The organism is Nocardiopsis alba (assembly GCF_000710955.1).
Classification (GTDB): Bacteria; Actinomycetota; Actinomycetes; order Streptosporangiales; family Streptosporangiaceae; genus Nocardiopsis; species Nocardiopsis alba.
The window spans coordinates 672622-787964 of record NZ_BAZE01000001.1; the positions used below are offsets into that span (position 1 = coordinate 672622).

Below are 115343 nucleotides of genomic sequence, written 5' to 3' on the forward strand. Positions count from 1 at the left end.
GGGGGCTATACGGGCGGTGGCGGCCTGGACCCGTTCGGCGAGCTTGGCGCCACCGGCCATGGCCACGTCCCCGCCGAGGACGACCAGGCCCGGGTCGATGATCACGCTGACGGCGGCCACACCTCGGGCGAGCCGTTCGGCGAAGGCGTCGAGGAAGGCGTCGCCCTCGGGGCTGTCGGAGGCCGCGGCCCGCGCCACCACCTCGGTGACGTCGTTCCCGGTGAACCCGTGCTCCGCGGCGAGCCGGACCACCTGCTTGGCCTTGACCAGGGCCTGGAAGCCGTGGGGGAGGTCGCGGTCGCCCGCCTCCTGAAGCGACTCGTATCCGCCGGTCAGGCCCACGTCGCTCGGCATGGGGGCGCCGGGAACGGGCAGGTAGCCGATCTCTCCGGCACCGCCGGAACGGCCGCGGTGGATACGGCCGTCGATCATCATGGACATGCCGACGCCGCCGGCGGCGCTGAGCCAGATGAGCACGAACTCGTCGTAGCCGACGGCGGCGCCCTCGGAGTGCTCGGCCAAGGCGGCCAGGTTGACGTCGTTCTCCAGCATGACCGAGCGGGCGAGGTCGGTCCTGAGGGTCTCCAGTACCCCCTCGTGCCAGGACATGAGGTCGAAGGAGAAGCGGATGTCGCCGGTGCGGGGGTCGACGACGCCGGGGGTGCCGATGACGCAGGCGCGGACCTTGTCGAGGGGGACCTTGGCGGAATCGACCAGACGCATCACCGCGGTGTGGACGAGGGAGACGGGGTCGTCGGAGGTCGTGGGGTCGACCGAGACGTCACTGATGATGCGGCCGGTGATGTCGGCGATGGTGGCGGTGACCCGACTCGCGCTCACGTCGAGGACGGCCACATAGGCGCTTTCGGGGACGACCGCGTAGAGGGCCGCGTTGGGTCCGCGTCCGCCCGCCCGGCTGCCCACGACCCGGACGAGGTCGCGTTCCTCCAGACGGGCGAGGAGTTGGGAGGCGGTCACCTTGGACAGCCCCGTCCTCGTACCGAGTTGAGTCCTGGTCAAAGGTCCGCCGGACAGCAGTAGTTCCAGCGCCGCTCGATCATTGAGCTGGCGCAGCAGCCGGGGAGTCCCCGGACGTTGAGACATAACCGTGACACCTCACCCTGTTTTTATTAGGAAAGTTTCCTGTTAATTTAACTCACAACCTCACAGGAGGTCACGTCCCGGCAGGTCCGTGATGGTTTCGGACCCCGGTTCCCGCGCCGGCGGGGCGATCAGGAAGTGCTGTCCCAGCACACCCCCAACCAGTTGTCGAGGCACTCGGATCCGTCCATGATCCCAGGCCGCCTCGAGCACAGGCGCCGGACTCCGGCGCGACGTGCGAAGGGAGATAGGTTCACATGAGGTTTCCCAAGATCGCCCTGGCCTCGGCCGTGGTGATGCTGGCGGCCGCCTGCGGCGGAGGTTCCGAGGACGGAGGGTCCGGAGGGGCACCCGACAGCCTGACCGTGTGGGTCATGGGCACCGCCCAGGACGAGCTGGTCAACTACTTCGACGACGCGGAGAGCCGATTCCAGGATCTCTACCCCGGCACCTCGGTCAACGTCGAGTTCATCCCCTGGGGCGACGCCCAGGAGTCCATCACCAACGCCATCGCCGGCGGTGACGCCCCCGACGTCCTGGAGGTCGGCAACGACCAGGTCTCCAGCTGGGCCTCGCAGGGCGCCCTGCTCGACATCGGCGAGTACGTCGACGAGTGGGCCCCCTCCAAGGACATGGACCAGGAGGCCTTGGAGTACGGGACCTACAACGGCGTCCAGTACGGCGTCCCGTGGTTCTCCGGCGTGCGCACCCTGTACTACCGCTCCGACTGGCTCGAGGAGCTCGGTCACGACGCCCCCGAGACCTGGGACGAGCTGCTCGAGGTCTCCCAGGCCATCGAGGAGGAGTACGGCGTTCCCGGATTCGCCGCCCCGACCGACTTCACCAACGGCATCGCCAGCTTCATCTGGGGCAACGGCGGCGAGATCGCGGTGCAGGACGGCGAGGAGTGGACCGGCCGACTGACCGACCCCGCCACCGTCGAGGCCGTGGAGTTCTACGCCGACCTCACCGCCGAGCACGAGATCTCCCCGCAGAGCTACGTCGGCGAGAACGAGCTCGTCCCGCTGGCCGACATGGCCAACAGCCAGGTCGGCATGTACATCGACGGCGGCTGGGCCCTGGGCTCCATGGAGGAGCAGGCCGAGGACCCCGAGGTCCTGGAGAACATCGCCTCCGCCCCGATCCCCGGCGCCGACGGCATCGCCCCGGTCTTCGCCGGCGGTTCCGCCCTGACCGTCTTCGGTCTCACCGAGCACCCGGAGCAGGCCTTCGACCTGCTGGGCGTCCTGGGCGACCAGGAGGGTGGCAAGGCCTACGCCGACGTCGCGGGCTTCTTCCCGGCCTACCCCGAGCTCCTCGAGGCCGACGAGTACCAGAACGACCCCGAGCGCGCCGCGGCCGCCACCAGCATGCAGAACACCCGTTTCTTCCCCAGCACCCCTCGCTGGAACGCCGCCGACCTGGACAACAAGATCCTGCCCGGCGCCGTGCTGGACATCGTCCGGGGCGGAGACCCCGAAGAGGTGTTGGAGGCCGCCAACGAGCAGCTCACCGACATCCTCAACGAGCCGGTCGAGTAACGGCCGCTTCCGTCCTCGCAGAGCCGTGACGGGCGGGCCCGGATCCGAGCCCGCCCGTCACGGGCGACCCCGCCCCGATTGAGAAGACCATGCCGCGAACCGTCGACAAAGCGTCAGCCGCACCGGAAGGTGCCGCGGAGCAGGCCCCACGCTCCAGGTCCCGCCTGATACCCACCCCCTATCTGCTCATCATCCCCTCGGTGATCCTGCTCGCGGTCGTGCTGCTCTGGCCGATCGTGCAGATGGTCTGGTACTCGTTCACCAGCTTCACCACCCGGAACCTGATGCCGAACCAGCCGGGCCCGGAGTGGAACGGCTTCGGCCACTACCAGACGTTGCTCACCGACGGCGACTTCTGGACGATCCTGCGCAACACGGTCGTCGTCTGTGTGCTCATGGTCGGCATCACGATGATCCTGGGCACCCTCATCGGGATCCTGCTGCACAAGCTGCCCAAGTGGTTCTCGGCCATCGTGGCCATCGGCATGATGCTGGCCTGGTCCACCCCGGCGCTGAGCGCCTCCCTGGTCTTCCGCTGGCTCTTCCTGCCCGAACGCGGTCTGGTCAACGTCACCCTCGACCGCCTCCCGAACTGGCTGGTCGGCGACGGATGGCTCCAGTACAACTGGTTCCTCGAGCCCCTGCCCCTGTTCACGATCCTCATCTCGGTGATCGTCTGGCAGTCGTTCCCGTTCGTCGCGGTGTCGGTACTGGCCGGTCTCAAGAGCATCCCGTCGGAGCTGTACGAGGCCGCGCGGATGGACGGCGCGAACGCCTGGAAGGCGTTCTGGAACGTCACCTTCCCCATGCTGCGTCCGCTGTTCGCCCTGCTGCTGGTCCTCCAGATCATCTGGGACCTGCGCGTGTTCACCCAGCTCTACATCCTGGCGAACAGCTTCCAGAACAAGGACGTCTACCTGCTCTCGTACTACATCTACCAGCAGGGATTCACGGCCAGCCCCGCCAACTACGGCATGGGGTCGGCGATCGCCGTGGTCATGACCGTCATGATCCTCGCCGTCACCGCGTACTACCTGCGCATCATGATCCGCCAGGGGGAGACCCGATGAGCGCCGTCGACAAGACCACCCGGACCGCCTCGGCCGCCTCCAAGGGTTCCCAGGGCACCGGGAGGACCTACCGTCGCAGCCCGCTGCGACGTCTGCGCGACCTTCCCCTGTACGTGGCGGGCATCGCCGTCTTCGTCTTCTCGGTCTTCCCCGTCTACTGGATGGTCGCCACGGCCTTCAAGCCGACGGGCGAGATCTTCACCCGCGACCAGAGCCTGATCCCCCAGGCGCCCACCCTCGCCCACTTCGACCGGGTGATCAACGGCCAGTTGATCCCCGGGGTGAACTTCGGAACCTTCCTCACCAACAGCCTGCTGGTGACCCTGGGCGCGGTCGCGATGGGAGCGTTCTTCTCCCTCCTGGCGGCGGTGGCCGTCGCCAGGTTCCGCTTCAAGCTGCGCTCCGCCTTCATCATGCTGCTCATCGTCATCCAGATGGTGCCGATGGAGGCGATGATCATCTCGATCTTCATCAACTTCCGCTCCCTGTCGGAGGCCACCGGAATCCAGCTCCTCGGCAACCTCACCGGCCTGCTGGTGGTGTACACGGCGGTGTCCCTGCCGATCACCATCCTGATGCTGCGGGGGTTCGTCGCCGCCGTTCCCAAGGAGTTGGAGGAGGCGGCCGCCATCGACGGGGCCGGCAGCTGGACGATCTTCTGGCGGATCCTGATGCCGCTGGTCGCGCCGGGCCTGGTGGCCGCGAGCATCTTCGCCTTCATCACGGCCTGGAACGAGTTCATCGTCGCCCTGACCTTCCTGGGGCGGAGCACCGACAACTACACGCTGCCGCTGACCCTGTCCTACTACTTCGGACGCTTCGGCACCGAGTGGGGTCCGATCATGGCCGCGTCGACCCTGTTGACCATCCCCGTGATGATCTTCTTCCTCTTCGTCCAGCGCCGCATGGTCTCCGGTCTGACCATGGGCGCGGTCAAGGGCTGACCCTCGCCTCCCCGGGGCGGCGTGACCGTACCGCCCCGGGCCACCGCCTTCACGCCTACCCCCTTTCCCCGCCACGCGTCTGCTCTGGACCGGGCATCTCCCGCTCACGAACGGAGTCCGTCATGCCGCACGATCCGACATTGGAACGTCTGGCCAACGCCACGCTGCTGGTGCCCTTCGAGTCGCTCCACGCCCCTCGGTGGATCCTGGAGGGGCTGGCGGACGGGATCTCCGGGGTCTGTCTGTTCCACAACAACCTGGAGAGCCCGGAACAGATCACCGCGCTCAACGCCGGCCTGGGCGAGGTCACCGACCACCCGCTGATCTCCCTGGACGAGGAGGGCGGCGACGTCACCCGGATCGGCCAGGCCCGAGGCAGCGGCTATCCGGGCAACGCCGCCCTGGGCCGGGTGGACGACACCGACCTGACCCGGGAGACCTTCCGGGCCCTGGGTCTGGAACTCGCCGACCTGGGATTCAACCTGGACCTGGCGCCGTCGGTGGACGTCAACGTCGCCGACGACAACCCGGTCATCGGTACCCGCTCCTTCGGCTCGGACGCCGAACTGGTGGCCCGCCATTCGGCCGCCTCGGTCCTGGGTCTCCAGGAGGCCGGGGTCGCCGCCTGCGCCAAGCACTTCCCCGGCCACGGCGCCACCTCCCAGGACTCCCACCACACCCTGCCCCGTGTGGAGGCCGACGCCGACCTGCTGCGCCGCCGTGAGCTGCTGCCCTTCCAGGCCGTCATCGACGCCGGGGTCCGGTCGATCCTGACCGCCCACATCGAGATGCCCGGACTGGGCGGCGAGGGCCCCGCCACCCTCACCCGTGCCCTGGTCAACGACCTGCTGCGCAACGAGATGGGCTTCGAGGGCGTCGTGGTCAGCGACGCCATGGACATGCGCGGTGTCAGCGAACGCATCGGCATCCCCGAGGCGAGCGTGCTGGCGGTCGCGGCCGGCTGCGATCTGCTCTGCCTGGGCCGTTTCGTCTACGCCGACCAGGTCGCCGAGGTCCGTTCCGCGCTGGTCCGCGCGGTCCACGAGGGCCGTCTGACCGGAGAGCGTCTGGAGGAGGCCGCCGAGCGCAACGCCCGTCTGCGCTCCTGGGTGGGCCGCTCCTCCGCCGAGCGGACCCGTTCCGAGGCCACCGGGGCGGTCGGCCTGAACGGCGCCCGTCGGGCCGTGCGCGTGGACGGCGAACTGCCCCCGCTGGAGCGCCCGTACGTGGTCGAGGTGGACGCCCCGGCCGGGGTCGCGGTGGGCGACGTCCCCTGGGGTCTGGGGCCCTGGTTCCGCGACACCGTGCGGGTCTCCCCCGAGACCGACGACCCCTCCGCGATCCTGACCGCCGCGGCCGACCACGACCTGATCGTGGTGGTACGGGACGCGCACCGCTACCCGGACGCCCAGGCGTTCGTGAACGGCCTCCTGGCGGCCCGCCCCAAGGCGGTCGTGGTGGAGATGGGCCTGCCCATCTGGCGTCCCGACTGCGGCGCCTACGTGAGCACCTACGGCGCCGCCCACGTGAACGGACTGAGCGCGGCCGAGGTCCTGGGGTCCGCCGCCGCCCTCGAGACCGCCGACTGACCACTCCTCCCCCGCCCCGGCCCGGTCCCTCCCACCACTCCTCGGGACCGGGCCGGCGGCCTTTCTCCAGGGAACACGCCCACGATCGGCGGTGGCGGGAACGAAGGGGAGACATCGCCCATGTCCCCGAAACCCGGTCGGAGAAGTACTCTTGACCTGTAGCACCCCGGCCGTCGACGACACCCGTCGGCGTCCGGTGCCCCATTCGCCCTTCTAACCACGGCATAATCACAGCATGCGCCTTTCAGCCCGGGTCGACTACGCGCTTCGCGCGGCCGCAGAGCTCGCTGTCGCCGGCGACGGTCCGGTGACGGCCGAGCAGCTCGCACGCGCGCAGGCCATCCCCGGAAAATTCCTAGAGAACATCCTCACCCAGCTACGCCGAGCAGGCCTGGTACGCAGCCAACGGGGTCCCGTCGGCGGTTACTGGCTCGCCCGGCCCGCGGGGGAGATCTCCCTCGCCGACATCATCCGAGCGGTCGACGGACCACTCGCCAACGTGCGCGGGGAACGCCCCGAGCACGTCGACTACGACGGGGCCGCCCGCAGCCTGCAACAGGTGTGGATCGCCCTGCGCGCCAGCGAACGGGCCATCCTGGAGGGGGTCAACCTCCAGCACCTGGTCACCAACGAACTCCCCGAACAGGTGCGTTCCCTGGCCGAGGACCCCGAGTCCTGGGTCAACCACACGCATCGCTGAGAGCCCTACCCCGCACCCCCGCATACGACGAAGGAGCAGGCCCACCCCTCGGGGTGGGCCTGCTCCTCGTGGACTTCGTGGGGCCGACGTCCGAACGCGGACGGGGTGTCCTCAGACACCCGCCATGTCGGCGACCTGGGGAACACGGTCGGGAACGGACTCGATGCCGAGGTCCTGCGCCGGGACCGGGTCGCTCGTGACCGGATCGCCCAGCAGCGCGGCCTCTTGGAGCTCGGCCAGCGCGAGCTGGTCGGAGACCTCTCTCAGCACCTGTGAGAGCGGAACCCCGAGGGCCCCGCAGATCGAGGAGAGCAGCTCGGAAGAGGCCTCCTTCTGTCCGCGCTCGACCTCCGACAGGTAGCCGAGGGACACACGGGCGTCGGCCGACACCTCGCGGAGGGTGCGGCCCTGGCGCTGCCGCAGCCGCCTGAGCACGTCACCAAGTAGGTGACGAAGCAGGACCATCATTCGCGCTCCCTCCCACCGGTAGCGACCTTCATATACAACACCGTACCTGCCCCACGCCCGATTCGGGCACCTCTTGTCGTCCTGTTCGCTGGAGGGGGAACCCCACCCGGGGGTGGTTTTGTTCCCATTCCATGGGAGAAGGGGTATCAACCGAAAGGGTCGTTATCGGGCTCTGCTCCTCGCTCCTCACGAACGGTGGTCGTCAGAAGCCTGAGCGCACCTTCGACCGTGTGGTAGCGGATACCCGAACGATCCCCGGTGAAACTGAACCGGGCGACCCGGGTACGGGATCCGGGCCCCGCGACGGCCGCGAAGACCGTCCCCACGGGCCGTCCGTCCTGAGGATCGGGGCCGGCGACCCCGGTGACGGAGATCGCATAGTCCGACTCGACCGCCCGGCGCGCCCCGACCGCCATGTGACGGGCCACGTCGGGGTGGACCGCACCGTGCTCGGCCAACAGCTCCTCGGGGACCCCCAGGAGGGTGGACTTGGCGTCGGTGGCGTAGGTGACGAGTCCGCCCCGGTAGGTGGCCGAGGAGCCGGGCACGGAGGTCATGTGGGCACCGATGAGGCCCCCTGTGAGCGACTCCGCCGTGGCGCATGTGGAGCCGGAGGCGAGGAGGGCCCGATGCGCTTCCAGGGCGGCCTCGGCGGCCGCCCGCTCGATCTCCGTGATCGGGACGGCGCGGTCCCCCTCCTCGTTCATCTCCGGCTCCTTCTAGTCGCTCCGGTTCCCCTTGGCCCGGGCCAGGCGTACGGCGTCCACGACGTAGGTCAGTCCGGTCCACAGGGTGACGGCCAGGGCGGCCGCCATCACGCCGTGGGCCACCCAGACGAACAGGTCCATGAACGGCAGCAGGTGCAGGGGGAACAGATAGATGCTGATCGCGACGATCTGAAGGACGGTCTTGAGCTTGCCGCCCTTGCTCGCCGGGATGACCCCGTAACGCAGGACCGCCAGACGCAGCAGCGTGATCCCCCACTCGCGGACCAGGATGGCGATGGTCACCCACCACCACAGGTCGCCCTGAACGGAGAGCACGATCAGGGCCGCGCCGGTGAGGGCCTTGTCCGCGATCGGGTCGGCGATCTTGCCGAAGTCGGTGACCAGGTTCCGCCGGCGGGCCAGCTCACCGTCGACGCGGTCCGTGATGGCCGCGAGCACGAAGACGCCGAAGGCCGCCAGACGCCACCACGTGCCGTCCAGGAACATGAACCACACGAAGACCGGCACCATGACCAGACGGCTCATCGTGAGGATGTTCGCGATGTTCCACAAGGGAGCCTGGGGGGCGGGCGACGCCGCGGGATCGTGGCTGCTCATCTGTCCCCGGCTTCCCCGTCCTGCTCGGCGACGAGGTCGGCGCCGGCCGCCTGGATCACGGTCGCGCGCACCAGGTCGCCGACGGAGAGCCCCTCGCCGTACAGGATGGTGCTGCCGTCGACCTCGGGGGCCTGGTGCTCGGACCGTCCCTCGTAGACGCCGTCCTCGATGACGGACTCCACCAGGACGGTCACCTCGTCACCGATGCGCTCCTCGGCCCGCTGGGCCATGAGCTCCTCGGCCAGTCGGTTGAGGCGGTCCACGCGTTCCTGGACGACCTCCTCCGGGACCTTGTCGGCATGGCCGGCGGCCTCGGTGCCGTCCTCGTCGGAGTAGCCGAAGACGCCGATGGCGTCCAGGCGGGCCTCGCTCAGGAAGGCCACCAGCTCCTCGAACTCCTCCTCCGTCTCGCCGGGGAAGCCGACGATGAAGTTGGAGCGGGCCCCGGCCTCCGGGGCCTTGGCACGGGCGGTGGCCAGCAGCTCCAGGAAGCGCTCACGGTCACCGAAACGGCGCATACGGCGCAGCAGCGGACCGCTGGCGTGCTGGAAGGAGAGGTCGAAGTAGGGGACCACGCCGGGGGTGCCGGTGAGCACCTCGACCAGCCCCGGACGGACCTCGGCGGGCTGGAGGTAGCTGACGCGCACGCGCTCCAGCCCCTCGACAGCGGCCAGCCTCGGCAGCAGCTTCTCCAGAGCGCGCAGGTCGCCCAGGTCCTTGCCGTAGGAGGTGGAGTTCTCGCTGACCAGGAAGACCTCGCGGACGCCCTCGCTCGCCAGCCACTCGGCCTCACGGACGATCTCGTCCATCTGGCGGGAGATGTAGGCGCCGCGGAAGGCCGGGATGGCGCAGAAGGTGCACCTTCTGTCACAGCCGGAGGCGATCTTGAGGTTGGCGACCGGGCCGCCGGTGAGCCGGCGGCGCGGGATCGAGGTGCGGTAGGGCAGCTCGGTGCCCTCCGCCCCCTCGGAGTCGGCGAAGGAGGCGTGGCCGGGAACGTGGACCTGGGAGGCGTCGCGCTCGGCCGGACTGATCGGCAGGAGGGTGCGACGGTCGCGAGGGTCGTGCGGGACCAGGGAACGTCCGGCGACGACGTCGTCGAGACGATCGGTGATCGCCGCGTAGTCGTCGAAGCCGATCACCTGGGCCTCGGGGAGGGCGTCGGCCAGTTCGGAGCCGTAACGTTCGGCCATGCACCCGGCGGCGACCACCTTGCCACCCGACGAGGCCGCCTCCAGCAGGGTCTCGATCGAGTCCTGCTTGGCGGCCTCGATGAATCCGCAGGTGTTGACGACGGTCACGTCGGCCTCGGTGTCGTCGTCGACGAGGTCCCAGCCGCCGGCGGCAAGGCGTCCGGCGAGCTCTTCGGAGTCGACCTCGTTACGCGCACACCCCAGGGTGACGAGTGAGACAGTACGGCGCGATGACATGGCTTCCAAGCGTGTGGGAGAGCTGTGAGCGGCGCGGATGCGCGGCGCGAACGAAGGCCGGAGTACGGTCGGGTTCGCGCGCGACACGGCGTCGATCGGCGCCGCCCGCGGCCACCAACACTACCGTGATCGACTCACCCGCCCGTACCCCGGCCTCGGAACATCGTCGCTCCGCCCGCGGTCGAGGGCCCCGGTCAGTCACCGATGCCCTCGGCGCCGACGGTGAACTCCTTCACCTCGCCCACGCCTCCGCTGGGACCGAGGTCCTCTCCGTCGACCGCCACCGCGACCTCTCCGGCGTTGCCGACCCACAGCTCCAACGGCACCTCGGTGACGTAGTCCCGGGTCTCGCCTTCGAGCAGGAAGCCCGTGAAGAGGTTCTCCCCCTCGGCGTCGGTGACCTTGACCCAGCTGCGACCGGAGCCGTTGAGTTCGACGGTGAACTCCTCGGGTTCCTCCGCCTCCTTGACGCCCTCCTCGCCCTGGGCCTTGCCCACGACGGCGCCCTCCTCGGGAAGGACCACGGAGCCGGCGGCCTCGTCGCCGTCCCGCTCCTTGTCCCGCATCGCGTCGAAGGCCGTGCGGACGGGGCCGCTCTCCTCGTCCTGCCAGGCCCGGACACCGACCACGACGGCGGCGACCAGGATGAGGCCGACCACCGCCCAGGGCCAGTGACGGCGCACTCCCCCGGCGGGGCCGGCACGACCCGCGAGGGCCCCCGCCGGACGCCCGCGAGGCGGACGTCGATCGTCCCCGCGGCCCGGTCCTCGACCGTCCCGCTTTCGGGCGCCCTCGCCCTCACGTGGCCCCGGGACCGCGGCCGCCGCGGCCGGCCGGCGTCTACCGGGTCGGTCCGCGGGCTCGGTCCGTTTCGCCAGCCTCTTGTTGCGTTCGAAGTGGCCCCAGTTCTCGGCCCGCTGCTCGGGGTCGATGTCCTCGTCCCCGATCCGGGCCGGGATCTCGTGGCCGCCCTCCTCGGAACGGCCCCGCCCTCCTCCGCCGCCCGCCGTGGCTCGGGCGGCCTTGGGCGAGGCGGCCGGGTGCCTGGGAGGCGGGACGAAGGTGGGCTTCTCCTTGGAGGCGTGCTCTCGTTCGTACTCCTCCAAGAGCGGCTCGGGGTCGACACCCAGGAACTTGCAGATCCTCCGGATGTGGCCGCGTGCGTAGAAGTCCCCTCCGCAAGGGACGAAGTCCTCGTTCTCTATGGCTCTGAGGACCTGCATCCGAATGCGTGTACGTGTGCTCAGGTGCTCCAAAGAGCACCCCGCCGCGATCCGTGCGGCGGACAGGGTCTGGCCGATCGTCGCCATGCGCACTCCCCCCGCGACTTTCAGTGCCTATGCGACTCCACTCTGCTACCACTACCCGCCCGGTGGGGCGCACCACGCCCTAAGGCACCGCCAAGATCGCACCAAATCGGGCGACACGGACGGGGCGGATCGGGCGGGCGCGCCAGAGGATCAACCCCCTCGGATGTCCGTCAGGACCGCGGCCAGATCGTCGGGCTGCACGAGGACGTCCCGCGCCTTGGAGCCCTCGCTCGGGCCGACGACGTCCCGGCTCTCCATCAGGTCCATGAGTCGACCGGCCTTGGCGAAGCCGACACGGAGCTTGCGCTGGAGCATCGACGTGGATCCGAACTGGGTGGTGACCACCAGCTCGACCGCCTGCAACAGCAGGTCCATGTCGTCGCCGATGTCCTCGTCGATCTCCTTCTTCTTCGCCCCTTCGACCGCGACGTCCTCGCGGTAGCTGGGTTCGGCCTGCTTCTTGCAGTGGTCGACGATCGCGCGGATCTCCTTCTCCCCCACCCACGCGTTCTGGAGCCGGATGGGCTTTCCGGCTCCCATGGGGAGGAAGAGGGCGTCGCCCTTGCCGACCAGTTTCTCCGCCCCGGGCTGGTCGAGGATGACCCGGCTGTCGGCGAGGCTGGAGGTGGCGAAGGCCAGGCGGGAGGGGACGTTGGCCTTGATCAGACCGGTGACCACGTCGACGCTGGGCCGCTGGGTGGCCAGGACCAGGTGGATCCCGGCGGCGCGGGCCAGCTGGGTGATGCGCACGACCGCGTCCTCCACGTCGCGCGGGGCGACCATCATCAGATCGGCGAGCTCGTCGACGATGACCAGGAGGTAGGGGTAGGGCTCGTACTCGCGTTCACTGCCGGGCGGGGCCTTCAGCTCACCGGTGCGCACGGCGGCGTTGAAGTCGTCGACGTGGCGGTACCCGGAGGCGGCCAGGTCGTCGTAACGGCGATCCATCTCCCCCACCACCCATTGGAGGGCCTCCGCGGCCTTCTTGGGGCTGGTGATGATGGGGGTGATCAGATGAGGGATGCCCTCGTACATGGTCAGTTCGACCCGCTTGGGGTCGACCAGGATCATGCGCACCTCGTCGGGGGTGGCGCGCATCATCAGCGAGGTGATGAGCCCGTTGATGCAGGTGGACTTACCGGCGCCGGTGGCGCCCGCGACCAGCACGTGGGGCATCTTGGCCAGGTTGGCCACGACGTTGGTGCCCTCCACGTCCTTGCCCAGCCCGACCAGCATGGGATGGTCGTCGGAGGTGGCGGCCGTGGACCCGAGCACGTCGCCCAGGCTCACTATGTCCTTGTCGGTGTTGGGGATCTCCACACCGATCGCGGACTTGCCGGGGATCGGCGATTGGATGCGCACGTCGGCGCTCTTGACGGCCAGGGAGATGTTCTTCGACAACGCCGTGACCTTCTCGACCTTCACCGCCGGGCCGAGCTCGATCTCGTAGCGGGTGACCGTCGGCCCCCGGGTGAACCCGGTGACCTCGGCGTCGATCTTGAACTGGCCCATCACCCCCGACAGCGCGGAGACGACCTCGTCATTGGCCTTGGTGCGCGGCTTGACCGGCGTGCCCGGCTTGAGCATGGTCGGAAGCGGAAGCTCGTAGTCGCCCTCGACCACCCGTGAGGGCAGGGAGAGCTGCTCGGTGGCGACCGGCGGAGGCGTCGGATCGGGGACCGGCGCCTTGGCCTTGGACTTCTTCTTGGCGGGCTTGGCGGCCGCCTCCTCCTCGTCGGTGAGGGCGGGGGCGATCGGCTCCGGGCCTTCGGGTGCGTCGGAGAGCACCGGGCTGTCGTAGGGGCGCTCGTGGTCGCCGGCGACCGTCTCGGTGTCCTCGGCCCGCTTCTTGGGCCTGCGCTTGCGGGTCGGCTTCTTCTCCGCGTCGGCGCCGAGGATGCCGATCCCCGCGTCCGGCCCGGGGTCGCGCTCCATCAGGGCGGTGAACAGCGTCTGGAGCCGGTCCGGGATGCGTCGGATGGGGGTCGCGGTCACCACCAGGACACCGAAGATCAGCACGAGGGCGAGCAGGAGGCCGGTGAGCCAGGGGGTGACGATGGAGCTGAGCGGACCGGAGGCGACGAAGCCGATGAGTCCGCCCGCGTTCTGGAGCCCCTCGATCCCGTCGGCGGGCTGGGGGATGCCGTGGGCGATGTGGATCAGCCCCAGGAGGCCGAGCATGATCGCGGTGATCCCGATGAAGAGCCGTCCGGCGTCGCCCTCCTTGGCGCTGCCGGGGGTGCGCATCAGCTTCACCGCGATGGGCAGGAACAGCAGCGGCAGGATCGGTGAGAAGGTGCCGAAACCACCGACGACCACCATGCGGGTGGCCTCCAGCAACGGTCCCTCGCTCTGCCACCACACGGCGGCCGCCACGAGGATGCCCAGGGCCAGCAGCACCAGCCCGATCCCGTCGCGCCGCAGGTCGGGGTCGAGGTCGCGGGCGCTGCGCCCGACCGCTCGAGCGGCCCCTCCCACCGTATGGGCGATGAGCTTCCACAGGACCAGCAGGAACTGCCCGAAGAGCGTGACCACGTAGGCGATGGGGCCGTCCGGCATGCGCTTGGCGGCCGCGGGTCTGCGCGCGGTGGTCTTCTTGCGCTTGGAGCCGCCAGAGGAGGCGCGCGTGGCCATTGAGGGGGTCACCTCCACGGGGACCGGGTCGTTCTCGAAGCCCGGACACAGCGTCCCGGCACGGCGGGAAGCCTACTAAGGCGTCCACCCCGAGGCACGAAGGGGGACCGGCGTGTCGTGCGCGGCCACCGGGCACGACGTCGAAGGGGGTCGGACACGTCGAACGGCCCGGGAGCGCCAGGGGCGTTCCGGGCCGTTCGACGTGACGTGTCCCGTCGGGTCAGACCTCGACGAGGACGGGGATGATCATCGGGCGACGACGGTACGTCTCGTTCACCCAACGCCCCGTGCTGCGACGGATCAGCTGCCGGAGCTGGTGCGGGTCGTTGACCCCGTCGGCGGCGGCCCGGTCCAGGGCGTCCTGGAGCTTGTCGATGACGTCGTCGTAGGCGTCGGCGCCGATGCCCGCGCCCCGCGTGTGGATCTCGGGCTCGCCCAGGATCTTGCCGCTGTTGGAGTCCACGGCCACGACCACGGAGATGAAGCCCTCGTCACCGAGGATGCGACGGTCCTTGAGCGCGGCCTCGGTGACGTCGCCGACCGAGGAGCCGTCGACGTACACGTAACCGGCCTGGACCGCGCCGACGATCCTGGCCCGGTTCTTGTACAGGTCGACGACCACGCCGTCCTCGGCGATGACGACCCTGTCGGCCGGGACACCGGTGAGCTTGGCCAGGTCGGCGTGGGCCCGCATGTGGCGCCACTCGCCGTGCACCGGCATGAAGTTGCGCGGACGCACCATGTTGAGCACGTACAGCAGCTCGCCGGCGGAGGCGTGTCCGGACACGTGCACCAGGGCGTTGCCCTTGTGCACGACCTTGGCGCCCCAGCGGGTCAGACCGTTGATCACCCGGTTGACCGAGTTCTCGTTGCCGGGGATGAGCGAGGAGGCCAGCAGGATGGTGTCCCCCTCCTCGATCCGGATCTGGTGGTCTCGGTTGGCCATCCGGCTGAGGGCGGCCATGGGCTCGCCCTGCGAACCGGTGCAGACCAGGACGACCTCGTCGCCGGGCATCTTGTCGAGCTGCTTGACGTCGACGATCGTGTCGCCCGGAATGCTGAGGTAGCCCAGGTCGCGCGCGATGTTCATGTTGCGGACCATGGAGCGGCCCACGAAGGCGATCTTGCGCCCGTGCGCGGTGGCCGCGTCGATGACCTGCTGGACACGGTGCACGTGCGAGGCGAAACAGGCCACGACGATGCGCTTCTCGGCCTGACGGAACACCTTGTCGATGGCCTCGTTCAGGTTCCGCTCGCCGACGACGAAACCGGGCTGCTCGGCGTTGGTGGAGTCCGACAGCAGCAGGTCGACGCCCTCGTCGCCGAACCGGGCGAAGCCGGCCAGGTCGGTGAGGCGGCCGTCCAGCGGAAGCTGGTCCATCTTGAAGTCGCCGGTGTGCAGCACCGTACCGCCGGGGGTGCGGATACCGACCGCCAGCGCGTCCGGGATGGAGTGGTTGACCGCGAAGAACTCCAGGCCGAAGGGGCCGAAGTCCTGCTTCTCCCCCTCCTCGACCTGGACGGTCACCGGCTTGATGCGGTGCTCGCCCAGCTTGGCGCTGATCAGCGCCAGGGTGAGCTTGGAACCGACGATCGGGATGTCGGCGCGCTCACGCAGCAGGAACGGCACACCGCCGATGTGATCCTCGTGCCCGTGGGTGAGCACGATCGCCTCGACGTCGTCCAGGCGGTCCCGGATGTAGTCGAAGTCCGGCAGGATCAGGTCGACGCCGGGCTGCTCCTCCTCGGGGAAGAGCACGCCGCAGTCGACGATGAGCAGCTTGCCGGCGTACTCGAAGACCGTCATGTTCCGGCCGATCTCACCGAGACCGCCCAGCGGGACGACCCTCAGGACGCCCTCGCCCTGGGGCGGGGGCGGGCCGAGCTCGGGGTGCGGGTGACTCATACGGAACCCTCCGTGAGGCGCTCGACGCGGACGGCGCTGGCCGGAACCGCCTGGTGCGGGGCGAGCCCGATCGGGCCCTTGACCCCCGCGGCGGCCAGGTCCTCGCGCAGCAGGGCCTGGAGCTCGGAGGAGGCGTCGGCGAGCGGGGTCCGGACGGGGCCGGAGGGCAGGCCGAAGAGGTTCAGGATCGCCTTGGTGGTGATGACGCCCTGGGTGCGGAACATACCGGTGTAGACCGGGGTGAGGCGGCGGTGGATGGCCAGGGCCTGGCCGACCTCGCCCGCCTCGAACGCGTCGATCATGTCCTTGAGGTCGCTGCCCACGATGTGGCCGACGACGCTGACGAAACCGGCGGCGCCCACCGACAGCAGCGGCAGGTTCAGGATGTCGGTCCCGCAGTAGTAGGCCAGGTCGGTGCGCTCCATCACCCAGGAACTGGCGCCGACGTTGTCCTTCGCGTCCTTGTTGGCGACGATCCGCGGGTGCTCGGCCAGCCGGACCAGCGTCTCGGAGGCGATCGGGGTGCCCGTGCGGTGCGGGATGTCGTAGAGCATCACCGGCAGTTCGGTGGTGTCGGCGATCTCCGTGAAGTGCCTGATCAGGCCTTCCTGGGGAGGCTTGTTGTAGTAGGGCGTGACCGCCAGGAGGCCGTGCGCGCCGGCCTTCTCCGCGGCCTTGGCCAGCTTGACGCTGTGGCGGGTGTCGTTGGTGCCCACGCCCGCGACGATCTGGGCTCGGTCGCCGACGGCCTCGACGACCGTGCGGAGCAGGCGATCCTTCTCCTCGTCGCTGGTCGTGGGCGACTCACCGGTGGTGCCGCTGATGACGAGGCCGTCATTGTGCTGCTCATCCACCAGGTAGGTGGCGAGTCTGGCGGCGCCTTCGTAGTCGAGTTCGCCGTCCTCGAGCATCGGGGTGACCATCGCGGTCAGCATCTTGCCGAACGGGCGGTTCTTGGTGTCAACCATCACGTGTGAAAGGCTCTCGGGCCCGATACCGCGAGGCGCGGGCCCTCGTATGCCCCTCCTCCTCTCCGTGTCCTATCGGAAACAGTCGTTACATGTCCCGTGGCGGGTGCTTTCTCCGTACACGGGTGGGGCGGCGTTGTACGTCCGCCACCGCGATCGGCCCTGTGGGCCGGACGCGGGAAAGTCTGTGTCGCTCCGCTCCTACGAGTGTCGGAGGCGGCGTCCGGTTCGTTCCCCGTCCTCGTCGGTCGAGGTGGGAGAGCGTCACCGGGAGTGTGAACCTACCCGCCCCGGGCCCTCGCCACTCGGACGGGACCCGGGGTCACCACGTTCGGAAGGGGTGGTGTTCGGGGTTGTCGACAGGGTCAGTCGTCCTTCTGGTCCGGCAGGAACATGCTCAGCAGCCAGCTCACGACGGCGACGACGATGGCCCCCCAGAAGGCGGGCCAGAAGCCGTCGATGTGGAAGGGGAGGTCGAACAGCCCGGCGATCCACTCCGTGAGCAGGAACAGCAACGCGTTCACGACCAGGCCGATCAGGCCCAGGGTCAGAGCGTAGAACAGGCAGCCGACCGTTTTGACGATCGGTTTGATGATCGCGTTGACCACACCGAAGATCGCACCGACGACGAGGAAGACGACGATCTGTCCGACGGTGTCGTCGGTCCCGACATCGATGCCGTCGATCAGAAAGACAGCCGCCCAAAGGGCGAGTGCGTTCACGATAACTCTGATAATGAGGCTCACACCGTAGATGTTCCCATGCCGTGGCAAGCTCCGGAAACTCCGGCACCGCCCCGCCCGGACGGGAACCTTCAGAGGAGGCCCTCAGTGTCCAGTGCCCAGTTCGTCCGCCCCGCCCGTGTCGCCGACGTGGACCGGGTGGTGGAGCTCCAGGTGGCGTCGTGGCGGGCGGTGTACTCGGGTCTGTTGCCCGACGAGGTGGCCGAGGAGATGTCCGGCCCCCAGGCCGCGCGGAGTTTCCGTGAGCAGTGGACGGAGGCCCTGGAGTCCCCGCCCACCTCCAGGCATCGACTGGTGGTGGCCACCGACGAGGTGGGCGGCGAGCGGCACGTCGTGGGGTTCGCGGCCTTCGGGCCGGCGGGCGACCCCGACCTGTGGCCGGCCAAGGACGCCGAACTGTTCGCGTTGCACGTGGACCCCGAGCGGGCGCGTGAGGGACACGGTAGCCGGCTGGTGAACGCCTGCGTGGATCACCTGGTGGAGGGCGGTTTCGGCACGGTGCACGTGTGGGTCCCCGAGGAGGAGAACGCCCTGCGGGGGTTCCTGGAGGCGGCGGGCTGGCGGGCGGACGGCGCCCGACGGGAGATCGACATGGGCCGGACCCTGCCCATGGCGCGACTGCACGCGGCGATCTCGGAGTAGCCGGTCTCGGGCGAGGGCGGTCAGGCACTACCGTGGGGTGGTTGTTGTGGCGCGCCCTCGCGCGCCCCGTATCGAACTGGAGGACCGGCGCGTGGCCACGGTCAGTGAATGGGTCTCGGGGTTGCGCCCCCGTACGCTTCCGAACTCGATCGTCCCGGTGGCGGTGGGAACCGCCCTGGCCTTCGCGCTGGACGGGTTCGTGTGGTGGAAGGCCCTGCTCGCGCTCGTGGTGTCGATGGCCCTCCAGGTGGGGGTCAACTTCGCCAACGACTACAGCGACGGCGTCAAGGGCACCGACACCGAGGAGCGGACCGGCCCGACCCGGTTGACCGCCTCCGGCGCGGCGCGGCCCGGCCAGGTGTTGGGCGCGGCGCTGGGGAGTTTCGCCTTCGCCGGTGTCGTGGGGCTGGTCCTGGTGGCGACCACCTCATGGTGGCTGCTCCTGGTGGGCGTGGCGGCGATCGCGGCCGGGTGGTACTACACCGGCGGTCGTACCCCCTACGGCTACCGCGGTCTGGGCGAGATCTCGGTCTTCGTGTTCTTCGGTGTCGTGGCCGTGGTGGGCACCGTGTTCGTCCAGTTGGAGTCGGCGCCGTGGCAGGCCTGGGTGGCCTCGGTCCCGGTCGGGCTGCTCTCCTGCTCGGTGCTGGTCATCAACAACCTGCGCGACATCCCCACCGACCGGGAGACCGGGAAGATCACCCTGGCCGTGCGGTTGGGCGAGACGGGGACCCGCCGTATGTTCGCGACGATGATCGTCGCCTCGTACGTGTTCGCGCTCGCGCTGCTCCCCGTCTCCTGGTGGGTGCCCGCGGTCCTGCTGTCGGCGCCCCTGGCCGTACCGCCGCTGCGCCGTGTCCTCGGTGGTCAGGTGGGGCGCGACCTGGTGCTGGGGTTGGGCGAGACGGGCCGGCTCCAGATGGCGTTCGGGCTCCTGTTCTCCATCGCCCTGGCCCTGGGCTGACGAAGGGCACGTCGCGGCGGGGCCGGAGGTACGTCCATGACACCCTGGCCCCGTTCGCCACGTTCGCCGACCTTCGAAGGAGCGATGGCCATGGAGCGTTCCGCCCGAGAGCGCGACGACGAGAGGTTCTTCGCCTCCCTGCCCGCCACCCGGGGCGCGGCGGGCGCGCTCATCCGCTCCCCCGAGGGGGACGTGCTGTTGGTCCGCCGTGCCTATGAGAGCGACGCCCTTTGGGGGATCCCCGGCGGGATCGTCGAGGCGGAGGAGTCGCCCCTGTCCGCCTGTAGACGGGAGATCGCCGAGGAGTTGGGCGTGACGGCGACCGTCCGCGGTCCGTTGGTCGTGGACTGGGTGCCCGCCCGGTATCCGCGCACCGCCGCCCTCCAGTGGCTGTTCCGCGTCGAGGTGCCCTCGGAGGACCGGTTCTCCCTCCAGCCGGAGGAGCTGTCCGGATGGGAGTGGGTCCGCCCCGGGAGGATCCCGGAGTACCTGCCCGAGGGCACGGCCCGTCGCATGCTCGCCGCCGTCGCGGTGGACGACCATGGGGGCGGCCCGGTCTACTTGGAGGACGGGAGGACCGTCCTGCCCGACCACCGTCCCGCCGGCGGGGAGGGTTCCCCGCGCGGGTGAGGCCACCGGGGCGCCGCCGTGCCCCGGAAGGGAGCGAAGACCGTGCCGAGCGACCACAGCGACCCCCGATCCCCCGCCCACGACCCCCGTTCATGGGACGAACGCGCCTCCGCGCAGGCGCACGCCTTCGACCTCATCGGGGAGCGCTACGACGAGGTGTTCCCCGACAAGAAGGGGCAGGAGGAGCACGTCCGACGCCTGTTGGAGACGTTGCCCGCAGGCTCGCGCGTGCTCGACCTGGGTTCGGGCACCGGTCTGCCCACGGCCCGCCGGCTGGTCGACGCCGGTATGAGGGTGACCGGCTTCGAGATCTCCGAACGGATGCTCGAACTGGCCCGCCGCAACGTGCCCGAAGCGGAGTTCCACCGCACGGACATCGTCGATCTGGATCCGGACGGGACGTCCTATGACGCGGTGGTGGCCTTCTTCTCCCTGCTGTGCCTGCCCAGGGCTCGGATCCCCGAGGCCCTGGCCCGTGTGCGGGAGGCCCTGGTGCCCGGCGGGACCCTGTGTCTGTCGATGGTCGAGACGGACCTGGACGACGCGCCGATCCCGTTCCTGGGGGCGAGTCTCCGGGTGTCGGGCTATCCCCGCGAGGAGCTGCGGCGCGTGGTGGAGGCCGCGGGCCTGGCCGTCGAGGGCGAGCGCGCGGTCGTCTACGAGCCCGAGGGCGGGGACGCGCCCCCGGAGACCCAGGTCTTCCTCACCTGCCGCCGGAAGGGGTGAGACGGCTCGGCCCCCGGTACGCGTGTACCGGGGGCCGACGTACCGTCACGGGAGCGGACGGATCTCGATCTAGTCGAGACCGAGCAACGGCTCCAGGCCCAGGGTGAGGTCCTCGGACAGATCGGCGACCTTGCGCACGCCCAACAGCACCCCCGGCATGAAGGAGGTGCGGTTCATCGAGTCGTGGCGGAGCTTGAGGGTCTCGCCGTCGGTACCGAACACGACCTCCTGGTGGGCGATCAGCCCCTGGATCCGAAGGGCGTGCACACGGACCCCCTCGACGTCGGCGCCACGGGCGCCGGGGATCTCGGAGGTGGTGGCGTCGGGCATCGGCGCGGTGCCGGCCTCGCGGCGCGCCTCGGCGACCAGCTCGGCGGTGCGGTAGGCCGTACCGCTGGGAGCGTCGGCCTTGTTCGGGTGGTGCAGCTCGATGATCTCGGTGGAGTCGAAGTAGGGCGCGGCCTTCTTCGCGAAGTGCATCATCAGCACCGCCGCGATACCGAAGTTCGGCGCGACGAGCACCTTCGCCCCGGGGCGGGCCTCCTGCATGCGGCGCACCCGGGCCAGTTTCTCCTCGTCGAAGCCGCTGGTCCCGACCACGGCGTGGATCCCGTTGGCGATCAGCCACTCCAGGTTGTCCATCACCACGTCGGGATGCGTGAAGTCGACGACGTAGTCGGCCCCCAGTACCGCGTCACGGTCGTCGGCGCTGTCCACGCCCGCGACCAGTTCCATGTCGTCGGCGGCCCGAACCGCCTTGACGACCTCTGACCCCATGCGCCCATCGGCGCCGAAAACTCCTACCTTGAACACGGCACGAGCGTACCGGAGTCGACGACGACGTTCGGCGTGGTGCGACCTGGTCCGGCCCTCGCTCCGTGCGACTCTGACGCCATGTCACAGGAGCACTCCGATCGGTCCCGGCAACGTCTGGGCTCCCTCTTGAACGGTCTGAGGGCCGCCGTGCTGGGGGCCAACGACGGCATCATCTCCACCGCCGGCCTGGTGGTGGGTGTGGCGGGTGCCACCCCGCACCGGGAGGCGCTCCTGGTGGCCGGGGTCGCCGGCACCCTGGCCGGGGCGCTGTCCATGGCGGCGGGCGAATACGTCTCGGTCAGCACCCAGCGCGACACCGAGCGCGCCGCCATCGCCCGGGAGCGTCGTGAACTCTCCGACGACCCCGAGGGCGAACTGGAGGAGCTGGCCGAGATGTACCGGAGCCGGGGGCTGAGCGATCGGCTCTCCCGCGAGGTCGCCCGAGAGCTCACCGAGCACGACGCCCTGAGGGCGCACGTGGAGGTCGAACTCGGGCTCGACGGCTATCGGGCGAACCCGTGGCAGGCCGCCTTCGCCAGCATGTTCTCCTTCCTCCTCGGAGCCCTGATCCCGTTGGCGGCGATCCTGCTCGGCCCGGAGGCCTGGCGACTGCCCGTGACGGTGGTGGCGGTGCTCGTGGCCACCGGCCTGCTGGGCGCTGTCAGCGCCTGGACCGGCGGGGCTCCGGCCCCGCGGGCGGCGATCCGGTGCGTGGTCGGCGGCTCCTTCGCCATGGCGGTGACCTACCTGACGGGGACCCTCCTGGGGGCCGCCGCCGGTATGTGACCGGTCAGCGCACGGTGGCCAGGCCGAGCGCGAAGTCGCCGTTCGGGTCGGTCCACCAGTGGGCGAGGTCGAACCCGGCCGTGTCGAGTTCGGCGGACAGGCCCTCGCGGCGGAACTTCGCGGAGATCTCCGTGCGCATCTCCTCGCCCTCCGCGAAGTCCACCTCCAGGTCGAGGTCCCGTATGTGGGCGCGCAGGCGCCGTCGGGCCCGCAGCCGCATCTCGATCCACTCGTTCTCGGGGTCCCACAGGGCCACGTGGTCGAAGTCGTCCGGATCGAGGTCGCCGCCCAGCCGGTGGTCGATCACCGACAGCACGTTCCGGTTGAAGGCGGCGGTCACGCCCTGGGAGTCGTCGTAGGCGGCGACCAGACGTTCGGGGTCCTTGACCAGGTCGGCTCCGAGGAGGAGTGAGTCGCCGGGGGCGAGGGTGGCGTGGATGTCGCGGAGGAAGAGGGCCCGGGCGGCCGGTTCCTGGTTCCCGATCGTGGATCCGAGGACGGCCAGGAGCCGGCGTTCCCCCTCCCCTCCGACCGGGAGCAGCCCGAGGTGGTGTTCGAAGTCCCCGACGACGGCGTGGACGTCCAGCCCCGGATAGTCGTCGGCGACCGGTCGGGCCGAGGAGGCGAGAAAATCGCCGCTGACGTCCACCGGCACGAAACTCTCCAGGGTTCCATGGCGACTCATGGCGTCGAGGAGGAGGCGGGTCTTGACCCCGGAACCGGAGCCGAGCTCGATGAGGGCGGCGGCGTCGGCGGCCTCGGCGATCTCGTCGGAGCGATGTTCGAGGATGGCCCGCTCGGCCCGGGTCGGATAGTACTCGGGAAGCCCGGTGATCTCCTCGAACAGGACGCTGCCGCGTTCGTCGTAGAACCACTTGGGGGGCAGGCTCTTGGGGCTGGAGGTGAGCCCCTCCGCGACGTCGGCGCGCAGCGTCTTGTCCAGTTCGTCGGCGGTCAGATTACGGTCGATCCGGAACATGGTGCCTCCTGTGTCCCTGGGAGTTGTACCCGGTACGGGGCGTGGCCATGGGAAGGGTGTGGTGCTCTGAGGTCAGCCGAGTGGCCGGATCTCGGTGCGCTCGTGGTCGGCGACGACCACCGAGTCCTCGGGGATCCGGTGCCAATCCGGCCCGTCGTCGAAGGGCTCCGAGGTGAGGAGGACCCCCTCCCCCGGTCGTCGTGACGTGAACAGGGTGTCCCCCGCCGTCGTCCCGACGATCGCCTCCCCGTCCGAGGCCAGCAGGTTGTAGCGCCCCTCGGAGTGCTCCCGGGCGCGTCGGACCGTCTCGGCCAGAGCGCCCACCAGGTCTCCGGAGGAACGCCACGAACGGACGGTGTGCGCGAACAGAGGCGCGGAGTCCACGGGCGCGCGTGCGTCCAGGGCGCCCGGGGGCGCGGGATGTCCGAGCCCGGCGTGGAGCGCCTCGTCGTCCTTCGCGGCCCCGTTGTGACTGAACAGCAGACGGTCGGCGCGGAAGGGTTGGGCCCCGGACTCCTCCGACCCGAACCCGACAGTGGCGTCGCGTACGGCCGCGACCACGCACCCGGAGACGATGGCCCGGGCCGCGTCCGCGAAGGAGGCGTCCCCCCAGATCGGCATGGCCCGGCGATAGCGCAGCGGTTCCGGAGCCCGCGGGCCGACCGCCTCGGGGTACCAGCCCACGCCGAACCCGTCGGCGTTCACGGTCCCGTACCGCTGGTGGCGCGGGGCCCAGGACTGGACGTGCAGCGAGTGGGGCGCCGCGTACAGCAGAGCGCGCAGGGAACGCGGCGGCCCCAGATAGGCGAGATGGCGGCACATCAGTCGCGGTCCACATCACGTGCGCAGCGGAACCCGCTGAAGATCTGCCGTCGGATCGGATGATCCCAGTTGCGGAAGGTGGAGCGCACCGCGGTGGGGTGGGTCGCCCAGGAGCCGCCCCGCAGCACCTTGTAGCCCTCGTCGAAGAAGACCTCCGAGTACTCGCGGTAGGGGAAGGCCCGGAAACCCGGATACCCGTGGAAGGTGGTGGAGGTCCACTCCCACACGTCGCCGATCATCTGACGCACCCCCAGCGGCGAGGCGCCGTCGGGATGGGCCCCCACCGGCGCGGGGCCCAGACGGCGTTGGCCGAGGTTGGCGTGGCGCGGTTCCGGTTCCTCGTCACCCCAGGGGAAACGGTGGGACCGTCCGGTGACCGGGTCGTGGCGCGCGGCCTTCTCCCACTCGGCCTCCGTGGGCAGTCTCTTGCCGGCCCAACGCGCGTAGGCCGACGCCTCGTGGAAACTCACGTGTTGGACGGGCTCGTTCGGCGGCACGTCCTCATGACGCCCGAACCGGCGTCGGGTCCAACGGCCGGCCTCCAGGGTCCAGAAGGCCGGAGCGACGGCGCCGCGCGCGGTACGCCACTCCCACCCGGCAGGACTCCACCACCGGGGGTCCCGATAGCCGCCGTCGTCGATGAACGCCTGGTAGGCGGCGTTGCTCACCGGGGCGGCGTCGATCAGGTAGGCGGGCAGGTCGACCGTACGGGCCGGACGCTCGTTGTCGAAGGACCAGGGGTCGTCGTCGGTGCCGAGGGTGAAGGGGCCGGCGGGGACGAGCACCTCCTCGGCCTCGGGCGGGATCACCGGCCCGATCTCGGTGGAGCCCTCCAACAGGGCGGGTGCGCCTCGACGCAGCTGGTGTGTGGCGAGCATCGTCTCGTCGTGCATGTGCTCGTGCTGGATCACCATGTGGAAGACGAAACCCGCGTCCAGCAACGAGCGATCCCCGCCGGCCGGGTCCGGCGGCCGGGCGGACAGGTCGGCGCCCTCCAACGTGTCCAGGACCTCCCGACGCACCCGCTCGTTGTACTCGCGTGCCTCGTCGGGCCGCAGCAGAGGAAGGGCGACCCGGTCCGCGCGCGGGTTCTCGAAGGCGTCGTAGAGGCCGTCGATGTCGGGGCGCAGCGCCTCACGACCACCGGCGGCCCGCAACAGCCACTGCTCCTCGTAGTTGCCGATGTGCGCCAGGTCCCAGACCAGCGGCGACATCAGCGGAGAGTGCTGGGCGAGCAGGTCCTCCTCGTCCAGGCTCTCCAGGGTCAGTCCGTTACTGCGCCGCCTGCTCCGATCGAGTTCGGCGGCGATCCGTTCCTTGACACGTTCCCTCTCCACGCTCATGGCGTGCCTCCACGATCCTCGACCCGCTCCCGACCGCCGAGGTCGGTCGCGACGAACACGGTGTCCTCGGTGGGACGCGGGGCCGGAACGACACTGTCGGCGGGGCAGAGCCCGCGACGGACGTACCGTTCGGCGTAGGCGTCCACGAGACCGGCGAGCCCGGCCGCCCCCATCCGAGGCAGGGCGTCGACCGCCGCGTCGAAACAGGCCCGCGCGCACGCGGCGATCTCGGGGTCGGCGGGGCCCAGCCGGGCCGAGCGCAGCCACAGGCCCGGGGAGGGGGCCGTGTCCCCGCACAGACGCGCGGTGGCCTCCTCCGCGACGGCGCGGGCCCGCGGATCGTCGGCCAGGGCGGCGGCGAGCGCCATCGGCACCGGCCACCAGCGCGGGGGGACCGCGTCGATCATCCGCAGCTCCCACCAGCCGCGAGGGCGCAGGGGCGGGAACAGCGTGCTCAGGTGGAATTCGAGGTCGGCGGTGGTGACGGGGCGCGGCCCTCGACCCTCGACCCACTCGGCCAGGGTGATCCCCGGGTCGGCGATCCAGGATCCCCCTCCTCCGGGGAACTCGGGAACGGCCATCACCTGGGCGGCCAGGGCGTACTCGGCCCAGGCCGTGGCGGGGTCGGGCCCGGTCCCGGGTTCGAGGACCGGTCGGGTACGGCCGGAGTCGGTGGCGGCCCAGATCGCCCACCGTGTGGACTTCCAGCCGGTGGGACGGCCGCGCCAGACGGTCGAGTTGGCGAAGGAGGCCACCAGGACGGGGCCCAGGCGGTGCAGGAGACTCCAGCGTTCACGGGCGTCGTCGAGGTCGGCGCCGGTGTCCAGGCAGACCTGGAGCGAGGCGGTGCTGCACATCATGGTGCGACCACTGGGCTGACGGTGCTCGGTGAAGAAGCGCTCCATCGCCGTGTAGCGGGGCAGTCGGAGCTGACGTACCGGAGGTCGAACGGGGTCCAGGGCGGTCTCCGCCAAGGCCAGTCCGTCCTCGGCGAGGGCCTTGCCGACGTGGCGCAGGTCGGTCTCCAGGGCCTCGTGGGTCCGGGCCGGTCCCGGAAGCGCCACCGAGCTGAGCTCGATCTGGCCGCCGGGTTCGAAGGTGATCCGGCTTCCGGCGGGTGGAGGCCCGCAGGCCTCCAGCAGCGCCGAGAGGCGTTCGATGGTGACGGGTGCGGTGGGGCTCGCGAGGTCGGTGACGAGCCATTCGGTCTCGGCCCCGACCTTCCCCGGAGGTCCGGTCTTGAAGCAGACCCCGTTGATGTACTCGTGAACGTCTTCCGTGGTCATGTACGCCATGGGCTGACTCCCTCGGGATGACACCTCCAAGGTCCTGCCCCTCCGTTCGTGAAGACGAACGTGTGCGATCACCCCAAAATCCCCACGCTCCGTGAAGAAGCGGACCGGCGGAGTATCTCCGTGGGAACGGGATACCCGCCGGCCTTTCGGTTCTCCCCGAATCCGGCGGAACGGACCGCTCGACCGGCCACTCATGTGATTCCGGTCACATATTCAGAAAACCGCGCACCCGATCCTCCACGGTGGAGCGTTCTTCCTGGTCAAGGCGGATGTCGAAGATCTCGTGCAGCACCTTCCCCACCTCGCTCACGGGCAACTCCCGCACCTCACGTTCCAAGGTGGCCCCGGACGGGTCCGCCCGGTCCGCGCCGACCCAATCGATCGTCAGGGTCGTGTTCGTCAGCGCGTACCGGGTCCCACCGACCGTCCGGGCGACCATCAGCCGGTTACCGAAGGGAGAGCGGGGGTCGGTGATGAGGTAGTGATTGAAGATGACGTAGTCCTGTGGCAGATTCGCCGCCATGGAGAAGGAGTACAGGTTCTGCCACTCCTCACCGTCGAACGAACGCAGCAACCACTCCTCCGCGCCCACCTCGGTGATCAGATCCAGCCGCAGGTCCCAACCGTCCTGGGAGACCTGGTACCCGTCCACCAGAGGAAGCGGCTCCAACAGCCCTCCGCCGAAACCGACGTCCAGCAGCCACGACCCACCGTCCAGGTCGACCCGTAGCAGGGCGTGCGTGGAAGGACGGGGCCGCCCCTCCGCGCCCACCAGCACCCGCGCGGTGAGCGCGGTCACCGTGAACCCGAGCCGGTCCAGCACCGCGGCCAACAAGAGACCGTGCTCATAGCAGTATCCGCCACGGTGATGCCGGACCATCTTGTCCGTCAGCGACGGGACGTCCAGCGGGACGGGACGGTCCAGCAGGAGATGGATGTTCTCGAAGGGGATCGTCGCCAGGTGGGCACGGTGCACGGCGACGAGGGTGTCCAGGGTCGGGGGCGGCGGGCCCTCGCCCGACAGGCCGACCCGTTCCAGGTAAGCGCCCAGATCCAGCTCTCCGCCACGCCAGAAGTCGCGGTCGGTGAACACCGGCAGGGGTCTTGGAGCGATGCCCGGTGTGGTCGGCGACTTCGTGTTCTCGGCACTCTCGTAGATCGTCATGACCGCACCAACGGTGCCCGAGATGTCGCTGTTCCACCTTCGTGGGGGTCTCCTCCGGCCGGAATAAACCGGAGGGAACGGGTGTGGAAGCGCGCGTTCCGGAGACGTCCACGGTCAAGGCACCGGCGCCCGACTCAAGAGGACATGGGGCCCTCCACCGTCCGCGGGCTCTCGGGCCCGCCGACGCGGGCCGCCCAGTGGCAGGCCGTCCGATGGCCCGGCCCGCCCGCCAACACCTCGGGGTCCACGCTCGTGCACATGTCCGCCACACCGGCCCTCGCGGCCTCGCCCGAGGCCAGGACCGGGCAGCGGGGATGGAAGCGACACCCCGTGGGCACCCGCTTGGGGTCCGGCGGCTCGCCGCCGAGCACCACGGGCCCCTCCTCCACCCCGGAGTCCGGGAGCACCGACAGCAGGGCACGCGTATAGGGGTGCTCGGGGGCGGACAGCACCTCCTCCACCGTGCCGACCTCAACCACCCGCCCCAGGTACATCACCGCGACACGGTCGGCGATGTTCCACGCCAGGCCGAGGTCGTGCGTGGCGACCAGGGCGGACAGGCCGAGGTTCTCCCGCAACTCCAACATCAGCCGCAGGATCTCTCCCCGCACCGAGGCGTCCAGCGAGGCCACCGGTTCGTCCGCCACCAGCACCTCGGGGTCCAGGATCAGGGCTCCGGCGATCACCACGCGTTGGCGCTGGCCGCCGGAGAGCTCGTGCGGGTAGCGGGACAGGAACCTCTCCGGAGGCCGCAGACCCGCCCGGGACAGGGCCCGGGCCACGCGTTCGTACTCGTCGACGGTGGTGCCCTCGTGGATGCGCAGCCCCTCGACGACCGACTCGTAGACGGTGCGACGCGGGTTGAGCGAACCCATCGGGTCCTGTTGGACGAGCTGGACCCGACGCCGATAGTCGCGCAGGTCCCGGGAGCGGTGGCTCAGCGGGGCGCCTTCGAACAGCACCCGCCCGCCGGTGGGCCGCTCCAGCCCGAGCAGGGTGCGGGCCAGGGTGGTCTTGCCGCAGCCGGACTCTCCGACCAGGGCGACGATCTCGCCGGCCGCCACGTCCAGGTCGACCCCGTCCACGGCCCGTGCGGTCCCCCGTCCTCCACCCGGGCCCACTCCGGAGGAGAAGGCCACCTCGACGGCCTCGGCCCTCAGGATCGGCGTCTCGCCCGTGTCGGTGCCGACGGCGGCGGTCAGGGGGTCGGTCTCGGCGCTCAACGGCTCGTCTCCTCTGTACTCGTCTCCCCCGGGGTCGACGCTCCCTCGATCCCGTCACGACCGGAGCCGACGTGCACACAGGCGGCGTGCCGCTCCGAGCGCCCGCTCTCGTCTGGGCGGACCGGCCACAGCGGGGGGTCGACGGTGGCGCACACGGTCTCGGCCACGGCGCAGCGCGGACGGAAGGCGCACCCCGAGGGCGGGTCGGCGGGATCGGGCGGGTCTCCGGGAAGTCCGCGCGGGGCCAGCCGCGAGGCGGGGTCGCCGATCTTGGGGAAGGCGGCGCTGAGCGCGCTCGCGTAGGGGTGGGCGGGGTCGTGCACGACCTGGTGGGCGGGCCCCTCCTCCACGATCCGTCCGGCGTACATGACCGCGACCCTCTTGCAGGTGGCCGAGAGCACGGACAGGTCGTGGCTGATCATCAGCATGCCGATGCCGTTCTCCTCCACCAGGCGTTCCAGCAGGGCGAGGATCTGCGCCTGGATCATCACGTCCAGGGCGGTGGTGGCCTCGTCCGCGATGATCAGACGCGGCTCGCAGGCCAGGGCCATGGCGATCATCACGCGTTGGCGCTGACCGCCGGAGAGACGGTGGGGGTGGTCCTGGGCGCGGGAGGCGGGCAGTCCGACCTGTTCGAGGAGCTCGGCCACGCGTTCCTCGACCCGCTTGGCGGGCACGGTCCCGTGGACGAGGAGGGGCTCGGCGATCTGATCGCCGATCCGTCTGACCGGGTTCAGGGAATGCATGGCCCCTTGGAAGACCACGGAGGCGCCGACCCAGCGGACGGCGCGCAGACGCCCCCACTTCATGGTGAGGACGTCCTCGCCCTCCAAGAGGATCCGTCCGGTGACCCGGGTCCCGGCGGGGAGCAGTCGCAGCAGGGCCAGGGCCACGGTGGACTTGCCGCTGCCGGACTCCCCGGCCACTCCGAGGGTGTCGCCCGGCTCCAGGGACAGGTCGACGCCGCGAACGGCGGGGACGTCGCCGGCGCCGCTCGTATAGGTGACGTTCAGGTCTCGGACATCGAGGAGTCCGCTCAACTCCGCCCCCTCAGTCGTGGGTTGATGACGGCCTCGACCGCGCGCCCGCACAGGGTGAAGGAGAGCGCGACCACGGCGATGGCGAGGCCGGGCGGGACGATGTACCACCAGATGCCGGCGCTGATCGCGCCCGAGGTCCGGGCCGCCTGGAGAAGGGCGCCCCAGGAGATGGTGGTGGGATCGCCCATGCCCAGGAACGCGAGGGTGGACTCGGCGATGATGGAGGTGGCCACCAACAGGGTGGTCTGGGCGAGGACGACGGGCATCACGTTGGGCAGGACGTGCCAGCCCATGACGTGGGCGTGGCCGCCGCCGAGGGCGCGGGCCCTCTCCACGTAAGGGCGGGCCTCCACGGCCAGGGTCTGGGCCCGGACCAGACGCGCGGTGGCCGGCCAGACCGTGAGGCCGATCGCGAGGATGATGGTGCCGGTGCCGCGCGGCAGGACGGCGGCCAGGGCCACCGCCAGCACCAGGGTCGGCAGGACCAGGAACCAGTCGGTGACGCGCATGATGATCGAGGCGACGACGCGCCCGCCGGTGCCTCCGGAGGAACCGAAGTGTCCGGCGGTGATCCCCGCCAGGGTGCCCAGGGACACCGAGACGAACGTGGCCAGCAGGCCGACGGTCAACGAGACCCGTGCTCCCCAGATGATGAGGTCCAGGACGGAACGACCGAAGTTGTCGGTACCGAGCGGGTGGTCGCCGCCGGGGGGCTGGAAGGGATCGCCCGGGGCTCCGGTGACCGTCAGGTGGGTCTGGTCGATGAACAGGGGCGCGGTCAGCGCCAGGGCTCCGATGACGAGCAGCGAGACCAGACCGAACATCCCGGCCCGGTTGCGCGCGTACTCACGGGCGAAGCGGAGCAGGGCCTCTCGGCGTCGACGCCGGGCCAGGGACCGGGGCGACCGACCCGCGGTCGGTTCCGGTCCGGTGGGCGGTTCGGGGCGTGGTCCGGGGACGGATCCTGTGGGCGCGCTCATGGGCGCACCCGGGGGTCGAGCAGCGGGTACACCAGGTCGGCCAAGAGGTTCATGAGGATCACCGAGGCCGCGAAGACCACGAACAGGCCCTGGACGAGGCCGATGTCGGGGACCTGTAGGCCGGAGTAGAAGAGCTGTCCGAGACCGGGCCAGGAGAAGACCGTCTCCACGAGGATGACCCCGGACACGACCTGTCCGAGGTTGAGGAAGATCAGGGTGACCGTCGGCAACAGGGCGTTGGGGACGGCGTGCCTGCGGCGGACCAGGGCGTCGCGCAGGCCTTTGGCCCGGGCGGTGGTCAGGTAGTCGGCCCCCTTCTCGTCCATCAGGGAGGAGCGCATGATCATCAGGTACTGGGCGTAGATGACGGCCACCATGGTGACGATCGGCAGCACCATGTGCTGCGCGGTGCTCAGCGCCCTCTCCACCGGGCCGGTGAGGGTGGGGTCGACCATGCCGCCGGTCGGGAACAGGCCGGGCATGAACCCTCGTCCCGAGGCCAGCAGGACGATGAGCAGCAGGCCGAGCCAGAAGGTGGGCACCGACCAGAAGAACAGGGCGACGGCGGTGTTGATCCGGTCGCCTCGTCCCCCCGGTCGCCATCCGGCTCGGGTGCCCAGGAACAGGCCGAGGAGCGCGGCGATGATCGTGCCCGTGCCGGCGAGCAGCAGGGTCGGTCCCAGACGCTCCAGGATGAGGTCGGCGACCGGTTCGCGGTACTGGAACGAGACGCCCAGGTCGAAGTGGAGCAGACCCTTGGCGTAGTCGAGGAACTGGAGCCACAGGGGTTGGTCGAGGCCGAACTGGCGGCGCAGCTCCTCGCGCTGTTCCGCGGTGACCTCGCGTCCTTCGGTCATGGCGCGGACGGGGTCGCCGGGCAGGATCCTGAAGAGGAAGAACCCGGCGACGATCACCGCGAACAGGGACACGATGGCGGTCAGGAGCCGGCCGAGCACGTAGACGGCCACGCTCGCGGCCCGTCCCGGTCCTCGGGGCCCCGCCGGGGCGGGGGCGTCGTCCGCCCCCGCCCCGGTCGGTCCGTCCGCCGCTGTGGGCGTGGTCGTCACTCGCGGTCCTCCATGGTGGAGCGTCGGCGGAAGAAGAGGAAGGCCCCGGCGACCACCAGGACGAGGGCTCCGACCCCGATGCCGATGACCGCCCCGGTGGACGGCCCCCCGGTCGGGGAGCCGGAGGTCTCGGCGGGCTGCGCCGACCACCAGGCCCAGTAGCCGTCCTGGCCCCAGATGTTGCCGCCCTCGGCCGGTTCGAGCTGGAGATCCTCGATCTGGTCGGTCCGGTAGGCCTCCAGGATGTTCGGGTAGGTCAGGACGTTGACCACGGCCTCCCGGTAGAGGACCTCCTGGAGCCGGTGGATCAGTTCGGCCCGCTTCTCGGGGTCGTACTCGGCCAGCTGCGCCTCGTAGAGCTCGTCGTACTCCTCGTCGCAGAAGTAGGCGTCGCCCTGCATGGTGCCGGGTTCGGTGGGCAGCGCTCCGCACGTGTGGATGCTGAGCACGTAGTCGGGGTCGGGGTTGACCGTCCACCCGGTGAAGATGAGGTCGTACTCGGCGTCGTAGAGGGCGTCGCTGAGGATGCCCGGGTCGACGGTCCTGTTGTCGATCTCGATGCCGACGTCGGCGAGCCGTTCGGCGATGACCAGCCCGGCCTGGACGTTGTCCGGGCGGTCGGAGTGGACGAACATGCGCAGCTCGAGACGGTCGCCGTCGGGCGAGACGCGTACGCCGTCGTCGCCCCGTTCGTAGCCCGCCTCGTCGAGCATCTCGTTGGCGGCGTCGGGGTCGAAGTCGAGGATCGCCTCCTCTCCTTCGGGGGACCAGTGGAAGTCGGAGTAGCGCGGCGGAATGTAGCCGCCGGCCGCGACGGCCTGGCCGTTGGAGCCCTGGCGGACGATCTCCTCGTTGTCGATGGCCTTGACGATGGCCTGGCGCAGGGTCAGGTCCTCGAGCGCGGGATGTCCGTCGCCGAACTCCTCGCCGTCCTGGGTGACGGCCCCGGGGTTGATGGTGAAGGCCTGGAAGCGCTTGCCGTCGGCGATGTTGACGGCGATGTCCTCGACCGATTCCAGGGAGGTGATCTGGGCGTCGGTGAGCTCGTAGACGAAGGAGACCTCGCCGCTTCGGAGCGCCTCCACGGCGGCGTCCTTCTCCGAGTAGTAGCGGAAGTACAGCTCGTCGAAGCCCGGGGCGCCGCGCCAGTGGTCGGGGTTGGCCCGCAACATGATGTGCTCGCCCCGCGAGTGCTCGGTGAGGACGAAGGGGCCGCTGCCGACCGTGGGCAGGTCGTCGCCGGTGTACTCGGAGAAGGCGTCGCCCTCCTCCTCCAGGATCGGTTCCCAGACGTGGCGGGGGACGATCGGCACGTTGAGCGCGGTCATCGTGGCCTGGGGCTCGTCCAGTTCGATGACGACCGTGCGGTCGTCCTCGGCGGTGACCTTCTCGAACCCGGAGACGTAGTTGCCGGAGGCGATGGCGGCGGCGTCGTTCTCCATGATGGTGGTGAACGTCCACGCCACGTCGTCGGCGGTGAGCTGCTCGCCGTCGCTGAAGTAGACGTCGTCCCGAAGGTCGAAGGTCCAGGTCAGGCCGTCTTCGGAGGTCTCCCAGCCCTCGGCGAGGGAGGGCGCGGGCCCGTTGGTCTCCGGGTCGATGGTGACGAGCCGGTCGTAGACGTGCCGGAGGATGTTGGTGGTGACCGCCAACTGCGCGGTGAAGGGGTTGAACGAGTCGACCTGTTGCGCGATGGCGACGGTGAGCCTGCTGCCATCGCCCTCCTGGGCCGCGGCGGGGACCGCGGACAGTCCGCCGATGAGAACCAGCGCGGCGGTGGAGGCCGCCGTCCGTCGGAGAAGGGTGCCGGTGGGAGGATCATGATGGTTCATAACGGCCCCTGTCAGGATTCGTGGGGTGGTGGCCTGGCCACCTGGGGGTTGTTGGTTGTTTACCAACTGGGTGTGATGAGCGTCAATGATCTTCGAGGTGAGGCGTGATATCGCAACACATTCGACTCCGGACCTGGTAATACGGTCGTTTTGTGGTGGTTGAGTGTCGAATGTTCATCTGACCGAAACCGCCCTCCGGTTCGCGGTGATCGACCGACTCCGCTACGGTTCCCGCCATGATGGGGCACTCTCACGCACTCAGCGGCGTGGTCGGTTGGATGGCGGTCGTACCGTTCGTCCAAGGCAGCGAATTCCTCGGGCTCAGCTTCGAACTCGGGCCCGGCGAGATCGTCGCCGGCTCATTGGTGTGCGCGGGTGCCGCCCTCCTCCCCGATCTGGACCACAAGAGCGCGACGGTCACCAAGACCTACGGAAAGGTCACCGAGACCCTCGGCGGCATTCTGAACTGGGCCTTCGGCGGGCACCGCATGGGAACGCACTCGTTCTTCTTCGCCGCCCTCATGGGGACCATCGTGACGCTCCTGGCCCTGTGGTCGGAGCTCGCCGTGCAGATCTTCGTCTTCCTGCTCATCGGCATCGCCCTCCAAGGGCTGGGTTTCGGCCTGGACAAGAACCGGGCCGCCTCGGGGGTCATCAACGCCCTGGGCACGGCGGCGATCACGCTCGGACTCTACGCCGCCGGCCTGAACTACACCTGGTTGGGCGTGGCCGTCGCCTTCGGCGTGATCCTGCACTTCTTCGGCGACATGATCACCAAGATGGGCGTGCCGATCTTCTGGCCCTTCTGGAAGAAGCGCATCGGCCAGAACCAGGGCTTCGTCACCAACGGCCCCGTGGAGCAGAAGGTGGTCACCCCCCTGCTCACCGTCGGCGTCATCGTGGGCTCGATCTACCTCTTCGACTGGCCCACCCTGCTCCCCGACCACTGACCCGGCGCCGGGCCGAGCCCTCAGGGGTTCCGTCCTCCGACGGGGAGCGGATCCTAGGCTGTCGCCTGTGACTCGAACCTCGGAAGCCCTCACGCCGGAACTGCACGCCTACATCGTCGCCCACACCGAGCCGGTGGACCCCGTCCTGGCCGACCTGGCCGAGGAGACCGCCCGTCTCTTCCCGGATCGGAAAGGGATGCAGATCGGCCCCGAACAAGGGGTCTTCAGCACCCTGCTCACCCGGATCTCCGGAGCCCGGAACGCGGTGGAGATCGGGACCTTCACCGGGTACTCGTCCATCTGCTTCGCCCGGGGGCTCCCCGAGGACGGCACACTCCTGACCCTGGACGTCAGCGAGGAGTGGACCTCGGTGGCCCGCCGTTACTGGGAGCGCGCCGGGGTCGACGGGAAGATCGAACTGCGGCTCGGTCCGGCCCTGGACTCGCTCCGCGCTCTGCCCGACGACACCCGCTTCGACCTGGCCTTCGTGGACGCGGACAAGACCGGGTACGTGGACTACTGGGAGGAACTGGTGCCCCGGATCCGTCCGGGCGGCCTGATCCTGGCCGACAACACCCTCTCCCACGGGCGTGTGGTCGACCCCGAGGAGACCTCCCCCGCCGTCCAGGGCATCCGCGACTTCAACGAACGGCTCGTCTCCGACGACCGGGTCGAACAGGTCCTGCTCCCGATCGGCGACGGACTGACCCTGGCCCGTAAACGCTGACCCCCGTCGTCCACAGGTAGGCCGGTTCTCCCGGCGGGGGCGGCCCCGACTCCGATAATGTCCGGTTCCATGCGCCTGCTGCACTCATCGGACTGGCATCTGGGTCGTTCCTTCCACCGGGAGAACCTCATCGACGCCCAGGCCGCCTTCCTGGACCACCTCGTCGACACCATCCACGAAGAGCGCGTCGACGTGGTGGTGGTCTCCGGAGACCTCTACGACCGGGCCCTGCCACCGGTGGACGCCGTGCGCCTGTTCGACCGTGCCCTGGGCAGGATCCGCGACACCGGGGCCCGGGCGGTGCTGATCAGCGGCAACCACGACTCCATGACGCGCATGGCCTTCGCCACGGACCTGATCGACTCCTCCGGCGTCCACCTGCGCAGCTCCCTGGACGGGGTCGGGACCCCCGTCCTCATCGAGGACGAGCACGGCCCGGTCGCCTTCTACGGCATCCCCTACCTGGAACCGGAGATCGCCCGTCACCACTGGAACCTGACCGAGCGCGGCCATCCGGCCGCCATCGGCCACGCCATGGATCTGATCCGGGCCGACCTCGCCGAACGCCCGGGCGTCCGTTCCGTGGTGCTCTCGCACGCCTTCGTCACCGGCGGAGAGGGCTCCGACAGCGAACGCGACATCTCCGTCGGCGGTGCCTCGCACGTTCCGGCCTCGATCTACGACGGTGTGGACTACGTGGCCCTGGGCCACCTGCACGGACGTCAGACCATCACCCCCACGGTCCGGTACCCGGGCAGCCCGCTGGCCTACTCCTTCTCCGAGGAGCACCACCGCAAGGGCTGCTGGCTGGTGGACCTGGACGCCGACGGCTTCGCGGGGGCCGGGTTCGTCGACGCGCCCGTGCCGCGACCCCTCGCCCGGATCCGCGGCCGTATCGAGGACCTGCTCTCCGGAGAGGAGTGGGAGCGTTACGTCGACCACTGGCTCCAGATCACCCTCACCGACCACCGTCGCCCCGCCCGCCCCATGGAACGGCTGCGCGAACGCTTCCCGTACGCCCTGCTGTTGGAGTTCGCCCCCGAGGGCGGACCCACCGAGTACCGTCCCGTCACCGCGGCCGTCGCCGAACGCCCCGAACGCGACGTGGTCGCCGACTTCGTCGAATGGGCCCGCGGCGCCCCGCCGACCCCCGAGGAGCGCGCGCTCGTCGACCGGGCCGTCGAGGAGGTCCGTCTCCAGGAAGGCACCCGCTGATGCGTCTGCACACCCTCACCGTGACCGCCTTCGGTCCCTTCGCCGGGACCGAGAGGGTCGACTTCGACCGTCTGGGGCGGGGCGGGCTCTTCCTCATCCACGGCCCCACCGGCGCCGGCAAGACCTCCGTGCTGGACGCGGTCTGCTTCGCCCTGTACGGCGGTGTCCCCGGCGCCCGCAACAAGGACCGCTCCCCCAAGAGCGACCACTCCCCGCCCGATCTGGAACCGGAGGTGACCCTGGAGTTCACCGTCCGGGGACGCCGGATCAGGATCATCCGCAAACCCCGTTGGGAGCGACCCAAGAAGCGGGGCGTGGGCACCGTCTCCCAGAATCAGAAGGTCGTCGTCTCCGAGCTGGTGGAGGGGGCCTGGCAGGGGGTCACCACCCGGCCGGACGAGGCCGGACAGTTCGTCGGAGACCTGCTGGGGCTCACCCTCACCCAGTTCTGCCAGATCGTCATGCTGCCCCAGGGGGACTTCGCCCAGTTCCTGCGGGCCCGCTCCGACGACCGCCGCAAGTCCCTGGAACGGATCTTCAACACGAGGGTCTTCCGGGACGTGGAGGAGTGGTTGGGCGGCCACACCCGAAAGCTCGAACGCGAGGTGCGTTCCGCCGAGGAACGGGTGCGCGAGGTCGCCGGGCGCATCGCCGAGGTGTGCGGCTCCACCGCGCCGAACGACCCCGAGGAGCTCACCGCCTGGGCCGCCGAGCTGGCGGTGGTGACCGCCGCGACCGCGCGCGACGCCGAGGCGATCACGGAGGCGGCCGCTCTGGAGCGAGGACGGGCGCGGGAGGCGTTGTCCGCCGGTCGGACCCTGCGGGATCGTCGCGACCGCCTGGCCGCGGCCCGCGAGCGGGTCGCCCTGCTGGAGGAGCACCGACCCTGGCGGGCCGAGGCCGAGGAACGGTTGATCTCGGCCGAACGCACCGACGCGGTCACGCCGTTCCTGCGCGCCCGGGACCAGCGGCGCACCGAACTGGAGAAGGCGGAGATGACCGCCGTCGACCGGCTGTCCCTGGTCGGCGGATGGTCCGGTGTCGACACGACCGGGATGGTCGACGCCGAACCCCTGCGCGCCGCCGAACGGATCCGACACGACGAGCTGGCCCGGCTGGACCTCCTGCGCGAGGACGCCGAGCGTCGTCGCTCCCTGCACCGCGAACTCACCGGGCTGGATCGTGAACTGACCACGCTGCGCGCCGAGGCGGCCCGGACCCGTGAACGGGGCCTGACCCTGCCCGCCCGGGTGGAGACGATCACCGGCGAGCTGGAGCGCGCCCGGGAGCGGGCCGTGCTGCTGGACTCGGCACGGCTCGCCCTGGAGGCCGCCGAACGCCGCGGGAACGCCGTCGTGGAGGTCGAACGGCTCGACGACGAGGTGGCGCGGGCCGAGGAACGCCGCAGGGTCGCGGTCGACGCGGCGCAGGAGGCCCGGGACCGGGCCCAGGACCTGCGCGAACGCCGGATCGGGCACATGGCGGCGGAGCTCGCGTCCGGGTTGACCGAAGGCTCGCCCTGCGCGGTGTGCGGTGCGACCGCGCACCCTTCCCCCGCCCTCCCCAGCGAGGAGGGGCTGGTCTCGGCCGAGGAGGAACGGCGGGCCCAGGCCGGCGCCGAGTCCGCCGCGACCCGACGCGCCGAGGCCGAGAACGACCTGGTGTCGTTGCGCGAGCGGCGCTCGGCGGCCCTCGAACGGACGGAGGGGCGCGACGCCGCCGCGGCCGCCGAGGAGGTGGACACCGCCGGACGCGCCCTCGTCGACGCCCGCGAGGCGGTCGCCGAGGTGCGGCGGCACGAGGAGGAGCTGTCGCAGGCCCGGACCGAACTGGAGCGGGTCCGCTCACGCGAGGGCGAACTGGATCGGCGGGAGAGCGAACTGCTCGCCCGGCGGGAGAGCGCCACCGCCGAACACGAACGGTTGACCGCCCTGCTGGACCGGGCCCGAGGTCGGGACGCGGGGCTGGACGAACGGGTCGCCAGGGTCACCGGTGAGGCGGAGCTGCTGCGCGAGGCGGCCGAGGCGGTGGACCGACGGGCTCGGGCCGCCGAGGAACTGCGTTCCGCCGAGGTCGAGGTGACCGAGGCGATGGCGGAGGCCTCGTTCGCCGATGAGACCGAGGTGCGCTCGGCCGTGTTGGAGGAGTCCGAGCGGCGAGGGCTGCGAGCCCGGGTCCGTGACTTCGACGACCAGTGGGCGGCGGCCCGGGCCCGCCTGTCGGACCCCGAACTGATGGCAGCCGAGGCGGAGGAGGCGCCGGACCTGGTCTACCTGGAGACCGCGGCGGTCGCGGCCGAACGGGCCGCCGACCGCACGGTGGCCTGGCGGGGTGGGCTCGTCGACCGGGCCCGCAGGGCGGCGGAGCTGAGAATCGCCCTGGCCGACCGGTTGTCCGGTTCCGAACCCGTCCTGCGCCGCTACGCGGTGGCCCAGGGTCTGAGCACTCTGGCCGCCGGGACCTCCCCGGACAACACCGACAGCGTGCGTCTGTCCGCCTACGTGCTCGCGGCGCGCCTGGAACAGGTGGTGGCGGCCGCCAACGATCGTCTGGCGACGATGTCGGACGGCCGTTACGAACTGAGATACACGGTGGACAAGGCCGCCGGAGACGGACGCGCCCGTTCGGCGGGCGGGCTCGGTATGCGGGTGGTCGACTCCTGGACCGGGGCCGAACGCGATCCGGCGACCCTCTCGGGCGGTGAGACCTTCTTCAGTTCTCTGGCCCTGGCCCTGGGGCTCGGGGACGTGGCCACCGCCGAGGCCGGTGGGACGGAGATCGACACCCTCTTCGTGGACGAGGGGTTCGGGACCCTGGACGAGGACACCCTGGAGGAGGTCCTGGACGTGCTGGACCGGTTGCGCGATGGCGGCCGCGCCGTGGGTGTGGTGAGTCACGTCGCGGATCTGCGTCAGCGGGTGACCACCCGGTTGACCGTGCGCAAGAGCTCCTCCGGCTCCCGGGTCGAGCACCACGGCTGACCCCGGGTCGGGGCACCCGCGCGGCGGTGGGACAATGACCAGCGTGAATTCGCTGGTCAACATCGCCGTGTTCGGAATCGGGGGCGCCGTCCTGGTGGCGGCCCTGATCGGTCTGCTCCTCGTGCTCTCCGGGAGTTCCCGGGGGCTGCCACCCCGGGTCCTCACCGGCTTCGGGGTCGTGTCGATCGTGCTCTGGGTGGTGCTCCCGGCGTTGGCCGCGCTGAACGCGATGTCCGCCGGGTTCGGCTTCTGGGTGGGTTTCGGCACCGCGAGCGTCGTGGCCATGGTGATGTACGCGGTGAACGCCGCGATGCTGCCGATGGTGGCCCGTCGTCAGGCGCTGGTGAGCGGGCGTTCCTCGCTCGCCGGGATCAAGCCCACCCCGTCGGTGCTGTCGGGCGGCCTGTTCGTCTGCCTGGCCATGTCGCTCCTGGTGACCGGGGTCATGGCCTTCCTCACCTGAGCCGTCTTCGACGCCGACCACGTTCGTTCGTGGAGCGGCGCCTCTCCACGTGACGATGCCGGGGTCCCTCCGTGAGGGGCCCCGGCATCGTCGTCACGGATGCGCGGATCCGATCGGGTCAGGCCTGTCCCTCTCGGGAGCGGCGGTCCAGTTCGGCCAGGTAGTCGTTGTAGGCGTCCATGTCGGCGTCGTCGGAGCCGCCGCGACGGCTGTGCCGTTCCCGTCGGCGTTCCTGACGTTCGTCGTCACGGGACCACTGCCAGACCAGCGCCAACAGCACCATGACCGTGGGGATCTCGCCCAGGGCCCAGGCCACACCGCCGCCCGCGTACTGGTCCGCGCCCTGGTCGGCCATCCACGGGATCGTGAACTGGCCGTAGAACTCCATCGCCATCGGCGCGGACTGTTCCATGATCGCGATGCCGAAGAAGGCGTGGAAGCCCATGGCGACCAGCAGCAGCAGGATGCGCAGCAGGAACGGGATCTTCCTCGGCGACGGGTCGATGCCGACGATCACCCAGTAGAAGAGGAAGCCCGAGAGCAGGAAGTGCACCCCCATGAACAGGTGACCGAGGTGGTCGTTCATCAGGGTGGGGAACAACGGTGTGAAGTAGAGGGCGTAGGGGCTGAGCACGAAGATCGGCGCGGCCACCGCGGGGTGGGTGACGACCTTCGAGTAGCGGCTGTTGAGGAAGGCGTTGAGCCACTCCCTCGGTCCCCGGTCGCCGCGGCGTTCGGCCGGGCGCAGCGCGCGCAGGGCCAGGGTGGCCGGGGCGCCCAGGACCAGCAGGATCGGGATGACCATGGCCAGCACCATGTGCTGGATCATGTGCATCGAGAACATGATCATCGCGTAGGTCGCGAACCCGCTGAGCTGGACCGCGACGACGCACAGCAGACCGAGCAGGAAGGCGACGGTGCGGCCGACCGGCCAGCTGTCGCCCCGCTTGACCAGACGCGCGACCCCGCCCAGGTACAGGCCTCCGGCGATGACCACGAACATGATGAAGAACAGGTCAGGGCGCCAGAGGGTGAGCAGGTTCTGGAAGGTCATCTCGGGCGGGATCGGGAAGCCGAGGATGGCCGCCGCCGGGTCGACGGTGCTCTCCAGCGGCGGAGGCGGCGCGGTGCGGGCCAGGCCCGCGGAGACGCCCATCACCGCCGCCATGACGAGGATCTCGGCCCCGGCCAGACGCAGGAAGTTCCAGCGGCGGAAGGCGTGGCCGGCCTTCCCCACGGGAGCCTGCTCGATGCGGACCACCGTGGCCTTGCGGTGGGCGTAGCCGAAGGCACCGAGGACCGCGAAGAGGACGACCTTGACGATGATGATGCGCCCGTACTCGGTGCCGAACAGGTCGTCGAGGGAGTAGAGGCGGGCCAGGGCGCTGGCGACGCCGCTGATCGCGACGCCGACGTAGGCCCACAGCGCCATACGGCTGAAGCGGTGCGCCGCGGCCCCGGGGGCCTCTCCCTCGGGGCGCAGGGCGTGGTAGGTGACCGCGGCCAGGCCGCCCACCCACACGCTGATCGAGATCACGTGGAGGGCGAGGCCGGTGACGGCCAGCTCGTGCGCTCCGGAGGAGGCCGAGTGACCGGTCAGCGCGGGCGGGGTGATCGCGACCAGGGCGGCGATGAGCAGCCACATGCCACCGGTGGCGCCGGTGGTCGTGCGGCCGAACAGGGCGATCCCCGTCGTGAGGAGGATGACGAACATCAGCGCGATGCCGCCGGAGACCGAGCCCGCGTAGGAGGTGACCTCGTCGACGGTCACGGTCCCCATCGGCGCGGCCAGGAACTCCGAGGCCTGGAAGTACAGGGTGGCGACCGTCGCCAGGGCCCAGGCCAGGGCGGCCCAGGTGGCGGCGCGGACGTATCCGATGGCCTGGTCCGACAGCCTCCCCTTGAAGGAGGGGAGGAGCAGGATCGCCATGAGGAGGAGGCCGATGGTCAGTACGGCCGAGACGTCCATGATGGTCTTGGCGATGGGCATGCCCCAGCGCACGGCCTCACCGGCGTCGGGAAGTCCTGGGATGACCTGGGCGAAGACCGAGCCGCCCAGAACGAGGGTGGCGCCCAGGGCGAGGGCGCACACCAACGCGGCGATCATGGCGAAGAGCGGGACGATGCCGGTGCCCGGGGCCGGGTCCGAGTCGGTTCGAGGTTCCTTGAGAGGGGATGTGTCGTTCTGTGCGGGAGGAGCCACGTGCCACTCCGTCGTCGAGTGCGGTCAACTGGTAGGTCAGCGCCCTTGGCCGTGATGGCCACCGCACTTCTTTCAACGGGAATCCGGCAGGGGCCGTGCACGGAGGAACACCTCGACCAAGGTTAGACCGTTTACTACACAGTGTCGGACTTGGTCCCTCCCGACCATCCCCCCGTACGCGAAAACCGCCGCCGTCCCCGTCGTTCCGCCCCTCCGGAAGTGCTCCACGCGATACGCTCGTCCCTCTGCGCGTCCCCTCATCAGTACGAACGCGGACAGGCGCACGTGAAGGGGGAGCGATGCCCGAATTCGACACCGTCATCCGTTCGACGCGCGTGGTGGTCCCCGAAGGGATCAGAGCGGCCGACGTCGTGGTCCGCGAGGGCCGGATCGAGGCGGTGCTCCCGTACCGCTCCCGGTCCGACGAGGGCGCCCCCGCCACGGACGGCGGCCCTCCGCCTCCGGTCGTCGACCTCGTCGATCGCGCCCTGTTGCCCGGTGCCGTCGACCTCGGGACCGGGGTGCACGTTCCGGGGCGCGACCTGGGCGAGTGCTACCGGAGCGCCGCGGCCGAGGCCCTGCGCGGCGGTGTCACCTGCCTGGTGGTCTCGCCCGCCCCGGCTCGACCGGCCATCACCTGCGCGGACTCTCTCCAGGTACACCAGAGCGCGGCGGCGGGCGTGCCTGTGCACGTGGTCTTCCTCGGCGGGGTGACGCCGGGTACGAGCCCGCTGGACCTGGCCGACCTCCAGGCCGGTGGGGCGGTCGCCTTCCAGGCCTCGCTCTCCGACGGGGGCGCGCCGGACATGGCGGCGTTGGGCGACGCCCGACTGCGCAAGGCCATGGCCGAGATCACCACTCTGGACTCCCTGCTGATGGTGCACGCCGAGGACGCGTCCGAGCTCGGCACCCCCGCGGTCTCGGCCGGTCGACGTCCGCCCCGGGCCGAACGTCGGGGGCTGGAACGGGTGATCGCCGCCGCCCGGGTGGTGGGGACCCGGACCCATGTCGGTCCGTTCACCGCGGCCGAGTGCGCGGCCCTGTTGTCGGCGGCCGGGGCCGCCGGGGTGGAATTGGGCGCGCACACCTGTCCGCACTACCTGTGTCTGCCGGAGGATCTGCCCGGGCCCGGGTCCCCGGTCCACGCCTGCCGACCGCCGCTGCGTTCGGACGCCAACCGCAAGGCACTGTGGAGCGCCCTCCTGGAGGAGGGGTCGTCGATCCGTACGGTCGGGTCGGGTCACCTGCCCGCGATCGGTCTGCGTACCCTGGAGTGGAGCCTCTCGGCCCTGTGGACGGCCGCGCGCAGGCGCGGGCTGTCCCTGGATGACCTGGCACGATGGACGGCGCGGGGTCCCGCCGATCTCCTGCGGCTGAACCGGGGGAGGATCGCGCCCGGTTTCGAGGCCGATCTGGTCGCCTTCGACGACGGGGCCGTGACACCGGTCCCCTCGACCGATCCCGGCCCCTACGCGGGGATGGATCTGGTGGGCCGTGTCGAGCGCGTGTGGGTCGGCGGTCGGAGCGCTCAGACGTAGCCCCGTGTCACACCCCACACACTCGGCTTACACACTGTCAATATGCGGGCTCAGACCTATGCACATTGATGGTGGTGTTCGGGCACCCACGCAGGTCACAGTGGGAGGTATCGATGGCGATACCAGTGGGAGGAACCGTGCGCATCGGCGTGCCCCGTGAGATCAAGAACCACGAGTACCGAGTGGCCATCACCCCGGCGGGTGTCCACGAGCTGACCCGCCGAGGGCACGAGGTCTTCGTCGAACGCGACGCGGGCCTGGGGTCCTCCATCACCGACGAGGAGTACCGGGGCGCGGGCGCCACCGTCCTGGACGAGGCCGACGACGTGTGGGCCGCCGGAGACCTGATCCTCAAGGTCAAGGAGCCCATCCCCTCCGAGTACCACCGGATGCGCGAGGGCCAGACCCTCTTCACCTACCTGCACCTGGCCGCTTCGTTGGAGTGCACCGAGGCCCTGCTGGACCGCAAGGTCACCGGTATCGCCTACGAGACCGTCCAGCTCCCCGACGGCTCCCTCCCCCTGCTCGCCCCCATGTCCGAGGTGGCCGGACGGCTGGCGCCCCAGGTCGGCGCGGCCACGCTCCAGCGCCCCAACGGTGGACGCGGGGTCCTGATGGGCGGGGTCCCCGGGGTGCGCCCGGCGAACGTCACGGTGGTCGGCGCCGGGGTCTCCGGGTTGAGCGCCACCCGGATCGCCGTGGGGTTGGGCGCCGACGTCACGGTGCTGGACCTGAACGTCGACAAGCTCCGTCACGTGGACAACCTGTACCGGGGCCGGGTCAAGACCGTGGTGTCCAACGCCTTCGAGCTGGAGAGCTCCGTCCTGGATTCGGACATGGTGATCGGCGCCGTGCTCGTGCCCGGGGCCAAGGCCCCCACGTTGATCTCCAACGAGCTGGTCTCCCGGATGCGCCCGGGGGCCGTGCTGGTGGACATCGCGATCGACCAGGGCGGTTGTTTCGAGGACTCGCGCCCCACCACGCACGACGACCCCACCTTCTCGGTGCACGACACGGTGTTCTACTGCGTCGCCAACATGCCCGGGGCGGTGCCCAACACCTCCACGCACGCCCTGACCAAGGACACACTGCGCTACGCGGTGGCCCTGGCCGACAAGGGGTGGCGTCGGGCCCTGCGCGAGGACGACGCCCTCGCCGGCGGTCTGAACACCTACGCGGGCGACGTGGTCTACGCCCCGGTCGCCGACGCCCATGACCTCAAGTACCGGGAGCCGTCCGAGGCCCTGGCCCTCTGACCTCTCCGGGCCCGATCCGCCCGTCCTCCGTCTCCGAGGGTCCGTCCGCCGCCGGCGGGCGGACCCTTCGTCCTGTTCCTCGGCCCGCCCCACCTGGGCACCCGGCATCATCGGGTATCGCCCACGGGGTGGTCGGGCAGGTCGGGCGGGGGTACCGTCGAAAGCGGGTCCCACTCCACGTCGGACCCGTGCTCGTGGCCGAACAGAGGTGGGGACCGTAGTGACACACGCCGGAGCGGTGACCGTGACCCGGATCGTCGAACTCGAACTGGTACGGCTGCGGCCGTCACCGGTGGGGCGAGGCGCGGACGGTTCGGTCCCGGTCCTGGTCAGGGTGTCCGACGGCGTCTTCGACGGCTGGGGCGAGGTCCCCGGGGCCACACCCGGACAGTGGGAGGCGCTCACCCGCGACTTCGGACCCGCGTTGGTGGATCATCCATGGCGGCGGCCGACCGAGGCGGCCGAGGCCTTCGCCGATCTGCCCTGGGATCCCGCCCTGGTGGGGGCGTTGGACACCGCCTGCTGGGATCTGTGGAGTCGTCAGCGCTCCACCCCCCTGGCCCACGCCCTGGGCGGGTCGCGCACGGCCCTGACCGCCGGGGTCACCCTGCCGCGCCAGGTCTCCCTGGAGTCGGCCGTCACCGAGGTGAACCGCCAGGTCGGCGCCGGTTTCCGCCGGATCAGGCTGGAGATCGAGCCGGGGTGGGACGTCGAGGTGGTCCGCGCGGTCCAGGCCACTTTCCCCTTCTTGGTGCTCCAGGTGGACGCGGGCGGACGATATTCCGATTCCGAGTCCGACATGGACGCGCTCCGGTCCCTCGATTCCCTGGGATTGTTGGCCATCGAGGACCCCTTCGACCCCGAGGATCTGGCCGCCTACGGGCGGTTCGCGGCCGAGGCGCGTACGTCGGTGGCCCTGTACCGCCCGCTCTCCTCGTTGGGAGACCTGGTCGAGGCGATCCGGGCCGAGGCCGGTGACGTGGTCCACGTCGACCCGTCCCGCTTGGGCGGGTTGACGGCCGCCCGACGCGCGGTGGACCTGGCGGTGGACGCGGGCCGGAAGGTCTGGTGCGGGTCCTCGGCCCGTACCGGTGTGGGCCGCGCCGCGACGGTGGCCCTGGCCTCGCTGACCGGTGTGAGCCTGCCCGTGGAGATGCCCCGTGCCGGCCTCCGGGGGCGCGACCTGGTGCTCCCGCCCGTGCGGGCGCACGACGGCGTGGTTCCGGTGCCGTTGACCGAGAGCGGGTCCGGGCACGCCCCCGACCCGGATCTGCTGCCCGGATGGACGGCGCGATCCGTGATCCTGGGTTCTCGTGGCACCGACGCCTCCGACCGGCCCACCCGCGGCGGCTGAGGGATCCCGCGCCTTCACGGCCCGGACCCCGTCGGATAGGGTGGCGCGCACCACAGGGCCCCGCGACCGGGCCCGCCCCCGAGTGGAGCGTGGAGGCGCGATGCGCGTGTTCGCCGACATCGACGAGGTCGTCGCCGCCCAGGGCGAACATCTCGGCCGTACCGACTGGCTCACCATCGACCAGACGCGTATCGACCGATTCGCCGACGCGACGGAGGACCACCAGTGGATCCACCTCGACGCCGAACGCGCGGCCGAGGGCCCCTTCGGCGCCACCATCGCGCACGGATTCCTGTCCCTGTCGCTGCTGCCGTACTTCGCCCGGAACCTGTTCACGCTCGTCGAGAAGCCGGCCATGTCCATCAACTACGGGCTGAACCGGGTGCGTTTCCTTCGTCCCGTGACCGTGGGCTCGCGTGTACGCGACTCCGTGGACCTGAGGGAGGTGACCCGGACCGACAAGGGATATCTGGTCACCACCGGGCACACCGTGGAGATCGAGGGCTCCGACCGTCCCGCGCTGGTCGCGGAGAGTCTGGCGCTCTGGGTCCGAAAGTCCTCCGCGGAGCGTGAGGGCTCTTCCTCCTGAACGCATCGGTCCCCGGGTCGGAGGGGACTCCGACCCGGGGACCGTGGACCTCGTGGTTCAGCGGGCGATGCGGCGCAGGATCCGACGGGTGAGCCCGGGCGTGAACCAACGGAGCTTGCGTTCGGCGCGTTCGGCCCGACGGCGCATCCGGTCGCCCCGCACCGTGGCCTGTTCCAGCCGGGCCCGCAGCCGTTCCACCGACTCCTCCGGTTCCTCCGAGGAGCCCTTGACACCCTCCAACTCGGCCTCTTCCGGGCCCGAGGCGACGACGATGTCGGTGGCGGGGGTCCAGTGGATCCCGTACACCTCCTCCACCAGCCGGTCCAGCTTCTCGCCCTCGGCCTCCGGGGCCAGGTGACGCGCCCTTTCGAAGGCCGCCACACGTTCGAGACGCAGCACGCCCTCCTTCGCCCTGAGCGCGCCGGGCAGCGGAGCGCACAGGAGGCCCGCCCCGGAGGAGTCGCACGCCCGGATCAGCTCGGCCAGGGCATCGGACGAGGTGGGCGGGCCCGCCTCCATGTACAGACGGAAGGGCACGCGCGGGTCGGTCTCCGGGGGCTCCTCGACGAACCGGACCCTCGGGTCGCCCCGGAAGGTCTCGTGGATCAGCCTCAGGTCCAGGGACTCCTCCTGAAGAGGAGAGCGCCGTCCGTCGTGCAGTCGCGACCACGGCCCGACCATCCACAGGCGCAGGTCCGGGGTGGAACCGCCGAGCAGGGCCGAGGCGGTGGTGTCGACCTCCTCCAGGGTCCGCTCGGCCACGTCCAGCACGACGTCGACCAGCGGGACCTCCCACTGGCGGTCGGGGCGTTTACGGCGCAGGTGGAAGTCGGGCACCCGGTTGGAGACGTAGGGGCTCCGGTAGCGGGTGCCCGCGTTCCTCTGTTCCTGCATCTGTGAGCGGCCCAGGTGCCAACTGCTCGTGTCCTCGTCCGGGACGAACACCGCGCCCCGTTGGGCGAGACGGTGACCGAACTCGCTGTCGCCGCCCAGCACCAGCTCGGGAGCCATGCCCCCGGCCGCGTCGAACAGCGAACGGTGCAACGAACCGGTCGCGCCGACGTAGACCTTGAACCCCTCGTGGCCGGCAGAGCGCAGCCGGTCGGTACGGGCGATGAACCTCTCGACCCAGTGCGGGTCGGCGGAGTCGCGGTCGAAGAGACGATCCGCCCGCCCCGCCGCGACCTCCTCGTACACGTATTCCGGTACGAGGGCGGACGGGTCGAAGTCGACGAACAGCTTGTGTCCCATGACGACGGTGTAATCGGCCTGATGGTGCCAGCGCATCTGGGACTCCACATGCTCCCGATACACCAACATGTCGGCGTCCAAACGCAACACCACCTGACCCGACGACACCCCCACACCCGTATTCACCGCATGAGCCGAACCCCAACCACCCTCGGCCGACACCACCAACCGCGTATTCTCCGGCCGCACACGAGGCAACACCAACGGCTCGGGACTCCCATCGTCCACCACGACCACCTCCATGAGATGAGCCGGATAACTCTGAGCCGCCAACGAGGCCAACACCAACGCCAACTTCTCCGAACCACCATGAGCCGGAACCACCACACTCACCGACAACGACGGCTCCCACCCACCCAACGGGGGTACGGGCAGCGCGGTGTAGTCGTTGCGATGGACGATCGGTTGGCGAAGCGGGCCGGACTGTTCCGGGATCGATGCGGTCTGCACTGTGTTCTCCGCGCCCTTGCGGGTGGAGGTGTTGTCGGCGGTGGTCAACGGTGTCCTCCCGTGGTGGTCGTCGACGGCCTGCCCTCGCGGGCGGACGGCACGGAGAGCGTCGTCTCGGGCACGGTCTCCGAGCCCAGCGGGCGGGGTTCGCCCTCCAACAGGGCGCTGGGACGCCAACCGGACCACTGCCTGCTGTTACGTCGCAGGAAGTACCCCATGTCGGCCCCCCAGGTGTGCCCCTCCCCCGCCCGGCGCAGCAGGTATCCCAGGCCGTGGGTGCGGTAGATCCGCCCTCCGTGACGGCGGACGGCCAAGAGCAGTTGGCTGTCGATCGCCCGGGGCAGCGGGCGGAACCCTCCGACGTCGGTGAGCACCGATCGATCGATGACGATCGTGCTGCCCACCACGTCCGGTGACGGCTTCTCCGTCTGGTAGCTGCGCCACACCGTCAGGTCCAGTTCCTGGAGGTAGACCAGGTCCTGGGTGATCCCGACGACGTCGGCCCCGGAGTAGGTCCGCGCCATGAGCATGTCGGCCAGGTGGTCGGGGCCGTACCAGTCGTCGTCGTCCCACTTGGCGATGACGGTCCCGCTCGCGCGGTCGGCCGCGTCGTTGAGGACGGCGCCGAACACCTGGTCCCCGGGGGCCTCGTGCACGGTGATCGGGATCCCCGACGCGGAGAACTCCCGTACCGCCGACCGCACTTCGGGCAGGTCGGCCGAGAAGCCGTGCAGGGCCAGCACCAGTTCGAAGCGGACATCGCGCTGGCGGACCACCTGGGCGAGGGCGAAGCCGACGAGTTCCGGCCGGCGGGTGCACAGCATGACCGTGACCAGGGGCTCGGGAGGCGTCGGAACGCCCACGCCGGCGGCCAGGGCGGACCAGCGGGCGGCGCGCCCGTGGGTCCCCAGGGCGGCACGACGCAGTCGAACGCTGTGCTCCTCCCGGGTGAGAGGGTCGGCGAGGCCCCGCTCCTCGACCGAGGTGAGCAGGTCGATCAGGGGGCGCCCCAGCGATGACGCCCAGGGCGGGACGGGGTCGGAGACCAACGGCACGCCCGCGGCCGCCAACGAGGCCACGGCCCGCACCATGGAGACCGGTCCCACCTGCCCGGACCAGTTCACGCGGACGCCGCGCAGGTAGCGGACCCGGCCGACGTCCAGGTCGGTCACGGTGCCGTGTTCGGGGACGGTGAACAGGACCTTGCGTCCCTCGGACAGGGCCGTACGATCCCCGTGGTCTCCGAGGTCGCCCATGGGACCGCCGGCCTTCTTGGTGAAGCCGATGGGGTTGACGAAGCGTTCGTCGATGGGCGGGATCGTGTGCGTGTCGAAGGAACCCGTCCGGTGCGGCTCCTCGCCCGCCTCGGTGATCGTGATCCGGGGCCGCGAGGTGGTGGGGACGTCCAGATGGGGGACGACCGGGTCCTCCCAGGCCGGCAGGGTCCCCTCGTCGGTGCGCAGGACCAGGTCGGCCACGGGCGAGACCCGACGCAACGGGACGGGGCCGGTGGCGGTCACCCCGGTGGAGGCGATGTCGCCGGGACGCCACAGGCACCCCTCCCGCCCGTGGACGGCGGCGAGAGGGAGGACACGACGGCCGCGACGTCCTCCCCTGGTGCCGTGGACGACGCAGTCGAGGGCCAGGGCGGTCTCGACGGAGTTGGGGAAGAAGAGTTCGCAGACCCAGCCTCTGCGGCCGAGCCGACGTACCCGCGCTTCGAGGAGGTCGTTCCACTCATCGATGCCGGGCGGGGTCGGCAGAAGGGGCCCTTGGTGGCCCGGGGTGTCGGCCACCGCCGCGAGCAGGTGCACGGTGGGAGGGAGCGCGGTGGCGACCGTCAGGACACGGCCCAGGTCGGTGAGGCTGGCGGCCACGACCGCGACCAGGCCCACGGCCTCGGGTTCCCCCTCGCCGCCCACCCCGGGTATCTCGATCGGGTCGCCCGGGCGGTGGGCGTCCAGGTCGACGAGCAGGTCGCCGGAGCGCAACCGGATCGAAGCGAGTTCACGCCTGGCCGTCGTCGGGTCCCCGGTATGACACAGGACCGCGGGTTCGGCACCGCGTGTACGTAGGGCCTGACGGACGACGGAGGTGATCATCGGGCAACCTCGGGCGTGTAGGCGAGACTGTGGTCACCCGTCGAGACGGGTCAAACACAGAGTGCCACAATGATCACGGTTGGTGACTTTTACGAAGGGGTGTGTCGTCCTCGCCCTTTCACGAGGACGGGCCGCGGAGCGGTCGCCCCACGGCCCGTCACCCCGTCGTTCAGCGGGCGATCCGGCGCAGGACCCTGCGCCCCAGGCCCGGGGTGAACCAACGGAGCTTGCGTTCGGCCCTCTGGGCACGGGCACGCATACGGTCGGCCTCGACCAGGGCCTTGTCCAGCCTCTGCTGGAGTACCTCGGGCCGCGCCGTCGGGGTCTCCTCACCCTCGTCGACCGCCAGGAAGCGCTCCCCCGGGATCCAGTGGGTGCCGTGCGTCTCCTCCACGACCCGGTCCAGGTCGGCGCCCTCGGCCTCGGGCTCCAGGTGACGGGCTCGGGCGTAGGCGGAGCCGCGCTCCAGACGCAACAGCCCGTCCCCCGCACGGGTGGCGCCGGGCAGCGGGGCGCACAGGAGGCCCGCCCCCTCCTTGTCGATCTCCTTGACCAGGTCGGCCACGGCCGTGGGTCCGAGAGCGGGCCCGCCCCCGAGGAACAGACGGAAGGGCACGCGCGGGTCGGTCTCCGGGGGCTCCTCGACGAACCGGACCCTCGGGTCGCCCCGGAAGGTCTCGTGGATCAGTCGGGGGTCGAGGAGCTCGTCGTCCAAGGGCCTGCGGCGCTCGTCGTTCAGCCGTGACCAGGGACCCAGGAGCCACAGGCGCAGGTCCGGGGTGGAACCGTCCAGCAGTGCGGAGACCGTGGTGTCGACCTCCTCGAGGGTCCGTTCCGCGGTGTCGACGACGACGTCGACCAGCGGGACCTCCCACTGGCGGTCGGGGCGCTTGCGGCGCAGGTGGAAGTCGGGCACCCGGTTGGAGACGTAGGGGCTCCGGTAGCGGGTGCCGGCGTCGCGTCGGGTCTGCATCTGTGAGCGGCCCAGGTGCCAACTGCTCGTGTCCAGGTCCGGGACGAACACCGCGCCCTGCTGCGCCACACGGTAGGCGAACTCGGTGTCGCCGCCCAGCACCAGCTCGGGAGCCATGCCCCCGGCCGCGTCGAACAGCGAACGGTGCAACGAACCGGTCGCGCCGATGAACACCTTGTAGGAGAGTCGACCGGCGGTCCTCAGCCGATCGTGCTGACCGATCAGACGTTCCACCCAGTGCGGGTCGGCCGAATCGCGGTCGAAGAGACGATCCGCCCGCCCCGCCGCGACCTCGTCGCGCACGTACTCGGGGGTCATCGCCGCGGGATCGAAGTCGACGAACAGTTTGTGCCCGAGGGCCACTCCATAGTCGATGAGGTGATGCCAGCGCATCTGGGACTCCACATGCTCCCGATACACCAACATGTCGGCGTCCAAACGCAACACCACCTGACCCGACGACACCCCCACACCCGTATTCACCGCATGAGCCGAACCCCAACCACCCTCGGCCGACACCACCAACCGCGTATTCTCCGGCCGCACACGAGGCAACACCAACGGCTCGGGACTCCCATCGTCCACCACGACCACCTCCATGAGATGAGCCGGATAACTCTGAGCCGCCAACGAGGCCAACACCAACGCCAACTTCTCCGAACCACCATGAGCCGGAACCACCACACTCACCGACAACGACGGCTCCCACCCACCCAACGGGGGCGGAGAGAGCACCGCGTGGTCGTTGCGGCGCACCCTCGGCTGCGCGCTCATGTCCACCGCGCCCCGGGGCAGGGGCGACCCCGGCGAGGTCGTCCCGGCCACGGCGGGGGCGGTGTGCTCTTCGGTACTGGTCATGCTGATCCCCCCGGGTACGTCGCGGTCACGACCGGCTCTCCACCGTCGACGGGGCGCCCCAACGGGACGGGTTCGCCCTCCAGGAGGGAGCTGGGTCGCCAGCCGGACCACTGTCGTGCGTAGTTGTGCAGGAAGTAGGCCATGTCCTCGGACCAGGTGTGTCCGCCGCCCGTGCGACGCAACACGTACCCCAGCCCGTGGGTGCGGTGGACGCGCCCCCCGCCCCGGGACACGGCGATGAGCAGTTGGGTGTCGATGGCGCGCGGCAGCGGACGGAAACCTCCGGTCTCCTCCAGCACCACGCGGTCGGTGAGGATCGTGCCCCCGGCGATGAAGCGGGTGGCGGTCTCGGACTCGCGGCTGCGCCAGACCATCAGATCCACCTCTTGGAGGTAGACGAAGTCCTGACCGGTGCCGACCAGCTCGGCCCCCGAGTAGGTCCGGGCCAGCACCAGGTCGGCCAGGTGCTCGGGGCCGTACCAGTCGTCGTCGTCCCATTTGGCGATGAGGTCGCCGGAGGCGCGGGCGACGGAATCGTTGAGCACCGAACCGAAGATCCGCTCCGCGGAGGCCTCGTGGACGACGATCGGCAGGCCGGTCTCCCGGTAGGCGTCGATCGCGGACGCCACCTCGGGCAGATCCGCCGGGAAGCCGTGCAGGGTGAGGACGGTCTCCAACGCGACCCCGCGCTGGCGGGCGATCTGGGCCAGCGCGAAACCGACCATGTCGGGCCGCCTCGTGCACAGGATGACCGACACCCGGGGTTCGGGCGGGAGCGGGATCCCGGTCTCCGCGGCCAGACCCCGCCAACGCGAACGCAGGCCGTGCGTGCGCAGGGCCGCGCGACGCAGACGGACGCTGTGCTCCTCTCGGGCCAATCGGTCGGTGAGGTCGGCCTCGGTCGCGCCCTCGATGGCGTCGATCAGCGTCGTCCCCAACCCGGCGGCCCAGCCGGGGACCGGTTCGGCCACCAGCGGGACCCCTCCGGCCGCCAGGGAGGCCACGGCGCGCACAGCCGCGGTCGGGCCGGTGTGACCGGTCCAGTCGATCCGGACCCCGCGCAGATGGCGGATGCCGGCGAGGTCCACGTCGGTGACGGTGCCGTCGGCGGCCACCTCGATCAGGTCCTTCTTCCCGTCGCGGACGACCGCCCGGTCGCCGTTCAGGGTGAGGTGGCCCAAGGGGCCCTTCTCCGCCTTGCCGAACCCGGTGGGGTTGACCGTGGTCTCGTCGATGGGGGCGATCAGGGATACGGGGTCGGCGGCGGCCGAGACGGTGAGCCCCGCGGCTCGCTCTCGCCCGTGTTCTCCGGCCAGCCCCTCCCAGGAGTCGGTCCCGGTGGTGGCCCGGTCCAGGACCGGGACCTTCTCATCGGCCCAGTCCACGGCCGCGGCTCCATCGCCCACCCGCAGCGCCAGGTCGGCGACGGGGGTGACCCGACGCAGCGGGACCGGTCCGCCCTGCTCGACCCCGTGGGCGCCGGTGTCCCCGGGGCGCCAGAGCGAGGCCTCGGCCCCGTTGAGCGCGGCCAAGGGGGCCACGGAGGGGCCTCGACGGCGGCCTCGGGTGCCGTGCAGGACCGCGTCCAGGACCGGGGCCGACTCGACGGGGTTGGGGAAGAAGAACTCGCAGACCCAGCCGCGCCGGTCCACCCGGCGTACCCGCAGCTCCTGGAGGTCGCGCCACTGGCCCATGCCCGGCCCCGCCGGGACCGGCGGGTCCTGGTGCCCGGGGGTGTCCAGGAGGGCGACGACGACCTGGACGGCCTTGGGCAGGTGGACGGCGGCGGTCAGGGCGCGGTGGAGGTCGGTGGGGGTGGCGGCGACCAGTGCCACCAGGCCGGCGACGGGCTCCCGTTCATCGTCCGTCGCCCCCTCCACTCCGATAGGGATCGGCTCGCCCAGGGGGTGGGCTCCCAGGTCCACGGTCCGGTCCCCGGCGTTCCGGGGGAGGCCGGACAGTTCCCGAAGGGTGCCGGCTCCGCTGTGGCAGAGCACGGCCGGTTCGTCTCCACGGGCACGCAGGGCGTGCCGGAGGACGGTGGTGATCATCGAGTGGCCCTCTCGGTTCGGCTGGGGGACGCCTCGGTCGGTTCGGTCAGCGGACGTTTCGGGTGAAGACGTGCGCGCCCTTCTCGGTGGGCTCCTCGGTCCTGACCAGATCGGGGTGGGCCGCGAGCCAGCGCTCACCGAGAGAGCGCTCGTCGGGGCGGGCGGCGTCGTCGAGGACGAAGACGGCGTGGTCCTCGCAGGCGGGCAGCAGGACGGGGACCGCCGGGTGACGGGCCTCGACCCCGGTGGCCTGCGGCGGACCGTCCACGAAGACCAGACCGATGCCCTTGAGGTCGACCAGCGCCTCGGTGTCGTACCAGGGCACATCGGCGGAGACCCCGTCCGCGTATTCGGCGGGCACCGGGGCGAGGGGGGCGTGCCGGATCTCGACCACGTCCTCCAGGGAGTGGGCGGCGACGAGGTCGCGGCTCAGCTCCGCGTAGCGGGCGTCGTGCTCGATGGCGACGAGCCTGCCGGTCCCCGCCTTGCGCAGGGCGTAGCCGATCCACACGCTGGAGGCCCCGCTTCCGCACTCCACCACCAGCGCGGGGCGGTCCCGCTCGATGATCCGGACCAGGAGTCGCAGGACGTCCGGGGATGCGGCCCAGCCGCGCAGCGGCGGCATGAAGGGGGCCACGTCCAGGTGACCGCGCAGTTCGGACCAGGCGACCTGCTGTTCGTAGTCGTCGCGGCCCTGGCGGGTTCCGGCGCGGACGACGGTCTGGACCGCCTTGGGCAGGGCGTTGCCTCGCAGGTCGGCCACCTCGCCTCGGACCTCGTCGAGGGCGCGGGCCAGCTCCAGTCGGTCCCGGCCCAAGAGCTCGGTGACCGTGCGGGTCTGGGTCCGTACGGAGGTGGACAGTTCCCGCACCGAACGCCGTGTCAGCCACAGGGCCGCGCCGAGCGCGCACACCAGGGCTCCCAGGAGCAGGACGGCGGTACCGACGACCACCTCGCCCCACGTGATCAGACCGAATCCGCCGAGAACGATGGGGGTCGCGAACACGGCCAGGCCGGCCGGAGCGACCAGGGGCAGAAGGCGGCGGATCCTGCGCCTGAGGGAATTCATGGGGGTTACCTCCGCGGAAGGGGAGCGGCGACCTGCGCACGGCGATCTCGTGCCCTTTTCGAGAAAAACGCCACCGAGAAAGACACCGTGCGCTTTCGACATTAACCTCTCGAAAAGGTGACCGGGGGCGACATGTGCCGTTTCGAAACCCACGTGAGCGACAATTCCCCCAGCGTTCACCACCCCCTCATCCGGGGCTCACGGCAGAGTGGCCGAAACGTCTCCGGACCCCCTTTCCGGGGGTCCGGGGCGTACGGCCCGGGTCACCAACCCGTGGCCTCCAACAGGGCCTTCTCCACCATGGGGGTGAGCGTCCGGGCGTAGGTGGCGGTGATGTGCGAGTGGTCCCAGTACACCAACACGTTGCCGACCACGGCGTCGCAGGAACCGCCCGGGCACACGTACTCGGTCAGGTCCATCGGTTCGACGTTGGGCGGCAGCTCCTCGAGGGTGGCCGGGTCCACGGCCGCGAGGCTGCGCGAGGCCGGGCTGGTGCACTCGGCCGGGTCTCCGGCCTCCACGCACTCCCCTCCCCTATAGGGCAGTCGGGGCAGATCCCGCAGGCCGACCACGTCGATCCCCAGGTCGTTCAGGTGCCACCACAGGTCGGTGTAGCCGTCCTCCACCGCCTCGCCGTCGACGAAGGCCCGGGTGGAGGAGAGCAGCACCGCGTCGGGGTTCAGCTCCTCCAACTCGGCCAGCGCCTTCTCCTTCCAGACCTCGCACTCCTCGAACAGGGCCCCGTCCCTGGTCGAGGGCGCCAGACCGAACGGACAACCGCTCTTGGTGAAGGACACCAGACGCCAGCCGTACTTCTCGGCGACCGCCTCCACCGCCGGGTACCAGTGGGCGGTGCGCGAGGCGCCCACCAGGGCGAGCGTGTGTTCGGCGTCGGCGGGACCGCGGTCGCACACGACCAGCTCCTCCGAGGCCAGGTTCACGTGGCAGCCCTCCTGATGGTGGGAGGACAGGTCCATCTTGGAGTCCTCGGGGTCCGGACGCACCGGGACGTCCGGGAGCGAGTCGAGCAGAGACGGATCCGCGACCACGGCGGCACCCGGGTAACTCTCGGGGGAGGCGATCTCGTGAGCCCTGCGCTCCCGTTCCTGTTCCAGACGCTCCGTCCACACCAGCGAGAGCACCAGGACCGGGACGAGGAAGAGGGCGGCGACCACGGTCGGGCCCACCGGGCTCCGACGGTCGGCCGACCTCGTGAACGGTTCGAGGCCGCGCTCGACCAGGCGATGCGTCATCCAGGCCAGCAGGATCGACGCGCCCAGGATCGCGGCGCCGCCCCAGGGGGTGGCGAGCCGGCGCCCGGTGACCTCCAGATAACAGACGAGGAGGGGCCAGTGCCACAGGTAGATCGTGTAGGAGAGCCGGCCCAGCGCCATCAGGGGCGGCCAGGTCAGCAACCGGTCCACCCCTCGAGGGCTCCCGGTCGTCCCGGCCAGGACGATGAGCAGCGCGGCGAGGGTCGGCCACAGGGCGATGTACCCGGGGAAGAGCGTGGAGACCTGCACGAGCATGCCGCAGGAGACCAGGGCGACCAGACCGACCCAGCCCAGGACCACACGGACCCGGGTGGGCATCCGTACCCGGGTGATGGCCAGGGCGAGGATCCCGCCCAGCGCCAACTCCCACAGCCGGGCTCCGGTGTCGAAGTAGGCCCAGGCCTGATCACGGCCGGTGATGTACACCGAGTAGGTCAGAGAGACCACGAACACCGCGACGATCAGGGCCAGGACCGTGGGACGCAGCGGTAGCCGCGAGCGGGAGGCCAGGATCGCCGCCAGGGTGATCAGCACCGGCCAGATCAGGTAGAACTGCCCCTGGATGGACAGCGACCAGAAGTGCTGGAGAGGGCTGACCGCGGCCTCGCGGGCCAGGTAGTCGACCGCGTCCCGGGCCAGGGTCCAGTTCTCGTGGTAGAGGGCCGAGGCGCGTACCTCGGCGAGCACGTCCGCCCATCGGGAACGGGGCAGCCACAGGTACATGGCGCCCATGGTGGCGAGCAGGACCACGGCGACCGGCGGGGCCAGGCGACCGATCAGTCGGGCCCAGAAGGCGCCGAAGTGGATCCGTCCGTCGCGTTCGACCGCGCGCACCAGGGAACCGGTGATGAGGAAACCGGTGAGCAGCAGGAACACGTCCACGCCGCCGGAGACCCGACCGAACCAGATGTGATAGGCGGCGACCAGAAGTACCGCCAGGGCGCGCAGACCCTCGATCTCGGGTCGATGGCCGCCTCCGGTCATGGTCGAAGACACGGCGCGTACGTCGGAGGGGGCGCTGCGCGGGGACGAGGGGACGGGGACCCCGGTGGTGGTGTCACTCATGTTCGGAGGCGGCCTCGGGAGCTGGGGAAGGATGATTCACCGAACGGGCGTGCGGGTCCCGCCATTCGAATTCGGCGCTGAATTCTCCCCGTTCCCGATGCCACCTCGGTGAATGACGATGGAACGCGCGGACAACTCTCCCCCTTGACCCCTTCGGAGCACGGGGGATGTGTCGGCCAGGGTAACCACGGGGGTCCGGCGCCTTTCCGTAAAGGAAACCCCGGGGAGGTTCGCGGAGAAAACGGACCCCTGCGCGGCGGTGCCTCTCGGTCGGCGCGCGAGGGCGAGGGCCGGGGCGGCGGACCTCCGGATCGGGCTCCGCCGCCGGATTTTATTCCCGTCCCCCGGTGTCGACAGCCTGACATCGGGGGTCCGGCGTCTCGGCTGATAGCTTGCTGAGTAGCGATCACATCGCTGGTAAGCCCGACGAATCGCGTCTTTGGAAAGGTGCGTCAGAGATGTCTGCGCCGTACTCGCTTCCCGAACTGCCCTACGACTACGCGGCCCTGGAGCCGTGGATCTCCGGTCAGATCATGGAGCTGCACCACGACAAGCACCACGCCACCTACGTCGCCGGTGCCAACAGCACCCTGGAGCAGATGGCGGAGGCCCGCGAAGCCGGTGACTTCGGCACCGTGAACCAGCTCCAGAAGAACCTCGCGTTCCACCTGGGCGGCCACGTCAACCACTCCGTGTTCTGGAAGAACCTGTCCCCGGAGGGTGGCGACAAGCCCGAGGGCGAACTGGGCGCCGCCATCGACGACCAGTTCGGTTCCTTCGACGCCTTCCGCGCGCACTTCAACGCCGCGGCCACCGGCATCCAGGGTTCCGGTTGGGCGATCCTGGCCTGGGACGCCCTCGGTCAGCGCCTGATCATCGAGCAGCTCTACGACCAGCAGGCCAACATCGCCATCGGCACGCAGCCGCTGCTCATGCTGGACATGTGGGAGCACGCCTTCTACCTCCAGTACAAGAACGTCAAGGGCGAGTACGTGAAGGCGTTCTGGAACGTGGTCAACTGGGCCGACGTCCAGGAGCGCTTCGCCGAGGCCCGCAAGACCAAGCTGGGCTAGGTTCCGTCGGGGCCGTCGACCTTGAGCCGGGTCGGGGGTCTCTCGAAGAACGTTCGAGGGCGGCACCCGACGGGTGCCGCCCTCGCGTGTTCCGCCCCTCGGGGCCGGGGGCGCTCAGCCTTGGACGTCGGGGGCCATGGGCGCGCCCATCGCGTGGTAGCCGCCGTCCACGTGCATGACCGTACCGGTGACGGCCCGGGCGGCCGGAGACATCAGGAACAGGGCGGGGCCGGCGACCACGGAGGCGTCCTTGGTGTCCCAGCCCAGCGGGGAGTTGTCGCCCCAGGAGTCGGCGATCTGCGAGAAGCCCGGGATGGAACCGCCCGCCAGGGACTTGATCGGACCGGCGGAGATCGTGTTGACCCGGATCCCCTCCGGCCCCAGGTCGCGCGCCAGGTAGCGGGCGGAGTTCTCCAGGACGGCCTTGGCCGAGCCCATCCAGTCGTAGACCGGCCAGGCGACGCTGGCGTCGAAGGTCAGCGAGACGACGCCGGCCCCCTCGGGCGCCTTGGCCAGCAGGTCGCGCATACCGACGGTGAGGGCGGCCAGCGAGTAACCGGAGACGTGGATCGCCTTGGCCACGTCCTCCCAGCCGGTGTTGAGGAAGTTGCCGCCCAGAGCCGATTCGGGGGCGTAGGCGATGGCGTGCAGCAGCCCGTCCACGTGGTCCCAGTGCTCACGGACCGCCTCGACCGTGGCGTCGATCTGCTCGGGGTCGGTGACGTCCATCGGCAGGACGGCCACGGGTTCCCTCGGCAGTCGCTTGGCGATGCGTTCGCAGATGGAGAAGGCGCGGCCCGGAGGGTTGGTCAGAATGACGTCGTGTCCCTGACGCATGGCCTCCTCGGCGATCGCGTAGGCGATGGAGGACTGGGTCGTGATGCCGGTGATGAGCAGGTTCAAGGGGTCCCCTGGGTGGCGGTTCGGTCGCTGCTGCTGGAAACGTATCGGCGCGACGACCGATCGTCAGCCGTGGAAGCCGACAAAGATTCGCGCCCGGGCTTTGGCGCGTCCTCGCACGCCCCACCCGCCCCGGGACCCCGGCCATGGTGACACTCCGTACAACCGAGCCAGGGATCGGCCCCGATTCTTTGTGGTCTTCCACTGGTGACTGCGCGGGCTCGAGGCGGCAGAGTCATGGACATGCCTCCCTGGCACATGAGGGCCGGGGCGACCCAGCGGGCTTGGCCGCCGCTGGGTCGCCCCCTCACTCCCTCTTCTCCCCCGGCCTCGCGTCCGCCCCGGTAGGGGTGGAATCGGGCGTCAACTCCGCGAATCCACCCCGGGTAACCTGACTGCTGGACCAGACACCCGAGTACGCGGGAGGCGGTAACGGCCGTGTCAGCACGCGACGGTGAACCCGACGTGCCCGAAGAGACCCCCCGCCCCGACGACGACTCCCCCGCCGAGGACCCGGCCACCGCCGGGTCCGCCGATGAGGAGACCGCGTCCGAGGGCGCCGAAGGCGAGGGGGAGGTCGCGCGGCCCCGACGCCGGCGGGCCCGGATCGCCCTGGTCGTGGCCGCCGCCCTCGCCCTGATCATGGTCGCGGTGGTGGCCGTGCCCACCACCCGTAACGGCCTGCTCGATCTGTGGTGCGACGTCACCGGCGGGGTCTGCCCCGGCGAGCCCCTTCCTCCGATCACCGAGGACGAGGAGGTCGACTGGCGGGTACGGGTGGAACCGGAGGAGGCCGTCCTGTGGGGCAACTACGTCGCCCTGGGCGACTCCTACTCCTCCGGGGACGGCGCGGGCGACTACGATCCCCTCACCGCCGAGCCCGGTGAGTGCTGGCGTTCGGAGAACGCCTACCCCAGGCTGATCGAGGAGGAGTTCCCCTTCGAGGGCTCGCTGGCCTTCTACGCGTGCAGCAGCCACCGGGGCTCGCAGATGCTCGAGCAGCTCGGCACTCCCGAGTCGCAACTCGAACGCGTCACCGAGCACACCTCGTTGGTGACCCTCGGCATCGGTGGGAACGACCTGGGGTTCATCCCGGTCCTGCGTACCTGCATCATGCGTATGCCGCTCCTGGAGCGGACGGCCTGCACCGACCAGGAGTCGGAGGTCGACGAGCGCATGGACCGCTTCGAGAAGACCCTCACCGAGGTCCTCGGAGAGATCCGTGACCGTGCTCCGGACGCGCGTGTGCTGGTCCTGGGCTACCCGAGGCTGTTCCCCGAGGATCCTCCCGGCATGTACTACACCCTCTCCGCCAACGACCAACTGTGGCTGAACGGGCTCGCCGAACGGTTCAACGACCGGATCCGGGACACCGTCTACCGGGCCGACGGCGAGGTGTACGGGGCCCGTCAGGTCGGCAGCGTCGAGTTCGTGAACGTCTTCAGCTCGTTGAGCGGCCACGAGGTCAGCGAGGACGACGCCTGGTTGAACGGCATCGTCCTGGGACAGATCGGCGAGGGGTTGAAGGTGGACCGGGCGAGCTTCCATCCCACCGCGCAGGGGCAGCGGTCGATCGCCGAACGGGTCCGCCTCCAGATCGCGGAGGGGCCGGAACGGGTCCTGTACCAGTCCAAGGAGCGGTTGGAGAAGGTCGACCCGGACGTGCTCACCAGGGAGCTCGGCGGCCCCTTGGACCCGGTCCACCCCGAGGACGGGGACGAGGGGGACGGCGACGAGGTCGCCGACGAGGCCTCTCGGGAACCGGCGGCGGATTCCTGAGACCCCTCCTTCGCACACGACGGCGCCCCGGTCCGTTCTCCGGACCGGGGCGCCGGTGTTCGCGCGAGGGGTCTAGGCCTTCTCGGCCTTGAGCTCCTGGATGACCTCGGCGAAGCGGTCCAGGCCCCAGTGGAGGTCCTCCTCCTCGATCACCAGGGGCGGCGACATGCGCACGGTCGAGCCGTGGGTGTCCTTGACCAGGACCCCGTGCTCGGCGAGCCGCTTGCACAGCTCCTTGCCGGAGGCCAGGGCCGGGTCGACGTCCACGCCGGCCCACAGGCCGATGCTGCGGGCCGAGACCACACCGTCGCCGACGAACTCCTTGAGTCGTCGATCGAGAACGTCGCCCAGGCGGCGGGCGTTCTCCACGTAGGGGCCCTCGGTCAGCATCCGGACGACCGTGGAACCCACCGCGCCCGCCAGCGGGTTGCCGCCGAAGGTGCTGCCGTGCTGGCCCGGCTGGATGACCCCGAGCACGTCCTCGTCGGCCACCATCGCCGACACCGGGAGGATGCCGCCGCCCAGTGCCTTGCCGAACAGATAGGCGTCGGGGACCACTCCGGTGTGCTCACAGGCCCGGATGGTGCCGGTGCGACCCAGCCCCGCCTGGACCTCGTCGGCGATGAAGAGCACGCGGTTGTCGTCACAGATCTCGCGGACCCTGGGCAGATAGTCGTTCGGCGGCACGATCACGCCCGCCTCGCCCTGCACCGGCTCGATCAGCACCGCGACGGTGGTGTCGTCGATGGCCTCCTCGATCGCCGCCGCGTCCCCGTAGGGCACGGAGCGGAACCCCGGCGTGTAGGGGCCGAAGCCCGTCTTGGCCTCGGGGTCGGAGGAGAAGGAGATGATCGTGGTGGTGCGGCCGTGGAAGTTGGCGCCGGCCACGACGATGGTCGCCTGATTCTCGGGGACGCCCTTGACCTCGTAGCCCCACTTACGGGCCACCTTGATCCCGGTCTCCACCGCCTCGGCGCCGGTGTTCATCGGCAGGACCTTCTCCTTGCCGACCATGTCGGCCAGAGAGCTCACCCACGGACCGAAACGGTCGTTGTAGAAGGCCCGGCTGGTCAACGTCACCCGATCGAGCTGGGCGTGCGCCGCCGCCATCAGTTCGGGGTTGTGGTGACCGAAGTTCATGGCCGAGTAGCCGGCCAGACAGTCGAGGTACCTCTTTCCCTCCACGTCGGTCACCCAGGCACCACGGCCTTCGGCGATCACGACGGGCAGGGGTGCGTAGTTGTGCGCCGACCTCGCCTGGGCGAGTTCGATGTGGTCAGCGCTGGAGAGTCCCTCTCCGACGGGGTTTCCGGCGGAGTCCTGCTGTCCCGGATTGTGGGAGGTCATCTAAGCCGCTCCGATCACCATTGACCGATGTCAGACAGTAGATACCCACCGTGAGGCCCGGTAGCGCCCCGCCGGCGGGATCTCCAAGAGTTGAGCAGATGATCCGGTGAGCACACAAGAGGTGGCCGACATCACCGACCGCGGGGAGGGCCCGAAACCCGGGGGTCGTCGTCACCGGTACGCCCTCTGAGCGGGACTCTTCCGGGCTCGGCCACGAAAGGGTGACGGAGCACGGTTACGCAGGTGACGCGGTCCACACGGCTTTCCACGATCAGGTCCGTCCGCGAGGGGTACGGTCGCCGTACAGTCACAGCCGCCGCGAGCGCCTTCGCCGGGGACGGCCGTCACGCGACGTCAGGGAGGATCAGCCGTGCCACACGCGTCCCCGGACACACCCTTCTCCCTCGCCGGTCTGATGGCGGAGGTGAGTCGGGCCGTGCCGGAGCGGATCGCGATCATCGCGGGTCCCCGACGGCTCACCTACCGCGCCCTGCACGATCGCTCCACCCGCCTGGCCCGCCACCTGGTGACGGCCGGTGTGCGCCCCGGTGAGAACGTGGCGATCCTGGCCTTCAACCGGGCCGAGTGGGTCGAGTCCTTCCTCGGGATCCTGCGCGCGGGCGCGGTCCCGGTCAACGTGAACTACCGGTACGTGGCGGGCGAGCTCCGGCACGTGCTCGCCGACTCCCACGCGGTGGCCCTGATCGCCGAGGACTCCCTGGCCACGACGGTCACCTCCGTCCTCCCCGACCTCCCCCGGCTCCGGCACGTCCTTCTGTTGGAGGACGGCACGGAACGCGACGCCGCGCTGAACGGTGTGGACTACGAGGAGGCGTTGGCCGCCCAGGGCTCCGGGGACTCCTCTAAGCCCGAGCTCCCCGTGACCAGCGGCGAGGACCACTACCTGCTCTACACCGGAGGCACCACCGGCTACCCCAAGGGGGTGCTGTGGCGCCAGGCGGACATCTTCCGCGCCGCCGTGGAACGTCGTGCCCCGGGTTCCCCCCGGTCCCGCACCCCCGAGGACGTGGCCGCCCGCGCCGTACGCTGTTTCCCGCAGCGGATGCTGGTGCTGGGCCCGCTCATGCACGCCGCCGGTCAGTGGAACGCCCTGAGCATGCTGTTGTGCGGCAAACGCGTGGTGCTCTCCACCGACCGCAGCTTCCGCCCCGACCGGATCCTGGAGTTGGCGCACCGCGAGGGCGTCCACGCCGTTCAGCTCGTGGGCGACGCGATGGCCCGCCCGCTGGCCCGGCACCTGCTCACCGAGCCCGGCCTGTGTCCGGAGTTGACCTCGGTGCGTTCCGGCGGCACCCCGCTCACCCCCTCCGTACAGGCCCTGTGGCGGGCCTGGCGGGAGGACGTGGTCCTGGCCGACTCCTATGGCGGTTCGGAGACCGGTGTATGCGGCTCGGCGACCGCCCCCGACACCGCGGCCACGGTCGCCGACGCCACCGACCGGCGCAGCTTCACCATGGGCGGCAGCATCGAGGTGCTCGACGAGACTCTGCGACCGCTGCCGCCGGGATCTCCCGAGGTCGGCAGGATCGCGCGGACCGGTCGGATCCCGATGGGCTACTACAACGACCCCATCGCCACCGCCCGCACCTTCCCCACGGACCCCGAAGGCCGGCGCTGGGCGCTGTCCGGCGACTACGGGACCCGGGCCTCCGATGGATCGATCGTCCTCCTGGGCCGGGGAAGCGTGGTCATCAACACCGCCGGGGAGAAGGTCTACCCCGAGGAGGTGGAGGCGGTGATCAAGTCGCACCCCTTCGTGGACGACGTGATCGTGGTGCCCGCGCCGGACGAGACGTTGGGCCAGCGGGTGACGGCCCTGGTCTCCTCCACCGCCGAGGGCGCTCTGGACGAGAGGGCGCTGCGCGCCTACTGCCGTGGGCGTCTGGCGGGGTTCAAGGTGCCCCGGACCGTGCACTTCGTGGACCGGGTGCGGCGTACCGCGGTCGGCAAACAGGACTACCGGTGGGCGGCCTCCGTGGTCGACCGCTCTCCCTCCTCCGCCGTGCGAACCCTGACCGGGCCCTCCGGACTCTGATCCTCGGGATCCTTCCCGGCCCCGGGCCGGGAAGCTTCTCGGGAGGACTCGAGTTCACTCTCTTCCCATCCGCATCGGTTTCGGCTGTCGATCTCAGAGTTATTTCATCAGCCGGAACCGGGAATCCGGACGGCCGAGACGCTTCTGTCCCCTTCGGGCGACGCTAGAATGACGACGCCCGGCCCCGGGGCCCCAGCGCCCTTCCCCTCGTGCGGCCGGGGCGATGAACCTCGGCGCGGATCCAGGGATCGGACCCTCCCGGTCTCCCTCGTGGGCCGCGCCACCAGTACCCCTTTTGCTCCGCCGGCCTACCGTGGACACGGGACCGGCGGCACCACCAGGACGGAGGACGGCGCCCCCTTCCCGGTCGTCCCGGGGCAAGCGCCCGACAACATGGCCAACTCAGTAGGCTCCTACATCTTCAACGCGGTGCGCGGCGGAGCCGTGGGCACCTCCGAGGCTCTGCCCGGCATCAGCGGCGGCACCGTCGCCCTGATCGTCGGTCTCTACGACAAGCTGATCGGCGGCGCGGGCCACGTGGTCAGCGGGATCAAGCGTTACGTCACCGACGTGCCCCGCGGCCGCGGCAAGGACCGGGCCATGGAGCAGTTCCGACTGGTCGACTGGGCCGTGCTGATCCCCGCCCTCATCGGTATGGCGGTCGCGCTGATCCTGGCCGCGGTGCTCATCGCCCCGCTGGTCGAGAGCCACACCCAGTACGCCTACGCCCTCTTCTTCGGCCTGGTCCTGGCCTGCCTGTGGATCCCCTACACCGGGGCGGGCAAGACCTGGAAGGCCTGGCACTACCTGCTCGCGCTGGTCTGCGCGATCCTCTCGTTCCTCATCATGGGCCTGCCGGGCGCCAACCTGCCCACGCACCCGGTCGTGGTCTTCTTCGCCGCCGCGGTGGCCATCTGCGCCCTGGTCCTGCCCGGCATGTCCGGCTCGTTCATCCTGCTGGCCCTCGGTCTGTACGAGCCCACCATGGCCGCCCTGCGCGCCGCGGACCTGCCCTACATCAGCGTCTTCGTGCTCGGCATGATCACCGGCCTGGCGTTGTTCGTGAAGGTCCTCCAGTTCCTGCTGGAGAACCACCACCACATCACCCTGGTGGTGCTGACCGGGCTCATGGCCGGTTCTCTGCGCGCCCTGTGGCCTTGGCAGAGCGAGGACCGCGAGATCCTGCCGATGACGGACATCCCCATCACGGTGACCTTCATGGTGGTCGGCTTCCTCGTGGTCACGGCCTCGATCGTCTGGGAGCAGCGTAAGAAGGCCCAGGCCGAGAACCCCCGACGGTACGAGGACATGCCCGTCCACTAGAGTCGGACACAAGCCCACAAAACACATATCGGGGCGGGGCCGGACACCTTCACGGGGTCCGGCCCCGCGAGGCGCGGGGTGCCGGAATCTCCTCCACCGGCTGAGAGCACACCCGTCGAACCTGCCCTAGTTCGTACTAGCGAAGGAACGCCCATGAGTGCGTACAACGTCGTGTCCATCGCCGGTAGCGACCCCAGCGGGGGCGCCGGTATCCAGGCGGACCTGAAGTCGTTCTCCGCCCACGGGGTCTTCGGGATGAGCGTGGTGACCGCGCTGACCGCCCAGTCCACGCGCGGGGTCACCGGGGTCCACGGGGTGCCGGCCTCGTTCGTCACCGACCAGATGGACACGCTGTTCCAGGACGCGACCGTGCACGCGGTCAAGGTGGGCATGCTGTCCACCGCCGAGGTCACCGAGGCCGTCGCGGCCGCGATCGACCGCTACCGGTTGCCGAACGTGGTGGTGGATCCGGTGATGGTGGCCAAGAGCGGCGACCGTCTACTGGAGAGCTCCGCGATGGAGGCGCTCCGCCGGGAGCTGCTCCCCCGCGCGGACCTGATCACCCCGAACCTGCCCGAGGCCGCCGACCTCCTCGGCGAGGACGAGGCCACCGATCTGGCGACGATGTACTCCCAGGCGGAGCGGCTGCTGAAGCTGGGCCCGCGCCGGGTCCTGCTCAAGGGCGGACACCTTCCCGGCGAGGAGTGCGTGGACCTGTTGGTGGACGGCGTCTCCGACCCCCTGGAGCTGCGGGCCGACCGGGTCCCGACCCGGAACACCCACGGCACCGGCTGCACCCTCTCCTCGTCGATCGCCGCGCTGCTGCCCCAGAGGCCGGACATGGCCGCCGCGGTCACCGACGCCAAGACCTGGCTCACCCGGGCCCTGCTCCACGCGGAGGAGATCGACGCGGGCGGCGGGCAGGGGCCCGTGCACCACTTCCACGCCTGGTGGTAGCAGCGGCGTCCCCGGACCCGTTGACCTGCGGTGTCGTGATCAGCCGGAGTCGTCGGCGCACACAGGGCGCACACTGTGGAGATTCCCGAGCCCGCTGGCGACCGCTTCGCGGGTCCGGTCCTCACTGTCTGGCCACAGCCCGGCGTAGACGTCCAGCGTGATGGCGGCCGAGCTGTGGCCCATGCGCGTCTGCACGGTCTTGACCGACTCGCCGTAGCGGATCAGCAGGGAGGCGTAGAAGCGCCGTACCGAGTGCAGGCCGGAACGCTTCGGCATCCCCGCTTTGGCCATCGCCGGGGTGAGGACCCTGTTCCACTCCCAGCGGCGGACGGGACCACCGTTCGGCAGGGTGAAGAGCAGGTGTGCTGTCCGCCGCCGCGGCTTGTGGGGGTCGGTCCGGTCCTCGATCTCCACCGGCCCGGCCGGGAAGGAGTCGAGGTGGACGAGCATCATGTCCGCGGTTTCCCGCGTCAGCGGGATGTCTCGGTAGCTGGCCGGGCTCTTCGGCTGTGCCAGGTAGGCGACGTTGTCCACCGGGGTGACCAGTTGCTGTTCCACGCGCAGCACCAGGTGCTCGACGTCCAGGTGGTGAAGCTCCAGCCCGAAGAGTTCCCCTTGCCGGAGGCCACTGCCAGCGGCCAAGAGCACGACGGCCTTGAACCGTTCGGGAACGCCGTCCACGACCTCGCGCAGGGTCTCCATCGGCATGACGGGCTCAGCCGTCTTCCGCTTTTCCGGAAGGCGGATGCCCCGGCAGGGGGTCTTGGTCAGTAGGTCGTCACGCACGGCGGCCTCGAAGACACCCCGCAGGGTGGCGTAGATGCTCTCCACCGTGGCCGGGGCCAGTGACTTGCCGAGCCGGGTCACCCAGCGCTGCACGTCCGAGGGAAGGATGCTGGACAGCCCGCGGTGCCCGAACTCCGGGTAGATGTGGTTCTCCAGTTCCCCGAGGATGCGGGAGGCCGTCAGCGGCCGGTGGAGAACGTCCTCACGCCATCGGTCCGCGAACTCCCGCAAGGTGACCTTGCCCGCCGCAGGGTCCACATAGGTTCCTCGCAGGAGTTCGCCTTCCACCCTCTTCAGGTGGCGTTCGGCCTCGGGCTTGGTCTTGAACTTCGGGGACTTCTGCTGTCCTCTGTCGTCCCGGTAGCGGGCAGCCCAGCGCTTGCCGCGGCCGTAGGAGGCGGACTTCTCACGTCGAAGCGAGCCGTCCGGGAGCTTGACGGTCTTGTGCCAGGTGTCGACTACAGGCATTGGTGCACCTCAGTCCTGGTCCAGGACCCAGGCGCGGACCTCGGTCGGTTCGTAGCGGACGTGGCGGCCGACGCGGTGAGATGGCGGTCCGGTGCGCAGGTATCGCCACTGGTAGAGGGTCTTGGCCGGGACGCCGAGGTAAGCCGCGGTTTCGTCCAGGGTCCACAGCCGTTCGAGGGTCTTCACCTGTCCACCTCCGCGTCTTCAGTGGACCGGCCCATCCCGGCGACCAAGGACGCCAGCGCCCACTCTCCCGGGGTGAGGCCCTGTCCGAGGTAGTGCCAGTTGCCCAGGGTCAGCGTGGAGTCCTCTTCGTCCTGGGCCAGGAGCGGGGTGAAGGTCTCGGTGTCCCAGGGGCGCCCGGCGGCGTAGTCGGCCCGTACCTGACGCAGCGCACCGAGGGTGGTGGAGTAGCGGCGCGACTTGGTGGAGAAGTGACCGCGGAACCCGAGCATGTGCGCCCACTGGCGCAGCTTGAGGTCTTCGAGCTGGGGGTACAGGCGCGTGTTGCCCAGACGCCAGCAGGTGTAGATGAGCTTGCCCGCGTGCGCGCGCACCTGGGTCATATCCACGTGGTCGATGTCGTGGATACGCCGGTCCAGGGTGCCGGTGTCCTCAGCGGCCTTGGTGGCGTACTTGGCGATGTACCCGGCCACGGCCGTGTCCGTCAACGCCCGGTCGGGGCCGAAGTCCTCGATGGGGCGCACGTCCACCTGCTCACCCCACTCCAGGGTCCAGGTGCGGCCGTTAATCTCGGGGGAGGTGAGCGAGACCGCACGAGCGGCCGAGTCCACGGCCGCGGTGAGCATGTCCATGCTGGCCCACACCGGAGGCGGCGGCCAGCCGGTGGGGTCCTTGGTGTAGCCGTCCAGCCGGATCACGGCGTGGAAGTGCACCGCGCCCCGGGACTGGAACTCGGCGACCTTGGCGTAGGAGATGCGTACCCGCTTGGCGAAGGCCGTACGCGAGAGCCCAGCGGCCGAGGCGAGGTGGTTGCGCAGGTACAGGGTGAAGCGCCGCCACAGCTCCCCGGCGTGGGCGTGCCAGAGCACGTGACCGATGTAGTCGTAGGCGGCCGGGTCGAGCGGCTGTCCGATGCGGGGGTCGTCGGCGCGGTGGTGGGTGAAGCAGGCCGCGCCGGTGCGGCGAGGGTGGCACACCCGAGTGCGGCCGTCCTTGCCGGGGCCGCGGTGGACCGCGCCGAAGGAGGGAGCTGTCAGGGTGACGAAGGCCCGGGGGTGCACGCCGACCGAGGTGGGCACGCCCTTGTCCCCACCGACGATTCCGGCCTTGACCAGGTGGTAGGTGTCAGCCCGGTACTCCTCCGAGCAGGAGGGGCAGCGCGAAGCCCGCCGGTTCTTGCACCGCATGAGCAGTTCGTTGCCGGGTTCGGTGGCGGTGGAGTAGCGCGAGAGCAGTTCCCCGGTGGAGGCGTCCACACGGGTGGTCTCACCGGTCAGGCGCACGGGGCAGGCGCAGCCGCGCAGGGCACGGGCGCGGGTGATCCACCGGTCCAGGTGGTTCTCGTCCAGGGCGGTGATGCGGGCCAGGGCGGGGCCCAGGAGTCCGCCGACGTGTTCGGGTTCGGGCATGGCGAAGAGGCCTTTCGTGGATAGGTGAGGCCCCGGCGCGGCTGGTGTTGTGGAAGCAGGGCCGTCGCCGGGGCCAGGAGAAGGAGTTACAGGCGTGCGCGGGTCATGAGCGGCCCCGCCAGTTCTTGAGGGTGCGGCGCTCGTCCAGGAAGACGGTGGTGGACTGCGCCGGTACCCAGGTGTTGGAGCAGTCCCCGCACGAGGAGCCCAGGTGTTCGCCGTCGCGGGTGTGGTCCTTGACGTTGCTGCTCTGGCAGCGCGGGCACCTCACCGGGCGTCCTGGGGGCTGCTGGTGGCGATGAGCGCGGAGGCGAACAGGGCCGCGTGGTGCATGGCCTGATCCACGTGCGGAGCACCCCCGGCCTCATAGAAGCCCTTGGAGCCGGTACGGGTCATCCACCAGCGCACCGGCCAGCGGCGATCGATCACCGAGTGCGTCACCCAGGACACCGCGACCCCGGCGGCGAGCCGGGCCGGGGAGAGCCGCAGCCCCAAGGCGCGGGAGGTGAGGCCGATGGCGGCGAGCTGAGCCAGGTGGTAGCTGGCCACGTGCGCCTGGTTCGCGGTCCAGGACTCCATCTTGTGCTGGGCCTGGTGGTCGTTTTGGAGCAGGTAGTCACCCACGTGGTGCGCGGCCGTCATCGCGGCGAACACGGCGGGGAAGGCGTTGGATGTCATAGGCTGGTCGAGCCCCTTTCGTTCCTTGCATTCGCGTGTTGGGTTCGTTGGGTAGGTGAACCGGGGTGCGGCGGGTGTGTGGAAGCAGCGCCGCACCCCGGACTTGGTCTCAGGCACTGGGGCACTGGTTCGGGTGGTAGTCGGACGTGCCGTCGCGATAGACCAGGTCACCGCAGTTGCTACAGATTTCCAGCCGTCCCATGAAGAGCCTCCTGTTCGTTTCAGACGGACCCGGTTGGTCCCCACACCGCCCCGTAGGGCGGCATGGCCATCAACCGGATGGCCGGGCGGGTTCTAGGCCGACTTGGGGCAGCTGTAGCAGCGCTCCGGAACGGTGCCGAGGGGGCCGCTGTAGCTGACCGGGTGTCCGCAGTGGCGGCAGGTCTCGGTGTGCCTCATCGGGTCGGCCTCCCCACGGTCAGCTTGGTGTCGTCGTTGCCCTTGACGGGCTTCTCCCAGCAGTTCACGGTGATCTCCTTCGTTCGGTCTCGCGTGTTGGGTTGGTTGGTCAGGCGAAGCGGGTGGCGGGTCGGCGGGTGTGTGGAAGCAGGCCGCCCACCGGATCAGGTCGGGGTGTGGCCCAGGCCGGAGCAGTCAGCGCAGGTGTGGCCCTCGCTGGTGATGCCGTGGCCGTAGCAGGACGAGCACAGGTGGCTGTCGATCACAGCGCCACCCTCCCGGTTCCCTTGCAGGTGGGGCAGGTGCTGTACTTGCGCACCAGGAACCCGAGCTTCTGAAGCAGCACACGGCCGGTGCCGGAGCACTCCAGGCACATCACGGTCTTGGTCTTCATGGCGTTGGCCTTTCAGGTCGTGCCGGTTCCGTTGCAGTTCGCGCAGTCCCCGGTGCGGCTGACGCCGGTTCCCGCGCAGGTGTGGCATTGCATCGCTTCGCTGCCTCTCAGGTGGTGATCTGTTCGCGCAGGGTCGCGGCCACCGTTTCGGAGACCCCCAGGCGGGAGCGCAGCGCGGTCACGGTGATCTCACGGCCGTGGGTGACGCGGTAGTCCTGCGCCAGTTGGGCGGCGTAGGAGGCCAGCGGGTGACCCTGTTCCACGGCGGCCGGGGCCGGTTGCGGGACCGGAGCCACCGGGGCCGGCGGGGGTTCGGGCGCGGGAGCCGGGGCGGGTTCGGTGTGCTGCCAGTGCACCTCGGTGACCCGGAACTCCTCACGCTCGGAGGAAGCCGGTTCAGCAGACGCAGGCTCTGGCGGCTCCGGGGCCGAGTGGGCGGCGCGGCGTTCCAGCATCGAGACCGCGACCAGGAACGCGGCGGCCGGAACGGCGGCCATGATCCAGCCCCACACCGTGGGTTGGGCCGTGGCCAGGTTCGCGGCCAAGGTCAGCACCACCGCGCCGACCAGGACCACGGTCGGCCAGGTCACCCCGTCCTTGACGCCCCGGGCAGCGTCACGCTGGCGTTCCCGGGCGGCCATGACGCAGGTCAAGTCGATGGAGACCGCCACGGCCCAGGCCATCCACCCGTGCTGTCCGGACTTCTCGGCCAAGTCGCGGATATGGGTGAAGGAGCCCGCGGCTGCGATTCCGGCCAGGACCAGGATCGGAGCCCAGTCCGCCGACAGCGACGCCAAACGCTTCACCGTTCACCACCCCCTCTCGATCTCGCGGTAGTGGTCCTCACACACCCACTCGTTCGTGCTGGTGGTCTTGGTGTACGCGGGGTTGCAGCACCGCGAGCACCAGTAGGAGAGGCCCATCAGGACAGCTCCTCTTCCAACCGGTCCCAGTCCACGGCGTCCACCGGCACGAGGTCTTCGGTCGTGCGGGCCTCACCCGCGACGAGCAGGTCCCAGGCCGGAGCCATGTGGGCGAACTCGGCGGAGGCCTCTTCGGCCATCTGTTCCGTGGTCAGGTCCGACCGGCCCCGGTACCAGCGCCCGTCCGCTCCCACGGTCACGGCGACCCCAGGCATCTCGGCGGGGATCTTCAGCGCGGCCGACAGCGAGTCCGGGGCCAGGTCACCGAGCGCCATCTTGGCGGTCTCGCCGTCGTTGACCCGGTGGCAGATCCGGCCGGTGATCTGAGCGCGCAGCGCCGTCACACCCGGGCCGAGATCGGAGCCGACCCGCTGTCCGGCCACGACCAGGTACAGACCGAACGCGCGGCCGAGCTGGGCGTTGCGCAGCAGCAGAGTCGAGGTGCGCGCGATCTCGTCCTTCTCGGACTTGTCCGTCATCAGGTAGAGTTCCGCGACCTCATCGACCACGGTCACCACCGGCGTGGGCCTCACCTGTTCGGGGAGCTGCCAGATGTTGCGCACCCCCGCCTCACGGCACAGCGTCATGCGGTCGGTGAGCATGGTCATCAGGTCATCGAGCAGCCCCGCGCACTCGGTGCGGGTCGTGGCCAGCTTGGACATGCGCCGGGCGTAGGGGGTCAGCTCCACCCCGCCCTTGAGGTCCAGCCCGGCCAGCGCCACCGGCTGCGGTGCGAGTTGGTACACCAGGGCGTTGATGTCGGTGGACTTGCCCGACTGGGTGGCGCCCATGATCAGCCAGTGCGGCACCGCGCGGAAGTCGATGATCCACGGGTCACCGGTCTCCAGCGTGCCCATGCGGACCTTGAGCAGCTCCCAATCCGCGGCGAGCGGTCCGGCGTTGGTCACCGTGCCCAGCGGGTCACGTCGGGAAGCGGCCAGCTCCACCCATCCGGGGCCGGAGGTGCGCAGCCGCACCGAGTCCACCCGCCAGGCGTGCGCGAGCCGGGTCAGGGCCTGGGCGTAGTCGTCAGGGGTCTGCCCGTCGTGCAGCCGGGCGCGGACCCGGAACCCGTAGGGGGTGGGGCGGAACCGGTACAGGCGAGGCTTCTTCTCCACGCTCACCCGCTGGATACCGCCCTTGACCTTGGTCTTGCGGCGGGTGTGCGACAGGCCGCATCCCTGCGCCACGTGCTCCCAGGTCAGGTGGACCCGCAGCGCGGAGCCGACCAGGCCGGGGCCATAGGACCAAGTGGTGGGCGACCAGTGGTGCCAGGCGGCGGCCGAGAGCGGCACCGCGGCGGCGGCCGGAGGCACCGCCCACAAAATCTCGGGGAACATCAACCTTCTCCTCTCAGGGGGTTTCGCCCTTGCCGTGGCAGGTCGGGCACAGGGTGAGGTGGTAACCGGGCATGTGCCGGACCTCCCCGGTGCCCGCACACACCGAGCAGGCGGGCATTACTCGGCGGCCCTGCGCAGGTCCAGGGGCGCGATCGAGGAGGCCGAGAACGCCACGCCGTGGCGGCCGTTGGTCTCCCAGGGGATCGCGGTCAGGCCCTGCACGGTCAGCGGGGTGCCCAGACGGGCGGTGATGGCGTTGGTGGCCGGAAAGCTGACCAGCAGCGTCTCGGCGTCGTTGTCCTCCACCTGGGCGAGCACCTTGAGCTGCCACATCGGGGAGCCGTCGGCGTTGTACTTGATCTCGCCGGTCTGGCGGTCCTTGACCTTGGGGCGCGGGGAACCAGCAGCGATGAAGACCATCTGGGACGTGTCCACAGGGATGCTTCGCACGGAATCTCTCCTAGCGGTTAGGCGTTAGGTAGCTCGAAGGCTGACCGCTTGCGGCAGTCGACCTAACACGAACCTAACACATAGCGGTTAGGCGTCAAGAAGTATTGAGAAGCTACCTACCAGTAACTTTTCAGCGAACCGCTAGCCTTTAGGTGACCGATGGAGGAAGAGCTACATGCTGGAGAAGCCGAAGTCGCGCTACGAGCAGGTCGCCGAGCGCCTTCGTAACGACATCAAGCAAGGCAAGTACCCGCCGGGCGAGAAGCTGCCAAGCCAGACACAGTTGGCTCGCAAGTACGGTCTGGCGCAGACTTCCATCGGTCGTGCGATCGCACGGCTCAAGAACGAAGGCCTAGTCCGAGTTGAGGACGGTAAGGGCGCCACGGTTCTCGAAGTACCTACCGTCAAGCGTGTCCGGCGAACCCCTTACGAGGGGAAGGGCGGCAGCTTCGCCCAGGCGATGCGCGAGGCCGGTCTCGAACCGCACACACCCTTGGCTGCCAAGCCGGAAGTAGTCACCCCGTCGGCCGAGGTGGCGACCTACCTACAGATGGGTGAAGGACAGGTGATCCGGCGCGAGCGGCACATGTTCGGATCGGGCCATCCGATGCAGATCGCTATATCCCACATCCCGCTCAGTGCCGCCGGTTCTCTGGACATCACCGGCACTGACACCAACCCCACAGGGATGTATGAGCGGTTGGCCCAGCGCGGCCACAAGGTGACGCGCTTCCAAGAGCGTATTGAAGTTCGCCGCCCCACCGAGAAAGAAACGACGTTCTTCGGCATCACTGAGAGCACCAGCGTCCTTGAAGTCGTGCGCACCGCCTACGACCAGGATGAGAAGCCAGTGGACGTGACGTTCAACGTCTTCCCCGCCACCCAGTGGGCCCTGACCTACGAGTGGAACGCCCATGAGTGAACTACCGCGCCACTCGGTCAGCGTGACAGGTGTGGTCTTCAATGACGATGGCCAAGTCCTCGCGATCCAGCGCCAGGATGACGACCGTTGGGTTCCACCTGGGGGCGTTCTGGAGCTGCACGAGGATCCTCGGGAAGGAGTCGTGCGCGAGGTCTTCGAGGAGACCGGCGTGAAGGTGAGGCCGGGCAACCTCATCGGGGTCTACAAGAACATGCCGCTCGGTGTGGTGAGCATGGCGATCTCCTGTGAGGTCGAAAGCGGGGATCCGAGGCCATCGGATGAAGCCGTGATCGCACGGTGGATCTCCGTTGAGGAGGCACGGGAGCGGATGCCGGAAGCGAGGCTGATTCGTGTCTTGGACGCCCTGCGGGATGACGGCCCGTTCATCCGCTGCCACGACGGTACGAATCTGGTGTGAACCAGAGAAGGAGCCCGGAGGACCTTGGAGTCTTCCGGGTTTCTTCATGCCCGAACCCGGGTGATGAGAAGTTTCCTTACGTCTTCAAGCCCGCACCTGCGGTGCGGGGCAGCCTTCGGCTGAACTGGGCGGTCGGGTGCGGGACGCGGCCAGGAGGGCAAATGGCCGAGCGCGTTGCTGGCGGCTGCGGCCCCGCGGTCGCCACGGCGAGAACACTGCCTCCGGCGGGGACTCCGGGCTCCAGGAAGCGGGGGTGGCTGCGCACGGTGCAGGTCTGCTGTGGTGGTGCGCCCCTCTCCCCTTTCACCCGTCGTCCAGTCAAGGACCTACCACACCACCCAGGGGCCACAAGGTCGTTCGGACAGTGGGGCGCTCCACCTTGTGGCCCCTGGGTGGCGCGGTTGCGCTGCGCGTGGACGAAGGGTGACGGGAAGAGGGGCGGGGCGGGAGCGTGGTGGGGGAAGGGGAGGCAGGGGGTGGGCCTGGTTCCTTTGCTGATTCGACCCGGACGGGTCGAAGCGCGAAGCGGATGAGGCAGGCCGGGCCGGGGATGATGGGGCGAACGCGGGAGTCAGGACGCGGGGGCCGGCGGGGTGTTTCAGGGGACGAGCGCGAGGACCAGGGCGTGAGGCACGCGGGTGTCGCGGGGCATGAACCACCGGGGATTCTCTCCGGCGGATCAGTGCGAGCGTTTTGATGTACCGAGCAACCAAGAGTGCGCAAGCGCGGTTGCTGGACACCCTGACGGGTGTCCGGCGGTAGGCGCGCCGCGTCCGCGCTCGCCTGCGTCCCGCGCGGCGCGTCCTCGCGCGCCCCGCCGTGCCCAAGAGGTCGGGCACGGCGTTCGTCCCAGGGGGTCGAACCAAGGGCAGCAAAAGTCCAGGGACCAAGGGGTGGACTGGACCGACAAGGCGGCAAGGCCGGGGCGTGCGGGTTCCAGAGAACCAGGCCAGGGCAGCGGGTGACGGGCGTAGGACACCAGGAAGCAGGGCCTCAGGGGAGCGCAGAAGGCAGAGAAGAGGGGAAGGGCGGAGATTGAAAGAGAGGTGGGCTAGCGCTCACGAGTACAAGGTGCCTGGCGTAAAGAGGCCACTCTTCTTTGTCGAGAGATCCTCGCTTCTAGCTGCATAGCACTCACGTAGTCGCATGGACACTTTATGGTGACTTTCTTCTCGTTTGGGCATATAGCATTACATCTGCTGGGCTTCTCGTCCCCCTGGGTGTACAATCCCCGTGTGAATTGGATAGAGTTCTCTTCTTCCGTTATTGGCTACCTGATTTCATGGCCGGTCGTAGTATTCTTTATCTTCATGATATTCCGCAAGCCAATATCTGAGCTTATTGCGAATGTCAAATTCATCAAGAGTCCCATTGGGGATGCTGAATTTGGCCAAGGAGTCAAGGAGCTTGAGGAGCAGCAGCAAGCACTCTCATCCTTGCCTCAGGAGAAGCATGAGCCGGAGCAGTCTTACCCTCCTGCCAATCTCTATGAAGAAGTTGCCCCAATAGCGGAGCACTCTCCTTCGGCGGCGGTAATTGAGTCCTGGAGGCGCATTGAGCAGGCCCTAGTGGATTTGTGCAAAGCCAGGGGAGTGGAAGTCGAAAACCCAAGGCGCACCGTTGACATATTGCGGCAGTTGGGTGTAGACAATATATTCACCTATGAGCTTTCTAGGCATCTTGATAGTTTGCGCAGGACGAGAAATAGCATCGCACACGGCAGGGAGGAGCCCACAGTGGGCGAGGCCATGGCCTATGCTGATGTCGCGAGTTCTGCCTATGCAGAGATTAAGAACTTGAGTATTGCCTAAGGTCAATTATTTGAGATTGGCGTAGGCCAGGGTTTCTTTTTCCTGCTCTCACGCTCCGGCCACCACCCTGCGGCGGCGCACATCGGGCGCACACGGGGACGGGCAGAGCCGAGAAACAGCGAGAACCGGCGAGCAGGCGAAAGCCCAGCTCACCGGTTCAACGAACCGAAGGCCCCAGGTAGGCCACTCCCCTGGTTCACTTCCACGCCTGGTGGTAGACGACCGCCGATGACGGCGGAGGGGGCCGGCTCCACATGGAGCCGGCCCCCTCCGCGTCCTCTCATCGTGTCGGGAGGCGTCCTAGCTTCGGACGTCCTCCATGACCGCGTCGGGGTCCCGCCAGTTCGGGTGACCGAAGAACTTCTTGGTCTCGGCGACGATGACCGGGGAGAGCAGGAGCAGACCCACGAGGTTCGGCAACGCCATCAGACCGTTGGCGATGTCGCTGAACAGCCAGACGGCGTCGAGACTGGCGACGGAACCGACGTAGATGATGGCGATGAACACGAGCCGGTAGGGCAGCACGAACTTACGGCCGCCGAGGAACTCCACGCAGCGCTCACCGTAGTAGGCCCAGCCCAGCAGGGTGCTGAAGGCGAACACGCCGACGGAGATCGCGACGATGTAGGTACCGGCCGCGCCGAGGGCGGGGTCGATGACGCTCAGGCCCTCGGACATGGCCCGAGAGGTGAGCAGCGAGCCGTCACCCGCGTTGTCCGTCTGCCACACACCGGTGACGATGATGACCATGCAGGTCATGCTCACCACGATGATGGTGTCGATGAAGGTCTGGGTCATGGAGACCATGGCCTGACGGACCGGCTGGGTGGTCTTGGCCGCGGCCGCGGCGATACCGCCGGTGCCCAGCCCGGACTCGTTGGAGAAGATGCCGCGGGCGAAGCCCATCTGGATGGCGAGCATGATGCCGGCGCCCGCGAAGCCGCCGGTGGCGGCGGTCCCGGTGAAGGCGTCGGAGAAGACCAGCTGGAGCGCGGGCAGCAGGGCGGCCCAGTTCACCGCGAGCACGAGCAGGCAGATGCCCACGTAGCCGATGATCATGATCGGCACGAGCGCGGAGGCGACCCGACCGATGCTCTTGATCCCGCCGAGGATGACGGAACCGGCGATGATCATGAGGAGCAGACCGACGAGCCAGGCCGGCAGCGGGGTCACGCTGGTGACCTGCTGGGTCAGGGTGTTGGCCTGGGTACCGTTGCCGATGCCGAAGGCGGCGATGGCGCCGAAGACCGCGAACGCCACCCCGAGGGTGGTGCCGAGGCCGCCCTTGATGCCGTACTTGAGGTAGTACATCGGACCGCCGCTCTGTTCGCCCTTGGCGTCGGCGCGACGGTACTTCACCCCCAGGAGGGCCTCGCTGTACTTGGTCGCCATCCCGAAGATGCCGATGACCCACATCCAGAACAGGGACCCCGGGCCGCCGATACCGATGGCCAACGCCGCGCCCGCGATGTTGCCGACGCCGACGGTGGCGGCCAGGGCGGTGCTCAGGGCCTGGTAGTGCGAGATGTCGCCCTCGACGGACGCGTCCTCCTTGCGGCGGACGAAGGCCAACCACATCGCGTGCGGGAGGCGGATGAGCTGGATGAGTCCCAGCCGGACGGTGAGGAAGACACCGACCCCCAGCAGCAGCGGGATGAGGACGAAGGGTCCCCAGATGATGCCGCTGACGAGATCGGCCATCTCAAGGAGTTGGTCCACAGGGGAGCTCCCTTTCGGTGAGTGTGCGGGGTCGAGAGGACCGGCGACGAAGCGGGGGAACCGACGCTCTCGTGGTCACGTCGGCACTGGCGAGCGCTGCGCGATATCGGCACAGAATGGCACCGACGCGTAACGAACACGTCACATGTGTTCCACATGAACGTTTCGTCGCGTCGATCCCGGCTCCCGCCATCTTGTCCCGTTCAGTCCTTTCCGCCCTCGACCTGCTCCAACGCCAGACGTGTGAGCGCGTCCGCGGCGACCTCGGGGTCGACACCTCGACCTACGGCCACACCGAGCAGGTAGGTCGTGAGCGGCGCGGCCGGGCGTGCCACGGAGTGCGCCGCGTCCCGCGCGAGGTCGAGGACACGGTCGACGTCGGCCTTGTGGAGCGGCTCGCCTCCGGCCGCGCCGAGTTCCTCGCGTACCAGTTCCGTCCATTCCTGGAGGGTCACCGATCAACTCCCTAGAGCGTTCTTTTGACTACATAAAGTGATGATAGCGATGTGCGGGGTCATACGGAGGACGACCGCCCGTACCGGCCACGTCACCCCCTGCTCGTCGAACCCACGCCCCGCCTTCGGACCGGGTTCGTCCGGGAAGCGTCCCCGGTTCACCCGCCGAGCCTAGCGTCGTGGACAGCGAGAACCCGGCGTTGGGAGCCCGTTCGCATGTCCCCCACCACCCCGCTCACCGTCCTCCCCCCGACCACCGATCACGGCCGTCCCCTGAGGGTGGCCATCGTGACCGAATCCTTCCTCCCCCAGGTCAACGGGGTCACCAACTCCGTGTGCCGTGTGGCCGAGCATCTGTCCGCCCGAGGCCACCGGGCCGTCATCCTGGCGCCCGGCCGCGGACCGTCCTCGTACGCGGGTCTCCCCGTCGTGCGTATGCCCGCCGTCCCCCTGCCCGTCTACCGCGACTTCGCGGTCGGGCTGCCCTTCCTCCGCACGATGACCGCGGCCCTGCGCTCCTTCGGCCCCGACGTGGTGCACCTGGCCTCCCCCACCGTCTTCGGCGCCACCGCCGTGGAGGTGGCCCGCCGCTGGGCGCTGCCGACCGTCGGCGTCTTCCAGACCGACCTGGCCGGTTTCGCCGGCCGCTACGGGCTGCCCTGGACCGGCGGCCTCTGGTCGTTGTTGCACAGGACCCACTCTGCGGTGGACCGCACCCTGGTCCCCTCCTCCGCCACGATGGAGGCCCTCTCCGCGCGTTCCTTCCCCCGGCTGGCACTGTGGCGACGCGGGGTGGACACCGTGCGCTTCTCCCCCGGTCACCGTTCCGAGGAATTGCGCCGCAGGCTCTCCCCGGACGGACGGACGCTCGTGGGATACGTCGGTCGTCTGTCCAAGGACAAACGGGTGGAGCTGCTCGCCCACGTCGCCCGACTGCGCGGTATCCGCCTGGTCGTGGTCGGGGAGGGCCCCGACCTCCCCCGGCTGCGCCGTCTCCTGCCGGACGCGGTGTTCACCGGACGACGCACCGGAGACGACCTCTCGCGTCTGTACGCGGCCCTGGACGTGTTCGTGCACACCGGGGCCGACGAGACGTTCTGCCAGACGGTCCAGGAGGCCCTGGCCTCAGGGGTGCCCGTGGTCGCCCCGGCCACCGGCGGACCACTGGATCTGGTGACCGACGGGCTCAACGGGCTGTTGTACGCGCCCGACTCGGTACGGGAGTTGAGGGTGGCGGTGGGCCGGCTGGCGCACAACCGGGCGGTGCGGGCGTCCATGGCCGCCGCGGCACGTCCCTCGGTCGCCCACCGGACATGGGAGGCGATCAACGAGGAGCTGATCGAGCACTACAGGTCGGTGATCGCCCCCAGCCGTGAACTGGCCGGAGAGCCGCTCCCCTCGCGCAGGGAGCCCTGACCGCTCGAGAACGACGAAACGGGCCCCTCCCCGGGAGAGATATGGGGAGGGACCCGTTCGGGGTTGCCGCCGCGCCCCCTTAAAACGCGGCGGCACATCCACGAACCGGTCGGAGACCGACCGGATCGCTTCAGGCCCGGGCCACCTCGCGGCGGACCGGGATGACGGTGGAGGCGTGCTTCGGGCTCTCGGAGAGCACCGAGTCGAGCACCTCGGACAGGCGGGTCAGGTGGGCGCGGACCCACGGCAGGGCCAGCGGGTCACGCGCGGACAGGGCCGCGTAACGACGCTCCTCGGACTCGCCGTAGAGAAGGCTGGTGGCGACCCGCATGCGCAGGGCGTCGGTGCTCTCTCCGAACTCGACCGCGGGCAGGACGCCCATGCCGTACCGCTCCAGCAGCAGGCCTGTGAGCCCGGGGCCGGTGGTCACGCCGTGCAGCTCCGCGAGACGCTCGCGGAGAGGCTCGAAGTCCGGGTAGAGGTAGAAGGCGGCGGTCGGCGCGGCGACCGTGGCACCGGCCCGGGTGAAGACGTCGGTGACGGCGCGGGCCACGATGCCGTGCAGGCGGCGGCTGCGGTCGATGTGGTCGACGAGTTCGTCCGGCTCGGTGAAGGCGTACGACGCGGCCTCCTGGACGGGGGCCGCGGGGCTCGACCAGATCTCGCTGGCCACCCCGAGCAGGCCCCCGCGCAGACGGTGGCCGATCTCGGAGTCCGGCAGGCGCAGGACGCCGATCCGCCAGCCGCCCAGGGCCAGGTTCTTGCTCAGGCCGCTGGAGATGACGGTGCGCTCGGGCGCGTACTCCGCGGGGCTGTGCACGACGACGCGGTCCTCGCCCTCGGGGCCGAGGTGGACCAGGTCGCGGTAGATCTCGTCGGAGATGATGACGAGATCGAGTTCGCGGGCGACCTCGGCGAGGCGGCGGACGGTCTCGGCCGAGGCGACGGTGCCGGTCGGGTTGTCCGGGACGGTGACGACGACGGCGTTGACCGTACGTCCCTGCTCACGGGCGTCGGTGACGGCGGCGTGCAGGAGGTCGGGCTGGGGTACGCCGCCCTGGCCGGTGGCGGTCGGGACCATGATGGGGCGCTGTCCCACCAGGCGGCTCTGCGCGGCGTAGCTGACCCAACTGGGCGCGGCGATGGCGGTGTCCCCACCGATCTCCAGCAGGAGGCTGTAGAGCAGGGGCTTGCTTCCGGGACCGGCGATGACCATGCCGGGGTCGGTCGGCAGTCCCCGACGTTCCCAGTAACCGGCGGCGGCCTCGCGCAGGGCGGCCGATCCGGCGACGGGACCGTAGGCGTTGGCCCCGTTTCCGGCGGAGAGGCGGTCCCGCATGACCGGGTGCACCGGCAACCCGGCCTCCCCGAAGCCGAGCGGCAGAACACGCACCCCCTGGCGGCGCTTGTCGTTGAGAGCTTCGTTGACGGCGAGGGTGGCGGACACAGTGACGGTCATGGACGACTCATCTCCGACTGATCGATTAAGGCGCTGAGCCCCTGTTCGAACCGGTGATCCGCTGGGCGGACGACCTTTGACCCTCACCCTCCCCCGGAATCGCCATCAGTACAAGCGAGTCTTTTCGATGCTGAGCATAAGATGTCCTTATGCTCGATCTCCGTCGTCTCCAATTGCTCCGTGAGTTCAGCGTTCGAGGCACCATCGTCGCGACCGCGAACGCCCTCGGATACACGCCTTCGGCCGTCTCCCAGCAGTTGGCCACGCTCGAACGGGAGACGGGGGTCGCGCTCTTGGACCGCTCTCCGAGAGGGGCCGAACTGACCGACGCCGGGCGGTTGCTGGTCACCCAGGCGGAGGAGATTCTGGCCCTGGTGGAGGCGACCGAGTCCGTCCTCGCCGAACAGGCGGACATCGCTCTGGGGGTGGTGACCGTCACCGCCTTCCCGACCGCCGCGGTGGCCTTCGCCCCCCGGTTGGCTCCCCCGCTCCGGCGACACGAGGGCATGCAGCTCATCCTGCGTCAGACCCTTCTGGCCACCGGCACCCAGAAGGTGCGTTCACGCGAGGTCGACATCGCGATCATCGACGATTGGACCGGGCAGGACCCGGGGCGAGGGCCCGACAGCGGGCTGCGCCACGTCCACCTGTTGCGGGATCCGATGGTGCTGGCGGTCCCGGAGGACCACAGGCTGGCCGACCCGGACGTGCCCTTGGTACTGGACCGACTGTTGGGGGAATCGTGGATCGTGGCCCCGGCGGGAGAGCGTTCCCGATACGGCACGGACTCCCTGTTCTCCGAGGTCGGCGGCCTGCCCGCTGCCACATGGGAGTTCGAGGGGCTGGGCACGATCCTGAGCCTGGTCTCGAACGGGATCGGTATCGCCGCGGTCCCGGCGTTGGCGATGGTGGGCGCGCCGGCGGGGCTGGTCTACCGTCGGTTGCCCTCGCCTCCGGTCCGGCACCTGTACGCGGTGCTGCGACCGGCCTCCCTACGTCGCCCCTCGGTTCGGGTGACCCTGGAGGCGCTCAGGCAGGCGGCGCGGGACGTGGAGGGGGAGATCGACCCTCTGCCCTCCGGAGAGGAGCTCCCCTACTGAGGGGCAGGGCGCACGACATCGAACGCGACGCGTCTCGGAGGACGTGTCACGTTCGACGATCGGGTTCGGGGACGGGCGCCGAGCGCGGCGCCCTCATCCCTCGCCTCCCCGTTTGCGCGCCTTGTCGATCTTCTTGCGAAGTCGGCGACAGACGTGGCGGGCCCGATCCCGATCGTCACGGGCGTTCCACCAACGCGCGTAGACTTCCAGTCTTCGTTTGCGCAGGGACTCCAGTTCAGCCTCCATCCGGCTCACCCGATGTTCCAGGTCGATGCGTTCGCGCTCGAACGACGACATGTCACGCTCGTGGGAACCCGCCTCGCGTTCGGCGCTGTGCAGCCGCTCGTCGAGACCCTCCGTCGCGTTCACGCCCGCGGCGCTCCGGCCGAGGCCTACCTGTCCACTGATGCCTTCGAACCACACAACCTGTGTGTTTCCCGATGTGCCCCAAGATCACCGATGGCTACGCAAAGAATACGGAAAGTGGCCTAAGGTGTGTTTGTCCACTTTCTGAGGAATCCACCGCTTTCAGGCGACCAGAGAACGGTGTGAGGACGCCCTGAGCGTCCCCCGCCCCATCAGACCCTCGTAGACCCGCTCGAAGCGTTCGAGAGAGCGCCGGTGATCGTGGCCCAAGGCCATCTCCCGACTGGCCGCCCCGAACCTCGCCCGCTCCGGGCCGAGCACCGTGACCAGCCGTTCCGCCAACAGAGCGTCGTCGCCCGGCGGGAAGAGGAAGCCGTTGCGCCCCTCCTCCACCAGGTGCGGCAACGCCATCGCGTCGGCGGCCACCACCGGCAGCCCCGTCGACATCGCCTCCAACGTGGCGATGCTCTGCAGTTCGGCCACCCCCGCGATCGCGAACGCGTCCGCCGCCGCGTACACCAACGGCAGATCCTCGTCGGGGACGAAGCCCAGGAAGAACACCCTGTCACCCACACCGAGACCGGCCGCGAGCGCGCGCAGCTCCTCCTCGCACTGCCCCGTCCCCGCCAGGACCAACTGCGCGTCCCGCTCCGGAACGATCCTCGCCAACGCGCGGACCGTGTCGCCGATCCGCTTCTCCTCGTCCAGCCGGCCGACGAAGACCACCGTGTCACGGTCGGGAAGACCGAAACGGAGCCGCGCCCGAGCACGGTCGCGGGGTCGGGGATGGAAACGTTCCAGGTCGATCCCGCACGAGATCGCCTCGACCTCCCGCGCGTATCCCTTCTCCCTCAGGAGTTCGGCGGCGCGCGGGGTCGGCGTGGTCACGTGGTCGGCCTCGGCCGCCACCCGGACCATGTCCCGCCAGGCCGCCGCGCCCGCGACCCGTTGCATCGGCCGCGGCACCCGGGCGTGCGCGTACAGGTTGTCCGGCATGAAGTGGTTGGTCAGCAGGACCGGGATCCCCACCGCGCGGGCCCGACGCAGCGCCGAACGGCTGAGCGTGAAATGGCTCTGGGTGTGGACGACGTCGGGGTCCAGCCGACCGAGGAGACGGGCGATGTGACCGCCCATGCCCAACGGCAGGGCCGCTCTCATGTGCTGTTGGAAGGGGATCGGGGCCGAACGCAGCCGGTGCTCGGTGACCGCCCCGTTCACCGTCACGTAGGGGTCCCCCTCGTCCGAGGGGCAGAGTACGTGGACGTGGTGCCCGCGCTCGGCCAGCCCCTCGGCGAGACGATGGGTGAAGTACCCGGCGCCGTTGACGTCGGGCGGGTAGGTGTCCGAGGCGATGAGCACGTTCAGAGGACGGACGGACTGGGCCATGACGGGCACTCCTTCGTACGACGTGGTCCTGACGTTCGGTCGGGGGTCACCGCGGTCGGTGCCGCCTGGTGACGGTGGTGGTCGCGCGCCCCGGTGCCTCCGGGTTGCGATGTCGGGAACGGGCCAGGCTCACCGTCCCCAGGATCGCCGTGAGCGCGAAGATCCCGGCTCCCACCTGGGCTGCGAGCGTTCCGGGCACCCCTTCTCCGAGCAGGAGGGCCCCGATCCCCACCCCGACCACCGGGTCGGCGATGAGCAGGGTCGCGTAGGCGGCGGCGAAGTGGCCGGTCCGGTAGGCGTTCTGTAGGAGCAGGGCCCCGAAGACCGCGGTCACCACGGCCATCAGGGTGAGCCAGTCGAACAGCCGCAGCGGATCGGTCACGGCCCCGGCGGTGATCACCCGGGCCAGGCCCGAGGTCGTTCCGAGCGCGGCGCCACCCGCCAGGGCCAGGGCGAGCGCCCGAGCCCCGCTGGGCATCCAACGGGCGGTGAGGTAGACGATCGCCCCGAAGGCGATGATGGTGCCGGCCAGCGCCAGACCGGTCCCCGTCGACATGACGGGGGGCCGGGAGCTGTGCGGGAACAGCGACAGCACACCGGCCAGGCCGATCATCACCGCCACGCCCGCGACGATCTGCGAGACGCGGACACGCTGACGGTTGAAGAACGCCGACAGCACGATGGCGAACAGCAGGCCGGTGACCCCGATGGGCTGGATGATGGTGAGCGGGGCTCCACTGAGCGCCACCAGGTGCAGAGAGGCGCCCAGCGCGGCGGCCCCGGTCCCCACGAGCCAGCGCGGTTGGCGCAACAGGTGGAGGAGGAAACCCGCGCGGGCCACCTGTTCCCCCGGAGCCCGGACGGCGTCGCGTTCCTGGAGGGCCGAACCCAACGCCAGACTGAAGGCGCCCACCATGGCGATGAGCACGGACCACACCATCAGCGCCACCGTCCCGCCCCGCTCGGAACGGTCTCCCGCGTTCCCCGCATCCCCGGTACCCCCACCACTCGGTCGCGCCCGTGTCCGACAGAAGAACGGGTATGGCCAGAACAGTACGGTCGGGGCCGTGAGCAGGCGATAACGTCAGCCCCCGTCTCCTCGGTCGTGTCACCCCCACCTCGGAGAGAGGGGTAGACCCGACCACCGGGCGAGGGCGTTCGGCGCGCGATCGCGTTTCGGCGACGCCGACATCGGTCCTCTGTCCCTACGTCTCCCGCAAAAGCCGGTGCGTTAAGAGCCTTTCGGGGTCAAAAGTAGGTATTGGGTAGCCCTAAAAAAGGGACCCTCACGACCGTTAGACGGTGGGGCTGTGCCTCGTTCGGCGAGCGTGACACTATGTCCGGTATTGGTCTAGACCGGATAGGAGCAGTACTCCATGTCTGACAACCCCCGCACCTCACCCATGTCCCTGGTCCCTCTCCCCCGCGAGATCAGGACGGAAGGAGAGGAGGGGCTGGTGCTCACCGCCACCACCCGTCTCTCGGCCGACAACGAGGCCAAGGGCACCCTCTCCTGGCTCCGGCGCGAGCTCGGCGCCGCGACCGGTCTGCCCCTGAACGTCGGCGATGAGGAGGACGCCCGGATCCGGTTGAGCGTCGATCCGACCGCGGGCCTCGGCCGTGAGGGCTACCGTCTGATCGTCGACGGGGAGGGCGCCATCATCGTCGGCAACGACCCCGCCGGTGTCTTCTACGGAGCCCAGACCCTGCGCCAGCTCCTCCCCGTCGACGCCTACCGTGACGCGCCCTTGGGCGAGGAGACCGTCTGGCGACTCCCCGCGGTGCACATCACCGACGCCCCCCGATTCCGATGGCGCGGGGCCATGCTGGACATCGCCCGGCACTTCCAGCCCAAGCGCGAGATCCTGCGCTTCATCGACCTGCTGGCCTTGCACAAGCTCAACGTGCTGCACCTGCACCTGACCGACGACCAGGGATGGCGGATCGAGATCCGTCGCTACCCCCGCCTGACCGAGGTGGGCTCCTGGCGGACCGAGAGCCAGGTCGGCACCTCCAAGCCCCCCGTGTTCGACGGTCGACCGCACGGCGGTTTCCTCACCCAGGACGACATCCGCGAGATCGTGGCCTACGCCGACGCCCGCCACGTCACGGTCGTCCCGGAGATCGACGTGCCCGGGCACTCCCAGGCCGCCATCCACGCCTACCCCGAGCTGGGCGAGGTCGGAGAGATCCCGGTCGGCACGCAGTGGGGCATCTTCGAGGAGGTGCTGGCGGTCACCGACAACGTGCTGGAGTTCTACAAGAACGTCTTCGACGAGCTCATCGAGCTGTTCCCCAGCACCTACGTGCACGTGGGCGGGGACGAGTGCCCCAAGACCCAGTGGAAGAACAGCGAGTCGGCGCAGAAGAGGATCCGGGACGAGGGCCTCGCCGACGAGGACGAGCTCCAGAGCTGGTTCATCCGACAGTTGGACGACCACCTGACCGCCCGGGGCCGGCGTCTGCTCGGCTGGGACGAGATCCTCGAGGGCGGTCTGGCCCCGGGCGCCACGGTGATGTCCTGGCGGGGCGAGGAGGGCGGGATCGACGCCGCGCGCGCCGGCCACGACGTGATCATGGCCCCCACCGCCACCTCCTACCTGGACTACAAGCAGTCCGAGAGCCCCGACGAGCCCGTCCCCGTGGGCACCCTCCTTCGGGTGGAGGACGTGTACGACTCCGGGATCGTCCCGTCCGGTCTCACCGAGGAGGAGACCGAGCACGTGCTGGGCGCCCAGATGAACCTGTGGAGCGAGCACGTCGACAACGCGCGCCGGCTCGACTACATGGTCTTCCCGCGGCTGACCGCCTTCTCGGAGAAGGTGTGGTCCTCCCACGAACGCGACTACGCCGCCTTCGAACCGCGTCTTCGGGAACACCTGCGCCGCCTGGACGCGGCGGGGGTGGAGTACCGCCCCTTGGACGGTCCTCGTCCCTGGCACACCCGTCCCGGTGTGTACGGCTGGGGCTACTCCCCCGACGGTGAGGCGCCCGAGCAGGGCCACGACCGGGCCTGAGCCCGCGCGGGGGCGGTGCGAGCGCACCGCCCCCGTCTTCGGCCGCGGGAGGCTCAGAAGTAGGTGGCGATGACGTCGACCACCCGGTCCTCGTCATCGACGACCGGGATGATCCGCCAACGGTCGAAGGCCGTGCACGGGTGGGAGATCCCGAAGGAGACCAGATCCCCCGGGCGCAGGGCGGTACCGGAGGACACCTCGAGGTAGGCGTGGTGGTCGTTGAGCCCCACCACCTCGATCCCCTCCGCCGGCACGGTCTCCCCGTCCACGCGGCGTACCACCCGGGGGATCGGATACCCCTGGTCGTGGTTGGCCTCGCGGCGGCCCATCCCGGCGATCGCCAGGCCCTCCTCCGGGACCGAGGTGATCTGCGCCCACAGTTCGAGGGCGCCGGCGAGGGCCTCCGGACCCTCGGGAAGACGGTTGTAGGGGGTCGTGCGCCGGTAGAGCCCGTCGTCGTGGGCGACGTAGGCGCCACTGCGCAGGATCGGGACCACGTCCTCGCGGCCGCCCAGGGCGTCGGCGACCAGGTCGAACCAGGCGCTGCCGCCGACGGAGAGCACCGGCCGTTCCAGACCGTGCTCCCCGGCCAGGGCCGACGCGTCTTCGAGGAGATCGTCCAGGAATCCCCGCACGCCCTCGGCGTCGCCGAGCTGTCCCTCGTAGCCCGCGACCCCGGCGAGCTCCAGTCCCGGCGCGTTCACGACCTCGCGGGCGATCGACAGTACGCCCTCGCGTGTCCGTCGCCCCGTACGGCCGCCGGGGGTCCCCCGTTCGACCAGCACCCGGAGCGGGCGGCCGTTCTCGCGCGTGACTCCGCCGGGCGCCGAGGCCTCCGAGGCGATCGCGACGCCCTCCGAGGAGTCGACGTAGAAGAGGAACTCGAAGTCGGGATCGGCGTCGAGCTCGGCGACCGCCCAGCTCAAGGCCTTGGGGTCGAGCAGCTCGTTGGCGACCAGGATCCGACTCACCCCGAAGCCGCGGAAGGCCAGTGCCTGGCCCGCGGTGGCCGCGGTGATCCCCCAGGCCCCCGCCTCGATCTGACGCCGGGTGATGACCGGCGACATCGCGGTCTTGCCGTGCGGGGCGAACAGCAGACCGCGCTCCCGGGAGAAGTCGGAGAGCGCGGAGAGGTTGCGGTCCAGGTCCGAGGCGCGCAACACCATGAGCGGCCAGGTGAACGGCCCGGTGAACAGATGATCCCGACGAGAGGCGAACTCGTCGAGGGTGATGGGATCCCTCGGCCACCACAGGCCCTTGGTGTGCCGGTCGATGTACTCCTCGGGGACGGACAGCCGGTCGCTCACGTGGTCTCCGCTTCCTGGCCGGCCCGGTTCCGGAAGGTGCCGTTCGGGCTCCTCCGGAACCGGGTGCTGAGGTTCGTTCCGGCACCGATCATCGCACCGACGTCGAGAGCCGTCGGAGACCGGGGCCACCGGATCGATCCTCGCCCCACGACCGGGGCGGAAGGAGCGGCTAGTCCTCGTCCTGCCCCTGATCGTCGTCGTTCTCGTCCTGGCCCTGGTCGTCCTCCGTCGACCGCTCACGCTCGGCGAGGAACTCGTCGATGACGTCCCGGCCCACGGCGGGGAAGTCGGTGATGAACCCGTCGACCCCGGTCTCCAGGGTCCGGCGCATCTGCTCGGGGTCGTTGATCGTGTACGGCATGATCTCCAGGCCCGCCTCGTGGACGGCGGACACGTAGTCGGCGTCGACGTCCTTGTAGGAGGGGTTGATCATGCGGGCCCAGGAGTGCTCCTCGATCCGGTCCACGGGGACCAGGCCGAGCAGACCGTGCGGAACGGAGGGCAGCAGCTCCTGCGACAGCTCGGTGGACTCCCAGTCGAAGCTCTGCACCACGAGGCGGTGCGGCTCGTCGGGCGAGTCGGGCATCAGCCAGTAGGGGCTCCGCGCCAGTTCGTCCGCGATCCGCTTCTCGATCCCGGGGTAGAGCTCGGGGGCCTTGATCTCCAGGAGCAGGTTCATCTCGTGTTCCTGGAGGCGGTCCAGGACCTCGCGCAGGTCGGGGACCGGTTCGCCCGTGTACTCGGGCCCGAAGGAACTTCCGGCGTCGAGGCGGCGGATCTCCTCCATCGTGAAGTCGCCGACGTCGTAGGGCGCCCGGCCGGGGAAGACCTCGGCGACGTCGGTGGTGCGTTCGAGCGTGGTGTCGTGCATGATGACGAGCTCGTCGTCCGCGGTGAGCTGGACGTCGACCTCGACGGTCTCCGCGCCGAGCCGGTCGGCCTCGTCGATGGCCGCGAGGGTGTTCTCGGGCGCGGTGCCCGAGGCCCCCCGGTGGGCGACGGCGATGATCGGGCGGGACGAGGGCTCGGAGTCGAGTCCGACGCGCTGCGCCCCGGGGCCGGCCGAACCGGTGGTGGTCGGTGTGGTCGTCTCACGTTCCTGCGGAGCGAGAGCGGACGTGGTCGCGAGAGCGGGGCTCGCGAGAACGGACAACGAGAGTGTTGTGACTCCGACGATGAAACCGATGCTCTGGTGCACCGGGCCTCCCATATTCGCGTGGACTGGCCGACTGCACCCTTCAGGGTGAGCGCGCCCGGTGACCTGTCGGTGACCGTGCGCGGAGCAGTCGGTGATCCGCCGCCCATCTTCTGGTGGCCGAAACCACCATGACCGACGAATCTCACCCTATGTATGCCTTTGGCTACTTCATGTCCGATTTTTGACTACAAGCCCTTCGATAAACACGGAGGGTCTTGAAAAAATCACTAGCAGTAGTCGATGGGAAGGAACACGCATGCGCAAGCACCACAAGAGGTGGGTCGCGCTCCTCGGCGCCGCCGCGATCTCGACCTCGGGTCTGGTCGGCCTCGCCGGAACGGCGGCGGCGGACGACAGGGACGCCCAGGCGTTCGCCTGGCCGATGATCGAACAGGGGACGTCCTCGTACAGCATCGACGGGTACGAGATCGGCTACCTTCCCCCGGAACTGGGCGACTACGGCATCAACGCCACGTCCACGACGGACCGTCACGGGGACCGGGAGTCACGTGTCTCGTGGGTCCGAGGCCCCGACCAGCTCTACGCCCGGGTCGGGATCCTGCGCTCCGAACGCGTCCAGGACCTGGAGGACCTCCGGGAGAGCCGCTACAGCCACCTGTCCAAGGACTCGTTGGAGGCGCTCCCCGAGAGCGAGACGTTCCCGAGCGGGGCCTATCTGTCCGAGGGGACCGGCGACCTCTTCTGGGTCGAGGAGCCGGGCATCGCCGTCACCACGCATCTGCGCCCCGAACTGTGGGATCGGGCCGAACTGCTGCGGATGGCCGAGGCGGTCGCCCCGTTGGACGACGGCGCCGCGATCGAGAACGTCCCCGCGACGACCGAGGAACCCGCGGCCGAGACCGTCACCGTGGAACCCGTGACCGAGGAGGCCGCCGCGGAGGCCGTGTCCGAGGAGGTGTCGGTGGAGGAGACCCCCGCCGAGGAGGCCGCCGCTCAGGAGACCCCGGCCGGGCCCGCCTCCGGTCAGGGGGAGGTCGAGACCTCCGCCGAGGAGGGCACCGCCGCCGAGGAGGCGGTGAAGGAGGAGGCCCCCGCCGAGCAGGCCCCCGCCGAGGAGACCGCCGTCGAGGAGGGCCAGGCCGAGGCACCCACCGAGGAGGTCGCCGAAGAGGCGCCCGCACAGGAGGGGGCCACCGAGGTGGCGGCCCCCGAGGCCCCGGCCGAGGAGAGCGTCTCCGAGGGCGTCGGGCTCCCCGAAGGCGTCACCTCGCGTGAGGTGAAGACCTGTCTGATCGAACGCTTCGTCGACCTCGACACCGGGGAGAGCCGACTCGACCGGTCTCGGATGACCCCCACCGCCGAGCGGTACCTCGACGAGGCGTTGGCCGCGAAGCCCTTGGACGACACCGGCCGCGACCGTCTGCTCGCCACCGTCTGGTACTACGGCGACGAGGGCGACAAGGTCGCGGCGACCGACGATTGCGCCCAGCGGTTCTCGCTTCGGGACGAGGAGGTCGAGGGCGTGCTCGGCCAGGTCTCCGACCTGATCGCCGGGATGGTCCGCGACGCGGAGGAGGTGGCCTTCGGTTCGGAGGAGACCACCGAGGAGGCCCCGGCCGAGGCGCCCGTCGAGGAGGTCGCCCCCGAAGCGACGGACACCGCCGATGGCGCCGAGGGCACGACCCGGGAGAGCGCGGAGCAGGAGAGCCCCGAGCTCGTCATCGACCCGATCGGCGCGGCCGAGTGGAACGAACTCCTGGACTCACTGCCCTGGAGCCTTCCGAGTACGACCCGCTAGGACGGAGGGAGCGATCTCCCGTCCGATCGATCGGCCCGGGGTCGGCGCGTACCCGCCGGCCCCGGGTTCTCTTCGTCCACTCCCCACCCCTCTCCCCCCAGAACCTCCCATTCGCCCTCAATTCACCAGAACTCATGCTGTACCGTCACCCTCGTCCGATCGGCACGCCCCGCCCCGATGGTCCGGCCATCCCCCATCCCACAGGAGGACGAGTCCATGTCCGGTTTCACCACACGACCCCAACTCCGCGGCGACTTCGGCATGATCGCCTCCACCCACTGGCTGGCCAGCGCCACCGGCATGTCCGTCCTCGAACGCGGCGGCAACGCCTTCGACGCGGCCGTCGCCGCGGGCTTCACCCTCCAGATCGTCGAACCCCACCTGAACGGCCCGGGCGGTGAGGTCCCGATCATCTTCCAGGCGGCCGGCCGTGCCCCCCGCGTGCTCTGCGGCCAGGGCGTCTCCCCCGCCGCCGCGACCATCGAGGCCTTCGCCGGCCGGGACCGCATCCCCGGCAGCGGTGTTCTGGCCGCCACCGTCCCCGGCTCCTTCGACGCCTGGATGCTCCTGCTCCGCGACCACGGCACCATGAGCGTCCGCCAGGTCCTCGACCACGCCATCGGCCTGGCCGAGCGCGGCTACCCCGTCCTCCCCCGGATCGCCGCGGCGATCGAGAACCTCCGCCCGGTCTTCTCCGAACACTGGACCGGATCCGCCTCCGTCTACCTGCCGCACGGCGTCCTCCCCACCGCCGGATCCCGCCTGAACAACCCCCTGCTCGCCGCCACCTACCGGCGGATCGTCGCCGAGGCCGAGGCCGCCGGCGGCGACCGCGAGGCACAGATCGACGCGGCCCGCCGCGCCTGGTCCCAGGGGTTCGTGGCCGAGGCCGTCGGCGCCTTCCTCGCCAAGCCCGTCGTCAACGGCCGCGGAGAACCCGAACGGGCCCTGCTGACCGCGGCGGACATCGCCGACTGGAGCGCGTCCTACGAGGCCCCGGCCTCCGTGACCTACGGCCACCACACCGTGCACAAGACCGGCCCTTGGGGTCAGGGCCCCACGATGCTCCAGCAGCTCCGCATGGCCGAGGTCCTCGGCCTCGGATCCGACGTACGCGAGGGGGTCGGTGTCGACTTCGTGCACGGGGTCACCGAGGTCGCCAAGCTCGCCTTCGCCGACCGTGAGGGCTGGTACGGCGACCCCGACTTCGTCGACGTCCCGATCGACGGGCTGTTGAGCTCCGGGTACGCCGAGGAGCGCGCCCGTCTGGTCGACCGGGAACGCAGCCTTCTCGACCCGCGTGCGGGCTCCCCCGACGGCCGTCCGCCCTTCGACGCGCCGCTTTACCTGGCCGACGAGACCCCCGGGGACCGCACCACCGGTGAGCCCACCGTGCGCAACGCGGCCATCGGCTCGCCCACCGACCACCGCGGCGACACCTGCCACGTGGACGTCGTGGACGCCGACGGCAACATGGTGTCGGCGACCCCGAGCGGCGGCTGGCTCAGCAGCTCCCCGGTCATCCCCGAGCTCGGCTTCCCGCTCGGTACCCGCGCCCAGATGTTCTGGCTGGACCCGGCCTCGCCCAACTCCCTCGCCCCGAGGAAGCGGCCTCGGACCACCCTGTCGCCCACCCTGGTCACGCGCGAGGACGGTCAGGCGGTCCTGGCCATCGGCACTCCCGGCGGCGACCAGCAGGACCAGTGGACGACCACCGCGCTGCTGCGCGTGCTCAACGGGGTGGACGACCTCCAGGAGGTCCTGGACACCCCGATGTTCCACACCAACGCCTTCGCCAGCTCCTTCCACCCGCGCGAGACGATCCCCGGGGACCTGACCGTCGAGCCCGGCATCGGCGAGGAGAACATCGAGGAGCTCCGTCGACGCGGCCACCGCGTCCAGGTCGCCGCCCCCTGGTCCCTGGGTCGTCTGGCCGCCGTGGCCCGCGACCCCGAGACCGGTGAACTGCGCGCCGCCGCCGACGCGCGCGTGATGCAGGGGTACGCCGCCGGACGGTGAGGCCATGAGGCCCGGTGCTCCCCCGCCGGGCCTCTCCCGGCGTCTCGCCGAGGACCGCGTTCCACGTCGGTCGTGCCCGGGAGGAACGGTGCTTTGGGGTGACTTGAGGCGCCGTGCGCGCCTTGGTCGGACCTCTTGCCAAATCGTCCGGTCACTGCTTACCTAGACCCTGTGCCAAGGCGCCCCCGGCGATCGCCGATCGTGGTGCGCCCTCACAACTCCATACCACCAACACAGGGTTGACGACCGCTGTCTCCCCCTCCCTCAGCGGTGACCCTGTCTCCCCTCCTGACCGAGGCCTGCCTTCCCCTCCCGGCGGTTGTTCGGACAAGGAGAAGACGGGCCGCGGTGCCACCGGAAGGTGACACCGCGGCCCGTCTCCGTTCCACCCGGTCAGGTCTGGACGCGCACCGCGCCCGCGTAGTTCTCGGTCCGGACCGGGGTGACCCGGACGTCCAGGCCGGTCCTCGGGGCCTCCAGCATCTGGCCGTCGCCGAGGTAGATGGCCACGTGCGAGATGTAGTCGGGCGCCGTCGGGTCCGAGCGCCAGAAGATGAGGTCTCCCCGCCGAAGGTCGTCCCACTCCACCCGGGGGCCCGCGTTCCACTGGTCGTGGGTGACCCGCGGAATGCTCACGCCCGCCTCGGCGAAGGCCCACTGGAGCAGCCCCGAGCAGTCGAAGCCCACGTTCGGGGTGGTGCCGCCCCACACGTAGGGCACGCCCAGCTGGCTCTCCGCCTTGGCGATGACCTGCTCGATCACGCTGGGCGGTACGACGTCGCCGTCCTCCAGCGGCTCGGGGGCGTCCGCCACGAGCTGGAGCTGGGTGTCCTCTCCGAGGGCCTCGCCCAAGGCCTCGTGCAGTTCCCACAGGTCGGCGTCGGGCGCCGAGATGATCAGGGCGTTGCCCTCGGGCATACCGAGCTCGCGTGCGCGCTCGCGGGAGACCAGCGCGTCGATCCCGGCGATACCCGAGGTGGCGTGGGTCCACACCTCCATGGGCACCCGACCGTGGGCCCCTGCGAGGGTGACGTCCCCGCCGACCTCGAGCTCGCGCTCGGTGCCCGCGTCCTTGGACAGGGCGATGTGGCCTTCGGCGACGCCCTGCCAGACCTCGTCGGACTCGGCCGAGGGACGAGGTGCGTGGTTGCGGAAGGTGGAGGGGTTCACCCCCAGCACGGAGGTGGTCTCCCCGTCGAGGGCGACGCGGGCCGCGTCGACGGTCAGGACGTTCTCCACCCCGGAGACCCGACGGACCTCGTCGACCGCCTCACGGGGCAGGGGTGCGTCGGAGACCGCGAAGTACTCGACGGAACGGGCCTCCTTATAGGGGGCCACGTAGGTGTCGCCGCGAAGTTCGTCGACGTCGGCGACGTCCGGCGACTCACTCGCCTCGGCGGCGATCCGGGGCTGGGAGCCACTCGGCACGCCATCGTCGAGAGAGGTCTGGTGGGACGGTGGGGGCCTGTCGTCGATCACGGGTTCGGCCAGGGCCGGGGATGCCCCGAAGGCCGTGAAGGCGACCGCCAAGGCGGCCGTGGTGCCCGCACACGTTCTGAGACGGTTCCGCACGGGGGTCGATCACCCTTTCTGCGACCGCGGCGCGCGGGGGAAGCGCTGCGGCACACGGCCCTCGGTTGAAGTGTTCGCGTCCCAGAATGAGCGCACCCGGCCCCGTTTTCAAGAATCCCACGCCGTCCGATATCGGACGTCTACCTTTCGTCCAGGTGACGGATGGGAGAACGCATCGGGCTCTCGCCTCCGATCAGGTCTTCGCGTAACAGTCGGTGACCGAGATGTCGAGGGGGAAGCGCACCGGGGTGTCACCGAAGAGGGTCGTACGGGTGAGGGTCTCGGCCCGATGGATCGCCCGGACCGTCTCCTCCGCCAGTTCCTCGGGAACGTGGAGGACGACCTCGTCGTGAACGAAGAAGACGATCCCGCAGCCCTCGGGCATCGATGGCGACTCCTGACGTAGTGAGGCCAGCAGCACCAGGGCCCACTCCGCCGCGGTGGCCTGGACGACGAAGTTCCGGGTGAAGCGGCCGTGGGCGCGACGTCGCCGCTCTCCGTCCGCGCGCGCGATCGTGGCCGTCCAATCGCTCGGCGCGGGGGAGGTCCGTCCGAGCCAGGAACGGACGATGCCGCCGCCCTCTCCGGTCCGGGCCGCGGCGTCCACGTAGCCCAGGGCCCTCGGGTACAGACGCCGCATCGTGGCCAGCAACGGCGCGGCGTCGCCCGAGGTCTGTCCGTACATGGCGGAGAGCATCCCGATCTTCGCGCGTTCCCGGTCGTCCCCCACGTGCGCGGCCAGGCGGGCGTACAGGTCCTCCTCCGCCGCGGCCTCCGCCAGGGCGCGGTCCCCCGAGACGGCCGCGAGGACCCTCGGTTCGAGCTGCCCGGCGTCGGCGCGGATCAGGAGCCGTCCCGGGTCCGCCCGGACCGCGCCCCGAACCGCTTTGGGGATCTGTAGGGCTCCGCCGCCCCGGGTGGCCCAACGTCCCGAGACGACACCGCCCACGACGTAGTCGGGACGGAACCGGCCCGTTCTCGGCCCGTCGGGGTGTTCGGGGTCGCGCCTCTCCTCGACCCAGGTCTCCAGCCAGCTCCACCCGTTGGCCGAATGGAGTCGGGCGAGTTCCTTGTACCTCAGCAGGAGTGGGACGACGGGGTGATCGATCCGCTCCAGCACCCAGGATCGGGTGGACTCGACCGGGTGCCCCACCCAGGCCATGGCCCTCAGCACCTGGGCCGGCGAGTCGGGGTTGACCTCGTGCCCCACCACCTCGCCGATCCGAGCGGCCAGTTCGGCCAGGACACGGGGACGCTGCCCGGCGGGAGGCCGGGGGCCGAGGATCTCGGTGAGGATCCGGTCGTGGACGTCGGGTCGCCAGGGAAGGCCGTCGTGACTCATCTCCACCGCCGCCAGCGCCCCGGCCGACTCGACCGCGACGAGGAGCGAGAACCGAGCTGGGGCGGGCGATTCCGCCACACGCTCGCGTTGCCCACGATGGACCTCGATGAGCGCGTCGAGCCGGTCCGTGCCGGGCGGCAGGGTGGAACGGTCGGCCTCGAACAGGGTCGGCTGGGCCGTCGTCCCCTCTCCCGACCGTCGCACGGGATCGTCGGGGACGGCGAGGTCATGGGCCCGGGCCCAGGCCGCGCCCAGCGAGCGCGGTTCGCCGTGCCGGGCCGCGTGCCCGAGCAGGAGGGCCTCGGTGAGCTCGACGTCGTGGCAACGGCGCACCCGTACCCCGGCCCGGACCAGCTCCGGGTAGACGTCCTCGGCGGCCGCCCAGATCCAGCGCGGCGGTTCCCCCGCCTCTCCCTCGATCCGGCCGACCTCGGCCGCCAGGTCGTCCACGTGACGGGCCGGGCCGACCGGCGCACCGCCGTCGAGCTCCCTCAGCCGGCCTCCACCCTCCCCGTCGGGGACCACCGCGATACGCATACCGCCAGTCTCCTCCTCGGGTACGACGAACGGGAGGAGACCCGCGACGAACATCGCCCCCTGGTCACGCGGCCACGCGAGGCGACCGTCCCACCCGGAGGGCTCTCTCCGGGCGGGGCGGCGGTCGATCAGCGTCCGGGGCGCACGACGTTGGAGAGCGCCTCGCCCTTCGCCCACCGGGCCAGCTGCTCGTCCATGAAGGCGCGGGCCCGCGGGTAGAAGGCCGCCGAACCGCCCGCCACGTGCGGGGTGAAGTACACGCCGGGCGCCTCCCAGAGCGGGTGTTCGACCGGCAGCGGTTCGGGATCGGTGACGTCCAGCGCCGCACGGATCCGCCCGTTCTCGGCGATCAGGGCCTCGGTGTCCAGAACGGGGCCGCGCCCGACGTTGACGACCAGGGCGTCGTCGCGCAACAGGGAGAACTCGCGCCGACCGAACAGGCCGCGGGTGGCCTCGGTGAGCGGGGTGACCAGGACGACCACGTCGACCTCCGGCAACAGCGCGTGCAATTCGTCCACGCCGTGCACGTCCTCGTCCGGCCGTGCCCGCCCGGCGACCCGGACCACCTCGGTCTCGAACGGCAGCAGGCGCCGTTCGATCGCCCGGCCGATGCTGCCGTATCCGACGATCATCACCCGGGAGTCGGCCAGGGAACGCTGCGGACTCGGGGTCCACCGACGTTCGCGCTGGTCGATCGCCCACCGCGGCAGTTCACGCTGCGCGGCGAGGATGAGAGCGAGCGTGTGCTCGGCGGTACTGGCGTCGTGCAGCCCCCGCCCGTTGCACAGGGTGACGTGGTCGGGCACCAGGTCGAGCACCTGCTCGTACCCGGCCGAGACCAACTGGAGGACGCGCAGTTCCGGCATTCGGCCGATGATGTCCAGCCGTTCGTCCACTCCTTGGGTGGAGGGGACGTAGGGCACCTGGTAGAAGGTGACGTCCTCCAGTTCGGCCGGAGCCGGCCCTCCGGCGTACAGGTCGACGTGGAGCGAGTCGGGAGCGTTGTCCCTGTTCTGTTCCCACTGCACCAGTGCTCGGCCGCCCATGACGTGCGTCCTCCCTCGGTATTGGTCCGTGTCACGCGACACCCTAGACGCTCACCTCGGCGCCGACCTCGACCGGGAGGGTTCCGAGGCCGGTCAGACCCCGTGGACCCGGCCGGAGACCGCTCCGAACCGGGCCAGTTCGTAACAGGCGACGGCCGCGGCGGCCGTCACGTTGAGGGAGTCCACGTCGCGGTCGGCCATCGGGATGTGCACACGTGAGGTCGCCCGCTCCAGCCAGCGCGCGGACAGCCCGTCGCCCTCGGTCCCCAGCAGCAGGCCCACCTTGGCGTCGGGGGCCAGTCGCCCCATCGCCTCCGCCAGGGGCAGGGAGCCCTCGCCCGGTGTGAGGGCCATCAGGTCGAAACCGGCCTCGCTCAGGGTGTCCAGTCCGCCGTACCAGTCGCCGAGCCGGGTGTAGGGGAGGGTGAAGACCGACCCCATGGAGACCTTCACCGAGCGCCGGTAGAGCGGATCGGCGCAGCGCGGGGCCAGGATCACCGCGTCCACGCCCAGCCCGGCGGCGCTGCGGAAGATCGCGCCCACGTTGGTGTGGTCGACCAGGTCCTCCAGCACCACGATCGCGCGCGCCCCTTCCAACACCTCGTCGAGAGAGGGCAGGGGCTTGCGGTGGTAGGCGGCCAGGGCACCGCGGTGCAGGTCGAAGCCGACCAGGCGTTCGGCGGTCTCCTCGGAGACCACGTACAGCGGTGCCTCGGTGGCGGCGACCACGTCGTCCAGGGCCTCGGCCCGACGTTCGGTGAGCAGGAAGCTGCGCGGAACGTAGCCGGCGGTGGCCGCGCGGCGGATCACCTTGTCGCCCTCGGCCATGAACAGGCCGTGTTCGGCCTCCAGGTGGCGGCGCAGATTGACGTCGCGCAGACGGGTGTAGTCGGCCAGACGGGGGTCGGCGGGGTCACTGACCCTGATGACGTTCATGGTCGTCGATTATCCCGACCCGCTCGCCCCCGCCGCACGTCGGCGGCCCCTACTCGTTCTCGAACCGGTCGGTGACGGAGGTCAGACGCTGCCAACGGGCCTCTTCGCAGGAGCCTCGACGCGAGAGGGTGGTGTCGATCTCGCGGCCCTCCCACGTGCCCTCGATGACGGCCTGTTGGGGGCCGTACACCTTGTCGGTGCACACGGTGCCGTCCCGGACCTCGGAGAACAGGGTGTCGGCTCCGGGGTCGTCCTCGGGGTCGATCTCCTCCTCGTCCTCGGGCGGGACCGAGGCGGTGGGATCCCCCGCCGTGCCCTCCGCGGCCTCGGCCAACGCGGCGCAGGCCTGCGGATCCCCCTCCGGATCCCCCTCGCACTCCAGGGTCTGGACCCAGGCGTGGTGTCGGTCGATCACCTGAACACGCAACGAACCGACCGGAGCCCTGGTCTCGGGCTCCTCGGCGCTCGGCTCGATGACACTGCCGAGCACCTCGGGGCTGGAGGCGTTGGCCGCCTCCACGTCCTGGGGCGGCAGCATCGACGGGCCGACGAACACGGCGTAGGTCACCGCGCCGAGGCAGCAGGCTCCGGCCAGCAGAGCGGTTCCGGGCCCGCCTCGGCCGCGTCGATCACTGTGCGAATGGGACATGCCAAAACCCTCGGGGGTCGGTTGGTCGCGAGGGTTCCGTGGAGGGCACCCCCGCCACTGCGGGGCATCCGCAAAGCGGACGTCAAGTATCGGTCAAACGCTGACCGGGGGCCAATGGTATCCGTGAGCGGGGACCGCCATCCGACATACGCCGTAACAAAGCGGTCACCGGACGCCTACGGGGGCGGCGATGTGAGCGGTACCACCCGTCCCCTTCCACTCTCCCATTACCAACAAGTAAGGTCCGGTGGAGGAATCGGTCGTTCGTGATGATCGTTCGTCTTCACACCTTGTGGGACGCCGCTCATGGGACGACGGTTCGTTCCCTTCCTTCCGCGGGTGCCGGGCGCCGCGACCCGCGGCCACCCCTTGAACCCGGCCCGAAACCCCCGCCCGGGGCCGGAATCGTCACACCCGGAGTGCCCGTGTCCACTGGACGTCATCGTCTCGCCTCACCGGCCGCCGCCACCACGCGCAAGGCGGTGCGGTCGCCCCTGGGAATCACCGCGATCGTCGTCGCCCTCATCGCCACGGCGGCGATCGCCGTGCCGGCCGGTCTGAACGCGCTCGGCTGTGGAGAGACCCGCTACCTGCGCGTGTCCACCACCCAGAGCGTCGCCCCCGTCCTTCGGGAGGCCGCGACCGAGTTCAACTCCGACGACCCCTCCTACGGCGGCACCTGCGTGTACGCACAGGTCGACGAGATAGCCCCGCACCGGATCATGGACTCCCTGTCCGGGAACCGGCCGGGCGACTCGACCATCACCCCGCACGTGTGGGTCCCCGAGTCCTCCGCCTGGGTGGAGCTGGCCCGGGTCTCGTCGGGCGGAGCGCACGGCATCGAGACCGATCCGCCCTCGCTGGCCTCCTCCCCCGTCGTCCTGGCCGCTCCGCCCGACGCCGAGGGCATGCCCGCCCAGGACGACGCCGACTGGACCCTGCTCCTTCCCGGTGAACGCGACCCCGACCGTCCCGTCGTGATGGTCGACCCCAACCGCGGCGCCGACGGCATGACCGTCATGCAGGCCGTGCGCGCACACCTGGGCACCGGCGACGACGCCGACACCGCCATGACCGACTTCGTACGCGACGTCCAACTCGACTCGACCTTCGGAGAGATCGACCTGACGTCCGTCTTCACCGGATCGGCGGCCGCCCGGGATCGCACCGCCCCCGTCATCGCCGTCCCCGAGCAGGCGGTGGTCTCCTACAACCTGCGTCGCGCCGATTCGGCCCCCGAACTCCAGGCGTACTACATCGGCGACGGGACGGTCTCGCTCGACTACCCGTACGTGACCACCACCGACGACTCCGCCCTCGGTTCGGCCGCCGCCGACCTGTACGAGGTCGTGCGCGGCGACGAGTACCGGGACCGGTTGCGCGAACTCGGCTTCCGAGACCCCGGTGGCGAGGCGTCGTCACTGTTGGCCTCCCAGCCCGGAGTCATCGCCGCGGCGCCGCCCACCCACGAGGACCTGACCGGGGACGCGCTCCTGGCCTCGATCACCGACTGGAACCGGCTGTCGATGCCCAGCCGCACCCTGGTGCTGGCCGACGCCTCCGCCGGCATGGCCGAGAACCTCGACGGGGGGCTCCCCCGCATCGAGATCGCCAAGCGGGCCGCGCTCCTGGGCCTGTCCCTGTTCCCCGACGAGACCGACATGGGCCTGTGGCTGATGGCGGAGGGCTATGGACCGAGCGGACGGGACAAGGCCGCGGACATGCACCCGCTGGGTGCGGCGGACGACGGGGACGTCACCCGCCGTCGGGAGATGGTGGACGTCGCCGAGAACCTGGAGGTCGAGGGCGGCGGCTCCCGTCTGTACGACAACATCCTGGCCGCCTACGACGAGGTGCAGGCCGGATACCAGGAGGACAAGATCAACAGCGTCATCCTGTTGACCGCCGGCCAGGACGAGGGCTCCAGCGAGATCTCCCACGAGGAGCTGGTCGCCGCCCTCCAGGACCGCTTCGACCCCCGCAGGCCGGTCACGATGTTCATCATCGGGTTCGGAGACGGGGCCGAGGAGCGGGAACTGGCCGCGATCGCCCGGGCCACCAGCGGTTCGTCGTTCGTCACCGACGACCCCGACGAGATCGGCGACTTCTTCCTGAGCTCGATCTCCCGGCGCCTGTGCGTGCCCGACTGCGACAACTGAGCCCTACCCCTCCCCCTGTACCCGCTCACCCCCTTGTACGACCCCGTGCGTACACCACCCAGTGAGGAAAGCTGTGGGACGTCACCGCGGAAAGCACACAGAAGAACCCGCCGAACGAGGCCGCCGACGAGGCCGCGGCGGCGCGATCGCCGCTCTGGCCGCCGCGTCGGCGATCGTGATCGTCATCGCCGCCGCGGGCGTGTACATGTTCGGTAAGGGCGACGGCTGCGGCGGTTCCGACCTGACCCTGGACATCGCGGTCAGCCCCGAACTGGGGCCGGCCCTGGGCGACGTGGCCGACGACTTCAACGCCGAGGAGCACACCGTCGACGGCGACTGCGTACGCGCCTCGGTACGGGAGATCGACTCGGCCAACGTCGCCTTCGGCATCACCGGGGCGGGCGCCACCATGGGCGAGACCGAGTCCGACGTGTGGATCCCGGACTCCTCGATGTGGACCCGTATCGTCCAAGGGCAGGCCGGGGACGCCGTCGTCACCGAGACCGGCACCTCCGTCGCCCGCACGCCCCTGGTCGTCGCCGAGCGCGCCGACCTCGCCGAGGCCGACGACGCCCCCACCACCTGGATGGACGTCGTCCCCACGGACGCCCCCGGCGAGGAGGACGGGCGCACGGTCCGCGTGGTCGACCCGGCCCGCAGCTCCAGCGGTCTGGGCACCCTCCACCTGCTGCACGGGGCCCTCGAGGGGACCGGCTCCGACGCCGACACCTTCAACGCGAGCATGACCGCCGCCCTCCAGTCGTTGCACAGAGGGGCCTCCGCCGACGAGGAGGCCGCCTTCCTCGCCCTGAGCGGCGGCGGCGAGTCCGCCTCTCCCGTGATGGTGATGTCCGAACAGGCCGTGTGGCGCTACAACTCCGTCCACGGCGACGCGCCCGCGCGCGCCGGTTACCCGGACGAGGGCACCTACTACCTCGACTATCCGTACATCGTGCGCAGCGAGGACAGCGCGATCACCCGCGCCGCCGAGATGTTCCGGACGGCGGTGCGTTCCGAGTCGGCCGCGGACCGTCTACTGGCCGAGGGCTTCCGCGGCCCCGAAGGGGAGAGGGACCCCTCCGTCCTGACCGAGGAGGCCGGGTTCCTCCCCGAACCGCGTGATGAACTCTCCTCCCCGTCGGAGAGCTCCATCGAAGACCTGATCCGTTCCTGGAACCAGCTCAAGATGGACTCCCGGGTCCTGACCATCGTCGACATCTCCGGGTCGATGCTGGCCGAGGTCCCCGGAACGGGGCTGACCCGGATGCAGGTGGCCGGCGCCGCCTCCGCCGAGGGGCTCCAGATGTTCTCCGACAGTTCCGAGTTGGGCCTGTGGGAGTTCTCCACCAACGTCAACGGCGACCTCCACCACCAGGAGATCGCCCCGGTCCGTGAGCTCCAGGCGACCGACGGATCGGGGAACGAGCATCGTGACGTGCTGGCCTCCGCGCTCCAGAACCTGGAACCGCTGCCCCAGGGCGACACCGCGCTGTACGAGACCTACCTGGCCGCCTATCAGGAGATGTCCCGTACCTACCGGCCGGATCGCACCAACGTGATCCTGATGCTCACGGACGGGGACGACGACAACCCCGGTGGGATGGAGCTGGACGAACTGCTCTCCCAACTCGACTCCCTCTCCAGCCCCTCACGGCCCATCCCCATCATCACGATCGCCTTCGGTCCGGACGTACGGAACCTGGAACCCCTCCAGGAGATCGCCGCCTCCACGGGAGGCGCCGCCTACATGACCGAGGACCCCACCGAGATCGGCGACATCTTCCTCCAGGCGTTCTCGTTGCGGATCGCCGACACCGAGGACGACCGGGACTGACCCACGCGCCTCCTCCCCGGGCCGGGACGCGGACACCACCGCGTTCCGGCCCTTCTCCGTTCCCCGCGAAGGCCGACCGTGACTCTCGGGTGCGTGGGGCGGAACAGAAGGTGACATGAACCTCACCAACGCACCAAAGGCTCTGGACTTCTCCCCCGGGGGTGGCGTACCACGGGAGGGAACCGCGATCCGGGCCCCTTCAGCGCTCCCGCCCCGGATCCCCCGCCTCGAAACCGGTGTGACCGGATGGGAGAGTGCCATGGCCAAGGTGTGGATGCCCGGTGCCGAGAGGATCGACGGCGGGACCTCCCGAACCGCCGCGGGGGCCGGTGCCCCCCGTGCCGTCTGGACGGTGACCGGATCCGATCCGAGGACCCGATCGGCACGCGAGGAGGCACTCAGACTGATCCGCGAAGGCCGGACCACCCACCTGGTGTGGAACCCGGTGAGCGGAGAGATCGTCCAGCTCCTGGCCGCCACCCGACGCGGCGCTCTCCCCTTGGGCGGCACCCCGCTGGAACGGCGCCTCCTCGACCACGGGGACGAGGGACGTGTGTGCCTCGTGGTGGCCGTGGTGGCCACCGAGCCGGAACCGTTCACCGACGGTCCCATGGTCGGCCTGGACCCTCTCCTGGCATGGCTGGACTCCTGGGGGGTCTCCAGACACTGGCCCGCCGGAGCCCCCGGACGGCGGAACGGACGGCGCCCCACACGCCAGGAGACCACCCGGGCCTGGTCCCGAGGCGGCCACTTCGGCCATGACCAGGTCCCGGGATCGGTCTCCACCGCACCGGGACACATCAGTCCGGAGCGCGTGGCCACGGGGGAACGGGTGATCGCGCGGGTCCCCGAGAGCTCTCCGGCCTCCGGAGAGCATCCGGAGCACAACTCCCTGTTACAGGACGGACACGAAAAGAGAGACGTGGACCTCTCGAACCACCGTCGGCTCAGCGAATCGGATACCACTGGTTAAGTGCGGTACCGAAACCCCTTAGTCTGTCGGCCATGGGTGGATCTATCGAGCCGGGTTGGTATGCGGACCCGCAGGGCGACGCGCAAACACTCAGATGGTGGAACGGTGAGGAGTGGACGCGGCATACCCGTTCACTGAGCGAGCTCCAAGGCGGGGCCGAAGACCCCGAGGACGAGCTCCCGACCACCGACCTGAGCGGTCGGGGCGGAGGCGCTCTCTCCGGCGAGGACGAACTCCCCACCGCCGACCTGAGCGCTCACAAGGGAGGCACGGCCCCCGACGACGATGACGAGGGAACGGTCCGGCTGGGCCCCTCCGCCCCCGGGGCCCCGAGCGCCCCAGAGGACGAGCACGGCACCATCCGCATCGACCCCTCCCGACAGAACGACCCCTCCCTTCGGCGATCCCCCACGTCCCCCGCCCCCGCCCCGGTGGAGGACGAGCCGAGCACCATGCGCATCAGCCCCTCCTCGTGGGGGTCCGACCCCGATGACGAAGAACCGACCGCCGACCTGAGCGGCGCCGGCGCGACCATCCGGGTCGACCCCTCCGACCTGCCCGGCCGAGCCGCCCCGGCCCCCTCCCCCTCGACGGACGACGACGAGGAGCCCACCGCGGACCTGAGCGGCGCGATCGGGGACACCCCCCGCACCGCCGTCTTCAACCCGGACCGGATCGGCGACGCCCCGCGTACCGCCGTCTTCGAGCCCGGCCCCGCCGAACAGTCGCCCGGCGGCACCGCGATCTTCGACCCGAACCAGATCGGGGAGACCCCCCGCACCGCCGTCTTCGACCCGAACGCGGGCGCGAACACCGGCGCCCCCTCCCCCGGAGGCACCGCGATCTTCGACCCCTCCGACCCGATGTTCTCGGGCGGCGCGGCCGAGGGCTCCGACGCGGAGGACCAGAAGGGCGGCAAGTTCAACAAGTTCCTCGGCAACCTCAAGGAGGGCTGGGCGGACCTTTCCGAGGAGCGCAAGGAACAGCGGCGCCAGGCCGAGGCCGAGGCCGCGAAGAAGCGCGAAGAGGAACGGGTCCGCAAGGAGGCCGAGGCGGCCGAGCAGGCCGAAGAGGCCCGAAAGCGCGCGGAGGAGGAACGCGAGCGGGCCGAGGAGGCGCGCAAGAACGCTCCCGAACAGCCGAGCGCCCCGGAGGGCTCCGCCGGTTCCCCGCCCGCGGCGTGGACCCCGCAGAACCCGGGTCAGGCCGGCGGACCGCAGCCGGCCTCCGGTCCGCAGCCGGGCCAGGCCCCCGCCTTCGGTCAGCGACCGCCGTCGGAACCGCAGCAGGCACCGGTCTTCGGGCAGCAGCCCCCGTCCGGCCCCCAGCAGGCGCCCTCCCCAGGCCAGCAGCCACCTTCGGGACCGCAACAGGCGCCCTCCTTCGGGCACCGGCCCCCCGCGCCCCCTCAGCAACCCCCGGTGGCCCCTCACCAGCCTCCATCCGGCCCCCAGCAGGCGCCCGTCTACGGTCAGCGTCCTCCGGCGGGCCCGCCTCCCGGCTACCCGCCGCGGGGTTTCGCCCCCCAGGGGCAGCCCCCGCATCAGCAGTTCGGCGCTCCGCCGCCCCAACAGTTCGGTCCGCCTCCCGGCCGGCCTCCGGGCCCGCCGCAGGGCCCGCCTCCGGGTTTCGGCCCGGGGCAGCCCCACATGGGAGGCCCCCCGCACGGAGGCCCGGGGCACCCTCAGGGCCCGATGGGCGGCCCCCATGGCGGTCCGCCGCCCGGCGGCCCCCAGTGGGGCGGCCCGGCGGGACCCCATGGTCACCCCTACGGTCCTCCCCAGCAGCAGCCGCCGAAAAAAAAGAAGCGCGGATGCGGATGCGGGTGCTTCACCCTCATCCTGATCGTGCTGATCCTCGGGCTGCTGGGCTACCTCCAGCTCTCGGGGACGTGGGACTGGATGTACGACATCTTCGCCGTCCACATCTGATGGTCCGGCGGTGACGCTCCGACGAAGGGGGTGGTGGGCCTCGATGGCCCGCCGCCCCCTTCGTCGTCCGTTCCGAGATCCGAAACGCCTAAGCTGACCCGTATGAACGACAACTTGGTGTGGATCGACTGCGAGATGACGGGCCTCGACTTCGAGAACGACGCGTTGATCGAGGTGGCCTGTCTGATCACCGACAGCGAACTCAACATCCTCGACGAGGGTGTCGACGTCGTGATCAAGCCTCCGCAGGACGCTCTGGACCGGATGGGCGACTTCGTCCGGGACATGCACACCACCTCCGGGCTGCTCGCCGAGCTGGACGACGGCGTCACCCTCCAGGAGGCCGAGGACATCGTCCTGGAGCACATCCGCCGCTATGTGTCCGAGCCCGGCAAGGCGCCCCTGTGCGGCAACTCCATCGCCACCGACCGCACCTTCCTCGCCCGCGACATGAAGCGGATCGACTCCCACCTCCATTACCGGATGATCGACGTCTCCTCCATCAAGGAGCTGCTGCGCCGCTGGCACCCGCGCGTCTACTACGCGAGCCCGGAGAAGAAGGGCGGCCACCGCGCCCTGGCCGACATCACCGAGAGCATCCAGGAGCTGCGCTACTTCCGCGCCGCCGCCTTCGTGCCCGAACCCGGGCCCGACTCGGCCACCGCCCGCGCGATCGCCGCCGAGATCGTCGAGGGCGGCACCGGCATGAAGGCGCGTGACGTGGCTCTCGCCGAATCCGCCCCCGAAAAATGATCGAAGCACTCCTCGGAGTCCGCTAAGCTTTCATACGTACGCAGGGCCGAGAGGCCCGGCGGACATGGTGGGTGTAGCTCAGCCGGTAGAGCACTTGGTTGTGGTCCAAGAAGTCGCGGGTTCAAGTCCCGTCACTCACCCCAGAGGCTCAAGCCCCTGACCAGCGGAAACGCAAAGTGGTCAGGGGCTTTTGCGTTGCCGGGGGTGCACCGGCGGCCCCGTCCATGCCGGGCGGGGCCCGGCCTGAACCGTGTGCAGGGCAGTCCCACTGCGCCGGTGGCCGAGGACGGCGCGGTGGGACCACATACGCCTGGAGCGTCACCGGTGCCCGTGTCCGTCCGACGCGGCGTACGGGGAGGGCCCACGTTCACACTGCTCGGGGCGGGTGCCGCGTAGGGTCGGTCGCACACGGTCCGGAGGATGCGAGTCCCCGGCGAGGAGGCTCCGACATGTGATTCGAGAAGTCCGTCGAGATCCAGGCGCCCCGGCAGCGCGTCGACGCCCTCGGCGGGAACCGCTCGCGCCTGACTCTGGACCTGGCGACGCGCGGGCTGATGGTGTCGATCGTCAGGGTGTTCTTCCGCAAGGCCACCTGGACCAGCAGGCCGAGGACCTCAAACGCGCCGCCGAGAGCACCCCCTGAGACCAGGACCACGGAAACGGTGCGTGGTGTGAGTGGACGCCCACCGCCCGGAAGAAGCGCCGTGAAGTCCCGTGATCCACTTGATCGGCAAGCTCCACCGACCGTCTACGGAACACAGGCACCGACCACTCCCCGCCACCGGCGCCGAGCACACGGGGACGCTGCTCGGCGATCACGCGCACCCGCCCCCGCCCCTCGCTCGCCCATTCGAATCGGCTCGAATCATCTGCGCTGACACTTCCTCCCGAGAAAGAACGGGAAAGTCAGGACCGTTTTCCCTGGGCACGGAACGTCTCCAGGCTGATGCATACTCCTTCTTGCCCTCCCCTGCGCCGAACCCTGGAAAGGGAGCCGTGAACTCTCCGAGCGCACGCCCAGACCCGGCACCGTATTTGATCACCGCGATCAAGAACGAGATCAAGGCGGTCTTGTCCGACACGAAGGCAGGACCGAACAGCGTTTCCCTGAAGAAGGGGAAGAGAGTACGGACAGGAGGCGGCTCCACCCCTCACGAATACATGTTCTCCTGCGAGCGGTGGCGGCAGGATTTCGATTCCGGCGAGCTGCTCGTACGCCTCTCACATTCCCGGGATGACTGGCGGCAGGCCACGGCGCGACGCCACCCCAACGGGAAGATCCACGTCACCACCGAGGCCGACCTGGGAAGTGCTCCGGGCAACGCCCGACTCCGGGAGGACGAGACCCGGTCGCTCCGATCCCTGCTGACCCGTATCGAGGACCGGGGGCAACGCTCCAGCCCCGTCAACACGATCACCGCGGGATGGATCGTGGGACAGGAATCCCAACAGGTACGATACCTGCGGCACCCCGAAAAATACATTGCCGAATACGCCGACCTGGCACTGAACGACCAGCAGCGGCTGGGCGTGGAGCAGGCTCTCGAAAGCGACATCACTTTCATCTGGGGTCCCCCTGGGACCGGAAAACCCAGGTGATCTCGCATATCGTGGAAGGCGCCTACCGGATCGGCGAGCGGGTACTGTTCCTCGCGCCGACCAAGGCCGCCGTCGACCAGGCCCTGGAACGCATCTGCGAACTCCTGGAGGGGGAACAGAATTTCGATCGCGGTCTGGTACAGCGGGCCGGGGACATCGAGGTCGCGTCTCTCCGTGAGCGCTTCGGCTCGGTCATCGACGCGCAGATGATCTCCGGACGCCTGGGCGAAGAATTGGGCGAGCGAACACGCGAGCTGGAGGAAAGCCTCGAACTCGCCCGAGAACAGCAGACCGCCTACGAGCGACTGGCGCGGATCGACTCGGAAACGGCCGCTGCACGCGCGGCGGAGGGGACCGCCACCGCAGCAGCTTCCGCCGCTCAGGCGGACGTCAGCCGGCTCGATGGGGGCCTCGCCCAGGTGAATGAAGCCATCCGCGTGCTCGGTACCCCTTCGGGCATCTTCGCCCGCCGCAAGGCGACTCGGCTCTCCCTTCTCACAGAGCAGCAGCAGAGGCTGCAACACGGGCTGCGCGACGCCCGGATGCGTCGAGACACCGCGACCGCCAAGCACGAACAGGCCGCCGCCCGATTCCGGACCGCACACCAGGAGCTGGGGACGGCTTTGGAGTCGGTTCGGGGATACCCCTCCCGTCCGGCCATCGACGAACGGATCCGCACCCCCGAGGCGGAACTCGAACACATCCATAAAGAGCGGGCCCGCATCGTCGAATCTATCCGTGCGAGGTGCCGGGTCATGGGCACGACCCTGGCCAAGGCGCTCCAGTCCAAGCCCCTCATGGACCAGGTGGACACGGTGATCATCGATGAGGCCGGCATGGTCGACCTGCCCTCCGCCTGGTGCGCGGCCGGGCTGGCGGGCAAGCGGGTCGTGGTGGCGGGTGACTTCCGGCAGCTGTCCGCGATCACCAAGGGAAAGGGCTCCCACAAGCTGAACGCCGACGAGAAGCGGCACGCAGCGCAGTGGATGGACCTGGATGCCTTCCACGCCGCGGGACTGATCGACGCGGCCGGCACGGTCACCGACGACCCCCGCCTCGTCAGTCTCGGCGTCCAGTACCGCATGCGCCCGGGCATCTGCTCGATCGTCAACGAGGTCGCCTACCCCGACGCCCCGCTCACCACCGGCCGCGGAGACGACTCGCGGCTGCCGCACTCCCCCTTCTTGGAGGGCTCGGTGGTCCTGGTGGACACCTCCTCCCGACGCGTTCCCCTCCAGGGCTGGGACAAACACCAGTCGAACCAGGTCCACGAGGCCGTCATCCACGAGCTCGTCCGCAACCCCCAGTACGACTCGGTCCTGCCCGCGCGCAAGAGCCACGAGCCGGGCTCCCCCGCCGAGCTGGTCGCGGTGATTTCCCCGTACCGCAAGCAGGTCACCCACCTGCGGAGCAGCCTGAAGTATCGCTTCGGAGAGAAGTACGAGGGGCTGGCCGACACGGTACACCGGTTCCAGGGCAGCCAGCGGCCCCTCGTCATCCTGGACACCGTGGCGGGGGCGGGGAAGAAGCCCGGTCACTTCTACGAGGGCGTCGGCCTGTCCTCGGACACCACCCGCCTCCTCAACGTCGCCCTGAGCCGGGCCCAGGACCACCTGGTGGTCGTGGCCGACGTGGCCTACCTGCGGGAGCGGATGCGCCCCGACAGCGAGACCGTGCGCATGCTCGCCGCCCTGGAGAGGACAGCGCAGCGGATCCCGGTCGACGACCTCATCCCGATCCGCAGCGCCGGCGACCTGGGCGGGCTGACCGAGGAGGAGCTCGGCCGACCGGCGTTCTTCCCCACCGACGAGGTCTACAAGGCCGTGGAATGGGACATTCTCCACGCTTCGAAGAGCATCGAGATCTACAGCCCTTTCCTCAAGGTCAAGCCGGTGGCGGACTGGCTCAAGCACCTGTCCCCGCGTCTGGCGCAGGGCATCAGGGTCATCGTGCACACCCGCCCCCCCGGGCGATTCCAGCCAGGACGAGGGCGACCGCCAGGACCGCCTGATCCGTGAACTCCACGAGGCCGGCTGCGAGATCTCGCTGCGTCCTCGGATGCACGAGAAGGTGGTGATCCTCGACGGCTCGGTCCTGTGGCACGGATCGCTCAACCTGCTCGCCAGCACCGGCCCCACGGACCTGATGATGCGCCTGACCGACCCCGGCGCGTGCACCCGTGTCCGGCAGATCGTCGACACCGCCCAGCAGGACAAACCCCTCCGCCAGCGAGACCCCTGGCAGCCGCCCGCCGATGCCGGGGAAGCCACGTACGGCCCCGTCCCCGAGGTCGGCAAGGTGGTGAACGGCCGCCTGTACCTCAACGTGCCCAAGGTCGAGAAGGAGATCGCCAAGCGCGAGGTCAAGGCCCGCTGGAACCCGCAGGCGAAGCTCTGGTGGGTCGACCCCGCCCCCCGCGACAAGCTCACCCGCTGGCTGTGACCCCGCCCGTCGGGACCCGCCCAGGTCCCGACGGCCTTTCGCCGCCCCCGCTCACACCCGCTCCGGTGTCCCCGTCCGCCCCTGTATCGTGCCCGCTGACCGAAGGAGGAGCGGCTCCCTTCGGCACGGGATACGACAAGAAGGAACGAAGCAACGGGCGAAGCCAACGCCGACCCCACGGCTTCCCCCACCGGAACACCGGAACGCTTCGCCCACCCCTCACTGGAAACCCCCTTTCATGGTCGACCACACTCCTTACGTCGGGCGGGTGTACACCGCCCTGTCCGCATCGATCTGTTTGCGTTCCCTGGAGACAGGGACCACGAACGCCGGAAGGTGGGCTCGTGCCCTCCTGCGGCCTCCCTATCCGCGCGGTATCAGCGGCGGGTCCATCGATTGGGCCGAGAACACGGGCTGGTCGCTGTTCCTGATCTCCCGCGACGGCGAGAAGCAGCGGTTCTGGTCGGTTCGGAGCCCGGTCCCCGGGGTGTCCGAGGCTGCCCGCTGGGCCGTCCAGGTGATCACGGACTTCGGGCAGGGGAACGACGAACTCCTCTTCTCCTTCGCGGACCTGTACACGGATACCGAAAGGATCCTCCGGCCTACTCCTCGGGAGACCGTGGACAAGGAGCTCGCCGCGTATGCCGATCCTGCCCGGCGTTATGGCGGTTTCCTCGCGAACGGCCACGTACCCAAGGCGACGGCCGAAGAGCCCGCGAGCCGGCTCGCCGTTCTCAGTCTCACAGCGGTGATGCACGACTACCTCATCCGCACCAGGGTCAGAAGCGGGCAGTTCGCCGTACCCGGCGCGCACGAAAAGTGGAAGCGCGGCACCTACCTGTGCCTCTTCATCGACGAACGCGCGGGCCAGGAGGCGCGTGCCGTCGCGGGTTTGGGGCTGGTGGCACCGGTGGGAAAGTCCGGCTCCTTCGAACGCAAGGTCGACGTCTCCCACTTCGCCCGTCTGGCCATGCCTGTCCCGCTGCATCTCTTCGAAGATCTGGGCAAGCGCCCGATGGAGGCGTTCGAACGCAACCGCGGCCTACCTCCGGCGACCGGGCGGGAGATTCTGGCGAGGCTGGAAGAAATCTCCCCTGAAGCCGCCGAGACGGTTCGCGAGCTCCAAGAGCAGATGGCCGGGCAGGAACCCGAGATCCAGGACCGCCCGGTCCGACCCCTCGAACGCGATGCGGTCGGTGTGCTCTTCGAAGCCTTCGATATCGATCGGCAGCACCTGATGAGCTGGCGCCCCACCAAGGCCACCGACCCGTTCCTCACGGGGCTCGCGGGAAACCTGAAGGAGGGACGGTTCAATCCCCAGGAGAAGTGGCAGGTCGACTCCGACGCGTTCACCATGCCGGGCTGGGAGTCCCGCAACACCGAGCACATCGCCTGGCGGGAGTTCAGGAACAAGTACGGCAACAGGTCACTGCTGGTGGCCAATGTCGATCGCACCCCCGCGGAGACCAAGACCGGGGTCGACCTGATCTACTACAACCCCCACGGCGGGAATTTCGTCATGCTCCAGTACAAGACCTTCCAGGAAACGCAGGAGGGCCTGTACAGCAGCGTCGATGACCGCTTCCTCAAACAGCTCAAGCGCATGCGCGAAGTGGACGAGGACTTCCGGGACACCACGCCGCGGAGCCTTGACATCCGCCTCGTCGACACGCCGTGCTTCGTGAAGCTGTGCGCTCCCCAAACCCGCATGCCGTCCACTCCGGATCTCGTGGCGGGCATGTACTTCACCCGTGAGCACTTCGAGATCGTCCATGAGCACGCAGAAGACCTGGGCCATAAGACGGGCAAGCGCATCCGGCAGAAGTCGATCCCGCGGTACCTGAACGGCACGGATTTCATATCGCTGCTCTCCAACGGTTGGATCGGCAGCCGGGGCACGGGAACGGACCGGCTGTACGAACAGCTCGATGTGTCCATGGCGGAGGGCAGGTCGGTGGTGCTGGGCACGCACCTGGACGGACTTCCGCTGATGAACCACAGTTCCGGGCGGTGGCAGGAGGCCTTCTGACGCCGCGGTCCGTGTCTCCTCCCCGTCCAGGATGCGCCGGGCTCGTCGTAGTGCACGACATGTCCGCGCGATGGCCCACCGGTCGGCCTCGCAGCGGGGCGCCGGACCATAGGACGACGGTCACTGAGGGATTCACCAAACGACCGTTTCAGGATACGAGTCTTTGATAACGTTGCTTATCAATCTAAAAAGAGAATTTAGATGACCTCTCTGGCTACCTTGATGGTCATCGCGTTTCCCTGGCGTCCCGGGGCTCCCGTAGAACCCCCTGGCTTCGGAAACGCGACCGTCCCATCCTCTTCGCGCCCGTCCACAC

General features: G+C 70.0%; 93 protein-coding genes, 1 tRNA gene and 1 riboswitch (1 of these 95 running past the window's edge). Of the genes, 42 read left to right on the plus strand and 52 right to left on the minus strand.

Translation table 11 applies throughout. The features are described from left to right. Positions 1-1104, minus strand: the 5' portion of a protein-coding gene (locus tag TR33_RS02835) for an ROK family transcriptional regulator (protein WP_014911477.1). It extends 111 nt beyond the left edge of the window; only the first 1104 of its 1215 coding nucleotides appear in the window; the start codon lies at positions 1102-1104; the stop codon falls past the left edge of the window. Positions 1105-1358: 254 nt separating this feature from the next. On the opposite strand from TR33_RS02835, the gene TR33_RS02840 reads away from it, so the two are divergent. The 5 genes from TR33_RS02840 to TR33_RS02860 all read left to right on the plus strand — a co-directional run bounded on the left by TR33_RS02840 (position 1359) and on the right by TR33_RS02860 (position 6945). Next, positions 1359-2642, plus strand: coding sequence for an extracellular solute-binding protein (locus TR33_RS02840; RefSeq protein ID WP_014910123.1), 1284 nt, complete (start codon positions 1359-1361; stop codon positions 2640-2642). 89 nt (positions 2643-2731) lie between these two features. Further along, complete coding sequence (locus TR33_RS02845) at positions 2732-3712, plus strand: carbohydrate ABC transporter permease (protein WP_014910379.1); 981 nt, start codon at positions 2732-2734, stop codon at positions 3710-3712. Continuing rightward, positions 3709-4656 (plus strand): carbohydrate ABC transporter permease, encoded by a 948-nt coding sequence (locus TR33_RS02850; RefSeq protein ID WP_014911970.1) that lies wholly within the window; start codon positions 3709-3711, stop codon positions 4654-4656. Before TR33_RS02845 ends, TR33_RS02850 begins: the two co-directional genes overlap by 4 nt. Positions 4657-4778: 122 nt before the next feature. Further along, positions 4779-6245: a glycoside hydrolase family 3 protein gene (locus TR33_RS02855; protein WP_017534212.1), complete on the plus strand. Its 1467-nt coding sequence runs from the start codon at positions 4779-4781 to the stop codon at positions 6243-6245. Positions 6246-6480: 235 nt separating this feature from the next. Continuing rightward, the gene (locus tag TR33_RS02860; protein ID WP_026124946.1) at positions 6481-6945 is read left to right on the plus strand and encodes an RrF2 family transcriptional regulator; all 465 of its coding nucleotides are present in this window, start codon (positions 6481-6483) and stop codon (positions 6943-6945) included. 111 nt (positions 6946-7056) lie between these two features. On the opposite strand, the gene TR33_RS02865 is transcribed toward TR33_RS02860, so the two are convergent. The 9 genes from TR33_RS02865 to TR33_RS02905 form a co-directional block, all read right to left on the minus strand. Further along, on the minus strand, positions 7057-7413 hold the full coding sequence (locus tag TR33_RS02865) for a helix-turn-helix domain-containing protein (protein WP_014909677.1): 357 nt from the start codon (positions 7411-7413) through the stop codon (positions 7057-7059). Positions 7414-7559: 146 nt separating this feature from the next. Then, positions 7560-8120 carry a CinA family protein gene (locus TR33_RS02870; RefSeq protein WP_017534214.1) on the minus strand — a complete coding sequence of 187 codons (561 nt, stop codon included), beginning with the start codon at positions 8118-8120 and terminating at the stop codon, positions 7560-7562. 12 nt (positions 8121-8132) lie between these two features. Further along, positions 8133-8738: a CDP-diacylglycerol--glycerol-3-phosphate 3-phosphatidyltransferase gene (pgsA, locus tag TR33_RS02875; RefSeq protein WP_017534215.1), complete on the minus strand. Its 606-nt coding sequence runs from the start codon at positions 8736-8738 to the stop codon at positions 8133-8135. After that, a complete protein-coding gene (gene rimO, locus TR33_RS02880; RefSeq protein WP_014908402.1) occupies positions 8735-10168 on the minus strand; it encodes a 30S ribosomal protein S12 methylthiotransferase RimO in 1434 nt (477 codons plus the stop codon). The genes pgsA and rimO overlap by 4 nt, the downstream gene beginning before the upstream one ends. A 194-nt stretch (positions 10169-10362) precedes the next feature. Beyond that, entirely contained in the window at positions 10363-11484 is a 1122-nt protein-coding gene (locus TR33_RS02885) for a helix-turn-helix domain-containing protein (RefSeq protein ID WP_042281162.1), read from the minus strand. Positions 11485-11628: 144 nt separating this feature from the next. Continuing rightward, the gene (locus TR33_RS02890) at positions 11629-14112 is read right to left on the minus strand and encodes a DNA translocase FtsK (protein ID WP_014911452.1); all 2484 of its coding nucleotides are present in this window, start codon (positions 14110-14112) and stop codon (positions 11629-11631) included. Positions 14113-14332: 220 nt separating this feature from the next. Then, on the minus strand, positions 14333-16018 hold the full coding sequence (locus TR33_RS02895) for a ribonuclease J (protein ID WP_014910328.1): 1686 nt from the start codon (positions 16016-16018) through the stop codon (positions 14333-14335). After that, a complete protein-coding gene (gene dapA, locus TR33_RS02900) occupies positions 16015-16986 on the minus strand; it encodes a 4-hydroxy-tetrahydrodipicolinate synthase (protein WP_026124947.1) in 972 nt (323 codons plus the stop codon). The genes TR33_RS02895 and dapA overlap by 4 nt, the downstream gene beginning before the upstream one ends. Positions 16987-17351: 365 nt before the next feature. Then, positions 17352-17732 carry a phage holin family protein gene (locus tag TR33_RS02905; protein WP_081536526.1) on the minus strand — a complete coding sequence of 127 codons (381 nt, stop codon included), beginning with the start codon at positions 17730-17732 and terminating at the stop codon, positions 17352-17354. 84 nt (positions 17733-17816) lie between these two features. Here TR33_RS02905 and TR33_RS02910 point away from each other — a divergent pair, with 84 nt between their 5' ends. The 4 genes from TR33_RS02910 to TR33_RS02925 all read left to right on the plus strand — a co-directional run bounded on the left by TR33_RS02910 (position 17817) and on the right by TR33_RS02925 (position 20691). Then, positions 17817-18371, plus strand: a complete 555-nt coding sequence (locus tag TR33_RS02910; RefSeq protein ID WP_017534217.1) for a GNAT family N-acetyltransferase — start codon at positions 17817-17819, stop codon at positions 18369-18371. Positions 18372-18462: 91 nt separating this feature from the next. Beyond that, positions 18463-19335, plus strand: a complete 873-nt coding sequence (locus tag TR33_RS02915) for a 1,4-dihydroxy-2-naphthoate polyprenyltransferase (protein ID WP_017534218.1) — start codon at positions 18463-18465, stop codon at positions 19333-19335. A gap of 84 nt (positions 19336-19419) precedes the next feature. Beyond that, on the plus strand, positions 19420-19965 hold the full coding sequence (locus TR33_RS02920; protein ID WP_017534219.1) for an NUDIX domain-containing protein: 546 nt from the start codon (positions 19420-19422) through the stop codon (positions 19963-19965). Positions 19966-20007: 42 nt separating this feature from the next. After that, the gene (locus tag TR33_RS02925) at positions 20008-20691 is read left to right on the plus strand and encodes a class I SAM-dependent DNA methyltransferase (protein WP_026124949.1); all 684 of its coding nucleotides are present in this window, start codon (positions 20008-20010) and stop codon (positions 20689-20691) included. 69 nt (positions 20692-20760) lie between these two features. On the opposite strand, the gene dapB is transcribed toward TR33_RS02925, so the two are convergent. Beyond that, the gene (gene dapB / locus TR33_RS02930; RefSeq protein WP_081536525.1) at positions 20761-21504 is read right to left on the minus strand and encodes a 4-hydroxy-tetrahydrodipicolinate reductase; all 744 of its coding nucleotides are present in this window, start codon (positions 21502-21504) and stop codon (positions 20761-20763) included. An 81-nt stretch (positions 21505-21585) separates the two neighbouring features. Here dapB and TR33_RS02935 point away from each other — a divergent pair, with 81 nt between their 5' ends. Further along, entirely contained in the window at positions 21586-22293 is a 708-nt protein-coding gene (locus TR33_RS02935; protein WP_017534221.1) for a VIT1/CCC1 transporter family protein, read from the plus strand. Positions 22294-22297: 4 nt separating this feature from the next. Here TR33_RS02935 and egtD read toward each other — a convergent pair whose 3' ends face one another. The 10 genes from egtD to TR33_RS02985 form a co-directional block, all read right to left on the minus strand. Then, positions 22298-23272 (minus strand): L-histidine N(alpha)-methyltransferase, encoded by a 975-nt coding sequence (egtD, locus tag TR33_RS02940; RefSeq protein ID WP_042281163.1) that lies wholly within the window; start codon positions 23270-23272, stop codon positions 22298-22300. Between the two features lie 72 nt (positions 23273-23344). Further along, complete coding sequence (gene egtC, locus TR33_RS02945; RefSeq protein ID WP_014913399.1) at positions 23345-24094, minus strand: ergothioneine biosynthesis protein EgtC; 750 nt, start codon at positions 24092-24094, stop codon at positions 23345-23347. Then, entirely contained in the window at positions 24094-25437 is a 1344-nt protein-coding gene (gene egtB / locus TR33_RS02950; protein ID WP_014909646.1) for an ergothioneine biosynthesis protein EgtB, read from the minus strand. The genes egtC and egtB overlap by 1 nt, the downstream gene beginning before the upstream one ends. Further along, complete coding sequence (gene egtA, locus TR33_RS02955; protein ID WP_042281165.1) at positions 25434-26732, minus strand: ergothioneine biosynthesis glutamate--cysteine ligase EgtA; 1299 nt, start codon at positions 26730-26732, stop codon at positions 25434-25436. The genes egtB and egtA overlap by 4 nt, the downstream gene beginning before the upstream one ends. 205 nt (positions 26733-26937) lie before the next feature. Continuing rightward, positions 26938-27897: an arylamine N-acetyltransferase family protein gene (locus tag TR33_RS02960; RefSeq protein ID WP_042281167.1), complete on the minus strand. Its 960-nt coding sequence runs from the start codon at positions 27895-27897 to the stop codon at positions 26938-26940. Between the two features lie 134 nt (positions 27898-28031). Beyond that, on the minus strand, positions 28032-29120 hold the full coding sequence (locus TR33_RS02965) for an ABC transporter ATP-binding protein (RefSeq protein ID WP_042281169.1): 1089 nt from the start codon (positions 29118-29120) through the stop codon (positions 28032-28034). Next, positions 29117-30160: an ABC transporter ATP-binding protein gene (locus tag TR33_RS02970; protein ID WP_014910791.1), complete on the minus strand. Its 1044-nt coding sequence runs from the start codon at positions 30158-30160 to the stop codon at positions 29117-29119. The genes TR33_RS02965 and TR33_RS02970 overlap by 4 nt, the downstream gene beginning before the upstream one ends. Continuing rightward, positions 30157-31140 (minus strand): ABC transporter permease, encoded by a 984-nt coding sequence (locus TR33_RS02975; protein ID WP_014908652.1) that lies wholly within the window; start codon positions 31138-31140, stop codon positions 30157-30159. The genes TR33_RS02970 and TR33_RS02975 overlap by 4 nt, the downstream gene beginning before the upstream one ends. Further along, positions 31137-32207 (minus strand): ABC transporter permease, encoded by a 1071-nt coding sequence (locus tag TR33_RS02980; RefSeq protein WP_014913469.1) that lies wholly within the window; start codon positions 32205-32207, stop codon positions 31137-31139. Before TR33_RS02980 ends, TR33_RS02975 begins: the two co-directional genes overlap by 4 nt. Continuing rightward, the gene (locus TR33_RS02985; RefSeq protein WP_017534227.1) at positions 32204-34039 is read right to left on the minus strand and encodes an ABC transporter substrate-binding protein; all 1836 of its coding nucleotides are present in this window, start codon (positions 34037-34039) and stop codon (positions 32204-32206) included. Before TR33_RS02985 ends, TR33_RS02980 begins: the two co-directional genes overlap by 4 nt. Positions 34040-34275: 236 nt before the next feature. Between TR33_RS02985 and TR33_RS02990 the strand changes: the two genes are divergently transcribed. From TR33_RS02990 to TR33_RS03010, 5 genes are all read left to right on the plus strand, one after another. Next, positions 34276-34989 carry a metal-dependent hydrolase gene (locus TR33_RS02990; RefSeq protein WP_017534228.1) on the plus strand — a complete coding sequence of 238 codons (714 nt, stop codon included), beginning with the start codon at positions 34276-34278 and terminating at the stop codon, positions 34987-34989. A gap of 67 nt (positions 34990-35056) precedes the next feature. Next, on the plus strand, positions 35057-35716 hold the full coding sequence (locus tag TR33_RS02995; protein WP_014913600.1) for an O-methyltransferase: 660 nt from the start codon (positions 35057-35059) through the stop codon (positions 35714-35716). A 57-nt stretch (positions 35717-35773) separates the two neighbouring features. After that, positions 35774-36931: an exonuclease SbcCD subunit D gene (locus TR33_RS03000; RefSeq protein WP_017534229.1), complete on the plus strand. Its 1158-nt coding sequence runs from the start codon at positions 35774-35776 to the stop codon at positions 36929-36931. Then, on the plus strand, positions 36931-39912 hold the full coding sequence (locus tag TR33_RS03005; RefSeq protein ID WP_014908246.1) for an AAA family ATPase: 2982 nt from the start codon (positions 36931-36933) through the stop codon (positions 39910-39912). The genes TR33_RS03000 and TR33_RS03005 overlap by 1 nt, the downstream gene beginning before the upstream one ends. 34 nt (positions 39913-39946) lie before the next feature. Further along, on the plus strand, positions 39947-40375 hold the full coding sequence (locus TR33_RS03010) for a membrane protein (protein ID WP_026124953.1): 429 nt from the start codon (positions 39947-39949) through the stop codon (positions 40373-40375). 118 nt (positions 40376-40493) lie between these two features. Here the strand turns inward: TR33_RS03010 and TR33_RS03015 are convergent, their stop codons facing one another. Continuing rightward, a complete protein-coding gene (locus tag TR33_RS03015) occupies positions 40494-42578 on the minus strand; it encodes a bifunctional copper resistance protein CopD/cytochrome c oxidase assembly protein (RefSeq protein WP_017534231.1) in 2085 nt (694 codons plus the stop codon). 299 nt (positions 42579-42877) lie between these two features. On the opposite strand from TR33_RS03015, the gene TR33_RS03020 reads away from it, so the two are divergent. The 4 genes from TR33_RS03020 to TR33_RS03035 all read left to right on the plus strand — a co-directional run bounded on the left by TR33_RS03020 (position 42878) and on the right by TR33_RS03035 (position 47315). Continuing rightward, complete coding sequence (locus TR33_RS03020; RefSeq protein ID WP_042281171.1) at positions 42878-44116, plus strand: amidohydrolase family protein; 1239 nt, start codon at positions 42878-42880, stop codon at positions 44114-44116. Between the two features lie 137 nt (positions 44117-44253). Continuing rightward, positions 44254-45372 (plus strand): alanine dehydrogenase, encoded by a 1119-nt coding sequence (gene ald, locus TR33_RS03025; RefSeq protein WP_014911238.1) that lies wholly within the window; start codon positions 44254-44256, stop codon positions 45370-45372. A 220-nt stretch (positions 45373-45592) separates the two neighbouring features. Then, positions 45593-46726 (plus strand): enolase C-terminal domain-like protein, encoded by a 1134-nt coding sequence (locus TR33_RS03030; protein WP_041561889.1) that lies wholly within the window; start codon positions 45593-45595, stop codon positions 46724-46726. 100 nt (positions 46727-46826) lie between these two features. Continuing rightward, a complete protein-coding gene (locus TR33_RS03035; protein ID WP_042281172.1) occupies positions 46827-47315 on the plus strand; it encodes a MaoC family dehydratase in 489 nt (162 codons plus the stop codon). A gap of 57 nt (positions 47316-47372) precedes the next feature. On the opposite strand, the gene TR33_RS03040 is transcribed toward TR33_RS03035, so the two are convergent. The 6 genes from TR33_RS03040 to TR33_RS03065 all read right to left on the minus strand — a co-directional run bounded on the left by TR33_RS03040 (position 47373) and on the right by TR33_RS03065 (position 58408). Beyond that, complete coding sequence (locus TR33_RS03040; RefSeq protein ID WP_108914098.1) at positions 47373-49064, minus strand: glycosyltransferase family 2 protein; 1692 nt, start codon at positions 49062-49064, stop codon at positions 47373-47375. Next, entirely contained in the window at positions 49061-51118 is a 2058-nt protein-coding gene (locus TR33_RS03045; protein ID WP_084570182.1) for a glycosyltransferase family 2 protein, read from the minus strand. Before TR33_RS03045 ends, TR33_RS03040 begins: the two co-directional genes overlap by 4 nt. A gap of 169 nt (positions 51119-51287) precedes the next feature. Continuing rightward, positions 51288-52949 carry a glycosyltransferase family 2 protein gene (locus tag TR33_RS03050; RefSeq protein ID WP_042281173.1) on the minus strand — a complete coding sequence of 554 codons (1662 nt, stop codon included), beginning with the start codon at positions 52947-52949 and terminating at the stop codon, positions 51288-51290. Next, positions 52946-55000: a glycosyltransferase family 2 protein gene (locus TR33_RS03055; protein ID WP_042281174.1), complete on the minus strand. Its 2055-nt coding sequence runs from the start codon at positions 54998-55000 to the stop codon at positions 52946-52948. The genes TR33_RS03050 and TR33_RS03055 overlap by 4 nt, the downstream gene beginning before the upstream one ends. 46 nt (positions 55001-55046) lie before the next feature. Then, complete coding sequence (locus TR33_RS03060; protein ID WP_042281175.1) at positions 55047-56069, minus strand: class I SAM-dependent methyltransferase; 1023 nt, start codon at positions 56067-56069, stop codon at positions 55047-55049. 263 nt (positions 56070-56332) lie between these two features. Continuing rightward, a complete protein-coding gene (locus TR33_RS03065) occupies positions 56333-58408 on the minus strand; it encodes an acyltransferase family protein (RefSeq protein WP_042281177.1) in 2076 nt (691 codons plus the stop codon). 458 nt (positions 58409-58866) lie between these two features. Here TR33_RS03065 and TR33_RS03070 point away from each other — a divergent pair, with 458 nt between their 5' ends. Next, positions 58867-59481 (plus strand): superoxide dismutase, encoded by a 615-nt coding sequence (locus tag TR33_RS03070; protein ID WP_014910931.1) that lies wholly within the window; start codon positions 58867-58869, stop codon positions 59479-59481. Positions 59482-59595: 114 nt separating this feature from the next. Here the strand turns inward: TR33_RS03070 and fabI are convergent, their stop codons facing one another. After that, positions 59596-60384 carry an enoyl-ACP reductase FabI gene (fabI, locus tag TR33_RS03075; RefSeq protein WP_014908593.1) on the minus strand — a complete coding sequence of 263 codons (789 nt, stop codon included), beginning with the start codon at positions 60382-60384 and terminating at the stop codon, positions 59596-59598. A gap of 435 nt (positions 60385-60819) precedes the next feature. Here fabI and TR33_RS03080 point away from each other — a divergent pair, with 435 nt between their 5' ends. Next, positions 60820-62160 carry an SGNH/GDSL hydrolase family protein gene (locus tag TR33_RS03080; RefSeq protein ID WP_042281178.1) on the plus strand — a complete coding sequence of 447 codons (1341 nt, stop codon included), beginning with the start codon at positions 60820-60822 and terminating at the stop codon, positions 62158-62160. 72 nt (positions 62161-62232) lie between these two features. Here the strand turns inward: TR33_RS03080 and rocD are convergent, their stop codons facing one another. Further along, entirely contained in the window at positions 62233-63507 is a 1275-nt protein-coding gene (gene rocD, locus TR33_RS03085) for an ornithine--oxo-acid transaminase (RefSeq protein ID WP_042281180.1), read from the minus strand. 370 nt (positions 63508-63877) lie between these two features. Between rocD and TR33_RS03090 the strand changes: the two genes are divergently transcribed. The 3 genes from TR33_RS03090 (at position 63878) to thiD (ending at position 67843) form a co-directional block, all read left to right on the plus strand. Further along, positions 63878-65563, plus strand: coding sequence for an acyl-CoA synthetase (locus tag TR33_RS03090; RefSeq protein WP_042281182.1), 1686 nt, complete (start codon positions 63878-63880; stop codon positions 65561-65563). 393 nt (positions 65564-65956) lie between these two features. Beyond that, positions 65957-66886: a DUF368 domain-containing protein gene (locus TR33_RS03095; RefSeq protein ID WP_193789603.1), complete on the plus strand. Its 930-nt coding sequence runs from the start codon at positions 65957-65959 to the stop codon at positions 66884-66886. A 64-nt stretch (positions 66887-66950) separates the two neighbouring features. Continuing rightward, a riboswitch (TPP riboswitch) is annotated at positions 66951-67051 on the plus strand. Further along, on the plus strand, positions 67040-67843 hold the full coding sequence (gene thiD, locus TR33_RS03100; RefSeq protein ID WP_042281183.1) for a bifunctional hydroxymethylpyrimidine kinase/phosphomethylpyrimidine kinase: 804 nt from the start codon (positions 67040-67042) through the stop codon (positions 67841-67843). (Overlaps the previous riboswitch by 12 nt.) A 39-nt stretch (positions 67844-67882) precedes the next feature. Here thiD and TR33_RS03105 read toward each other — a convergent pair whose 3' ends face one another. From TR33_RS03105 to TR33_RS03140, 9 genes are all read right to left on the minus strand, one after another. Then, the gene (locus TR33_RS03105; protein ID WP_042281184.1) at positions 67883-69097 is read right to left on the minus strand and encodes a tyrosine-type recombinase/integrase; all 1215 of its coding nucleotides are present in this window, start codon (positions 69095-69097) and stop codon (positions 67883-67885) included. Positions 69098-69106: 9 nt separating this feature from the next. After that, on the minus strand, positions 69107-69283 hold the full coding sequence (locus TR33_RS03110) for a helix-turn-helix transcriptional regulator (RefSeq protein ID WP_042281185.1): 177 nt from the start codon (positions 69281-69283) through the stop codon (positions 69107-69109). Beyond that, the gene (locus tag TR33_RS03115; protein ID WP_042281186.1) at positions 69280-70689 is read right to left on the minus strand and encodes a replication initiator; all 1410 of its coding nucleotides are present in this window, start codon (positions 70687-70689) and stop codon (positions 69280-69282) included. The genes TR33_RS03110 and TR33_RS03115 overlap by 4 nt, the downstream gene beginning before the upstream one ends. Before the next feature lie 103 nt (positions 70690-70792). Then, positions 70793-70960, minus strand: coding sequence for a hypothetical protein (locus TR33_RS26530; protein WP_159068763.1), 168 nt, complete (start codon positions 70958-70960; stop codon positions 70793-70795). Next, the gene (locus tag TR33_RS03120) at positions 70957-71367 is read right to left on the minus strand and encodes a DUF3307 domain-containing protein (RefSeq protein WP_042281188.1); all 411 of its coding nucleotides are present in this window, start codon (positions 71365-71367) and stop codon (positions 70957-70959) included. Before TR33_RS03120 ends, TR33_RS26530 begins: the two co-directional genes overlap by 4 nt. Before the next feature lie 661 nt (positions 71368-72028). Beyond that, complete coding sequence (locus TR33_RS03125) at positions 72029-72160, minus strand: molecular chaperone DnaJ (RefSeq protein WP_042281190.1); 132 nt, start codon at positions 72158-72160, stop codon at positions 72029-72031. 107 nt (positions 72161-72267) lie between these two features. Next, positions 72268-72966 (minus strand): DUF2637 domain-containing protein, encoded by a 699-nt coding sequence (locus TR33_RS03130; RefSeq protein ID WP_042281192.1) that lies wholly within the window; start codon positions 72964-72966, stop codon positions 72268-72270. Between the two features lie 116 nt (positions 72967-73082). Then, positions 73083-74423: an FtsK/SpoIIIE domain-containing protein gene (locus TR33_RS03135; RefSeq protein WP_042281194.1), complete on the minus strand. Its 1341-nt coding sequence runs from the start codon at positions 74421-74423 to the stop codon at positions 73083-73085. A 117-nt stretch (positions 74424-74540) separates the two neighbouring features. Next, positions 74541-74873, minus strand: coding sequence for an SCO3933 family regulatory protein (locus TR33_RS03140; RefSeq protein ID WP_013151645.1), 333 nt, complete (start codon positions 74871-74873; stop codon positions 74541-74543). 175 nt (positions 74874-75048) lie between these two features. On the opposite strand from TR33_RS03140, the gene TR33_RS03145 reads away from it, so the two are divergent. From TR33_RS03145 to TR33_RS26535, 3 genes are all read left to right on the plus strand, one after another. Next, positions 75049-75795 carry a GntR family transcriptional regulator gene (locus tag TR33_RS03145; protein WP_042281198.1) on the plus strand — a complete coding sequence of 249 codons (747 nt, stop codon included), beginning with the start codon at positions 75049-75051 and terminating at the stop codon, positions 75793-75795. After that, complete coding sequence (locus tag TR33_RS03150) at positions 75788-76213, plus strand: NUDIX hydrolase (RefSeq protein ID WP_042281200.1); 426 nt, start codon at positions 75788-75790, stop codon at positions 76211-76213. The genes TR33_RS03145 and TR33_RS03150 overlap by 8 nt, the downstream gene beginning before the upstream one ends. Before the next feature lie 1235 nt (positions 76214-77448). After that, positions 77449-78024 carry a hypothetical protein gene (locus TR33_RS26535; protein ID WP_159068764.1) on the plus strand — a complete coding sequence of 192 codons (576 nt, stop codon included), beginning with the start codon at positions 77449-77451 and terminating at the stop codon, positions 78022-78024. 300 nt (positions 78025-78324) lie between these two features. Here TR33_RS26535 and TR33_RS03155 read toward each other — a convergent pair whose 3' ends face one another. Together TR33_RS03155 and TR33_RS03160 are read right to left on the minus strand one after the other, a co-directional pair. Continuing rightward, complete coding sequence (locus tag TR33_RS03155) at positions 78325-79743, minus strand: alanine/glycine:cation symporter family protein (protein WP_042281203.1); 1419 nt, start codon at positions 79741-79743, stop codon at positions 78325-78327. Between the two features lie 203 nt (positions 79744-79946). Beyond that, complete coding sequence (locus TR33_RS03160; RefSeq protein WP_017534246.1) at positions 79947-80198, minus strand: DUF6457 domain-containing protein; 252 nt, start codon at positions 80196-80198, stop codon at positions 79947-79949. 216 nt (positions 80199-80414) lie between these two features. On the opposite strand from TR33_RS03160, the gene TR33_RS03165 reads away from it, so the two are divergent. Beyond that, a complete protein-coding gene (locus tag TR33_RS03165) occupies positions 80415-81614 on the plus strand; it encodes a glycosyltransferase family 4 protein (RefSeq protein WP_042281206.1) in 1200 nt (399 codons plus the stop codon). 130 nt (positions 81615-81744) lie between these two features. On the opposite strand, the gene TR33_RS03170 is transcribed toward TR33_RS03165, so the two are convergent. Next, positions 81745-83073 carry a pyridoxal phosphate-dependent aminotransferase gene (locus TR33_RS03170; protein WP_014911662.1) on the minus strand — a complete coding sequence of 443 codons (1329 nt, stop codon included), beginning with the start codon at positions 83071-83073 and terminating at the stop codon, positions 81745-81747. 149 nt (positions 83074-83222) lie between these two features. Here TR33_RS03170 and TR33_RS03175 point away from each other — a divergent pair, with 149 nt between their 5' ends. After that, complete coding sequence (locus tag TR33_RS03175; RefSeq protein WP_014908420.1) at positions 83223-84173, plus strand: LysR family transcriptional regulator; 951 nt, start codon at positions 83223-83225, stop codon at positions 84171-84173. Positions 84174-84266: 93 nt separating this feature from the next. Here the strand turns inward: TR33_RS03175 and TR33_RS03180 are convergent, their stop codons facing one another. From TR33_RS03180 to TR33_RS03190, 3 genes are all read right to left on the minus strand, one after another. After that, complete coding sequence (locus tag TR33_RS03180; RefSeq protein ID WP_014910970.1) at positions 84267-84596, minus strand: hypothetical protein; 330 nt, start codon at positions 84594-84596, stop codon at positions 84267-84269. A gap of 105 nt (positions 84597-84701) precedes the next feature. Further along, on the minus strand, positions 84702-85925 hold the full coding sequence (locus TR33_RS03185) for a glycosyltransferase (protein WP_042281209.1): 1224 nt from the start codon (positions 85923-85925) through the stop codon (positions 84702-84704). Between the two features lie 46 nt (positions 85926-85971). Further along, entirely contained in the window at positions 85972-86865 is an 894-nt protein-coding gene (locus tag TR33_RS03190) for a DMT family transporter (protein WP_199806091.1), read from the minus strand. A 436-nt stretch (positions 86866-87301) separates the two neighbouring features. Here TR33_RS03190 and TR33_RS03195 point away from each other — a divergent pair, with 436 nt between their 5' ends. Beyond that, the gene (locus TR33_RS03195; RefSeq protein ID WP_042281214.1) at positions 87302-88942 is read left to right on the plus strand and encodes a beta-N-acetylhexosaminidase; all 1641 of its coding nucleotides are present in this window, start codon (positions 87302-87304) and stop codon (positions 88940-88942) included. A gap of 53 nt (positions 88943-88995) precedes the next feature. On the opposite strand, the gene TR33_RS03200 is transcribed toward TR33_RS03195, so the two are convergent. Both TR33_RS03200 and TR33_RS03205 read right to left on the minus strand, forming a co-directional pair. Then, positions 88996-90249 carry a type III PLP-dependent enzyme domain-containing protein gene (locus TR33_RS03200; RefSeq protein WP_042281216.1) on the minus strand — a complete coding sequence of 418 codons (1254 nt, stop codon included), beginning with the start codon at positions 90247-90249 and terminating at the stop codon, positions 88996-88998. Between the two features lie 169 nt (positions 90250-90418). Beyond that, complete coding sequence (locus tag TR33_RS03205; protein ID WP_042281218.1) at positions 90419-91459, minus strand: glycerophosphodiester phosphodiesterase; 1041 nt, start codon at positions 91457-91459, stop codon at positions 90419-90421. A gap of 244 nt (positions 91460-91703) precedes the next feature. Between TR33_RS03205 and TR33_RS03210 the strand changes: the two genes are divergently transcribed. Both TR33_RS03210 and TR33_RS03215 read left to right on the plus strand, forming a co-directional pair. After that, positions 91704-93206, plus strand: coding sequence for a hypothetical protein (locus tag TR33_RS03210; protein WP_042281220.1), 1503 nt, complete (start codon positions 91704-91706; stop codon positions 93204-93206). A gap of 216 nt (positions 93207-93422) precedes the next feature. Continuing rightward, positions 93423-95225 (plus strand): gamma-glutamyltransferase family protein, encoded by a 1803-nt coding sequence (locus TR33_RS03215; RefSeq protein ID WP_042281222.1) that lies wholly within the window; start codon positions 93423-93425, stop codon positions 95223-95225. Positions 95226-95618: 393 nt separating this feature from the next. Here the strand turns inward: TR33_RS03215 and TR33_RS03220 are convergent, their stop codons facing one another. The 5 genes from TR33_RS03220 to TR33_RS03240 form a co-directional block, all read right to left on the minus strand. Next, complete coding sequence (locus tag TR33_RS03220; protein WP_017534252.1) at positions 95619-96797, minus strand: C40 family peptidase; 1179 nt, start codon at positions 96795-96797, stop codon at positions 95619-95621. 193 nt (positions 96798-96990) lie between these two features. Beyond that, entirely contained in the window at positions 96991-98676 is a 1686-nt protein-coding gene (locus TR33_RS03225) for a bifunctional 3'-5' exonuclease/DNA polymerase (protein WP_042281311.1), read from the minus strand. A 128-nt stretch (positions 98677-98804) separates the two neighbouring features. Further along, positions 98805-99722 (minus strand): 2-hydroxyacid dehydrogenase, encoded by a 918-nt coding sequence (locus tag TR33_RS03230; protein WP_017534253.1) that lies wholly within the window; start codon positions 99720-99722, stop codon positions 98805-98807. Positions 99723-99815: 93 nt separating this feature from the next. Beyond that, complete coding sequence (locus TR33_RS03235; protein ID WP_017534254.1) at positions 99816-100658, minus strand: TrmH family RNA methyltransferase; 843 nt, start codon at positions 100656-100658, stop codon at positions 99816-99818. 49 nt (positions 100659-100707) lie between these two features. After that, positions 100708-101307, minus strand: coding sequence for a hypothetical protein (locus TR33_RS03240; protein ID WP_042281224.1), 600 nt, complete (start codon positions 101305-101307; stop codon positions 100708-100710). A gap of 425 nt (positions 101308-101732) precedes the next feature. Between TR33_RS03240 and TR33_RS03245 the strand changes: the two genes are divergently transcribed. From TR33_RS03245 to TR33_RS03290, 10 genes are all read left to right on the plus strand, one after another. Continuing rightward, complete coding sequence (locus TR33_RS03245; RefSeq protein WP_042281226.1) at positions 101733-103466, plus strand: substrate-binding domain-containing protein; 1734 nt, start codon at positions 101733-101735, stop codon at positions 103464-103466. Between the two features lie 73 nt (positions 103467-103539). Then, the gene (locus TR33_RS03250; protein WP_042281229.1) at positions 103540-105300 is read left to right on the plus strand and encodes a substrate-binding domain-containing protein; all 1761 of its coding nucleotides are present in this window, start codon (positions 103540-103542) and stop codon (positions 105298-105300) included. Between the two features lie 259 nt (positions 105301-105559). Next, a complete protein-coding gene (locus TR33_RS03255; RefSeq protein ID WP_042281230.1) occupies positions 105560-106273 on the plus strand; it encodes a hypothetical protein in 714 nt (237 codons plus the stop codon). A gap of 32 nt (positions 106274-106305) precedes the next feature. Continuing rightward, the gene (locus tag TR33_RS27370) at positions 106306-108204 is read left to right on the plus strand and encodes a DUF2510 domain-containing protein (protein ID WP_042281232.1); all 1899 of its coding nucleotides are present in this window, start codon (positions 106306-106308) and stop codon (positions 108202-108204) included. A 102-nt stretch (positions 108205-108306) separates the two neighbouring features. Continuing rightward, complete coding sequence (gene orn, locus TR33_RS03265) at positions 108307-108957, plus strand: oligoribonuclease (protein ID WP_017534257.1); 651 nt, start codon at positions 108307-108309, stop codon at positions 108955-108957. Between the two features lie 67 nt (positions 108958-109024). Next, positions 109025-109100, plus strand: a tRNA-His gene (locus TR33_RS03270). A gap of 853 nt (positions 109101-109953) precedes the next feature. Further along, positions 109954-110556, plus strand: a complete 603-nt coding sequence (locus tag TR33_RS26540) for a DEAD/DEAH box helicase family protein (RefSeq protein ID WP_159068765.1) — start codon at positions 109954-109956, stop codon at positions 110554-110556. Then, positions 110553-112574 carry an AAA domain-containing protein gene (locus tag TR33_RS03280; protein WP_042281237.1) on the plus strand — a complete coding sequence of 674 codons (2022 nt, stop codon included), beginning with the start codon at positions 110553-110555 and terminating at the stop codon, positions 112572-112574. Before TR33_RS26540 ends, TR33_RS03280 begins: the two co-directional genes overlap by 4 nt. 40 nt (positions 112575-112614) lie before the next feature. Then, on the plus strand, positions 112615-112998 hold the full coding sequence (locus TR33_RS03285) for a DUF5710 domain-containing protein (protein WP_042281239.1): 384 nt from the start codon (positions 112615-112617) through the stop codon (positions 112996-112998). A gap of 619 nt (positions 112999-113617) precedes the next feature. Then, positions 113618-115027: a hypothetical protein gene (locus TR33_RS03290; protein ID WP_159068766.1), complete on the plus strand. Its 1410-nt coding sequence runs from the start codon at positions 113618-113620 to the stop codon at positions 115025-115027. The last annotated feature ends 316 nt before the right edge of the window (positions 115028-115343 follow it).

What these genes read in the sequence shown, in the direction of transcription:
- TR33_RS02840 (WP_014910123.1), top strand. Translation starts at nt 1,359, where the DNA reads ATGAGGTTTCCCAAGATCGCCCTGGCCTCGGCCGTGGTGATGCTGGCG.
- TR33_RS02845 (WP_014910379.1), top strand. Translation starts at nt 2,732, where the DNA reads ATGCCGCGAACCGTCGACAAAGCGTCAGCCGCACCGGAAGGTGCCGCG.
- TR33_RS02850 (WP_014911970.1), top strand. Translation starts at nt 3,709, where the DNA reads ATGAGCGCCGTCGACAAGACCACCCGGACCGCCTCGGCCGCCTCCAAG.
- TR33_RS02855 (WP_017534212.1), top strand. Translation starts at nt 4,779, where the DNA reads ATGCCGCACGATCCGACATTGGAACGTCTGGCCAACGCCACGCTGCTG.
- TR33_RS02860 (WP_026124946.1), top strand. Translation starts at nt 6,481, where the DNA reads ATGCGCCTTTCAGCCCGGGTCGACTACGCGCTTCGCGCGGCCGCAGAG.
- TR33_RS02865 (WP_014909677.1), bottom strand. Translation starts at nt 7,413, where the DNA reads ATGATGGTCCTGCTTCGTCACCTACTTGGTGACGTGCTCAGGCGGCTG.
- TR33_RS02870 (WP_017534214.1), bottom strand. Translation starts at nt 8,120, where the DNA reads ATGAACGAGGAGGGGGACCGCGCCGTCCCGATCACGGAGATCGAGCGG.
- pgsA (WP_017534215.1), bottom strand. Translation starts at nt 8,738, where the DNA reads ATGAGCAGCCACGATCCCGCGGCGTCGCCCGCCCCCCAGGCTCCCTTG.
- rimO (WP_014908402.1), bottom strand. Translation starts at nt 10,168, where the DNA reads ATGTCATCGCGCCGTACTGTCTCACTCGTCACCCTGGGGTGTGCGCGT.
- TR33_RS02890 (WP_014911452.1), bottom strand. Translation starts at nt 14,112, where the DNA reads ATGGCCACGCGCGCCTCCTCTGGCGGCTCCAAGCGCAAGAAGACCACC.
- TR33_RS02895 (WP_014910328.1), bottom strand. Translation starts at nt 16,018, where the DNA reads ATGAGTCACCCGCACCCCGAGCTCGGCCCGCCCCCGCCCCAGGGCGAG.
- dapA (WP_026124947.1), bottom strand. Translation starts at nt 16,986, where the DNA reads ATGGTTGACACCAAGAACCGCCCGTTCGGCAAGATGCTGACCGCGATG.
- TR33_RS02920 (WP_017534219.1), top strand. Translation starts at nt 19,420, where the DNA reads ATGGCCATGGAGCGTTCCGCCCGAGAGCGCGACGACGAGAGGTTCTTC.
- TR33_RS02935 (WP_017534221.1), top strand. Translation starts at nt 21,586, where the DNA reads ATGTCACAGGAGCACTCCGATCGGTCCCGGCAACGTCTGGGCTCCCTC.
- egtD (WP_042281163.1), bottom strand. Translation starts at nt 23,272, where the DNA reads ATGTTCCGGATCGACCGTAATCTGACCGCCGACGAACTGGACAAGACG.
- egtC (WP_014913399.1), bottom strand. Translation starts at nt 24,094, where the DNA reads ATGTGCCGCCATCTCGCCTATCTGGGGCCGCCGCGTTCCCTGCGCGCT.
- egtB (WP_014909646.1), bottom strand. Translation starts at nt 25,437, where the DNA reads ATGAGCGTGGAGAGGGAACGTGTCAAGGAACGGATCGCCGCCGAACTC.
- egtA (WP_042281165.1), bottom strand. Translation starts at nt 26,732, where the DNA reads ATGGCGTACATGACCACGGAAGACGTTCACGAGTACATCAACGGGGTC.
- TR33_RS02960 (WP_042281167.1), bottom strand. Translation starts at nt 27,897, where the DNA reads ATGACGATCTACGAGAGTGCCGAGAACACGAAGTCGCCGACCACACCG.
- TR33_RS02975 (WP_014908652.1), bottom strand. Translation starts at nt 31,140, where the DNA reads ATGAGCGCGCCCACAGGATCCGTCCCCGGACCACGCCCCGAACCGCCC.
- TR33_RS02985 (WP_017534227.1), bottom strand. Translation starts at nt 34,039, where the DNA reads ATGAACCATCATGATCCTCCCACCGGCACCCTTCTCCGACGGACGGCG.
- TR33_RS02990 (WP_017534228.1), top strand. Translation starts at nt 34,276, where the DNA reads ATGATGGGGCACTCTCACGCACTCAGCGGCGTGGTCGGTTGGATGGCG.
- TR33_RS03000 (WP_017534229.1), top strand. Translation starts at nt 35,774, where the DNA reads ATGTCCGGTTCCATGCGCCTGCTGCACTCATCGGACTGGCATCTGGGT.
- TR33_RS03005 (WP_014908246.1), top strand. Translation starts at nt 36,931, where the DNA reads ATGCGTCTGCACACCCTCACCGTGACCGCCTTCGGTCCCTTCGCCGGG.
- TR33_RS03010 (WP_026124953.1), top strand. Translation starts at nt 39,947, where the DNA reads ATGACCAGCGTGAATTCGCTGGTCAACATCGCCGTGTTCGGAATCGGG.
- TR33_RS03020 (WP_042281171.1), top strand. Translation starts at nt 42,878, where the DNA reads ATGCCCGAATTCGACACCGTCATCCGTTCGACGCGCGTGGTGGTCCCC.
- TR33_RS03035 (WP_042281172.1), top strand. Translation starts at nt 46,827, where the DNA reads ATGCGCGTGTTCGCCGACATCGACGAGGTCGTCGCCGCCCAGGGCGAA.
- TR33_RS03045 (WP_084570182.1), bottom strand. Translation starts at nt 51,118, where the DNA reads ATGATCACCTCCGTCGTCCGTCAGGCCCTACGTACACGCGGTGCCGAA.
- TR33_RS03050 (WP_042281173.1), bottom strand. Translation starts at nt 52,949, where the DNA reads ATGACCAGTACCGAAGAGCACACCGCCCCCGCCGTGGCCGGGACGACC.
- TR33_RS03055 (WP_042281174.1), bottom strand. Translation starts at nt 55,000, where the DNA reads ATGATCACCACCGTCCTCCGGCACGCCCTGCGTGCCCGTGGAGACGAA.
- TR33_RS03060 (WP_042281175.1), bottom strand. Translation starts at nt 56,069, where the DNA reads ATGAATTCCCTCAGGCGCAGGATCCGCCGCCTTCTGCCCCTGGTCGCT.
- TR33_RS03065 (WP_042281177.1), bottom strand. Translation starts at nt 58,408, where the DNA reads ATGAGTGACACCACCACCGGGGTCCCCGTCCCCTCGTCCCCGCGCAGC.
- TR33_RS03070 (WP_014910931.1), top strand. Translation starts at nt 58,867, where the DNA reads ATGTCTGCGCCGTACTCGCTTCCCGAACTGCCCTACGACTACGCGGCC.
- rocD (WP_042281180.1), bottom strand. Translation starts at nt 63,507, where the DNA reads ATGACCTCCCACAATCCGGGACAGCAGGACTCCGCCGGAAACCCCGTC.
- TR33_RS03095 (WP_193789603.1), top strand. Translation starts at nt 65,957, where the DNA reads ATGGCCAACTCAGTAGGCTCCTACATCTTCAACGCGGTGCGCGGCGGA.
- thiD (WP_042281183.1), top strand. Translation starts at nt 67,040, where the DNA reads ATGAGTGCGTACAACGTCGTGTCCATCGCCGGTAGCGACCCCAGCGGG.
- TR33_RS03105 (WP_042281184.1), bottom strand. Translation starts at nt 69,097, where the DNA reads ATGCCTGTAGTCGACACCTGGCACAAGACCGTCAAGCTCCCGGACGGC.
- TR33_RS03115 (WP_042281186.1), bottom strand. Translation starts at nt 70,689, where the DNA reads ATGCCCGAACCCGAACACGTCGGCGGACTCCTGGGCCCCGCCCTGGCC.
- TR33_RS03120 (WP_042281188.1), bottom strand. Translation starts at nt 71,367, where the DNA reads ATGACATCCAACGCCTTCCCCGCCGTGTTCGCCGCGATGACGGCCGCG.
- TR33_RS03125 (WP_042281190.1), bottom strand. Translation starts at nt 72,160, where the DNA reads ATGAAGACCAAGACCGTGATGTGCCTGGAGTGCTCCGGCACCGGCCGT.
- TR33_RS03135 (WP_042281194.1), bottom strand. Translation starts at nt 74,423, where the DNA reads ATGTTCCCCGAGATTTTGTGGGCGGTGCCTCCGGCCGCCGCCGCGGTG.
- TR33_RS03145 (WP_042281198.1), top strand. Translation starts at nt 75,049, where the DNA reads ATGCTGGAGAAGCCGAAGTCGCGCTACGAGCAGGTCGCCGAGCGCCTT.
- TR33_RS03150 (WP_042281200.1), top strand. Translation starts at nt 75,788, where the DNA reads ATGAGTGAACTACCGCGCCACTCGGTCAGCGTGACAGGTGTGGTCTTC.
- TR33_RS03165 (WP_042281206.1), top strand. Translation starts at nt 80,415, where the DNA reads ATGTCCCCCACCACCCCGCTCACCGTCCTCCCCCCGACCACCGATCAC.
- TR33_RS03170 (WP_014911662.1), bottom strand. Translation starts at nt 83,073, where the DNA reads ATGACCGTCACTGTGTCCGCCACCCTCGCCGTCAACGAAGCTCTCAAC.
- TR33_RS03175 (WP_014908420.1), top strand. Translation starts at nt 83,223, where the DNA reads ATGCTCGATCTCCGTCGTCTCCAATTGCTCCGTGAGTTCAGCGTTCGA.
- TR33_RS03185 (WP_042281209.1), bottom strand. Translation starts at nt 85,925, where the DNA reads ATGGCCCAGTCCGTCCGTCCTCTGAACGTGCTCATCGCCTCGGACACC.
- TR33_RS03190 (WP_199806091.1), bottom strand. Translation starts at nt 86,865, where the DNA reads ATGGTGTGGTCCGTGCTCATCGCCATGGTGGGCGCCTTCAGTCTGGCG.
- TR33_RS03195 (WP_042281214.1), top strand. Translation starts at nt 87,302, where the DNA reads ATGTCTGACAACCCCCGCACCTCACCCATGTCCCTGGTCCCTCTCCCC.
- TR33_RS03205 (WP_042281218.1), bottom strand. Translation starts at nt 91,459, where the DNA reads ATGGGAGGCCCGGTGCACCAGAGCATCGGTTTCATCGTCGGAGTCACA.
- TR33_RS03210 (WP_042281220.1), top strand. Translation starts at nt 91,704, where the DNA reads ATGCGCAAGCACCACAAGAGGTGGGTCGCGCTCCTCGGCGCCGCCGCG.
- TR33_RS03215 (WP_042281222.1), top strand. Translation starts at nt 93,423, where the DNA reads ATGTCCGGTTTCACCACACGACCCCAACTCCGCGGCGACTTCGGCATG.
- TR33_RS03225 (WP_042281311.1), bottom strand. Translation starts at nt 98,676, where the DNA reads ATGCGTATCGCGGTGGTCCCCGACGGGGAGGGTGGAGGCCGGCTGAGG.
- TR33_RS03230 (WP_017534253.1), bottom strand. Translation starts at nt 99,722, where the DNA reads ATGGGCGGCCGAGCACTGGTGCAGTGGGAACAGAACAGGGACAACGCT.
- TR33_RS03235 (WP_017534254.1), bottom strand. Translation starts at nt 100,658, where the DNA reads ATGAACGTCATCAGGGTCAGTGACCCCGCCGACCCCCGTCTGGCCGAC.
- TR33_RS03240 (WP_042281224.1), bottom strand. Translation starts at nt 101,307, where the DNA reads ATGTCCCATTCGCACAGTGATCGACGCGGCCGAGGCGGGCCCGGAACC.
- TR33_RS03255 (WP_042281230.1), top strand. Translation starts at nt 105,560, where the DNA reads ATGGCCAAGGTGTGGATGCCCGGTGCCGAGAGGATCGACGGCGGGACC.
- TR33_RS27370 (WP_042281232.1), top strand. Translation starts at nt 106,306, where the DNA reads ATGGGTGGATCTATCGAGCCGGGTTGGTATGCGGACCCGCAGGGCGAC.
- orn (WP_017534257.1), top strand. Translation starts at nt 108,307, where the DNA reads ATGAACGACAACTTGGTGTGGATCGACTGCGAGATGACGGGCCTCGAC.
- TR33_RS03285 (WP_042281239.1), top strand. Translation starts at nt 112,615, where the DNA reads ATGCACGAGAAGGTGGTGATCCTCGACGGCTCGGTCCTGTGGCACGGA.